General features: G+C 38.9%; 108 protein-coding genes (2 of these 108 cut by a window edge). 55 read left to right on the top strand and 53 right to left on the bottom strand.

The annotated features are described in order from the left end of the window. The 3 genes from BLP81_RS03710 to ald all read right to left on the bottom strand — a co-directional run. Window positions 1-1826: the 5' portion of a TonB-dependent receptor gene (locus BLP81_RS03710; RefSeq protein ID WP_093365855.1), read on the bottom strand. The gene continues 670 nt to the left of window position 1, outside the view; the window shows 1826 of its 2496 coding nt (coding positions 1-1826); it begins with the start codon at window positions 1824-1826; its stop codon lies beyond the left edge, outside the window. A 138-nt stretch (window positions 1827-1964) separates the two neighbouring features. Then, window positions 1965-2978, bottom strand: coding sequence for an endonuclease/exonuclease/phosphatase family protein (locus tag BLP81_RS03705; RefSeq protein WP_093365851.1), 1014 nt, complete (start codon window positions 2976-2978; stop codon window positions 1965-1967). Window positions 2979-3104: 126 nt separating this feature from the next. Continuing rightward, entirely contained in the window at window positions 3105-4190 is a 1086-nt protein-coding gene (gene ald / locus BLP81_RS03700; RefSeq protein WP_093365848.1) for an alanine dehydrogenase, read from the bottom strand. Between the two features lie 503 nt (window positions 4191-4693). Between ald and BLP81_RS03695 the strand changes: the two genes are divergently transcribed. Further along, window positions 4694-5113: an ABA4-like family protein gene (locus tag BLP81_RS03695; protein WP_093365845.1), complete on the top strand. Its 420-nt coding sequence runs from the start codon at window positions 4694-4696 to the stop codon at window positions 5111-5113. 407 nt (window positions 5114-5520) lie between these two features. Here the strand turns inward: BLP81_RS03695 and katG are convergent, their stop codons facing one another. Further along, entirely contained in the window at window positions 5521-7842 is a 2322-nt protein-coding gene (katG, locus tag BLP81_RS03690; RefSeq protein WP_093365841.1) for a catalase/peroxidase HPI, read from the bottom strand. A 459-nt stretch (window positions 7843-8301) separates the two neighbouring features. Between katG and BLP81_RS13605 the strand changes: the two genes are divergently transcribed. Continuing rightward, window positions 8302-8508, top strand: a complete 207-nt coding sequence (locus BLP81_RS13605; protein ID WP_176752675.1) for a hypothetical protein — start codon at window positions 8302-8304, stop codon at window positions 8506-8508. Between the two features lie 721 nt (window positions 8509-9229). Here BLP81_RS13605 and BLP81_RS03685 read toward each other — a convergent pair. Further along, window positions 9230-11320 (bottom strand): M28 family peptidase, encoded by a 2091-nt coding sequence (locus tag BLP81_RS03685; RefSeq protein ID WP_093365838.1) that lies wholly within the window; start codon window positions 11318-11320, stop codon window positions 9230-9232. Between the two features lie 187 nt (window positions 11321-11507). On the opposite strand from BLP81_RS03685, the gene BLP81_RS13600 reads away from it, so the two are divergent. Next, window positions 11508-11714 (top strand): hypothetical protein, encoded by a 207-nt coding sequence (locus tag BLP81_RS13600; protein WP_176752679.1) that lies wholly within the window; start codon window positions 11508-11510, stop codon window positions 11712-11714. Between the two features lie 151 nt (window positions 11715-11865). Here BLP81_RS13600 and BLP81_RS03675 read toward each other — a convergent pair whose 3' ends face one another. Continuing rightward, window positions 11866-12486, bottom strand: coding sequence for a class I SAM-dependent methyltransferase (locus BLP81_RS03675; protein ID WP_093365834.1), 621 nt, complete (start codon window positions 12484-12486; stop codon window positions 11866-11868). A 345-nt stretch (window positions 12487-12831) separates the two neighbouring features. Between BLP81_RS03675 and BLP81_RS13595 the strand changes: the two genes are divergently transcribed. From BLP81_RS13595 to BLP81_RS03660, 4 genes are all read left to right on the top strand, one after another. Continuing rightward, window positions 12832-12978: a hypothetical protein gene (locus BLP81_RS13595; RefSeq protein WP_176752678.1), complete on the top strand. Its 147-nt coding sequence runs from the start codon at window positions 12832-12834 to the stop codon at window positions 12976-12978. 1097 nt (window positions 12979-14075) lie between these two features. After that, window positions 14076-14390: a phospholipase D-like domain-containing protein gene (locus BLP81_RS03670; protein WP_093365831.1), complete on the top strand. Its 315-nt coding sequence runs from the start codon at window positions 14076-14078 to the stop codon at window positions 14388-14390. Between the two features lie 10 nt (window positions 14391-14400). Continuing rightward, window positions 14401-15363, top strand: a complete 963-nt coding sequence (locus tag BLP81_RS03665) for an HNH endonuclease (protein WP_093365828.1) — start codon at window positions 14401-14403, stop codon at window positions 15361-15363. A gap of 12 nt (window positions 15364-15375) precedes the next feature. After that, entirely contained in the window at window positions 15376-17868 is a 2493-nt protein-coding gene (locus BLP81_RS03660; RefSeq protein WP_218118869.1) for a hypothetical protein, read from the top strand. A 46-nt stretch (window positions 17869-17914) separates the two neighbouring features. Here the strand turns inward: BLP81_RS03660 and BLP81_RS03655 are convergent, their stop codons facing one another. From BLP81_RS03655 to BLP81_RS03615, 9 genes are all read right to left on the bottom strand, one after another. After that, the gene (locus BLP81_RS03655; protein WP_093365825.1) at window positions 17915-19141 is read right to left on the bottom strand and encodes a DGQHR domain-containing protein; all 1227 of its coding nucleotides are present in this window, start codon (window positions 19139-19141) and stop codon (window positions 17915-17917) included. A gap of 1 nt (window position 19142) precedes the next feature. Next, window positions 19143-19670, bottom strand: coding sequence for a hypothetical protein (locus BLP81_RS03650; RefSeq protein ID WP_143002805.1), 528 nt, complete (start codon window positions 19668-19670; stop codon window positions 19143-19145). Between the two features lie 3 nt (window positions 19671-19673). Then, a complete protein-coding gene (locus BLP81_RS03645; RefSeq protein ID WP_093365818.1) occupies window positions 19674-20813 on the bottom strand; it encodes a phosphoadenosine phosphosulfate reductase family protein in 1140 nt (379 codons plus the stop codon). After that, window positions 20806-24009 (bottom strand): hypothetical protein, encoded by a 3204-nt coding sequence (locus BLP81_RS03640; protein ID WP_143002804.1) that lies wholly within the window; start codon window positions 24007-24009, stop codon window positions 20806-20808. The genes BLP81_RS03645 and BLP81_RS03640 overlap by 8 nt, the downstream gene beginning before the upstream one ends. After that, complete coding sequence (locus BLP81_RS03635) at window positions 23972-24805, bottom strand: DUF4007 family protein (protein WP_093365812.1); 834 nt, start codon at window positions 24803-24805, stop codon at window positions 23972-23974. The genes BLP81_RS03640 and BLP81_RS03635 overlap by 38 nt, the downstream gene beginning before the upstream one ends. 190 nt (window positions 24806-24995) lie before the next feature. Continuing rightward, window positions 24996-25844 carry a DUF6671 family protein gene (locus tag BLP81_RS03630; protein WP_093365809.1) on the bottom strand — a complete coding sequence of 283 codons (849 nt, stop codon included), beginning with the start codon at window positions 25842-25844 and terminating at the stop codon, window positions 24996-24998. Between the two features lie 9 nt (window positions 25845-25853). Then, on the bottom strand, window positions 25854-26813 hold the full coding sequence (locus tag BLP81_RS03625) for an L-threonylcarbamoyladenylate synthase (protein ID WP_093365806.1): 960 nt from the start codon (window positions 26811-26813) through the stop codon (window positions 25854-25856). Window positions 26814-26818: 5 nt separating this feature from the next. Beyond that, complete coding sequence (locus tag BLP81_RS03620; protein ID WP_093365803.1) at window positions 26819-28171, bottom strand: dihydroorotase; 1353 nt, start codon at window positions 28169-28171, stop codon at window positions 26819-26821. A gap of 916 nt (window positions 28172-29087) precedes the next feature. Further along, complete coding sequence (locus BLP81_RS03615) at window positions 29088-30620, bottom strand: alpha/beta hydrolase-fold protein (protein ID WP_093365801.1); 1533 nt, start codon at window positions 30618-30620, stop codon at window positions 29088-29090. A 316-nt stretch (window positions 30621-30936) separates the two neighbouring features. Between BLP81_RS03615 and BLP81_RS13590 the strand changes: the two genes are divergently transcribed. From BLP81_RS13590 to BLP81_RS03590, 6 genes are all read left to right on the top strand, one after another. Further along, entirely contained in the window at window positions 30937-31131 is a 195-nt protein-coding gene (locus tag BLP81_RS13590) for a hypothetical protein (RefSeq protein ID WP_176752674.1), read from the top strand. A 268-nt stretch (window positions 31132-31399) separates the two neighbouring features. Beyond that, window positions 31400-32920 carry a M20/M25/M40 family metallo-hydrolase gene (locus tag BLP81_RS03610; RefSeq protein WP_093365799.1) on the top strand — a complete coding sequence of 507 codons (1521 nt, stop codon included), beginning with the start codon at window positions 31400-31402 and terminating at the stop codon, window positions 32918-32920. A 446-nt stretch (window positions 32921-33366) separates the two neighbouring features. Beyond that, window positions 33367-34281 carry a DMT family transporter gene (locus BLP81_RS03605; RefSeq protein WP_093365797.1) on the top strand — a complete coding sequence of 305 codons (915 nt, stop codon included), beginning with the start codon at window positions 33367-33369 and terminating at the stop codon, window positions 34279-34281. A gap of 303 nt (window positions 34282-34584) precedes the next feature. Further along, window positions 34585-35268 carry a peroxiredoxin-like family protein gene (locus tag BLP81_RS03600; protein WP_093365794.1) on the top strand — a complete coding sequence of 228 codons (684 nt, stop codon included), beginning with the start codon at window positions 34585-34587 and terminating at the stop codon, window positions 35266-35268. A gap of 209 nt (window positions 35269-35477) precedes the next feature. After that, window positions 35478-35867 (top strand): hypothetical protein, encoded by a 390-nt coding sequence (locus BLP81_RS03595; RefSeq protein ID WP_093365792.1) that lies wholly within the window; start codon window positions 35478-35480, stop codon window positions 35865-35867. Continuing rightward, window positions 35864-36064 carry a helix-turn-helix transcriptional regulator gene (locus tag BLP81_RS03590; protein ID WP_093365789.1) on the top strand — a complete coding sequence of 67 codons (201 nt, stop codon included), beginning with the start codon at window positions 35864-35866 and terminating at the stop codon, window positions 36062-36064. The genes BLP81_RS03595 and BLP81_RS03590 overlap by 4 nt, the downstream gene beginning before the upstream one ends. Window positions 36065-36507: 443 nt before the next feature. Here the strand turns inward: BLP81_RS03590 and BLP81_RS03585 are convergent, their stop codons facing one another. From BLP81_RS03585 to BLP81_RS03565, 5 genes are all read right to left on the bottom strand, one after another. Further along, window positions 36508-37527, bottom strand: coding sequence for a TQO small subunit DoxD (locus BLP81_RS03585; RefSeq protein ID WP_093365785.1), 1020 nt, complete (start codon window positions 37525-37527; stop codon window positions 36508-36510). 10 nt (window positions 37528-37537) lie between these two features. Continuing rightward, the gene (locus BLP81_RS03580) at window positions 37538-37960 is read right to left on the bottom strand and encodes a DsrE family protein (protein ID WP_093365783.1); all 423 of its coding nucleotides are present in this window, start codon (window positions 37958-37960) and stop codon (window positions 37538-37540) included. Next, window positions 37957-38364: a DoxX family protein gene (locus tag BLP81_RS03575; protein WP_176752677.1), complete on the bottom strand. Its 408-nt coding sequence runs from the start codon at window positions 38362-38364 to the stop codon at window positions 37957-37959. The genes BLP81_RS03580 and BLP81_RS03575 overlap by 4 nt, the downstream gene beginning before the upstream one ends. A 183-nt stretch (window positions 38365-38547) precedes the next feature. Further along, window positions 38548-38916, bottom strand: coding sequence for a hypothetical protein (locus tag BLP81_RS03570; RefSeq protein ID WP_093365780.1), 369 nt, complete (start codon window positions 38914-38916; stop codon window positions 38548-38550). A 232-nt stretch (window positions 38917-39148) separates the two neighbouring features. Next, complete coding sequence (locus BLP81_RS03565; protein WP_093365779.1) at window positions 39149-40018, bottom strand: PPK2 family polyphosphate kinase; 870 nt, start codon at window positions 40016-40018, stop codon at window positions 39149-39151. A 241-nt stretch (window positions 40019-40259) separates the two neighbouring features. On the opposite strand from BLP81_RS03565, the gene BLP81_RS03560 reads away from it, so the two are divergent. Beyond that, window positions 40260-41738 carry a carboxypeptidase-like regulatory domain-containing protein gene (locus BLP81_RS03560; protein WP_093365777.1) on the top strand — a complete coding sequence of 493 codons (1479 nt, stop codon included), beginning with the start codon at window positions 40260-40262 and terminating at the stop codon, window positions 41736-41738. A 204-nt stretch (window positions 41739-41942) separates the two neighbouring features. On the opposite strand, the gene BLP81_RS03555 is transcribed toward BLP81_RS03560, so the two are convergent. Beyond that, window positions 41943-43022: a CNNM domain-containing protein gene (locus BLP81_RS03555; protein ID WP_093365775.1), complete on the bottom strand. Its 1080-nt coding sequence runs from the start codon at window positions 43020-43022 to the stop codon at window positions 41943-41945. Window positions 43023-43261: 239 nt separating this feature from the next. Here BLP81_RS03555 and BLP81_RS03550 point away from each other — a divergent pair, with 239 nt between their 5' ends. The 9 genes from BLP81_RS03550 (at window position 43262) to BLP81_RS03510 (ending at window position 49763) form a co-directional block, all read left to right on the top strand. Beyond that, the gene (locus BLP81_RS03550; protein ID WP_093365773.1) at window positions 43262-43720 is read left to right on the top strand and encodes a nuclear transport factor 2 family protein; all 459 of its coding nucleotides are present in this window, start codon (window positions 43262-43264) and stop codon (window positions 43718-43720) included. A 182-nt stretch (window positions 43721-43902) separates the two neighbouring features. Continuing rightward, window positions 43903-44379: a hypothetical protein gene (locus tag BLP81_RS03545; protein WP_093365771.1), complete on the top strand. Its 477-nt coding sequence runs from the start codon at window positions 43903-43905 to the stop codon at window positions 44377-44379. A gap of 392 nt (window positions 44380-44771) precedes the next feature. Continuing rightward, window positions 44772-45080 carry a hypothetical protein gene (locus BLP81_RS03540; RefSeq protein WP_093365769.1) on the top strand — a complete coding sequence of 103 codons (309 nt, stop codon included), beginning with the start codon at window positions 44772-44774 and terminating at the stop codon, window positions 45078-45080. A 75-nt stretch (window positions 45081-45155) separates the two neighbouring features. Further along, window positions 45156-45767: a porin family protein gene (locus BLP81_RS03535; protein ID WP_093365767.1), complete on the top strand. Its 612-nt coding sequence runs from the start codon at window positions 45156-45158 to the stop codon at window positions 45765-45767. 215 nt (window positions 45768-45982) lie between these two features. Then, window positions 45983-46477 (top strand): hypothetical protein, encoded by a 495-nt coding sequence (locus tag BLP81_RS03530; RefSeq protein ID WP_093365765.1) that lies wholly within the window; start codon window positions 45983-45985, stop codon window positions 46475-46477. Window positions 46478-46667: 190 nt separating this feature from the next. Continuing rightward, window positions 46668-47702: a sensor histidine kinase gene (locus tag BLP81_RS03525; protein ID WP_093365763.1), complete on the top strand. Its 1035-nt coding sequence runs from the start codon at window positions 46668-46670 to the stop codon at window positions 47700-47702. Continuing rightward, window positions 47699-48448, top strand: coding sequence for a LytR/AlgR family response regulator transcription factor (locus tag BLP81_RS03520; protein WP_093365761.1), 750 nt, complete (start codon window positions 47699-47701; stop codon window positions 48446-48448). Before BLP81_RS03525 ends, BLP81_RS03520 begins: the two co-directional genes overlap by 4 nt. A 42-nt stretch (window positions 48449-48490) precedes the next feature. Next, on the top strand, window positions 48491-48997 hold the full coding sequence (locus BLP81_RS03515) for an NADPH-dependent FMN reductase (RefSeq protein ID WP_093365758.1): 507 nt from the start codon (window positions 48491-48493) through the stop codon (window positions 48995-48997). Between the two features lie 58 nt (window positions 48998-49055). Continuing rightward, window positions 49056-49763 (top strand): DUF2490 domain-containing protein, encoded by a 708-nt coding sequence (locus BLP81_RS03510; RefSeq protein ID WP_093365755.1) that lies wholly within the window; start codon window positions 49056-49058, stop codon window positions 49761-49763. Window positions 49764-49850: 87 nt separating this feature from the next. Here the strand turns inward: BLP81_RS03510 and typA are convergent, their stop codons facing one another. Together typA and BLP81_RS03500 are read right to left on the bottom strand one after the other, a co-directional pair. Next, window positions 49851-51647, bottom strand: coding sequence for a translational GTPase TypA (typA, locus tag BLP81_RS03505; RefSeq protein WP_093365752.1), 1797 nt, complete (start codon window positions 51645-51647; stop codon window positions 49851-49853). A gap of 125 nt (window positions 51648-51772) precedes the next feature. Next, entirely contained in the window at window positions 51773-53179 is a 1407-nt protein-coding gene (locus tag BLP81_RS03500) for a hypothetical protein (protein WP_093365749.1), read from the bottom strand. A gap of 133 nt (window positions 53180-53312) precedes the next feature. Here BLP81_RS03500 and BLP81_RS03495 point away from each other — a divergent pair, with 133 nt between their 5' ends. Then, complete coding sequence (locus BLP81_RS03495) at window positions 53313-54944, top strand: ABC-F family ATP-binding cassette domain-containing protein (RefSeq protein ID WP_093365746.1); 1632 nt, start codon at window positions 53313-53315, stop codon at window positions 54942-54944. Window positions 54945-55022: 78 nt separating this feature from the next. Here BLP81_RS03495 and mltG read toward each other — a convergent pair whose 3' ends face one another. From mltG to dapF, 3 genes are read right to left on the bottom strand one after another with little or no spacing between them, the layout of a single operon-like run. Further along, window positions 55023-56066 (bottom strand): endolytic transglycosylase MltG, encoded by a 1044-nt coding sequence (mltG, locus tag BLP81_RS03490; RefSeq protein WP_093365743.1) that lies wholly within the window; start codon window positions 56064-56066, stop codon window positions 55023-55025. Next, window positions 56056-56583 (bottom strand): GNAT family N-acetyltransferase, encoded by a 528-nt coding sequence (locus tag BLP81_RS03485; RefSeq protein WP_093365740.1) that lies wholly within the window; start codon window positions 56581-56583, stop codon window positions 56056-56058. Before BLP81_RS03485 ends, mltG begins: the two co-directional genes overlap by 11 nt. Then, on the bottom strand, window positions 56576-57361 hold the full coding sequence (dapF, locus tag BLP81_RS03480; RefSeq protein ID WP_093365737.1) for a diaminopimelate epimerase: 786 nt from the start codon (window positions 57359-57361) through the stop codon (window positions 56576-56578). The genes BLP81_RS03485 and dapF overlap by 8 nt, the downstream gene beginning before the upstream one ends. A 124-nt stretch (window positions 57362-57485) precedes the next feature. Between dapF and BLP81_RS03475 the strand changes: the two genes are divergently transcribed. The 4 genes from BLP81_RS03475 to obgE all read left to right on the top strand — a co-directional run bounded on the left by BLP81_RS03475 (window position 57486) and on the right by obgE (window position 61171). Then, window positions 57486-58895, top strand: a complete 1410-nt coding sequence (locus tag BLP81_RS03475; protein ID WP_093365735.1) for a trypsin-like peptidase domain-containing protein — start codon at window positions 57486-57488, stop codon at window positions 58893-58895. Between the two features lie 130 nt (window positions 58896-59025). Next, window positions 59026-59565: a hypoxanthine phosphoribosyltransferase gene (hpt, locus tag BLP81_RS03470; RefSeq protein WP_093365733.1), complete on the top strand. Its 540-nt coding sequence runs from the start codon at window positions 59026-59028 to the stop codon at window positions 59563-59565. Next, window positions 59558-60130, top strand: coding sequence for an adenylate kinase (locus BLP81_RS03465; protein ID WP_093365730.1), 573 nt, complete (start codon window positions 59558-59560; stop codon window positions 60128-60130). The genes hpt and BLP81_RS03465 overlap by 8 nt, the downstream gene beginning before the upstream one ends. 24 nt (window positions 60131-60154) lie before the next feature. Next, window positions 60155-61171, top strand: coding sequence for a GTPase ObgE (gene obgE / locus BLP81_RS03460; protein WP_093365727.1), 1017 nt, complete (start codon window positions 60155-60157; stop codon window positions 61169-61171). Here the strand turns inward: obgE and BLP81_RS03455 are convergent. Continuing rightward, entirely contained in the window at window positions 61168-62316 is a 1149-nt protein-coding gene (locus tag BLP81_RS03455) for a sensor histidine kinase (protein WP_093365725.1), read from the bottom strand. The two genes, obgE and BLP81_RS03455, sit on opposite strands and share 4 nt — an antisense overlap. Before the next feature lie 117 nt (window positions 62317-62433). Here BLP81_RS03455 and BLP81_RS03450 point away from each other — a divergent pair, with 117 nt between their 5' ends. The 3 genes from BLP81_RS03450 to BLP81_RS03440 are packed head-to-tail and all read left to right on the top strand — an operon-like array spanning window position 62434 to window position 64645. Continuing rightward, entirely contained in the window at window positions 62434-63597 is a 1164-nt protein-coding gene (locus tag BLP81_RS03450) for a 5-(carboxyamino)imidazole ribonucleotide synthase (protein ID WP_093365723.1), read from the top strand. Window positions 63598-63601: 4 nt separating this feature from the next. Continuing rightward, window positions 63602-64081: a 5-(carboxyamino)imidazole ribonucleotide mutase gene (purE, locus tag BLP81_RS03445; protein WP_093365722.1), complete on the top strand. Its 480-nt coding sequence runs from the start codon at window positions 63602-63604 to the stop codon at window positions 64079-64081. A 54-nt stretch (window positions 64082-64135) separates the two neighbouring features. Then, window positions 64136-64645: a DUF4136 domain-containing protein gene (locus BLP81_RS03440; RefSeq protein WP_093365720.1), complete on the top strand. Its 510-nt coding sequence runs from the start codon at window positions 64136-64138 to the stop codon at window positions 64643-64645. A 32-nt stretch (window positions 64646-64677) separates the two neighbouring features. On the opposite strand, the gene BLP81_RS03435 is transcribed toward BLP81_RS03440, so the two are convergent. The 8 genes from BLP81_RS03435 to pyrR are packed head-to-tail and all read right to left on the bottom strand — an operon-like array spanning window position 64678 to window position 71570. Then, window positions 64678-65577, bottom strand: coding sequence for a Ppx/GppA phosphatase family protein (locus BLP81_RS03435; RefSeq protein WP_093365718.1), 900 nt, complete (start codon window positions 65575-65577; stop codon window positions 64678-64680). Window positions 65578-65583: 6 nt separating this feature from the next. Further along, window positions 65584-67653, bottom strand: coding sequence for a polyphosphate kinase 1 (gene ppk1 / locus BLP81_RS03430; RefSeq protein ID WP_093365716.1), 2070 nt, complete (start codon window positions 67651-67653; stop codon window positions 65584-65586). Then, window positions 67653-68138 (bottom strand): SixA phosphatase family protein, encoded by a 486-nt coding sequence (locus BLP81_RS03425; protein WP_093365714.1) that lies wholly within the window; start codon window positions 68136-68138, stop codon window positions 67653-67655. The genes ppk1 and BLP81_RS03425 overlap by 1 nt, the downstream gene beginning before the upstream one ends. A 1-nt stretch (window position 68139) precedes the next feature. Beyond that, window positions 68140-68790 carry a pyridoxamine 5'-phosphate oxidase gene (pdxH, locus tag BLP81_RS03420; protein WP_093365712.1) on the bottom strand — a complete coding sequence of 217 codons (651 nt, stop codon included), beginning with the start codon at window positions 68788-68790 and terminating at the stop codon, window positions 68140-68142. Window positions 68791-68847: 57 nt separating this feature from the next. Next, window positions 68848-69756, bottom strand: a complete 909-nt coding sequence (locus BLP81_RS03415) for a ribonuclease Z (RefSeq protein ID WP_093366151.1) — start codon at window positions 69754-69756, stop codon at window positions 68848-68850. A gap of 4 nt (window positions 69757-69760) precedes the next feature. Further along, window positions 69761-70093 carry a ribonuclease Z gene (locus tag BLP81_RS03410; protein WP_093365710.1) on the bottom strand — a complete coding sequence of 111 codons (333 nt, stop codon included), beginning with the start codon at window positions 70091-70093 and terminating at the stop codon, window positions 69761-69763. Beyond that, a complete protein-coding gene (locus tag BLP81_RS03405) occupies window positions 70083-71021 on the bottom strand; it encodes an aspartate carbamoyltransferase catalytic subunit (RefSeq protein ID WP_093365708.1) in 939 nt (312 codons plus the stop codon). Before BLP81_RS03405 ends, BLP81_RS03410 begins: the two co-directional genes overlap by 11 nt. A 9-nt stretch (window positions 71022-71030) precedes the next feature. Then, window positions 71031-71570, bottom strand: a complete 540-nt coding sequence (pyrR, locus tag BLP81_RS03400) for a bifunctional pyr operon transcriptional regulator/uracil phosphoribosyltransferase PyrR (protein ID WP_093365706.1) — start codon at window positions 71568-71570, stop codon at window positions 71031-71033. 139 nt (window positions 71571-71709) lie between these two features. On the opposite strand from pyrR, the gene BLP81_RS03395 reads away from it, so the two are divergent. After that, window positions 71710-72939 carry an Nramp family divalent metal transporter gene (locus tag BLP81_RS03395; protein ID WP_093365703.1) on the top strand — a complete coding sequence of 410 codons (1230 nt, stop codon included), beginning with the start codon at window positions 71710-71712 and terminating at the stop codon, window positions 72937-72939. Window positions 72940-73073: 134 nt separating this feature from the next. On the opposite strand, the gene dnaK is transcribed toward BLP81_RS03395, so the two are convergent. Beyond that, a complete protein-coding gene (dnaK, locus tag BLP81_RS03390) occupies window positions 73074-74981 on the bottom strand; it encodes a molecular chaperone DnaK (protein ID WP_093366150.1) in 1908 nt (635 codons plus the stop codon). A gap of 187 nt (window positions 74982-75168) precedes the next feature. On the opposite strand from dnaK, the gene BLP81_RS03385 reads away from it, so the two are divergent. After that, on the top strand, window positions 75169-76608 hold the full coding sequence (locus BLP81_RS03385) for an L-serine ammonia-lyase (protein ID WP_093365698.1): 1440 nt from the start codon (window positions 75169-75171) through the stop codon (window positions 76606-76608). 54 nt (window positions 76609-76662) lie between these two features. On the opposite strand, the gene BLP81_RS03380 is transcribed toward BLP81_RS03385, so the two are convergent. From BLP81_RS03380 to BLP81_RS03365, 4 genes are all read right to left on the bottom strand, one after another. After that, window positions 76663-77595: a peptidylprolyl isomerase gene (locus tag BLP81_RS03380; RefSeq protein WP_093365695.1), complete on the bottom strand. Its 933-nt coding sequence runs from the start codon at window positions 77593-77595 to the stop codon at window positions 76663-76665. Window positions 77596-77681: 86 nt separating this feature from the next. Beyond that, complete coding sequence (locus tag BLP81_RS03375) at window positions 77682-78224, bottom strand: Smr/MutS family protein (protein ID WP_093365692.1); 543 nt, start codon at window positions 78222-78224, stop codon at window positions 77682-77684. After that, window positions 78214-78423 (bottom strand): hypothetical protein, encoded by a 210-nt coding sequence (locus BLP81_RS03370; protein WP_093365689.1) that lies wholly within the window; start codon window positions 78421-78423, stop codon window positions 78214-78216. The genes BLP81_RS03375 and BLP81_RS03370 overlap by 11 nt, the downstream gene beginning before the upstream one ends. Window positions 78424-78454: 31 nt before the next feature. After that, window positions 78455-79972 (bottom strand): GH3 auxin-responsive promoter family protein, encoded by a 1518-nt coding sequence (locus BLP81_RS03365; protein WP_093365685.1) that lies wholly within the window; start codon window positions 79970-79972, stop codon window positions 78455-78457. A gap of 70 nt (window positions 79973-80042) precedes the next feature. On the opposite strand from BLP81_RS03365, the gene BLP81_RS03360 reads away from it, so the two are divergent. Beyond that, window positions 80043-80840: a DUF2797 domain-containing protein gene (locus tag BLP81_RS03360; protein WP_093365682.1), complete on the top strand. Its 798-nt coding sequence runs from the start codon at window positions 80043-80045 to the stop codon at window positions 80838-80840. 55 nt (window positions 80841-80895) lie between these two features. On the opposite strand, the gene rpsU is transcribed toward BLP81_RS03360, so the two are convergent. After that, complete coding sequence (gene rpsU / locus BLP81_RS03355) at window positions 80896-81090, bottom strand: 30S ribosomal protein S21 (RefSeq protein ID WP_093365678.1); 195 nt, start codon at window positions 81088-81090, stop codon at window positions 80896-80898. Window positions 81091-81319: 229 nt separating this feature from the next. On the opposite strand from rpsU, the gene BLP81_RS03350 reads away from it, so the two are divergent. Then, window positions 81320-82420, top strand: a complete 1101-nt coding sequence (locus BLP81_RS03350; RefSeq protein WP_093366148.1) for an acyloxyacyl hydrolase — start codon at window positions 81320-81322, stop codon at window positions 82418-82420. A gap of 27 nt (window positions 82421-82447) precedes the next feature. Here the strand turns inward: BLP81_RS03350 and BLP81_RS03345 are convergent, their stop codons facing one another. Beyond that, on the bottom strand, window positions 82448-83185 hold the full coding sequence (locus BLP81_RS03345) for a biotin--[acetyl-CoA-carboxylase] ligase (RefSeq protein ID WP_093365675.1): 738 nt from the start codon (window positions 83183-83185) through the stop codon (window positions 82448-82450). Window positions 83186-83274: 89 nt separating this feature from the next. Here BLP81_RS03345 and rsfS point away from each other — a divergent pair, with 89 nt between their 5' ends. The 6 genes from rsfS (at window position 83275) to BLP81_RS03315 (ending at window position 88212) form a co-directional block, all read left to right on the top strand. Further along, the gene (rsfS, locus tag BLP81_RS03340) at window positions 83275-83646 is read left to right on the top strand and encodes a ribosome silencing factor (RefSeq protein ID WP_093365671.1); all 372 of its coding nucleotides are present in this window, start codon (window positions 83275-83277) and stop codon (window positions 83644-83646) included. 17 nt (window positions 83647-83663) lie between these two features. Then, window positions 83664-85733: an ATP-dependent zinc metalloprotease FtsH gene (gene ftsH, locus BLP81_RS03335; RefSeq protein ID WP_093365668.1), complete on the top strand. Its 2070-nt coding sequence runs from the start codon at window positions 83664-83666 to the stop codon at window positions 85731-85733. An 89-nt stretch (window positions 85734-85822) separates the two neighbouring features. Beyond that, on the top strand, window positions 85823-86452 hold the full coding sequence (locus BLP81_RS03330; protein ID WP_245686403.1) for an LUD domain-containing protein: 630 nt from the start codon (window positions 85823-85825) through the stop codon (window positions 86450-86452). Between the two features lie 3 nt (window positions 86453-86455). After that, window positions 86456-87256, top strand: a complete 801-nt coding sequence (locus BLP81_RS03325) for a phosphatidate cytidylyltransferase (RefSeq protein ID WP_093365664.1) — start codon at window positions 86456-86458, stop codon at window positions 87254-87256. Next, the gene (locus BLP81_RS03320) at window positions 87246-87905 is read left to right on the top strand and encodes a phosphatidylserine decarboxylase family protein (RefSeq protein WP_093365661.1); all 660 of its coding nucleotides are present in this window, start codon (window positions 87246-87248) and stop codon (window positions 87903-87905) included. Before BLP81_RS03325 ends, BLP81_RS03320 begins: the two co-directional genes overlap by 11 nt. Before the next feature lies 1 nt (window position 87906). Further along, window positions 87907-88212: an acyl-CoA-binding protein gene (locus BLP81_RS03315; RefSeq protein ID WP_093365659.1), complete on the top strand. Its 306-nt coding sequence runs from the start codon at window positions 87907-87909 to the stop codon at window positions 88210-88212. A 57-nt stretch (window positions 88213-88269) separates the two neighbouring features. On the opposite strand, the gene BLP81_RS03310 is transcribed toward BLP81_RS03315, so the two are convergent. Both BLP81_RS03310 and BLP81_RS03305 read right to left on the bottom strand, forming a co-directional pair. Beyond that, entirely contained in the window at window positions 88270-90897 is a 2628-nt protein-coding gene (locus tag BLP81_RS03310; RefSeq protein ID WP_093365656.1) for a valine--tRNA ligase, read from the bottom strand. A gap of 296 nt (window positions 90898-91193) precedes the next feature. Then, complete coding sequence (locus tag BLP81_RS03305; protein WP_245686402.1) at window positions 91194-92531, bottom strand: pepsin/retropepsin-like aspartic protease family protein; 1338 nt, start codon at window positions 92529-92531, stop codon at window positions 91194-91196. 140 nt (window positions 92532-92671) lie between these two features. Here BLP81_RS03305 and BLP81_RS03300 point away from each other — a divergent pair, with 140 nt between their 5' ends. The 6 genes from BLP81_RS03300 to BLP81_RS03275 all read left to right on the top strand — a co-directional run bounded on the left by BLP81_RS03300 (window position 92672) and on the right by BLP81_RS03275 (window position 97239). Next, on the top strand, window positions 92672-93865 hold the full coding sequence (locus BLP81_RS03300; protein WP_093365652.1) for a pyridoxal phosphate-dependent aminotransferase: 1194 nt from the start codon (window positions 92672-92674) through the stop codon (window positions 93863-93865). Beyond that, window positions 93866-94879: a UDP-N-acetylmuramate dehydrogenase gene (gene murB, locus BLP81_RS03295; RefSeq protein ID WP_093365650.1), complete on the top strand. Its 1014-nt coding sequence runs from the start codon at window positions 93866-93868 to the stop codon at window positions 94877-94879. A gap of 85 nt (window positions 94880-94964) precedes the next feature. Then, window positions 94965-95171: a membrane or secreted protein gene (locus tag BLP81_RS03290; RefSeq protein WP_093365649.1), complete on the top strand. Its 207-nt coding sequence runs from the start codon at window positions 94965-94967 to the stop codon at window positions 95169-95171. Between the two features lie 18 nt (window positions 95172-95189). Next, window positions 95190-96290 (top strand): glycosyltransferase, encoded by a 1101-nt coding sequence (locus BLP81_RS03285; RefSeq protein ID WP_093365647.1) that lies wholly within the window; start codon window positions 95190-95192, stop codon window positions 96288-96290. Then, window positions 96281-96835: an RNA polymerase sigma factor gene (locus BLP81_RS03280; RefSeq protein ID WP_093365646.1), complete on the top strand. Its 555-nt coding sequence runs from the start codon at window positions 96281-96283 to the stop codon at window positions 96833-96835. The genes BLP81_RS03285 and BLP81_RS03280 overlap by 10 nt, the downstream gene beginning before the upstream one ends. A 2-nt stretch (window positions 96836-96837) precedes the next feature. Next, window positions 96838-97239 carry a DUF4174 domain-containing protein gene (locus tag BLP81_RS03275; RefSeq protein WP_093365644.1) on the top strand — a complete coding sequence of 134 codons (402 nt, stop codon included), beginning with the start codon at window positions 96838-96840 and terminating at the stop codon, window positions 97237-97239. Here the strand turns inward: BLP81_RS03275 and BLP81_RS03270 are convergent. Then, entirely contained in the window at window positions 97236-98186 is a 951-nt protein-coding gene (locus BLP81_RS03270; protein ID WP_093365642.1) for a phosphoribosylaminoimidazolesuccinocarboxamide synthase, read from the bottom strand. The genes BLP81_RS03275 and BLP81_RS03270 overlap by 4 nt on opposite strands. Before the next feature lie 3 nt (window positions 98187-98189). Further along, window positions 98190-99143: a PhoH family protein gene (locus BLP81_RS03265; RefSeq protein WP_093365640.1), complete on the bottom strand. Its 954-nt coding sequence runs from the start codon at window positions 99141-99143 to the stop codon at window positions 98190-98192. 95 nt (window positions 99144-99238) lie between these two features. On the opposite strand from BLP81_RS03265, the gene BLP81_RS03260 reads away from it, so the two are divergent. From BLP81_RS03260 to gldG, 4 genes are read left to right on the top strand one after another with little or no spacing between them, the layout of a single operon-like run. Continuing rightward, window positions 99239-100069 carry an SAM hydrolase/SAM-dependent halogenase family protein gene (locus BLP81_RS03260; protein ID WP_093365638.1) on the top strand — a complete coding sequence of 277 codons (831 nt, stop codon included), beginning with the start codon at window positions 99239-99241 and terminating at the stop codon, window positions 100067-100069. A 1-nt stretch (window position 100070) separates the two neighbouring features. Next, entirely contained in the window at window positions 100071-100367 is a 297-nt protein-coding gene (locus BLP81_RS03255) for a putative quinol monooxygenase (RefSeq protein ID WP_093365636.1), read from the top strand. 1 nt (window position 100368) lies between these two features. Next, window positions 100369-101100, top strand: a complete 732-nt coding sequence (gene gldF / locus BLP81_RS03250; RefSeq protein ID WP_093365634.1) for a gliding motility-associated ABC transporter permease subunit GldF — start codon at window positions 100369-100371, stop codon at window positions 101098-101100. After that, complete coding sequence (gldG, locus tag BLP81_RS03245; RefSeq protein ID WP_093365632.1) at window positions 101097-102758, top strand: gliding motility-associated ABC transporter substrate-binding protein GldG; 1662 nt, start codon at window positions 101097-101099, stop codon at window positions 102756-102758. Before gldF ends, gldG begins: the two co-directional genes overlap by 4 nt. Here gldG and BLP81_RS03240 read toward each other — a convergent pair. Further along, a complete protein-coding gene (locus BLP81_RS03240; protein WP_218118868.1) occupies window positions 102748-102999 on the bottom strand; it encodes a DUF5652 family protein in 252 nt (83 codons plus the stop codon). The genes gldG and BLP81_RS03240 overlap by 11 nt on opposite strands. A gap of 86 nt (window positions 103000-103085) precedes the next feature. Here BLP81_RS03240 and folP point away from each other — a divergent pair, with 86 nt between their 5' ends. Then, window positions 103086-103913 carry a dihydropteroate synthase gene (folP, locus tag BLP81_RS03235; RefSeq protein WP_093365630.1) on the top strand — a complete coding sequence of 276 codons (828 nt, stop codon included), beginning with the start codon at window positions 103086-103088 and terminating at the stop codon, window positions 103911-103913. A gap of 3 nt (window positions 103914-103916) precedes the next feature. Beyond that, window positions 103917-104696 (top strand): diadenylate cyclase CdaA, encoded by a 780-nt coding sequence (cdaA, locus tag BLP81_RS03230; protein ID WP_093365628.1) that lies wholly within the window; start codon window positions 103917-103919, stop codon window positions 104694-104696. Here the strand turns inward: cdaA and BLP81_RS03225 are convergent. Together BLP81_RS03225 and truA are read right to left on the bottom strand one after the other, a co-directional pair. Further along, a complete protein-coding gene (locus tag BLP81_RS03225) occupies window positions 104693-106459 on the bottom strand; it encodes an ABC transporter ATP-binding protein (RefSeq protein WP_093366144.1) in 1767 nt (588 codons plus the stop codon). The genes cdaA and BLP81_RS03225 overlap by 4 nt on opposite strands. Continuing rightward, a complete protein-coding gene (gene truA / locus BLP81_RS03220; protein WP_093365626.1) occupies window positions 106449-107213 on the bottom strand; it encodes a tRNA pseudouridine(38-40) synthase TruA in 765 nt (254 codons plus the stop codon). The genes BLP81_RS03225 and truA overlap by 11 nt, the downstream gene beginning before the upstream one ends. A gap of 83 nt (window positions 107214-107296) precedes the next feature. Here truA and BLP81_RS03215 point away from each other — a divergent pair, with 83 nt between their 5' ends. After that, window positions 107297-107803: a metallophosphoesterase family protein gene (locus BLP81_RS03215; RefSeq protein WP_093365624.1), complete on the top strand. Its 507-nt coding sequence runs from the start codon at window positions 107297-107299 to the stop codon at window positions 107801-107803. A 667-nt stretch (window positions 107804-108470) separates the two neighbouring features. On the opposite strand, the gene BLP81_RS03210 is transcribed toward BLP81_RS03215, so the two are convergent. Beyond that, on the bottom strand, window positions 108471-108881 hold the full coding sequence (locus BLP81_RS03210; RefSeq protein ID WP_093365622.1) for a DUF4293 domain-containing protein: 411 nt from the start codon (window positions 108879-108881) through the stop codon (window positions 108471-108473). A 170-nt stretch (window positions 108882-109051) separates the two neighbouring features. On the opposite strand from BLP81_RS03210, the gene rho reads away from it, so the two are divergent. After that, window positions 109052-110878, top strand: coding sequence for a transcription termination factor Rho (gene rho / locus BLP81_RS03205; protein WP_093365620.1), 1827 nt, complete (start codon window positions 109052-109054; stop codon window positions 110876-110878). Between the two features lie 389 nt (window positions 110879-111267). Here the strand turns inward: rho and BLP81_RS03200 are convergent, their stop codons facing one another. The 3 genes from BLP81_RS03200 to priA form a co-directional block, all read right to left on the bottom strand. Next, window positions 111268-112794: a SulP family inorganic anion transporter gene (locus tag BLP81_RS03200; protein WP_093365618.1), complete on the bottom strand. Its 1527-nt coding sequence runs from the start codon at window positions 112792-112794 to the stop codon at window positions 111268-111270. 198 nt (window positions 112795-112992) lie between these two features. Continuing rightward, window positions 112993-113946, bottom strand: a complete 954-nt coding sequence (locus BLP81_RS03195) for a hydrogen peroxide-inducible genes activator (protein WP_093365616.1) — start codon at window positions 113944-113946, stop codon at window positions 112993-112995. A gap of 84 nt (window positions 113947-114030) precedes the next feature. Next, window positions 114031-115343, bottom strand: the 3' portion of a protein-coding gene (gene priA / locus BLP81_RS03190) for a replication restart helicase PriA (protein ID WP_093365614.1). The gene runs 1150 nt beyond the window's last position; 1313 of the gene's 2463 nt are visible here — the last part of the coding sequence; its start codon lies beyond the right edge, outside the window; its stop codon occupies window positions 114031-114033.

Below are 115343 nucleotides of genomic sequence, written 5' to 3'. Positions count from 1 at the left end.
GATGCAGTTACATTGATGACATTGGGTCTTCGCCCTCTGGCGATATTTCCAAAGACGGAAATTTCGTCGTTGAAATCATAATCCAAAGCAAAACGCCCTACAGCAGAGGTGAAATTTTCACTAGCGCTTCGTCTCCCATTCGTTGGTGCAAAAAGGTTATTGGGGAATGAGCCTAAAAAATTACCAAGTAAGCCAGGTTGATCCGCATTTTCAACCTCTAGCCCTGCGTTGATGTTTTCCCAGGTGGCTCTTAAACCAAGAGTTGCGGTCAATTTAGTGGTGATATCGTAAGATCCATCAACAAATATATCTCCGGAATAGTTTTTACCAAAGTTTGTTGACCTCTCCTTATTAAATTCTAAAAGAGGGGCTCCCGCTAATGGTCCAAAAGCAGGGTTGTTGGGAATAGTTGGTAAAAACTGAGGAACACCATTCACCACTAAGTTTTCAATATTCAGTAATAAAAGCGCATAACTCTGCTCATTGGTTTCAAAAGGAATCGACTGCGAACCATCTTCCGCAAAGAAATTAACTCCGAAGAAACCTCTGAACTTGTCTTGAGTATCGAAATTAAACCTCAACTCCTGACTGAATTGCTTCCCTTCAGATTGCTCTCTGAAAAATAACACGGGAGCAGCTGTACCATCTGCATCAAAAGCCTCATCCGAATCAAATTGACGATAAGCCGTAATCGATGTAAGATCCCAGTTTTCATTAAAATCATGTTTCAGAATTCCAGTGATTCCCCACACCTCTCTGTCCAGTCCCAAGGCTTCACCCCGTTCGAGGTCTGCGAATGTATTTGGGTTTGTAGTCCCTCCGCGTGGAGCAAAAGTTCCACTTTTAAAGGAAGTTCCCGGTGGAGTATCGCTTTGCCATTTAGCAATGACATCTAATGTTGTACGTTCTCCCATGAGGTATTTTAAAGAAGTTCTAAAGGCCAGGGTTTCTTTTCCATTGAGGTTTCCACCAGATAGATTGTCTATAAAGCCATCCCGTGCATTATATATTCCTGCAAATCTCACAAAGAGTTTATCTTCAATAACTGGTGTATTGACATGGCCAGTGATAATACGCTGATTATAATTTCCATAGGCCGCTTTAAAAAAGCCTGATTTTTCATTTCTGGCTTTATTCTGAATCAGATGTATGGCACCAATTTGAGCGCCACGACCAAACAGAGTACCCTGAGGTCCTTTTAAAACTTCAACACGTTCCATATCGTAAAGTTCAACCACAGAGCCTCTGGATTTACTAATAGAAACACCATCCTGAAAGACAGAAACTCGTGGCTCTACTCGCGAATCTCCACTATCTGATGTAATTCCACGAATCACAATACCAGGGTTGTTTACGCTCTGTATTTGAATCTGAAGTCCGGGTACAAATTCTGAGAGCGCATCGTATTCAAAGGTATTGGTGCTCTCTAAAAATTTACCACCATAAGATGTTATTGCTATAGGTACCTCCTTGTTCATTTGCTCCCGCTTCTGAGCGGAAACCATAATGCCATCCAGCATATAATTAGCTTCATTAAGCGTGACATCCAGCTGCATATCTCCAGAAACTTCGATAAGCTTTTCAATAGTTTCAAAACCCAAATACGTCACCTTCAAAGTGTAGCTGCCTTCTGGAATAGTATTGAGTTGATATTCACCCTTAGAATTGGTCACCGTCCCTTTATTGAGTTCAGGAATCATAACATTTGCACCGGAAATCAAATTTCTTCCAGCATCTCTTACTTCTCCTGAAATAGAATACGATTGTGAAAAACTAGTTAAGCTAACTAAACCTAGCAGCACTGTTAAAAAATAAATCTTTCTCATTGTTGTTTTTTTTCCAAAAGTAACCGCAGAAAACCGAGGTAACTTTAAGAGAAAAGCATCAAAACATTAACAGAATGAAGAAAAGGGTTAAAGAGGTGTTAAGCAACTTACATAAAGACTTGTTTAATTGACACGCCATTAACGTAGAGATAAATTCCCATTAACACCTTTCAACTGAAATCGCATCATCACTGGCAAATGATCTGAAAGTAAGTTGGTGTTCGAAATGGTTTTTGCGTCAATCATTTCAATAAAATCTGAGGAATAAAAGATGTAGTCAATTTTCACTTTGGGGGTTTCGGCGCTAAACGTATAATTATCATCTCCAAAATCTGTCACCTGACTTGTTGAGATGGCATGTCCAAAATTGGGTTGTTTATAAAATTTCTGCATCAGTGAAGCTTCCATAGGCAGTAAAGATTCATTAAAATCACCAAGCAATATGGCTGGTCCTTTAGCAACAAGGGCTTTAAATGTATCGAAAACATGCTCTAAATGAATAGCTCTGGTTTTTTCACTAAACGCTTCAAGATGAATGTTCATAATAGTTAAGTCTGTGCCATCAATCGAAATTTTTGATGTCTGAATCAGTCTGTCCAGATAAAAGTCATTGTAATAAAAAGGCCGATCCACAGGTTTCTCTAAAATCTCAACAGTATTGGATAGTATAGGATATCGACTTACCAGAGCCTGACCAGATTGGATTTTTCCGAACTGAAGATGGACTGGCCAGTAAGGAAAGGGAACATAGTTTTTATCCCAGTTTATGGCTTTAGCAGCAAAATTGTAGTTCCCTTTTTTCTGAATTAATTCAAGTTGATTTACTTCAAAACTTCTGGAACTTCCAAAATCAATTTCCTGCAAGGCCAGAATCTCTATTGAATTTTCATCTAAAAGCTGGAGTAATCTATTGGCATTAGCATCGAAGAGCGCTTTTGTTCTTTCCACAGCTTTGTTGTTGGTCATGCCGGATAAATAACCAATATTGAACGTAATGATGGATAAGGTGTCCTTTTCTAAAGCTTCTGAAGTTGAATTGTTATAAATCGCGTATCTATCTGTGTCTGTATTAAATTCACCAGAAGAAGCCCAGATATAAAATCCAAGAAAAGCAATAACGATCAGAACGAGGCTTACAACTATTTTTTTCATGACAGAAATTTTTGTTTAAAGCACTCAAATTTGGATGTATCTCAGGTTAAATCTATATCATGAAATAATTATCTTAATCAGATATGAGATGTCAGAATTGAGATATTAGAATTGGACGTGTTCACTTTACACCAGGTCGGCTTTTAAAATCTCCTTACACATGATTTTGCCTTCCTCCAAGCTCAATCCCTTAGCCAAGGCTGGATTGGAGGCACAGGCTTCTTTCCATCCCTTATTTGCGATTTCCATAATATACGGGAAGGTCACGTTGGTCAGGGCTAAAGTGGAGGTGTAAGGCACTGCTCCGGGCATGTTGGTGACGCAGTAATGCACCACATCGTCTACGATATAGGTTGGGTTTTCGTGAGTGGTTGGTCGGGTGGTTTCAAAACATCCGCCCTGGTCAACAGCCACATCGACCATCACCGTGCCAGGCTGCATGTCCTTCAGCATGTCTTTGGTGATCAGTTTAGGCGCTTTGGCACCGGCTATCAGCACGGCCCCAATAATCAAGTCGGCGGTCTTGATGTGTTTCCTGATGTTGTATTCATTCGAAAAGGCGGTGACCACATGACTGGGCATGATATCGTTGACATACCTAAGTCTTTTCATGCTGATATCGAAAATAATGACGTGGGCACCGAGACCTGCAGCCATCTTGGCCGCCTGTATCCCCACCACGCCTGCGCCCAGCACCAGCACCTTTCCCGGGGTCACCCCGGGAACACCCCCTAAAAGGATGCCTTTGCCACGGATGGGCTTTTCGAGGTATTTGGCGCCCTGCTGAGTGGCCATACGACCGGCAACTTCAGACATGGGAGTGAGTAAAGGTAAACTTCCGTCTTCGTCCTGTACCGTTTCGTAGGCGATACAGATGGCTTTGGAGTCTATCATAGCCTGAGTGAGTGTCTGACTGGACGCAAAATGAAAATAAGTAAAAATGATCTGACCTTTTTTAACCAGGCTGTATTCCTTTTCGATAGGCTCTTTAACTTTGACAATCATTTCAGCCTTCTCATAAACCGACTCCAGGTCAGGTAAAATGTCCGCCCCGGCTTCCCTGTAATCCTGATCCGTAAAACCGCTGGCCAGGCCGGCCTGGGTCTGAACGTAAATCTGATGCCTGCTTTTGGAAAGTTCAAATGCACCTGCGGGGGTGATGGACACCCGACTTTCATTGTTTTTGATTTCAATTGGTACGCCTATTTTCATAATACTATGTTTTTATTTACTTACCCCCTATTTATGTATAGGTAAATATATAATTAATGTGTTTATAAATAGAAAACCCCCTTATTTTTAATTCGATTTGAATTATTATATTAAAATTTGAATGGATTAGGAAACAGGAAACACCACAGGTGAGTAGTGAGTAGTGAGTAGAAATAATTATTTTTTGAATATAGAATCTGGAAAAAGAGAAAAGAGCAAAGAGAAAAGACAAACGATGAACCAATTTCGATGCAGGAGACAGGACAATTAAGTAAAGAGTAACAAGTAACAAGTAACAAGTAACTATTAAGGAATAAAGAACCAGGAACCACGATACACGACGGGCAAGGAACTAACCACGAGAAACTAATAACTAAACACGAACCAGTTCACCAACTCACCAGTTCACCATATCACCAACTCAAAAACTCACCAACTCATCACCTCACCTCTCTCCTGAATTTTCAAAAAAACAGTACATTTAGGTTTTAAAATCTATACCTATGACTGCTTCTGATGTTTTTCAAATCGTCAATACCATCGTCTTACCCGCCTGGCTGATCCTTATCTTCTTTCCTTCCAAATCCTGGCGGAATCCTGTGATTTACGGCTTTTCCATGGCCATGTCTGTCGTTTACCTCGTCTATGTCATCACAGGTTTGGGTAATTTTGATATGGAGTCGTTCAGCAAGCTGGAAGGCATCAAAGCCATGTTCACCTCCGATGCGGCGGTGCTGACCGGCTGGGTGCACTATCTGGTGTTTGACCTCCTCATCGGTAACTGGATTCTGAATCAGTCGCGAAAACACGACATTAATCATTTCCTTATCATTCCTTGTTTACTACTCTGCTTTATGTTTGGTCCGGTCGGCTTTCTGCTGTACTCAATTATTAAGCTGGTGAAAACTAAAAAGTTGAATTAGGTTGTAGGATTGGAGATTGGGGATTTTTGATTGCTGATTTTTGATTTAAAACGAAGACCAAAACGATGACAAAAACTGTCGGGACGTATCGAAGCCACTTCTCGATAAGGTCATTTCGATACATCCGCCTGAGGCGGACACTCAATGACCAATTAGAACTTAGTAGCTGAGCCTGCCTGCCAAGGCATTCAGGTAGGTGATTCGACGAAAGGAGAATCGTATCGAAGCCAAGTACTGTTTCGTGTCTCTTGGTTCTTCTGTTCACTGTTTGCCCTTGATTTTTGATTGCTGATTTTAGATTAAAGACGAAGGATTAGACTAAGACAAGAACCAGGACGAACATTTAAGAAATAAAAAAGCCCTGCAACTGCAGAGCTTTTCCTGAATAAAAATTAAAAAACAATCCACTACATTCTCACATCAAAACGGTCGAGTTCCATGACTTTGGACCAGGCCTCGACAAAGTCGTTGACGAATTTTTCTTTTGAATCTGCCGTTGCATAGACTTCCGCTATGGCTCTTAACTCTGAGTTGGAACCGAATATTAAATCGGCGCGGGTAGCCGTCCATTTGACCTCATTGCTTGCTCGGTCTTTTCCAATAAATACACGTCTGAACTCATCTTTGGCTTCCCACTTGTTGTTGATATCCAGTAAGTTTACAAAGTAGTCGTTGGTTAGTTCCCCTGCTCTTTCGGTAAAAATACCGTGTTCCGTATTGTCATAATTAGCGCCTAAAGCTCGCATTCCTCCCACCAAAACGGTCATTTCAGGAGCGGTAAGCGTCAGTAACTGTGCTTTATCTACCAGCAGTTCTTCCGTGGTCAGCGTGTAACGCTTGCCCTGGTAGTTGGTAAATCCGTCTGCCATAGGCTTGAGCAATTCCATGGATTCCACATCGGTTTGTTCCTGTAAAGCATCGGTTCTTCCCGGGGTGAAGGGAACTGCTACGGTATATCCAGCTTTCTCAGCGGCAACTTCAATTGCGGCATTACCTCCAAGCACAATCAGGTCGGCAATAGATACTTTTTTGCTGGAATGCTTCTCATTGAATTCCTTCTGAATAGCCTCGTATTTAGCCAAGACTTTATCCAATTGCTTGGGATTATTGGCTTCCCAGTTGCGCATAGGCTCCAATCGGATTCTGGCCCCATTGGCTCCTCCTCTGCGGTCTGAATCTCTGTAGGTAGAGGCTGAATTCCAGGCGGTAATCACCAGTTCTGAAGTGGTTAAGCCTGAGTTTAAAATATCTGACTTTAACGCATCGATATCCGCTGCCGTAATCTGGTCGTAATCCGCTTCCGGAATCGGATCCTGCCAGATGTAATCTTTGGTAGGTGCTTCTGGACCTATGTAAGTGGATTTAGGCCCCATATCTCTGTGGGTGAGTTTAAACCAGGCATCGGCGAAGGCCTTGTTGAATTCTTCCGGGTTTTCATAAAAGAATTTAGAAATCTTTAAAAATCCAGGATCCTTAATCATAGTCAGATCGGTCGTAAACATGGTTGGCTTATGAAACTTGCCTTCGATATGCGCATCGGGATAGTTAGCTTCCGCCTCATTAGCGATCCACTGGTATCCTCCTGCCGGGCTTTTCGTCAGTTCCCATTCGTTTTCAAACAGCGACTTGAAATAACCCTGACTCCATTCTGCCGGAGTTTTGGTCCAGATCACTTCCAGTCCGGAGGTGATGGTATGTTCTGCCTTACCAGACTCGTATGAACTCATCCAGCCTAATCCCTGATTTTCAATGGCTGCTGCCTCAGGTTCGGGTCCCACATGCGAGGCCGAGGCCGCACCGTGTGACTTGCCAATGGTATGCCCTCCGGCAATCAATGCTACCGTCTCCTTGTCGTTCATTCCCATACGACCGAAGGTTTCACGAATACCGGCTGCTGCCAGAGCCGGATCCGGTTTTCCGTCAGGTCCTTCCGGATTCACGTAAATCAGTCCCATTTGTACGGCTGCCAGGGGACGCTCCAGGTTACCTTCCTCGTCGTAGCGTTTGTCGTTGGCCAGCATTTCATCTTCCGGTCCCCAGTACACAGTGCTGGCAGGCTCCCAGGTATCTTCACGACCCCCACTAAATCCGGTAATCTCCAGTCCCATATCTTCATAAGCAACCGTTCCCGCCAAAATCATCAGGTCTGCCCAGGATAAACTCCTGCCGTACTTCTGCTTGACCGGCCAAAGTAATCGTCGCGCTTTATCCAGATTCGCGTTATCCGGCCAGGAGTTGATGGGCGCAAACCTCTGTTGACCATCCCGTGAACCTCCGCGGCCATCTGCAGTCCGGTAGGTTCCGGCACTGTGCCAGGACATCCGAATAAAAAACGGCCCGTAATGCCCGTAATCGGCTGGCCACCAGTCCTGAGACGTGGTCATCACTTCAACTAAATCGGCTTTAAGCTGCTCGTAATCCAAAGCAGCAAAAGCTTCACGGTAGTCGAAGTCTTCGTCCATCGGATTGGACTTCGCCGTATGCTGTCTTAAAACGCTCAGGTCTAAACTATTGGGCCACCAGTCTTTTCCACCGGTTCTTTTGGTCGGTGCAGATTCGGTTTCCACCTCGACTGTTTTGGCCTTCATCTTGGCGTGAGGATTTTCACCGTCTTTCACCTTGATGCGGATTCCTGTAACAGGACAGGTCTTGTACTCAGCTTCAGCGCTCTGTTGTGCAAACACAGCAACTGTAAACAAACTGAATGTAGCGATTATAAAATTTTTCATAGGTCTAATTTATTTAATTTGAACCACAAATTTAGCTGCGAAATCTATTCCTCAAACGTTTGAAAATTATAGTTTTTGATAAGAGCATAAGGCTTTCTGATAGTTAGCGTTTATGGTATTGAAATTAGCTATGTATCAACAGAATAACCTGGGTGGGATTGGAGATTGGGGATTGGGGATTGGGGATTTTTGATTTCTGATTGCTGATTAAAAACTAAGACTTTGACGAAGACGATAACGATAGGAGAATTGTATCGAAGCCACGTCTCGATAAGGTCATTTCGATACATCCCGACGAAAACTGTCGGTACACCCGCCTGCCAAAGGCATTCGGGCAGGCTCAATAACCAACTTATACTTGGTTGCCGTTCATGCTTCACTCTTCAGCCTTGACAAAGACTAATGATGAAATAAAGAATAATAATTTCAAATCAGAATCTTAAAAAGGGCCTACTTTTTATGGATGTAAGAAAACAAGAAAGTGGTGAAGCTAGGATGAGGAGCAAAGCACTAGTGAAACGGTTTGCTTTGCGAGGGGGAGCCACTTTTGTAGTTTTCAAAGACATAAAAATAAGCCTAGCGTTTTTTGATTCTTTTTTGGGCGATGCAAAAAAGAATGAAAGCTTTAGTTTTACCGAGATTTTGTTTAATTGGATTCTAGAATAATCGTGTTTCGTGACTCCTGGTTCTTCTGCTCACCCTTTATTTTTGACAAAGGCTGGTGTCTAAGCCTTTCACTTCGAGTGATTTACTTGCTTTCCAAAAGCAAATAAATCGTATCGAGAAGTGTTTTAGTCTAAAAGCATTGGGTCACTAGAAAATACCTCAGGCAAGGTCGAGTTCTCGATACAATCCCGAGAAAAGTGTCGGGACACCTGCCTGCCTCAGGCGGGCACGCAGGCAAGATCGAACTGACAAAAACTGACATCTCAACACTACTCCACAGAGGTCATTTCGATACACCCGCCTGCGGGCGGACACTCAATGACCAATTAGAACTTGGTAGCTGAGCCTGCCTGCCAAGGCATTCAGGTAGGTGATTCGACGACAGGAGAATCGTATCGAAGCCACTGTTCGCAAATCACGAGACACGACAGGAGTAGTGATTAGTGAGTAGTGAGTAAAAATATAGAGAAGAACAGGGAGCATAGAACAAAGAGACACGACAAACGAGGAACGAATCACAAGACACTGGCACGAAAAACGAATAACGAACCAGGAAGTGTGATTTACTAGCAACAAACAACCATTGAACGAGCCAAAAGCTTAAGGCCAAAGGCAAAAGCATACATCATTCTTATGGCCTGATTAAATTAAATCCGTTGACCAGTTGATCACCTGACCATACCACCACATCTCCAAATTACTATTTCACCACTGCACCGTTTTAAAGTTCCACCAGGATATCCACCAGCTTCTGATCCAAATCTCTAATGGCCTGGGCATAAATGTCATCCCATTGGGAAAGCCTGTCCTTGTTCTGCATTTCGATCTGGTACTGTATACCCGGCAGAATCCAGGAAGCGTAGCCGCTAAAGGGATCTGAAGAGGCATACAGGGATTTATACCAGTCGCCGTAAGGCATGCCTTCGGGATATAAAAAGCTTTTTTCCAAAGCCAGCAGCTTCGCATTCAGTGCTTTCGCTTCCTCTTTGCTGATCGACTGACTTTCAAGCTGTTCCGCAACGGCTTTCGCCACCAGGTTAGCAGAAGCTTCCAGGCTGGCTATCGCTGCTGTGGAAGCCTTAAACCCGGCAAAATCAGGATAAAACTCCTTCACCTGTACTTCGGCATGAGTGAAGTGGGCATCCAAATCTGTCGCATACTTCACCACATCGTAAGGCAGTAAAGCCGCGTTGGCCAGACGCAGACTGAGGGTTCCCATGACCGCTTCCACGGTAGGTCCCATCTGGAACTCGGGATCGACGAAGTTTTCGTAAAAAAAGAAATCGTCGTAGTTGGTATGGTAAAGGGTCGGACCGCTGGCACCCCCACTGAGGGAGGGCACCCCGGCATGCATGTAGAACGCGATGTGATCTGAGCCGCCACCCAGGTTACCTATGCCTGGGGTCTCCTTGTCTTTGGACCAGTGTTCGTAAACCGTTTCGTCGGTATACGGATAATCGACATTTTTGGTCGCCTGAGCAAGGACGGTTTTAAGGCTTGGCGAGGCCGCTGCTCCGAAATTCTTACCCGACACTGCGCCGTCGAGGTTGATATAGGCCACGGCTTTGGCTTTGAGCTCGTCCTTAAACTGCTCCACCCACTCGCTGGACCCAATCACACCATGCTCTTCGGCATCCCAATGCGCAATGAGGATGGAACGCTTCGGACGCTTACCGTTTTTGGCCATCTCGCCCAAGGTTTCGGAAAGACTCAGCAGCATGGCGGTGCCCGAATTGGGATCGGTGGCGCCAAAGGCCCAGGCATCGTAATGGCATCCCAGGATAATCCACTCGTCGGGATGGGTTTTGCCTTTCAGTGTACCCACCACATTGTAAACCTCGGTAAACTCTTTGGGCTGCTCCACTTTCAGCCTGACTTTCAAATCGGGTCCGCCCTGAAGTCTGTAGGTGTACGGCAAACCGCCCTGCCAGTTTTTAGGCACGGCATCGCCCTGCATATGCTTAAAGATATTATCGGCCGCCCCGTAGGAAATGGGCGTGACGGGAATCGTATGCAATCCAGCGTCTGTCGGGTCGAGTCGCTCGGGGGAGTCTTTATGATCCAGTGGCAAAGCCGGTTCGTAAGGTGTTAGGGGATCGCCGGTCCAGTCGGCAGTGAGCAATGACCCGCGTTGAATACCGGTTTCGTTGTAATACACCCCTTCCGGGAACACCAGGCCGCGGGTAAATCCTGAATCTTTAGGATCGGTATAAATAATAAGTCCGGCAGCGCCGTGAGCTTCGGCAAATTTGGCTTTATAGCCCCGGAAGTTCCCCCCGTAACGGGCGATGACGATTTTATCCTTCACCGATACCCCGAGTTCTTCCAGCTGTTCAAAATCGGCCTTGGTGCCGTAATTGGCATACACCACCTCCGCCGTCACGTCGCCGCTTCCGGAGTAGGCATTCCAGCCTTTAAGCAGTTCGGGGTGACTGGAATAGGGATCTTCGGTCAGTGGCTTTTCCTGCTGTTCCAAAATCACCGCCTCTGGCGTAATGACTTCTACCAGAGACTCGCCGGGCCCCGTGCTCATATAGACGTCGTAAGGGTAGGTTTCCACCTGCAGCCCGGCCTGACGCATGCTTTCCACGATGTAGTCTTTCACCTTCTCGTTGGCTGGCGTTCCGGCGATATGCGGGTTTTTGGTCAGGGTTTTGAGATGGGATTTGAAGCGGGTGTTGTCTATGCTTTCCCGAAACTGAGCTTCGAGTTGAAGTTGTGTTTTGGCGCCTTCCGGGCTATAACCGGTAAGGTCCTGGGCCTGTAAGCTCAGACTGAGGATTAAACAGAAACTGAAAAGAAGTCCTTTCATGGTGTGGAGCGTTTAGATTTTGGTGCTGAATTTACGGAAAAAAATTAAGTGGCAGGAAGTAGTAAGTTGGTAGTGAGTAGTTTTGATTGCTGATTTTTGGTTTATGAAAACAGAGAAAAGAACATAGAGCAAGGAAGTAAGTTCGAGGATTGGAGATTATGGATTGTAGATTGAGGATTGGGGATTTTTGATTGCTGATTTTTGGTTTAGGAACGAAGACCTGGACGAAGACGAAGACCAAGACGAAGATGAAGACGAAGATGAAGACAAAGACCATGACGAAGACTTAGACGATGACTTTGACGAAGAACAAGACGTTAAGGATAGGAGAATTGTATCCAAGTTACGTCCTGTTTCCTGGCTCCTGGCTCTTCTGCTCACTCTTCACCCTTGACTTTTGACAAAGACTGGTGGCTGAGTGATTCGACGATAGGAGAATTGTATCGAAGCCACTTCTCGATAAGGTCATTTCGATACGTCCCGACGAAAACTGTCGGTACACCTGCCTTCCAATTTAACGCAGGCAAGCTCGAACTGACAAGGGTCTACTTCTTCTTAAAACTACAAAACACAAAATTCTGCACTGCCCCTGAGGGCGTGGTGTGATCGACAGTTATGCAGTTGATGTTTTTAAAATAGGTATCAAATGTATTCGTCAGGGAAGCTTTTGAATACTGCTGAATCTCTATCCCACTGCATTTGGTGGGACCCTGCTTAGAAAACGTACCCATGAGTAGCAGGCCGTTAGGTGCAATCCCTTTTTGAGCAATATTGATATAGGTGGATATTTCCTCTTTCTGCGTCAAAAAATGAAAGGCGGCCCGGTCATGCCAAACGTCATAGCGACGTGTGGGCGCGAAGGTCGTCACATCCGACACTATCCAGTGGACCTGTTCAGCCTGTTTCCCCAGGCGTTCTTTGGCTCGAGCAATGGCTTCTGCCGAGATATCCAGCACCGTGATATCCTCGTAACCGCGCTCCAGCAGGTGATCTACCAAAAAACTATCGCCACCCCCGATATCGATGATTTTGGCCGTTTTGGGTATCTCGAATTCTTCAAAGAAACTCAATGAAGTTTCGGGCGTGGGCTGAAACCAACTGACGTCCTCAAGGGCTTTGGTTTGATATATCTTGTCCCAGTGGGACCTGCGGTTAAAATCTGTCATACTGATCCAGGTTTATACTATCGACTAACAAATTTACCCCTTTTTAAATGATTTAGTAGAAAGTGGTGAGTAGGGATTGGAGGTTTTTGATTGCTGATTGTTGATTGCTGATTTTTGATTTAAGATTTAAAACTAAGACTTAGACGATAACCAAAGGAGAATTTCGTCGCATTGAGTAAAATCGAAATGTATCCAAGCCACTTCTCGATAAGGTCATTTCGATACATCCCGACGAAAACTGTCGGGACACCTGCCTGCCAAAAGCATTCAGGCAGGTGATTTTTCAATAGAAAAATAGCGCTGCATTGAGCGGAGTCGAAATGTATCGAAGCCAAGTCGTGGTTCGTGCCTCATGTTTCGTGGTTCGTGGCTGCTGCTTCTTCTACTCACCCTTCACCCTTGATTTTTGACAAAGGCTGGTGGCTGAGCCTGCCTGCCAAAAGCATTCAGGCAGGTGATTCGACGATAGGAGAATTGCGTCGCATTGAGTAAAATCGAAATGTATCCAAGCCACTTCTCGATAAGGTCATTTCGATACATCCCGACGAAAACTGTCGGGACACCTGCCTTCCAAGTTAACGCAGGCAGGCGGAGTCGAGAACCAATTACATCTCGACAGAGGTCATTTCGATACATTCTGTCTATCGACAGAACACTCAATGACCAAGTAAACATCTGGTGGCTGAGCCTGCCTGCCAAGGCACGCAGGCAGGTGATTCGACGGTAGGAGAATTGCGTCGCATTGAGTAAAATCGAAATGTATCGAAGCCACCGACAATGTCATTTCGATACATCCGCCTGAAGCGGACACTCAATGACCAATTAGAACTTGGTGGCTGAGCCTGCCTGCCAAAAGCATTCAGGCAGGTGATTTTTCAATAGAAAAATAGCGCTGCATTGAGCGGAGTCGAAATGTATCGAAGCCACGTCCTGTTTCGTGACTCCTGGCTCTTCTGCCCTCCCCTCACCCTTCACCGTTTCCCCTTACTCAAAAAGAAACCGCTGAAAGCTCTCCCATTCTGAAAAAATGAGAAAGGCAAAAAGAAAGACCAGAATGTAAACAACAAACTGCCAGATTCTTAATTTCTTCTTCTTTTGCATCCTGTGTTGGTTTTGGTGGTTTAAATCTTTAGTTATACTGAACAGCTCTTAAGCCCTGCTCAAAGCCAGGTACCGGAACAGCCGGGGGATCTGACCTCAACGCGGTTCAGAAGTCAAGGCCCTGGATAAACCTAAAGCCACACCCCCAGAGTCCTGCTGTATCCTAAATATACAAAGAAATGTTTTAAGCTTCATTCCGGGTGACCAACTCCTCCATCTTCAGTTTTCCGGCTTCTGAAAAGTCGGCCCTGAGCCGTGATCCTAAACCCAGGTTAATCTTGAGAAATCCGACTTACTACATAGGCCTAGTCAAGGGCGTGTAAGAGGGATTCGGTTTTTTCGATATCCATAAGCGCTGGTGTTAGATTGAATTTAAAGTTAAAACTTTTTGAGGTATGAAACACTGCTGAATTTTAAAAGTAAAAATGTTTTGTCTAGTAGTGTTAAATGTTTAGATTTAAACCTGAAAACCAATCCATCCTAACTGAATGAATTATCGTGATATTAATTTTCCCGATTCTTTTGAATTTCGCTCTGATTCAAATCACATACCATTAGAATTTTACAATGAAGCTTTCCCAATATCTAAAAAGGTAGATCTATTCTTAGGTTATTTTAATTCTGGTGCTTTTCGAGTTTTGTCTGAAAGTTTTGCTGAATTTATATACAATGGTGGTAGTATGCGAATGATTACTAATCATTGTTATACAAAACTAGACTACGATAATCTAATTGCTGAGCCTGAATTAGATGATTATGGCGATATTGTAGAGCCAGTTTCATGTTTAGGTTTAAAACCTTAAAACCAAACTTTTGAAAGAAAATAAAGATTCTTTAAATTTCTACATCAAAAAATTCACATCACTAAGAAGGGATAATAAAAACGGTGGCGCACCACACAAACCGATTTTATTACTTAGTGTTATTGAAGCTTATGAAGATGAAATATTTTACACGAATGAGGTTTATATAGTACCTGAATTAGTTGCAAAATTTAAACACATTTGGTCACAAATTGTAGAAACCAATCATCATTCAATTTTTGCTTTACCTTTTTATCATATGAAAAGTGAAGGGTTTTGGAAACTTATACCAAATTATGGTTTTGAAAAATTAGTAGCTTCCAAAGCAAGTCTAAAAAGTAGTTTTTATACTTTGAAAACAGCTATATATTGTGCAGAAATTGATAAAGAATTATTCGAACTCTTAAAAGATGATAAAAACAGAAACCTTTTAAAAATAAGTCTTTTAGAAAGATATTTTCCAATAACTAAATCTTTATATAAGAAAGAAACACAAGATGATAATTCTTTCTTGTTTGAAAATGAAAAGCAATATTTCAAAAACTTGAAGCATTTAAAAGAGACTTTAAATGAAAATAGTTTTCAAGAAGATATTTTTGTAAGAAGTGGAATTTTTAAACGTGAAATTCCTAAACTTTATGATTATACATGTTCGATTAGCGAAATGAAAGTAGATGCAACTATAAATGCTAGTCTAGTAGATGCTTGTCATATTCTTCCTTTTTCATTAAGTAATGATGATACAGTAGGAAATGGAATAACATTATGCCCTAACTTACATCGAGCTTTTGATCGTGGACTTATTTTTATAGATGAAAATTATAAAGTAGAAGTTAATAAGAATTTTATTGAGAATAGCGATTCTTCATATTCGATTAAACAATTTAAAAACAAGCAAATAAAACTACCAAATAACCCAAGCTATTATCCTAAAATTGAAAATCTAGTGAAACATAAAGCTAAATTTTCTTAAAACAATTTATCCATGAATAACGACCTATTTTCAGAAACTGATTTAACTAATGAAGAATTATTTAAACAAATTTTCAATGCTCGTGACGAGGAAGAATTAATAAGTGTTATTAATAAATATGAAGATGTTTTTGAGGATGGAAATTGGAAACCACTAGGTGATAATGATAGTAATTATGGTATCGTTAAGAACCAACAATCGAATCCAATCGCCGCATTAATAGAAAAAGTTACAAACTCGATTGATGCCCTTTTAACAAAGAAATGTTATGAAGCAGGTGTTGATCCTAAATCAAAAGATGCTCCTCAATCTATGAATGAGGCTATTTACAAATTTTATCCAAATACAAATTGGGATTTACAAGAGTTCAGAAGAAAACAAGCAGAAGAAATACAAATCATTGCTGATGGTAAAGGACCAAAAAGCAAAAAAACACCCTACGATACTTCTGTGATTGTTTATGATGATGGCGAAGGGCAACATCCCCACGATTTTGAAAGAACATTTCTCTCTCTAGTAAGAGGTAACAAAAACGATGTGCAATTTGTCCAAGGTAAATACAATATGGGTGGAAGTGGATCGATTGTATTTTGTGGTAAGCGAAGATATCAACTTATTGCTTCAAGAAAATATGATAAAAAAGGCGACTTTGGTTTTACTTTAATCAGAGAGCATCCGAAACGGAAAACAGATAAATCTAAAGAAACATGGTTTGAATATTTACTGATTGATGGTAAAATACCATCTTTTAAAATTGATAAACTTAAACTTGGATTGGAAAATAGAAAATTTGAATCAGGTTCAATTATAAAAATGTATTCCTATCAATTTCCAAAAGGCTATTCTGGATTTGCTCAAGACCTAAACCAAAGCATAAATGAATATTTATTTAATCCCGCTTTACCATTACTAACAAAAGACACCGAAAAACGCTATCCAAATAATAACGTTTTGGTGAATGACTTATTTGGACTGAAAAGGAGGCTGAGCAAAGAAGAAAACGATTATTTAGCTGAAAGCTTTTCTGAAGTTCATACCGACTCCAGAATTGGACCGATGAAAGTGTCTTGTTATGTTTTTAAAACAAAAGTTAGAGACAATGATCTTAAAAAAACAAAAGAAAACATACAAAAGCGTTACTTCAAGAATAACATGAGTGTATTGTTTTCGCTGAATGGTCAAGTTCATGGTCATTATACATCTGAATTTATTACGCGCTCTCTAAAAATGAATATGCTTAAAAGCCATTTGTTGATACATGTGGATTGTACGGAGATGAATTACGATTTTAGAAAAGAGCTTTTTATGGCTTCAAGAGATCGATTAAAAGATGGAGAAGAAACACAATACCTAAGAAACTACCTTTCCAAGCATTTAAGTAAAAAAGGGGGAAGACTAGATGAAATTCAAAAATTCAGAAAACAAGCAGTGAATATCGATTCGTCTTCTAATACAGAAGATATTCTTAAAGATTTTACTAAAAACATGCCTTTGGATTCTGACCTGATGAAGCTTTTAGGTAAGACTTTCAAGTTGGACCAAACCAAGAACAAAAAAGACAACACCAATAAACCTAAAAAGGACAAAAAAGAACAAAAGGAAACTCCATTTAATCCACAACGTTTCCCTAGCCTATTTCAAATTAACGGAAAAGGAAATAATGAAGTCACTAAAATACCGCAGGGTGGTGAAAAAACCATTCGGTTTCAAACTGATGTTGAAGATGATTATTTTGACAGAACCGAAGATCCTGGAGATCTTAAAATAAGTGTACTTGGAGTAAACTCTAACGAAACCGAAGGTGGAACCAAACAAGGTGAACCAAAAACACCTACCGACCTTTTTAACATCGTAAAGTCTAGCCCAAGTAAAGGAACTATTCGACTGACTTTAAATCCAAAAGATGAACTTAAAGTAGGTGATTCTGTGCAAATAAAAGCTGAACTGAGCGCACCTGATGGAGATTTAGCTGAAATTTTTATGGTGAAAATTGCAGATAAGGAAAAGCCAAAAGATAAAGCGCCAAAAGATGATACCCCAGACGAAAACTTAGGCTTACCTCAACTTATATTCATTTATGAAACTGTTGAGGAAGGAAGTGAAAGCCAAGTAAGTTGGGAAGCAGTTGAAGAAGCTACAAATGAAAGTGTAGATTATAAAACCGTGATGATTCCAGACGTTGAAGGTGACGCTTTAAAACGTATTTTTATCAACATGGATAGTACGGTTTTGAAAAACTTCAAGTCCAACATTAAAAACCTAAATCAAGAACAAATTGATTTGGCGAATAAGAAATATTATACATCGGTTTACTTCCATTCATTATTCCTATACACCATCACTAAAAACAGGGGTTACCAAATTAGGCAAAAAGACAAAGAAACGGACAAAGAAGAAGACATTGACTTAGGCACTTACTTAAAAGATCTATTTGATAACTACTATTCCATATTCATACTTAATTTTGGCGGAATGGAAGAAATGATGCATGGAATTGGGGATTAGAAAAAAAAATGTGTTTTTATCAGCTTTATTAAAGCTATATATTTTTCTAGACTGGTGATATGTTGTGAGTATATATGTCATTATTTAGTTCGTAAATCCTACTCATTTCTGAATGTATATAAGATTCATCGTCAAATTTACCAAGAAGATAAAGAATCAAATTTTTCTTTAACCTATTTTCACCTGTTACCATTTTTTCATTCCAGAATAAATATTTCCAAATTGAATTAGATAAATTAAAATCAATTTTCGATAACCGTTCTTTGAATAGTTCTATTTCATCGTCTCCAAATTTTGTGAAAGCAAAAGCTAAAAGTTTTTGTCCTACAGGTCTCAACAACAGACTACCCCCTGACTCATGATTACGATAAATAGGTTTGCTATTTATAGTAACATTAGCCTCCTTATTAAGATACTGGTTAATTTCAGGAAAGGTATCAAAAACCGAATCCCAAAAGGCAGTTGCTTCTTCGTAGTGGGATTCTAATTGGTCATCACTTGGACGAACCGTGTAGTATGCTGGTCTTTTATTAAAGAGTATTTTGTTTATTGATGAAATTGTTACAAGTGTTGTTAAAGAATAATTATCAGAGTTTGGCATAGACCCACTTTTAGTTGTAGAAAGAGCTGACCCTTTTGATAGTATTTCGTGATCAGAAACTAACTTTCTAGCAACTATAGCAGCACAGTCGTCTTCGTCTAAAATAATTAGTTCTGCACCTTTTGGCTTCTCTGCGTATTTATTTAATACTGTAAATAATCTTCTAGTTTTGTCAAGCCTCTCGTGATTGTGAATGACAAAAACAACAGGAACCTCTAATTCTCCTAATTCTGGATAGTCTTTAAGAGTTTTTCTCAAACCCATTAATCTATGCTGTCCATCTAAAGCAAAAATTTGTTCATTTCCAGTTAATGTCAGGACACCAAATTTTCCGTTTAAAAAAGCTAAAGACTTTTCATCAATTATATCATCGTCGATCTTAAAAGATTGATTTAAATCTATTTCTGTCCATTTCGGTTCACCTTTATGTATTGCAACAACTATGCTTCCTAGAAAACGTTCGTCATTTGAAGAAATATATTCAGAAATTGCTTTAATTCGCTTAAGATTTATTTCACGTTGAAGAATTTCATTGATATTTTCAGAGAATAACTCTGCTGATTCAGAAACAGTTATTATCCGTTTATCATCGACGATGTCTTCTACCTTCATTACTGTAGAATAAAAATCCCAATATCCTAAATTACCGTGTGTGCATGCAAGGTGTATCATATTAGTAAAATTGTCTTGTTAATCTAGCATCTCCATCTAACCTTTCATTGAGTGGTGGTACAATATTATTAAAAATATTCTGTTCAATCTCAGTGATTTCTTCATCACTCCTTTCTGTAAGATTAAAATAATAAACATATGTATGATCAGGCCATAAATTAGTAAGTCTCATAATATTTCGTGCCACCTTTTTATTTCCAATTGCTACAACGTATTTGTAAAAACGCTTGAAAAAATTAAAGTTTGAATTACCCTTTTTAACTCTGCCAACATAAAGCATTTGCTTAGTTGTTACATCATCATGCAACTGATGATTTGTCTCTAAAAAAAACATGTAAATACCACAACCACCTTTTATATCTGGTGGCATATTTTCTCTAATTTGAGAGTTAAACTTAATTTTAATTGGTTCTCCCAAATTATGATTATTAATTAAACTCCACCAGTTCGGATTATGATAAACAGCCATTCTGTGTGGTGGTCCGAATGGGTATGCATGTAAAATTTCTTCACTAGTTAAGTAAGGCATAATTTACAAAAAACAAGTATTACAACCATCACGTTCAGTGCCTTCTAAAATATCTAGCAAATATGGTGATGATTTGGTTTTAGTTTTATTTGTACGATTAATATGTCCAAGTTTTATTTGTTTTATGCGCTCAGGTTGTATCAACTCTTTTAAGGTCTCGTTTGGTATCCAAGTGAATAAATCATCTTCACTTTCGTAAGCCATGGCTTTTTTAAACAAATCGGGGTGTTGTTCATACAACCAAACCCATTCAATTTTTTGTTGGAAAAAACAAAAATAGCAACCGGAACGGCTTCTAGCATATTCGCCTTTCTGCCCATCTACTTCAAATTCAACTTTTTCATAATATTCAGGAACACCAACACCAGATTCACGTAAAATTCTAAAAATATCATCTCTTACTAAGACATCTTCATTTTCTAATAAAACGTAATCAATTTCTTTAGCCAAAGGATACTTAGTGGTCTTTAAAAAATCAAAAACTCCGCGATTAAATCGGGCAATTCCCAAATCCAAAGATGAGTTTGCTTTTCGTTTTAATATCTTTTCTGCTTCATTTTTATGGTTTTTGTCAAAACTGATAGGCTCGTTAAAAATATCTACCAATTTATCTAAATCATTTCCTGAATAATAGGATTGGAAGTAATCTATAACCATTTCAAAATTTTCTGGTTGAAAAACTTTAGTCATAACATCACTACTCCAAATATTTTTTCTAAATGGAAAGATAGATTGGATATTTGCTTCTTTAGAAATATAACCTTCACGTTCTTCATCGCCACGAATGCCAACATAAGAAACAGCATCATCACCGTTTACAAAATTCTCAAAAGGTTTTAGTTTCATCAAGGCTGTACACCAACGCGCTTGTGGAGATGGCAAATAACCCCGAAAAGATTTATAGTAAAAGTCAAATGGATTATCACCTGTACTATCAATATCAGGATTTTCAAGTTTCTTTATGCTCTTCCCTAAATAAGATTCCAGATTGTTGATCAATTGGTAGGTTTCATCAAGCTCCTTTCCTGTATCACAGAAATAGTATTCAAAATCAAATTGTGGGTATTTATCGTTTAGATAAATTGCTAAAGCCGCACTATCTTTACCGCCCGAAATCCCTAACAAGTGTCTTGTTTTAGCCATTTTTTAATTCTTTTTCTAAGATGGATAGCAAGATAGGTAATTTAATTTTTTTGTGTTTATTCAAACTAGATAAAATCTCTACAGCTGCTTCTTCTATCTCTTTCTCTTGATTTTTATTAATTCTAATGGTTTGTTCTTTTCCACCATCTTCCAAACTTGTGATTTGTAATTTAGCCACACGTTCATCTGCCTTTGGTTTTAACTTATGTAAATCGACTAAATTATCCAATTCATTTACTATACTAAGAAACCTCTCTTTTAAAAGCAGTTCATCTTTATCATCAATTTTATCAAGACCTTTGTTAATTAAGGCTTGACTTAATGACATTAGATAGCTATTTCTGTCGTTTAATGCTGAGTTAATTCGCATTAAAAATACTTTGTGCCGAGTTAATGCTTGGTGTTCTTTAACGGCACTAAAACGGTCTTTAAGTTTCTTCTGATAGTTTCCAAAACTAAGTCTCTCACCAATAACTTCATCGCATATAAAAAGCTCAAAACGATCTAGTAAATCATCAAATGAAGTTTTAATTTCTTGGATTCTATTTTGAAAATCAATGATATAATTTTCAAAAAGCTCATCGCTTTTAGTTAACTCTTGTAGCGAATAGCCTAAAGCACTAGGAAATTCTTCAAAAAAAGTTTGCTCAGGATCTCTTGCTTTGCTTATTGCATCTCTGAGTTGAATAGCTTCCTTTGAAATTGTCTTAGTTTTCTTATTGTATTCAGGTAAATCCCTGTAAAAAATCAATAAAGGTCGGATGCTTTCAATAAATGAATCTGTGCTAAATTCATCTGTATTTTCTTGCTGTAAAAAATCTCTATATTTATTAAAAAGGCTTAACCTTAAATCATTTAACTCGAAGCTTTTTAAGGAATATTCTTTAAGATTTCGAGTCAGTTGATATAGAACGACCTCATCTATAACCGGTACAAAACCATTATCGTTATAAAGTGCAAAATCTCCACGTTTGATAAAAAGAAAAATAGGAATCCAAAAATCGATTACTCCCTTTTTAAGTTTGATAGGAGCTTTACTTAATACATCTTCAAAATCTGTTAGTTTCTTTTTAGAAGTTTTAGCATCGTCTAAAAATTCTTCACTTATTTTCCACAAAGGCATGATATCGTCCTGTGTAGGTTTTTGAAAAGCATATTTACCATTTATTTCTTGATGAATTCCACTACGTTTTAATAACGAGTAATATACCGTCTTCTCAGCTGGCCATTTATCTTTAGGAAAACCTAAATCTTCTTTATCTTCAAATTGGGTTATGGCATTCCATAAGTTTTTTCTAGCAGAAGAAATAGAACCCGATGTTTTATGTCTATTGAACAATTCGTTTTGTAAAACAGGAGTTTGTGTGTAAGTTGCTTCAGCAATTTTTGATAAAATTTTATTGAATTCTTTCTTATTCTGAATATTCAGGGGTTCGCCATTTGCAAACCAATTTACTCTATCAGTATAAAGGCTATTAATAACATAATGGTTTAAGAGATTCTCATTGCTTTTTACGATTGACTGTAATTCTCGTATTGCAACTCTATCATTCTCATCACGCATTTCTTTTAAAACTTCATTGGTTTTTTCAATTTCCAAAAGTGTTTCTTTAATGCCCGTTGTATTTTTAAAATAACCGTAAAGTGTAGGGTTTTGACTAGAATACTCTAGAACTTTCTCTTGGTTAAAATTATCAACATTGAAAACCAGATTAATAAAACCATCTATTTGACCTTCTGCTTTTTCATTTATTGGTTCCTCAGTTAGCTTAAACTCAAAAAGTCTTGGCGTACCAAACTTGTAAGAAACAGACTTTGCCAACAGAACAGGGAAATTAAAATAGCTATTTAGTTTTCCAACTAAATTTAAACCTATCACTTTATTTTCTGCTTTAGAAATTGCAGATTCAATATCTAAATCAGTGCCTTCAAAAAGTTTATATGAATTATCAAATTTACTAAAGCGTATTACTTTATGCTTTTCAAGCAATTCTAAATTAGCAAGAATATGATCCTTTTTGAGTTTACTATCGAAGTATTCTTTTAAAAAATCACTGTTTAAAATAGCTGCTTTGCTGCAAAAGACATTAAGCAGACCAATTGTTTTAATTAGCTTTTCACTAATTAATCTTTGATGAGACTCAAAATTTTCAACGCGTTCTAAAGATGATTTTATACTACTCCAATTTGAAAAATCTGGATTTGATTTGCTGTTTATGTAGTTATAAAAATCTTGTAATAAATAATCATAAACATCAGATATTCTAAACGATTTGTTTTCTTGCTTGAAATTTTCAAAAGAAGAAGAATTCAAAAAAGTAAATAATGAACGTTCATTTTGTCCATAAGTCTGCAAGGCTTTTGCAACAACAAGACCACTAATCGCATTTAAAGGAAAAAGCTTGGGTTCAATATTATGGAAGTTTTCGATACGAGTATTAAATATTTGATACTTCTCTACTAATTTCCAAGTTAAATCATGTTTTAATTCCCCTCTATAATTAATATAATTTGAAGCTAAATGAACCAAGTGTTCTACAGGTTCATTAAAAGTTAAGTCTATGAATCTACCTTTTACTTTTCTCCATTCCTGAATTTGCTCATTTTTAAGATTATGTGCGTAAGATTCTAAACTTTGGTGAATAGAAGTAATTAGAATAATATTTCTGTCTGCTTTGTTGACGAACTCTGCAAGTTTTTGAATAAAATAGATTTCTTTTTCTTGAGATTCATTTGCAGCATATTCTAAGAATTTTCCAAATTCATCAACAAGTATAAATAGATGTCCATTTTTTTCGGTTATGTTTTCATAACGTTGGAAAATTTTATCAAACAACTTCTGATTTCCATCATGATCATTTTCAATATCAAATTCTTCATTTAAAGCTTGATTAAATGACTTATAATCACCAATAATTTTTACAAATTCAGAATTGTAATTATTTTGAGATTGAAAGTGATTTAATTTATTGGTAAGTGTTTGTTCAAAAGCTAACAGAAAAGAAGATTTTCCAGTTCCAAATGAGCCGATCAAATTGAATGAGTGGTAACCTTTGTTTATATTAGAAAAGATGTTTTCAAAAGTTTCTTCAGCATTTGGGGTAACTATATAATTTAAACTTCCCTGTTCGTCTCTGATTATATTAGTAGAAATTGATTTATGCATTGTAGAAGTTTTTAATGATGTCCATGGCATTAACATCAGATTTAAATTGAAGTTCTTTTACTCCTGCCTCACTGTTGTAAGTTACGCCTTTAAATTTTTCACTTATCTCAATTAACTTAGTTTCAAGTATATCTTTATCTAGGCAGAAAATTTTACCAACCCCATTTTGATTGTTGTACAAGCTATTGAAGCTAATCGATTTACCGTAGTCTTCATTACTCAAGATACAATACAATATAATTTCATCTGGTATTTCTTCTTGGGAAGGGTTTTCAATTCGATATAACTGCTCGCCACTATGAGTTTTCCCTATTTCCCTCACAAGATTCAATTCAGTCAATAAACCACTGTAACCATCATTTAGATCTTTATGATTTTCTAGATACATTCTTAGAAAAACGGAAAAATCTTTTTCAAGTGTTTTTTTATTTTGCTTTGGATCTAGACTTCGAGTATAATCAACAAAGTTCTTTCTGGTAAATTCAGGTCTTTGCATTCTCAATTCACCAAATAAAATTCTGTAGATAGTTGAATGATTTAATTCATTCAACTTATAATGCAACAGCCATAAAGTTGCCTCGTTTTCTAGATATGGATCAAAACCTTCATCATCAAAAATATGTCTATAAAAACCGTTTACTTTATAAGCATCATCAATTACTCCAAAAGACTTTAACCAAAACCTAATTGAGTTAACCATATTACGACCAACTCCCAAGTCAACTCCAGAATCATCTTTAAACTTTTGTTCATTTGAAACGTAATCGTAACCTTTTTTTAGCCAAAATAATCGGCAATGGAAAGTATCGTGACCTGAAAAATTCATAATATTAAAATTAAAATAGCAAATTAAACATTAAAAGCATTATTGATAAGTTTAATCCAAGTTATTCTTTTTGTTAAAGGCAATTTTAGCTTTAATAAGAATTCAAATATCTTTCAAAATAATTAAAACGAAAACCCAGTCCCCTGCCCACACCAAGGTTATTTTTATTAAAGCTTCATCTCGTTAATTTCTAGGGATTGCAATAATCGCAGTACATCGGGTCTTCGAAGGTTTTCCCGTGGTGATACCTAACTTCCTTGGTATACTCGCAGTCCTGGCACACATAGACATGACTAAGGGTGGATTTGGTGGGGGAGCCGCAGAGTTTACAGGCTAAACCGGGTTTCACGGTGGTGATGCCAAAGCCAGGCGTTTCACAGCCGGGGCAGCAGGACTTTATCTTGTCTGCCAGTTTCCGGGCTGCAGTCTGTATGACCTGCATCCGGGTGGGGTTGTACATCGCCCGCATATCGGTTTCGGCGTAGACAGTATCGGTGGTTTTAAGTAGTGTATAAAAGGCTTCCTCCAGCCGAGCGGTGTCGGTTATACCTTTAACCAGCTGAGCGGTATCGGTTTTGGACGCGCGCAGAATCACCGCATGCGAGGGAAACTTGACACGCTCACAAAAATCGTTGAGTTCCTGCTGGCTGCGGACCTCCTGTCCGTTGAAGTTGGTATCCATACTCAGCTCCCGGGCGATAATCTCCAGCTTGTTTTTTTGATCTATAAACATCAGGAACTCATCATCGGCATTCACGAAAAACAGCGAGGGATGCGGTCCAAACGAGCCTTCACTGGCCACGCCCAGGTCGCAGTTGCTCTGCGCCATGGCCATCAGGCATTTTTGCCTGGCGTTGGCCACCGGGTCCAGCTCACGCTCCACTTCCCCGGTAAAGGTACCCAGGCTGTCGGTGTCGAAGTCCTCATTAACGATGCACTCCACCCCCAAAGCGGCTTCCAGAATGGGCGCTATGACTTTTTCCTTGCCATGCTTGGTGGCGATGAGCAGTTTTCTGTCTTGAAATACGGCCTTCGGCATACTAGAAGATTATGAAGAGGTGGCGCGTTCCAGCCTGTCGTTGATGGATTTCCCCAGCCCCTCCTCCGGGAACCTCTGGGCGACGATAATATCCAGACCCAGACTGTCCAGCTTGTGCAGTGCGCTGTATAAGTTAGAAGCCGCTTCTTTGAGGTCTCCGGCCGGCGATAACACCTGCACCCGCTCCCCTGCCAGGCTTTTTATTTTCTCAGAGAAACTTATAACGCCTATCCTGGCATAGTCGGTATTTTGTAGAAAACTGTCGATATCCTCTACCAGGAGGGTCTTGGTTTGCGGGGCGTAATGCTTGGCCAGCATACCCGGCGCCTCGGGGGCATGTTCCTTTTTGTTCCGGATGCTGAGCGGGCCCACCACCTCCTCGATCTCCTCCACCGCGATGGAACCGAGTCGGTAGAGCACGGGCTCCCCGTCTTCAAAACCGATAATGGTGGATTCAATGCCCGCCTGACACTCACCCCCTTCCAGCACCAGCTTGAGGCGGTCCTTAAAATAGGCTTCCACATGCGAGGAAGACGTTGGGCTAATCCGGTTAAAGGGATTGGCACTGGGGGCCGCCAGCGGAAAATCCAGCTGCCGCAGCAGCTCCAGGGTTACGGGATGCCTCGGGATTCTCACTGCCACACTGTTCTTGCCTCCCGTGATCAGATCGGGAACAGTTGGTTTTTTCTTGAGAATCAGGGTCAGCGGACCCGGCCAGAAGGCGTCGGCCAGCAGTCGGGCTTTTTCGGGAAATTCACTCACCAGCGCCCCCAGCTGATCGACGGCATGCACATGAACGATTAAGGGATTGAATAAGGGCCTTTGCTTGACGTCAAAAATCTTTCGGATGGCTTTTTCACTGTAAATATTTCCTGCCAGTCCGTAGACGGTCTCTGTAGGAATAGCCACTACCTCCTCCTGGTTTAAGAGGCTAATGGCTTTTTGTATGTCATTGGAGATAATGCTCATAGAAGTTACTTCGATTTAGACCCGAAGGCGATGGGCAGCCCGTAGGCCTGTTCGTGAAAGGTCCCCGAGTCGTAGATAAGATTCCCATTGACAAAGGTATGGGTCACCTGGGTCTGAAAGGGGGTACCTTCCAGCGGCGACCAACCGCATTTGTAAAGAATATTGTCTTTGGCTACCGTCCAGGGGCTGTCCAGATCGACCAGGACCAGGTCGGCATAATAGCCCTCGCGGATATAGCCGCGGTGGGTCATGTCGTAGAGAATCGCCGGATTATGGCACATCTTCTCCACGAGTTTCTCCAGGGAAATGAGACCCTGTTTATAAAACTCCAGCATGCAGTTCAGCGAGTGCTGTACCATGGGGGCTCCCGACATGGATTTGAAATAGGTCTGCTCCTTTTCCTCGAGCGTATGCGGGGCGTGGTCGGTGGTGATCAGGTCAATTTTATCCTCAAGCAAGCTTTTTAAAAGGCCTTTTCGGTCTGCTTCGGTCTTGATGGCAGGGTTCCATTTGATGCGCATGCCCAGGCGCTCATAATCCCGGTCCGAAAACCACAGGTGATGCACCGAGACTTCGGTGGTGATATTCTTTTCCTGTAGCGGAATATCGTTCCGAAAGAGGTGGGTCTCCGCTTCGGTCGTCAGGTGGAGAATATGCAGCCTGGCCTTATGCTTTTCAGCGATGGCAATGGCGCGTTCGGTAGCTTCGTAACAGCCGCGTTCACTTCGGATGAGCGGATGAAACTTAGCCGGGAGGTCCTCGCCGTATTTTTCTCTAAAGGCCTCTTCGTTGGCCTCCACGATTTCTTCTTTTTCGGAGTGTATGGCGATGATGGACTTGCAGTTGGCAAACAGCTTTTCCATTTTTTCAGGGCTGTCGGCCAGCAGATTTCCTTTTTTGGTAAAGTACAGGCCATCGTCCGACACGCCGATCAGCTGACTGGTATCCATCGCAAGGACCTCATCGATATTATCGCCGTTTACCCCCAGGAAAAAGGAGTAGTTGGCCAGGGACTTCCCGGCCGCAAGGTCAAACTTTTCCTGCAGGCGTTCCAGGCTTAGGGTATTGGGGACGGTGTTGGGCATGTCTATAAAGGAGGTGACTCCGCCGGCCACCGCCGCTTTGCTTTCGGTGTATAAATCGGCTTTATGCGTCAGTCCCGGATCTCTGAAATGCACCTGCGCGTCGATAATTCCCGGCAGTAAGACCTTGCCCGTGGCATCAATGACCCGGTCTGCCGCCTCACTCTCTAAAGTTCCGATCTTCTGAATGCGTCCGTTTGAAATCCGCACATCGCCAACGACAGAGCGTCCTTCGTTGATGATGCTAGCGTTTTTAATTAAAATATCCTGATTCATGTGTTTAAAGCTTGAATGGGTGTGAATTTAAGCAGCGGCCCCCGGCTCCGCTAAGAGAGGATAAAAATATGCTTTTTATCTAAAAGCCTAAAATTTCCACCGCCTTCATTTGGGTGCGGGAGTGGGGATTGGAGATTGCAGATTGGAGATTTTTGATTGGGGATTGTGGATTGGAGATTTTTGAGAAAAAACCTAGACCAAGACGAAGACTTAGACGATAATAAAAACTATTGGACTCTGAACGTGCTGGTGGCTGAGGGTCCGCCTGTGGCGGAAAAACGCAGGTAGGCCTAGCTGCAACAAGAAAGTGGACTTATTTAAGCCGCTTTATTAACTTAAACATAGACCCTGAAATATCCCGACGCTTCGGGACAGGGTGACAAATAATGTTTCGTCGGGATGTCTCGAAGCCAAGTCCTGGTTCTTGTTTCCTGATTCGTCATTAGTTACTAGTTTGTCGTTTCTCTATGCTCCTTGTTCTTTTCTCTATTTTTACTATCAACTCACTACTCGCCTGTCGTGGTTCGTGGTTCCTGACTCTTATTTCTTCTGTTCACTCTTCACTATCCACCCTTGACTTTAGACAAAAGCCGGTGATAAAATTAAAGAGAATATATAATTTCAAATTAGAATTTCAATAATGGCCTATTTTTTATGGAATGATTAAAACAAGAAAGTGGTGAAGCTAGGATGAGGAGCAAAGCACTAGTGAAACGGTTTGCTTTGCGTGGAGGAGCCGCTTTTGTAGTTTTAAAAGACATAAAAATAAGCCTAGACTTTTTTGATTCTTTTTTGGTCAATGCAAAAAAGAATGAGAACTTCAATTTAAACGAGTACATTCTATTTAAAGCTCAATAATCTAGAAATATTCAAATGTAGTATCCAACGCTCTGGTTGGAATGTATCGTAGCCACCATCATTTCTCTGTTTCCACCGCCTCCAGTGCAAGCAGTCTTTTTTGAATTTGTTCCAAAACCTTTCGATGCGAGTACTCCGTACAGTGGCCTTTCATGGGAGAAAAGACAATTTCGGCGTTGGATTCAGGAGCTGCCGTTTCACTTAAATAGGCCTCAAACAAACGCATCGCGTTATTGAGGTAGAAATTATCCATATCACCCATCCAGATGTAAATCTTATCCTGAATTTTCGGACCCAGACTCGGCCAGTTAGCCCGGGTGTATTTCAGTAAGTCGTAATTCTCCCAATGGGCCGCAACAGTAGAATCTATAACTCCGGTCTCATGGTCAAAAAGCGGTTGTGGCAAGCCATCTTCGTCTTTGGGGCTATAGAGCGCATTCCATCCGCCCCACTGGCCGCCGGAAGTCGTATAGGTATTGGAATAGCCCTGGACATTTTCATCGGTGATTTCCTGTTGGATTGAAAACCTGGGATTTCCATAGACATCTCTCATGCTTGGAATCAGGTAATCTGCAGCGTTGTAGAAGGCATTGTCATCCTGATAAATATTCACCAGCTGCATATGCCGGAAACTTACAGGATCCGGACTGTAAGACCAGCAGCCATTAAACTGTTCCGGGTAAAACAATTGCAGAGCCAGGGAAACCCATCCGCCTGTGGAACAACCATCTAAAAACCGGGTTTTAGCCGTGCCTGATATTCGGAATTCCTTTTCAACGCGAGGAATCAATTCGGAGATCAAAGCTTCTCCATAAGGACCGCTGTTTTCAGAATCCAGCTGATAGGGATCGCCAAAAGGCCCCTCGCCATCTAAAAATACCGTAATGATTTGTGGAGCTTCAGGACCTGTCCACCAGTCCATAAATTCAGAATCCTCTGCTAAAGCATTAACGCGGGTGTAGCGCGATCCGTAGCCTCCAATATTGTAACGCACAGGAAATTTTTGATCGGGATTCCCGGTATATCCCGAAGGTAACAATACAGAGGCTTTTAAAGAAACAGATTTATCCCACCACTTGGAAAGCACTTCACTTTCGAAGGTGAAAAACTTCACTAAATCATGACTGACGAGGCTGCGTTCAGGGATGATTTCAGATAAGGCAATATCCACGTTTTGGTTGTCTTGCAACTGAATAAATACAGGTTTACTGTACAAATTATGTGGCGTATTGCTTCGCGATTCGTCATTTTGCTTCCAAAGCACCTGAACGAAATAGTCCCCTTCAGGTACAGAATTAAAATCCCAGTCTGCTGTGGTGATCAGCTCATCGTTTCCCTCTAAGTTAAGCACCTGACTGCTGTCCCATCCTTGAATGTTTTTAGCAAAACTCTGTCCCCCACCAAAAACCGAAGAAAATCTGGGTGCAGGCTCTTCAGCTTCAGAAACGTAGATAAACAAGCGACCCTCAGGCTGGAAAACGGCTTTCACTTCTTCGGAAACCGATATCGCAAAGCTCATTTCGGAGGTTTGCTGTTGCGCAGAAACTACAGCTCCTAAAAGGAGTAGAAAACAAAGGACCAGGGTTTTCATAAAATTGATTTTGAATCAGATAAAAATAGGTATAAAAGTTTTAATGGCATTCCTCTTTTTTTACCTTAAGTCCTGTTTTCTGGCTCCTGTTTCTTGTTCCCTGATTCGTTTTTAGTTGCTAATTTGTCGTTTCTCTATGTTCCCTGTTCTTTTCTCTATTTTTACTCACTACTCGCCTGTCGTGTTTCGTGTTTCCTGTTTCCTGACACCCTGCTTCTTCTGCTCGCCGTTCACTGTCGACCCTTGACAAAGACTGGCGATGAACTAAAAAGAATATATAATTTGAAGTTAGAATTTCAATGATGGCCTACTTTTTATGGATGTAATAAAACAAGAAAGTGGTGAAGCTAGGATGAGGAGCAAAGCACTAGTGAAACGGTTTGCTTTGCGTGGAGGAGCCGCTTTTGTAGTTTTAAAAGACATAAAAATAAGCCTAGCGTTTTTTGGTTCTTTTTTGGGCGATGCAAAAAAGAATGAAAACTTTAATTTTATCGAGATTTTGTATAATTGAGTTCTAGAATAGTCGTGGTTCCTGTCTCTTGATTCTTCTATTCAACCTTCAACCTTCACCCTTGACTTTTGACAAAGGCTGGTAGCTGAGCCTGCCTGCCTTCCAAGAGAAACGCAGGTAGGCAGGCAGGTGTTAACCTTAAGCATTCCCCTCACCCTACAAAAAAGCCTTTGTCTAAGCCGGAGTCCTCGCCAATAACTGATGTATTTAAAACAAAGCCATTTTCTAATTGAAGAAAACGTGTATCTTTATTTGAAAATCAGCCTCCATGAAATCCATTACACTTACCTTAGGTTTACTGATCTGTTGTACAGGTTTTTCCCAGACTCCGGATCAGGACCGACTTGAAAAACTGGCCGATCAGGCTTTACAGAACAAGATAGAATTGCTGAAAGACTGGCTCAGCATACCAAACAACGGCCTTGTTGAACAGCAGGTGCAGGCCAATCTGAATTATGCACAGACTGCGTTTGAAACTCGCGGATTTAAGACCCGGGTTCTGGAAACAGAAGCGACACCTTTGCTTCTTGCCGAACGTTTCACCCAAAACGATTTGCCGACCCTCCTCCTCTACGCCCATGCCGATGGTCAGCCGGTGGAGCCTGAGCGCTGGAATCAGCCCAATCCCTATGAGCCGGTTCTCAAACAACAAACCGCTCTTGGCGAATGGGAAATCCTTCCCTGGTCGGCTTTACAAAACTCTATAAATCCAGACTGGCGAATCTACGGCCGGTCTACCTCCGATGATAAAGGGCCCATTGCCATGCTGTGGTCAGCCATAGATCTTATGGACCAGGCGGATATCACTCCGAAAGTCAATCTTAAAGTCATCATCGATTTTGAAGAAGAACTCGGCTCACCCAACTTACCTGCAGCGGTTAAGGTGCATAAAGAGAAATTGGCTGCAGATATGCTGGTCATCCTGGATGGCCCGCAGCATTCTACCAATCGGCCGACCTTATCCTTTGGAGCCCGGGGTATTCAAACGCTCACGCTAACCACTTATGGCCCTAAAGGCTCTCAGCATAGCGGTCATTACGGCAACTACATTACCAACCCGGCTCGCCAGTTATCTCAGCTTTTAGCTAGTTTTTACACCGAAGACGGACGCGTAGCCATTCCGGGCTATTACGAGGGTGTGGCGATTTCAGCAGCCGAAATGGCCGCTCTCAAAAACGTGCCGGACAATGAAGTGCAGCTCAAAAAGGATCTTGGCTACATCACCCGCGATAGCGTGGCAGGTTTCCTACAGGCTTCCATTCAGTATCCATCGCTTAACATTAGAGGCCTAAAATCGGGCTGGGTGGGTGACGAAGCCCGCACTATTGTACCCGATAAGGCTGTTGCGGAACTGGACATCAGACTGGTGAAATCTTCTCAGCCTGCAAAACTTATAGAACGCATTCAATCTCATATCGAACAGCAGGGCTATACGGTGTTAAGCAGTCCACCCAACGATGAGCAAAGACTCAGTATGGATAAAATCGTACAGATGAACCATGAATTCAATTACGATGCTTTCAAAACCGATATCGATTCCCCCGTTGGGGAATGGCTCACCTCTGCCTTGGAGCGTGCCTTCAATACTTCCCCGGTCATTATCCCGACATCCGGGGGTTCTATTCCTATTTCACCATTTGTAAGTACGCTGAATGTCCCTGCAGTTACCGTTCCGGTGGTCAATAATGACAATAATCAGCATAGCCCAAATGAAAACATACGAATTGGGCATTACCGGGATGGAATTATAAGCATCATGGCTATTCTTACTCAGGAATACAAACCTTAAAAAGTCCTGTTGAGCTTGGAAACTTTGTCGTCGCGAAGTAAAGAATCAGGGAACCGGATGTAAGTCAAAACACCTTCAACAGCTTCTTCCCAAGCCTGTACTGAGCCAAGTCGAAGTAAGGGAAGACTGGAGATAGGAGTGGTGAGTGGGTAGTGGTGAGTGAGTAGGGATTGGAGATTGGGGGTTTTTGATTGCTGATTGCTGATTTTTGATAAAGACTTAGACGAAGACGATGACGATAACAGTCGGGGTAACTGCCTGCCGAAGAATGCAGGCAAGTGTAAGACGTATCGAAACCAAGTCCTGTTTCGTGACTCCTGATTCTTCTGTTCACTCTTCACCGTTCACCCTTGACTTTGACAAAGGCTGATGAATGTAAATCTGGAGTGCAATCCGGACTGGTACACAGATTCTTTTTAACTTGCAACCTATTGTATCATAGTCTGATGACTAAAAAAACTCTTTTACTGGTACTGGGATTTGTGCTCTTTTGGAATTCCGGGTTCGTAGGGGCTGAGTATGGCCTGCGCTATGCTGACCCATTTACCCAGCTGTTCTGGCGTTATCTGGGCTTAACACTGCTTCTGGGTCTGTTTTTGAGTTTTAGAGGACGTTTGAAATGGATAGGATGGAAACAGGCCAAACCCAGCTTTCTGGTCGGGATTTTGGCTCATGGCGTCTGGCTGTCCTGTGCACTGCTTGCCATCGCAAAGGCTGTGCCTGCAGGAATCGTGGCCCTCATCATTGCCTTGCAGCCCCTGGCCACGGGTGCTTTATCGGGCTGGGTGACGGGAGAACATACCTCCACCCGGCAGTGGCTGGGTCTGGGTATTGGTTTTTTGGGTGTCGTTTTAAGTGTCGCGTATAGAATCGACATGGAAAACTCCTCTGCGTTTTGGGCCTATTTCCTTCCGTTTGGCGCTGTCATTGCCATGACCATAGCCAGTTTATACCGGCGCCACAGGGAACTGAACAGCAGCATAACTAAATTACCTATGGCCTTATCCCTCTTTTACCAATGCCTGGGGACCACAGGCGTTTTACTCCTTCCGGCAGTGGTGGTCGAAAATTTAGAAACCCGGTGGACTCCTGAGTTTATACTCACCCTCACCTGGCTTATCGCAGGAGTCTCCCTCCTGGCCTACCTGCTCATGTGGAAGCTCATTGAGCGGATGAGTGCCACAAAAGTAGCGAGTTTGTTTTATCTCGGTCCGCCGGTCACCATGCTCATGGCCTGGCTTATGTTTGGGGATGCGATCTTAGTCTGGGACCTGTTAGGCCTCGCCGTCATCCTTATTGGCCTGCTCATCACCCAGGTCAACTTCAGGAAACGACTTGATCAACTCAAACAATACATCTGATTTTTTTCTTCTGAACGGGCCTGCGTGATGCTGTCAGGCAGGTTTAATACAGGAGTTGAATTAAAATCTCTAAGGCCCTTAGCTTCATCCTGTTGACGGCTTAAAAGGACGTCCTGACTTTGCGACCTCACTAAAAGTCTGTGCCTTTTAAAAGCTTTGCGACTGCTTTCTGCGCGTAGAACTCATCAGAATCCATTTTGATTGAGGCAGGCCTGTCCCTTTTCTCGTTTAACAAAAAAGTCCTGTTGAATTTAGTACTTTGCATGGCCTAAACCTTTGAGCTTATCTAATAAACCTCAACTCATGAAAACACCTTTATTTTTTCTGTCTCTTCTGCTGTGCCTGAGTGCCTGTAAACAAAACAGCGTTCAGGATTCATCTGAGGAAGTAAAAACAAATCCTTTAGTAACACAACCCCGGTCTCTTAAGCAATTTGGCATAAGCGATACGAATCAGCCTAAAGGTCTGGAAACAGGGGATAAAGCCCCAGAGCTCCAAATGACCACCTCTGCGGGAGAGCAGGTGAGCCTGGCTTCGCTATATAAAGACCAGCCTTTGGTCATTATTTTTTACAGAGGCTACTGGTGTCCGTCCTGTAATCGCTATTTATCTGAATTTTCGGAACGGAGCGATGAGCTTAAAGCAACAGGAGCCAGTCTTCTGGCCGTAACACCGGAAACTTATGAAAACATAGAAACCACAAAAAAGGAAACGGGTTTGAATGTTACGGTGGTGTCCGATACGGACGGGTCTGTTATGCAGGCTTTTGATGTGCTTTTTAAAGTCACTGAGGAATATCAGGACATGATCAAAACAAATCTAAAAGCCTCAATAAGCGAAACGAATACAAGCCAAAAGGCCATTCTACCCGTACCGGCTACCTATATCCTCAATACCCAGGGTGAAATCGTGTATAAACACTTCAATCCGGATTATAATCAGCGAGCCTCTGTAGATGATATTTTGAAAAATTTGCCTAAAAAATGAAAATTTGTAGTCGTTAATCTTTGGAAATTACCCGATTTATCTCTTAAATCGGTCCTGTATCAAGTACCCCATCGGATGAAAATGTAGTAAAACCAGTCATTTTGGTTTTAATTTAAAAATTAATGTAAAATAAACTTTACATTTCAAATTATTGATATATTTTTGTAAAGTCTTATTTACATAATGTATAATCTTAATGACTTTTTAAAATGGAAAATCGCAGGAAAAAAATTTTAAACTTAGCGGGATGGACCTGGTCCTGGGTAGCTACGCTTGCCCTGGCCACCTTTGGACCCAAGTACATTTGGGATGATCACCGGTTGCTTACTATCCTCTTTGTAGGCTTAAACCTCGTCAACGGCATTGCCATGATTATTGCCAATCGGGATTTGTTCAACAGCATGGACGAATTGCAGCGCAAGATTCAGCTCGAGGCGCTCGGCATCACTCTGGGACTGAGTGTCATTGTGGGAATTACCTACTCTGCCCTGGATACAACCAACCTTATTCCTATGGATGCAGAAATAGGCTTTCTGGTAGGATTTATTGGGGTTACCTACTTTGTTACTTTATTGATCAACAGAAACAGATATGCATGAAAAACACACTCAAGGTTTTACGTGCACAAAATGACCTTACCCAGGAACAGCTGGCCAAAGCCGTAGAAGTCTCCCGGCAAACCATCAATGCCATAGAAAAGGAAAAGTTTGACCCGAGTTTGATATTGGCCATAAAACTTGCCCGTTTTTTTAAAATGGATATTGAGGAGATTTTTATTTACGAAGCCTCGTCTTAGAAAGCTAAGCAGGTCTAAACATCTTCAACAAGCTTCTTCCCTGGCCTGTCAAACGGAGAAATACCGTTTTTTCCTGTAGCGTGGAGACTGGTAGAGGGTAGTAGTGAGTGGGGATTTTTGAATGCTGATTTCCGGTTGCTGATTTCCGGTTGCTGTTTTTTGGTTTATGAAAATAGAGAAAAGAACATAGAGCAAGGAAGTAAGTTGGAGGCTTGGAGGTTATGGATTGAGGATGTTTGATTTTTGATAAAAAACGTAGACGAAGACTTAAACTAAGACGAAGACGATCATAAAACTATCAGACTCTGAAAGTGCTGGGTGGCTGAGTCAGGCCGAAGCCACAAACACCGTCATTTCTATACATACGCAAACACCTCAAACCCAAAAAGTCCCAATACCGGATCAGCTCGGCATTGAGACTTTTTTTTTACAGGGTCAAAGCTTTATAGTTTACTTACCTCCTGTTCCCAGGAAGCCCCGCTTATGTCTGTGATCCTCAGGGTGTAATTTCCTGTGGGTAAGTCCCGCAATACTGGATCGCTTAAGGACAGCCTGGCTTTGGCTCCCAGCGGCACCACCAAACTATGGGCGCCGGGTTTGACTTTGGCCACATAATAATTGGAGATCCAGTCGTCTCCCATTGTAGCTAAATCCGTTTGAGTATAGCTTAAAACGCTTTGCTGTTGCGCATCGAATACTTCTATGCCGATGATCCAGGCCCCGTAAACGTCTACGCCTTCAGTCCTAAAGACATCAAAACTTATGGCTTCGTGGCTCATCATCGTCTCCGTAATTTCAAGTTTTGGCTTCACCGATTTGTTGTGTAAAGTTCCCCATAAACCGCCGTGAAACACCTGATTCGTCATCAGCGTCATCCCAAGGATCAAAAGCGATCCTAGCAACACTACTTTTGGGAAAACACGCTCTCGAATAGGCAGAACACCGGAACCTAACCAGGCAAAGCCCTTTGTCTTGGTCAGACTGAAGTTGTTTTTCATCAGATAGTTGTCCAGGGAATATTTACCACTCCCCGTTAAGAACAAAACAAAGCCGGTAGCAATTCCAAGCACCCCGATTTGCCATTCATCCAGGCAGGTTGTACCGATCCAGCCTGAGCCCAGCAGGATGCCCATCGCCAGACCAAATACACCTATACTCATCAGGCGTGTAAAGAGTCCAAACATAATAAACAGGCCTACAATACCCTCTATTACAGTGAAGATGACCATATTGATCCACAGCACATCCGGATGTTCTACCAGGTACTGAATGATAGGTTTGATACCCAAAGCATTGGGCAGAAAATGATTGAATTTTTCACCGATGTAGCCCGCCTGTTCCGGATCGAGTTTATCGGCTAAAATCGTTCGTCGCCAAAGGGCCGAGAAATAAGTCCATCCGACCACAAGCCGAAGCGCAAGCGTTAATAAGCCTGCGTCATTTTTGATATGTATAGCTTTCATGTGCTTCAGATTAAATGCTTAGGGATATAAATCCTTTTTTCTTGAGTTGAAATCCGTATAAAATGCCATTGCCCACAATTTCCAGTGTGTCGGGTAGCTGATCTGGGCTTATACTGAATTTACTGAGCGATAATCCACAGGCTACAACCCTGACGTGTTGCTTCTCAGCCTGATTTAAAAGCGCCTTGAAATCAGCGTTATCGGGCATATCACTCACGGTTTTTCCACAAAAAACAACATGGAATTTGCCGTAGTTTTCACCGTCCTCTTCAACGAGTGAAGCAGCGGTCATCAGTATCGGTTTAAGTTGTTTTATGTTTTTGGACACAACCACATAATTATGTTGATCTGAGTTATGATCCTGGGCTTTCATCTCATTTGTTCCTAGCACAAGAAGGAGTAAAACTGTTAGGTGTATTATTGAATATTTCATCGGTTTTGAGTTAAATTTGAATTTATACTGAAGAATAAGAGTCCGCCGAGCAGGCCTATATTTTTGAAAAGCGGTCCTATGCTTTCCACCTGACCTACCTGAACGGTGAGAGTAATGGGAATTAAGACAGCGATGAGAATAAGTGCTGCAATTCTGGTTTTGAAGCCTATTAGCAAAGCAGTGCCGGCAATAAGCATGAGGACTCCAGATAAAATTACCGCAATTTTGGGTGTTCCCAAAAGCTCTCCCAAGAAGCCCATCTGGGCATTCTGCATTCTATTGATTGTTTTTCGGGTATTGATAAAGTGACTGATGCTGGCTACTATAAATATGAAGCTAAGCATCACCCGGAGTAAGACAACAGAAATGTAGCTTACCTCCTGAGTACTAAGTTTAGAGTTCATTGAAAATGATTTGTATTTGTTTTAAAATAGACAATGTTATTTTAGCAAATAGTAACTCAATACACACAAAGCTCATTCAGGATTTTGTTAGAGATGCTCGAGACTGAAAGAAAATGACTTTCTATAGCAGACTATCAAAAATTGTCATGTGATGAGTTAACTATTTTTCCTGATCATCAAAAACTACAGGTAAATTTTGAAGTTGTTGAAAAGAATATACAATGGCACTGAAGAGACCAAATTAGGTCTTATATATCCGTTTTGAATAGAGGCTTGAGGGAAAGTAGCATCAAAATCAGGGCTGAAATTGAGGCTTGCAGCACCAGTAAATTGATTTATATCCAACTTATTAATGGCAGTTTTGGCTTGAGCGATGTTCTGGGTCTGGCAACTGAGCTGTGGAGCAAACGACTGACTTTTACTGGACACCTGGGTCTGTTCGACACCAAGTTCTGCCTGAATGAAGTTTCTGAAATTACATGGTGAAAATAATAGCAGCAGGCCTAAGCCTAATACAGAAAAAATCGATACTATGTCTTTGAAATCTTTCACGGTGTAAATCTAAGTATTTTGAGCACCCCCCAATGACATTAGCTATTAAAATTGAATTAACTAGTTCTTAAAAAGACCTTAGCAAAAGTAAACCTGAACCCTTAGGATCATTTCGATACCTCCCGATCAAAACTGCTGGCACACCTCTCTTTGCTAGCGAGGCAGGCGGGTAATTTTTCGTTAGAAAAAAAGCGATGCATTGAGCGGAGTCGAAATGTATCAAAGCCACTGGCTAAGAATCCTTCAGCTGCTGCTTATAAGTCGAAATCTGATCCTGAAGCTCATCGGGCAGACTTGGATTTTGAATATCGGTATACTTCTCCATGCGTTCCCGTATGGTTTTAGCCACCAGTAATCGGCCGTGAGGCTTCGAATCTGCAGGAATAACATACCAGGGAGCATGTGGCTTTGACGTGGCAGAAATAGCTTCTTCATAATACTGTGTGTACTCATCCCAAAGTTCACGGTCTTTAAGATCTTCCGGTGAAAATTTCCAGTTTTTACTGGGTTTGTTCAGCCGCCTCAGGAGCCTGCTTTTTTGTTCGTCTTTGGAAATATGCAGGAAAAACTTGAATATGATGCAGCCATTCTGGTGAATGGTCTTTTCGAAATTGTTGATTTGCTCCAGTCTGTTGTTCCAAAAAGCGGGGGTCATGTCTTCTAAACTGTTGATATGCGGAATCTTTTCATTCAAAACGATTTCGGGCTTGACTCTCGAAATCAGGACATTTTCATAATGCGAGCGATTAAACACCCCGTATTTGCCACGAGCTGGCAAGGCCTTATAATGTCTCCAGAGAAAATCATGATTGATCTCCTGCTCTGAGGGCTTCTTAAAACTGTAGGAAATGACCCCTCTCACGTTGAAGTCTTTGAAGACTTCGCGTATCAGGCTGTCTTTACCCGAGGTGTCCATTCCCTGTATGCAAATGAGCACTGAATATTTTCCATGGGCATAGAGTGTGTTTTGCATCTCCCCGAGTTTCTTTCTTTCCTTCTTGAGTTTCTTTTTTAAGGGCTTTTTGCTGGAATTGTGACTGAGTTCAGTGGGGAAATCACTTAATTTTACTGGGCCTTCTAATTGTAGATTTGGTAATTCCATAATACTGATTTAAGAGACAAAAGTTCGGTTTTTATTAAAAACAACTAGCAAAATAAGGAAATTCACTAAAAAAACTGCTAAAATACATGTTTTTTAGAAGGCTGTTTTTAATAGGTCTTTACTGAAAAATAAAATCAGAAAATGCTAAAAAAACTCAGGATTCCTGACTCTTTTAATTTTGAAAGAGAAAATTTTCCTGTAACAAAGACTCATTGCCAGCGTCTTACTCAAAACCAAACTCATGAAATCTAGCCTTACTCTTGCTCTTTTTATGTTTATATCTGGCGTTTCACTCTCTGCTCAAAGCCTTCGGGGTCGTGTGGTTGAAGCCGGTAAACAGCAGGGTATTCCCTTTGTTACGGTGCAGCTTGGAGATAATTACGGGGTGATTTCCAATGCTGAAGGCTATTTTATACTTCAGCATAAAACAACAGATACTGACTCTCCTCTCATTTTCTCATCCATGGGCTTTGAGACGCTTGAAATTCCTGTAAAGGATTTTACAGACAACCAGGTGATAAGTTTGAAGCCTGCAACCTATGAACTGGACGAAGTCTTATTATTTGACAAACAGTTATCGGCTGAAGAAATCCTTGAAAAGTTTAAAGCCAATGCTAAAGAAAACCACCAGCTCAGCAATGCCAGAGTCCAGGTGTTTTTAAGATCTGATAACGATTATAAAGCTGAAAGGTTTGGGATCGATGTGAAAAAAGCCTCCTTCCTGAGTAAATCAGAACGCAGAGAAATGAATGAGAACATGAAGAATCTGGGGAAAAAGATCACTCAAACCGCATCTACATCTTATAAAGAACGCTTGACTGATATTTATGCTTTTGAAGATACCTTAATCAATCATCACCAGAAAGCGCTCAATTTAATCAATAGAAAAACGACGTTTAACACAGAAGATATTCAGGAACAGGTCTTTTTTGAACTTTTAAGAAGCCTGGAATCTCCTAATTCCTTTAAAGTCAAATCAGGAATTATTCCACTGGACAGGGATTTATCGCTTAATGATCTGCTTGAAGACATGGAAGAAGATCAACTGAAACTGCCAGATACACTTCGTCATAAAAACGCATGGCGTAGCGAATCTTATAAGAAGCATGCTACGCAATTTAACAGTGATTTTTTCACCTCTCCAAAATACTATACTTACGAATTGGTAGGCGTGACCAAAGTGTATGGAGAACCATGTTATCACATCAAATTTTCACCAGATCGCAGAAAAGGAAAATACACGGGAGATTTGTACATCCATACACAGGATTTTGGGATGGTGAGTTATAGGTATGATCTGGAAGAAGGAAGAAAAGCCATGAGTGTGAATTTGAAATTTGTTCTGGGGATAAAAGCAAACACCTTTGCAGACAGCGGGTTTTTAATTTTTTCTAAAAACAGCGACAACATTTACTATCCAAAATACATCAAACAAACGGACGGGGATTATGCTTATATCAACCGCAGTCTTTCTTTTAAAGAAAACAACCCCAACCGAAGCGAGCGTAAAAAAATGACCTTGGAGTTTGAAATGGAGTTCAATTTAATTGAAACTATAGAATATGTAGGCGTTGAATACCAAAGCATCGCTCCGGAACTTAAAAGTACACTGAGTTTTGAGGACTATGTCCTTATAGATGAAGTAGAAGAATACGATGCCGGGTACTGGAAAGACTATAACATCATAGAAGCTACAGAAGCGATAAAGATGTATAAATAAGCCTTGGTTTTTAAGCCCTTAGCCTGTTGTTAGCATTTAGAACCAAAAGGTTTAAAACTCTTTTGAATGCCTCATATTCTTAATTATACCATGCTCAGCTAAAATCTCATGGAAATAAATATTTCCGAAAAAAATAAAACCAACTCACTACTTTAAAGTATAACTCCCTCTCTATAAAATTCGCCCCCGCCTGAGTTTTATCTTTTACGTCTTTTTGTTTTTTAATTTTTTATCAACACTATTTAGAAAGCTGTTTTTCTTTTCTAGTTTTTTCCTCCACAATTCCTTGGCATACTTTTGCATATCCGTAACGGTGTCCTTCTCATCTACTATTTCAAGCCCCAGGATAGTTTCTATAATATCCTCCATGGTTACAATGCCGTCCATTCCACCATACTCATCTATAATAATGGCAATATGTTCCCGGTTTTCCAGAAGTTTTTCCCACAGCGTAAAAAGCGGCATGGTACCAGAAACAGCACTGATTTCGCGTTTCAGGTCCTTAAGCTGATGATGGTATTCTCCTTCAGCCAGCTTTTCAAGTAACTCCTGGCGGAATACGCAACCTGTAATATTATCTTCACTAACGGAGTAAATAGGTAGTCTGGAAAATTTAGTGTATTTCTGATTTTTCAAGAACTCCTTTAAGGTCGTGTCTTCATCTTCTGAAATGACAACTACTCTGGGCGTCATAATTTCTTTGACCATTATATTTTTGAGTCTCAATATATTCTGGATTATTTTGTTTTCCTTTTCAGTAAACAATCCCTCTTTATTACCAATACTGGCCAGAGCAGCAATCTCCTCTCTGCTGGTAGATTTTTCATCTTTATTGCTCGATAACATATTGGTAATCACGGAGGACATCATAACTAAGGGATAAGTCAAGAAAATCATGACTCGAAGGATGTGATAGGACACCTTACTTAATCTTTTCCAGTATCTGGCACCCAGGGTCTTGGGAATGATTTCAGTCAATACCAAAATCAAAAGCGTCAGGATAGCTGAAACTACCCCAAAATAGGCATCCCCAAATACCTTTACAGCCTGAGCCCCTACCCCGGCAGCACCTATGGTGTGGGCGACGGTATTTAGCGAAAGAATGGCCGATAAAGGCTTATCGATTTCTTCTTTGTACTTCATAAAAGATTTGGCCCATACCTGTCCGTTTTCTTTTTTGACAATGAGGAAGGAGCGATTGGTCGATAACAGAACGGACTCCATGATGGAACATAAAAAAGAGACAAACAGCGCTAAAAACAGGTAAGCAAATAGTAAAAACATTCTTTTTTTATCAAAAATAAGACTTGAAAAGGGTTTTATTGCCAATGTTTTGTTATCCGAAGCCTTGAAACTTTACATCCGGTATAATTCTTCTGTTTTATCACGACAATAAAGCAGGTCTTTGGCTTACTGTTTAAAAATAAATCAACTTTCCTGGTGAAATTTAAAAATGCCGTGATAAATCACGAGTCAGGGCCTGGAAGAAAAGCTTTATCTTTAAATTTATAAAATAAAAATCTATGAAACCCTATATCGCCTTACTGAGCCTGATCGTCAGTTTTCAATGTTTTGCTCAGGCTCCGGAAAAAGATAAACCCGAAAAATTAGCTGACCACACTAAAAAACTCAATTTTGACCAAAATCCACGAGCAGTAGTTCAGGCCCAGCTAGAAGCCTATAATTCCAAAGATCTAGAAGCCTTTTTAAATGTCTTCGCGGAAGATGCAGAAGCTTATAATTATGGAGAAGCGGAAGCCTTTATCACCGGGAAACCCGAATTCAGAAGGATTTACGGGAATCTGTTTGACGCTTCTCCAGCGCTTTACAGTGAAGTGATTTCAAGACAAGTTATTGGTAACACCGTCATCGATTATGAATACATAACCGGACGGCAGGGAAACGCTCAACCGCTTTTGCTTGTCGCCATGTATGTTGTAGAAGATGGCAAAATTGTGAGATGTGAGTTTATGAGGGAATAACACAAATTGCGGAATACTTGGTAAAAATGACATTTTAGACTACCTATAAAGAATAGTTTAAACTTATAATTTAAGTCACCCAAGCGCAACTTGTGTTATTCGAAACATTGTGGTGCATTGGAAAAAAAATAAAATTCGGATATAAATAATAGTTCTTGTATTGACAAAAATATTATTAGAAAATGATTGGAAAAATACTAAATACTCAAAACATAAATTATTCTTCAAATCTAAATGGAGATAATTTAAAGCAAAAAATTCAAGACATTTTTGAGAAGAACCACTTAAGTTTTGTCGGTAAATTTACAAGTCAGAGTAGATTTTCAGCTGCTGACAAATGGACCTATATAAAGTGGTACGTACCAAATTTTAAGAGAAAAACGGCTTATTTAAACGGAGAAATAATAAAAACGGGAAAAGGAACTTTGATAAAGTTAAACCTTAAACCAAATCCGGTTGTATCCATTTTTCCTGCCCTTACTATATTGATTGGATTAATTTTAATAATAGTAGCAGAAGTAAATAAGGATAACGCCACAACCTTGAATTTTGGATTAATTTTAATTGCAGTTGGAATTTCATTTTATCTGTTTGGAATGTTTTTGAGAAATAGACTATTAAATAATTTTAAGAAAAATCTGGATTTACAAAAGGTCTGAATCGAAGATGGAAGATAAAAGAGCGTGGAGTAAAAACGCAGCACAACAATGAATGAATTTGATTTCGTCAGGCTGAGTAGACCCCCGACGAAAACTTTAGGCCACCTGACGGAAAGCATAAAAGATCGTCATATTCCATGCTGTTACATTCTAACGGTTAAATATAGGTCGATTTATCAAATTATATTGCCCACAAAATAACTCAAGATTATCGATATGAGACGCTTACACCCTAAGGCAGGGAAAAGGTGAAAATATGACCTCCTATTAGAGCAGAATTGCATTGTGTTTAATTTAAGAAAGGTTGACTTTTCATCACAAATTACAATTAAATCCTCTTTTAATACATACTATAGTACATAACTTTGGCGTTAATATAGAAAATCGGGATTATGAGCAAGACATTGGGTTTGATAGAAGACGTAGCTAATTTTACAAGCGCTGGTACATCTCAAATAACTGTGAATACTTCCAAGGGACTAGAGCAAGTAGAAATAGAGAATATAGCTCAACTGGATTCTGATTATAAAGATTCTGATCTCGGTCGTCTTTATGCAGAATTTCCAGATAATTTTATTAAGATTCAAAAAATAAGATTTCGCGATCAACTCTTCTTTAATTGTTATTTCAACTCCGATGCTAATCTCAGCATTTTGAAGTTCGATGACGAAGGTGCTCTTTTAGATGAAAATCGTCCCTAGTTTCCCTCATAATTTACCCCTGAAGCCCCTGACTTCAATTCCATTTTATTTTAAATCATACAAAACATTTTCAACATGAAACATACGATGAAAACACTTACCTGCGTTCTTATTTTAGGCCTGATGGCTTTTACCACCCAAGCTCAGGAAAATGCTTTTGGGGTAAGGGGCGGACTGAATTTATCTAACTTTTTCACTGAAAACGTGAATGATAAAAATTTACGAAGCGGACTGCATTTCGGAGTCTATTCGAGAAGTCCGCTCATAGACAATTTGCTTTATTTACAAGCTGGTCTCGGATATTCCGGAAAAGGGGCAGAAATTGAAGGTAGCAGCGGTCAGGCTGAGCTCGGCCTTGGTTATTTGGAATTACCTTTTCTGGCTTCTGTTGGAATTGCAGATTTCCTGTTTATAGAAGGTGGAGCTTATGCTTCTTACCTTTTAAGTGCAAATGTTTCTGGTGAAACAGCTGGTGGCTCATCTTTTTCTGATGACATCAGTACGGATAATTTTAAAGACTTTGATTATGGACTCGCTGTAGGAGCAAATACCCATCTGGCCCCACTGGTAGTAGGTGTAAGATATTACTACGGCTTACAAAACATAATCGCCAATGATTTTGCAAATTTTGCAGGAATTGAAGCAAGAAACTCAACCTTTCAGGTTTATGTTGCTTTTGAGTTTTAATTAGAAGAATAAAATAATTATAAGTTGAGCGCATCTTTTAGGTGCGCTTTTTTTATGCTAAACATTGCCTTTTCAGTAATTTAAAGTTTAGAATTATCAAACTGAGCAATAGATGCAAAGCAGGAGATAAAGATTGGCTTAACATTGGCTTAACACTTGTATGATTGTCGACTTGTATGCTTAGATTTACTTACATATAATATAAATATTGATTTATGAAAAAGTTACTTATTGCAGCATGTTTTATCGTTGCCTTTGGTTTTCAATCTCAGGCGCAATCTATTTCTGAACATGCTATTGGATTAAGATTTGGTGGAAATAACGGGTATGGAGCAGAAATTTCTTACCAAAATGCACTGGGAGATAACAACCGCCTTGAACTTGATTTGGGATGGAGAAATAATGATAATTTCGATGCTTTTAAACTGACAGGTTTATACCACTGGGTTTGGAATATAGAAGGAGGATTCAACTGGTTTGCAGGCTTTGGTGCTGGTCTTGGTAGTGTAAGCTACGATAACGGTTATCGGGATGGTGGTTTTGATGATGACAGTGAAGTTTTTGTCTTCGGTGCTGGTAATATTGGTATTGAATATAACTTTGATATTCCTTTGCTTATCGCTTTAGACTTTAGACCAGAAATCGGTTCTGGAGATTATAACAACGATCTGGATTTTGACATTGCTTTAGCGCTGCGTTACCAGTTCTAAGTCTGTAAAGCACTATAACTATCACAAAGCAAAACTTTGTGCAAAGCCTCGAATTCATTTCGAGGCTTTTTTTATGGGAACATTTGAAATTTAAGCTTTATATTCAGTTCATCTTTCAAATTGGTCGATTCATCGAAAACATGATTTTAAAAATGACATTTCAAGTTACTTTTGAATCAAAATAAAAATCATGAAAACAATACAACTTCAACAATTCTATAAATTAGCAGGTATATCTTTAGCAATAGCTGTACTGATAAACTTCATTAATTTTTTGTCTGCAAATTCTATAGATTATTTAATAGATTATAAAAGATTTATCACAAATTTTTCCTCTGCCCTCTTTATAGGAGGATTGAATATGATTTTCTTCACACTTATTCAGAAAAAATATTCCTGGCGTAAAGCTCCATTTATATTGATTCTTCTTGGCATCCCAGGTTCTATGATTTTATCTGTTCTTGGATTTTTTATGGCCAGACTCATCCAAGGTGTTTTACTTTTTGGAATCACTTTTCAAAACTTCATAGCTAATGAAAGCCTATTCAACTATATTTTTGTAGCAATAATTTCGCTTATTGTTAGCCTGGCTTTTCATACCTACTACTTTTACAAATTTGGAGTTGAGTCCGAACTGAAAGTTCAGAAAGAAATTATTGAACATACCAAAGCCAAGCATAAAGCGCTTCAGGATCAGCTCGATCCGCACTTTTTGTTCAACAGCCTGAGTGTCTTAGCCTCCTTAATTGAAGAAGACCCTAAACGGGCTACTGAATTTACCACAAGCCTGTCTAAAGTGTATCGCTACGTGTTGGACCAGCGACAGGAAGATCTGGTAAGTATTTCTTCTGAACTGGATTTTGCCAGAGTCTATTTGAATCTGCTCTCTACCCGGTTTGAAGACAGTTTGGAATACAGCATTGAAGTCCCAGACGAATCTTATGATACAGTTCCGCTTTCTCTTCAGCTTTTAATTGAAAATGCCGTAAAACACAACAAAGTGACAGAAAAGTCTCCATTAATCATCCAGATTTATCAAACTAAAGAACATTTCGTTATTCAAAACAATGCGAACCCAAAGGCTAATGACTCCAAAAGAAACGGAATAGGTTTGATGAACATCAGGAAGCGATTTGAAAGGTATACTGAAAGTCCAATCGAAATTGAAAAAGATTCTGATACCTTTAGAGTAAAATTACCTCTCATTCAAACTCAAAACTTATGAGCAAGATAGTTATCGTAGAAGATGAAAAACCGGCAGCAAGAAGACTTGAGAGAATACTCACTGCACTTGATTATATTGTTTTCAAAAAATTACATTCGGTAGAAGAGGCGATAGAATGGTTTCAGAAAGAACCTAAAGTTGACTTGATTTTTCTAGATATTCAATTGAGTGATGGCTTGTCTTTTGAAATTTTTGAACAGGTCCATATCGAATCCGATTTAATTTTCACGACGGCTTACGATGAATATGCCCTGAAAGCCTTTAAACTCAATAGCATTGACTACCTCCTCAAACCAATTGATAAGGAGGAACTCAAATCAGCTCTTAAGAAGTTTGAAAAGAGAAAATCCTCAGAATCCATCGACGCCAAATTGCTGAAAAGTCTTTTGCTGAAGTCCCAAAACGATGCTGAATATAAGACTCGTTTTTCTGTGAAAGTGGGCGAAAAGCTTAAAACCTATTCCGCCGATGAGATTGCCTGTTTTGAAAGTTCAGATAAGGCGACTTCCCTGGTGACTTATGAAGGAAAGCATTACGTCATCGATGAATCCCTCAACCAGCTTGAGCCTAAATTGTCCCCCAAAGATTTTTTCAGAATAAATCGAAGCCATATCATTCATTATTTGGCAATTCAGGATATGCTGAGCTATTCCACCAGTAGAATCAAAATCAATTTGAAAGCTCTTGACCAGCCTGTTATTGTAAGTCGGGAACGGGTGAAAGACTTTAAAATCTGGATAGGTTAATGTTCTCCATGCTTTTGAAATTGCTTATATTCAACATAAAAAATGAAGATTTTATGTATTTCCGGTTCCGCTTCCAGAGACAGCAGTAATGTCAAATTCCTTAAGGCTATCGCTGAACACCTTTCCGATAAACATACGGCTGAAGTCTACGAAGGGCTTTATCGTTTTCCCTTATTTACGACGGAACGGCTTAATGCCGGAATGCCTGAAATCATAAATCTACTGCGCGATCGTATCACACAGGCGGATCTGGTGCTCATCTCCACTCCGGAGTACAATCACAACATCCCGGCAGTCCTTAAAAACATGCTGGAATGGATAACCGATTCCGGAGAACTCTTTGGAAAAAGGGTTTTGCCCATCACCTTTACCCCCAAAGCACCGCGAGGTGAACACGCCTTAATATCCCTGCAAATGAGCCTTAAGGCTCAACAGGCCTCCATCATTTCTGAAGCCAATTTTTATAAAACAGATGTGGAGTTTGTCGATGACCTCATCGTTTTACCGGAAGATATTAAATTGATGTTTGATGGTCTTTTAGAAATATAAAAGCCTTTATTTTTCTAGATTTACAGATCATTTTTATTCCAAATCAAAACTCATAATAATGAAATATTTATTTCTAAGCCTTGGGCTTTTATTATCGTTTACTGCCTTATCTCAAGTTGAAGAATCCAAACTTGGAAGTTGGTATATGTACTTTTATAATGTCAATTTTGAAGAATCCAATTTTGGTGTCCAGGGTGATTTTCAATACAGAAACTGGAATAGCATTGGAGATTTGGAACAGCTCTTATTAAGGTCTGGAGTTACTTATAGGACTGATGATTCTTCTGTATTATTTACACTTGGCTATGCCAATATTACTACTGGAAGTCCTGGGAGAAGTTCATCGACAATCAATGAAAATAGGATTTATCAAGAAGCTCTTTTCGGCCAAAAGATTTTACAGAGAGTTCATTTGACTCATAGGTTTAGATACGAACAACGCTGGATAGAAAATCAGGATTTTAGAACACGCTTAAGGTATAACCTATTTATCAATGTAGGATTAAATTCAAAAGAGCTTGTGCCTAAAACCTTTTACACCGCTTTTTACAACGAATTATTCATCAATGGAGAACGAAACAATGGTATAAGTGAAGTTGAACTTTTTGATAGGAATCGAACTTACTTTGGGCTGGGCTACATCATAAGTAACAGCGCTAAAGTTCAATTCGGATGGATGAGACAAGAAACGGAAACCTTTTCCAAAAATCAATTACAGTTTAGTTTTCATCATAACTTAAATCTTAAAAATTCTGATCAAAATTAAAGATTAGAAATCGCATAATACAAATAAAAAAAAGAAAGCCTGTTCAAAAATTTGAACAGGCTTTTCAACTTTATATAAAACGATCTGCTAGATGATTTTGAAACGTTTACGATCGGTTTCGGTCAAATAGATTTTACGTATTCTTAAAAAATGTGGGGTTACTTCCACGTATTCATCTTTCTGGATGTATTCCAAAGCTTCTTCCAGGGAGAATTTCTTCGCCGGAACAATTTTAGCTTTATCATCTGCACCGGAAGATCTCACGTTAGATAGTTTTTTAGTTTTTGTGATATTCACAGTCATATCATCAGACCTTGAGTTTTCACCAATGACCTGACCCTCGTAAATCTCTTCGCCCGGGTCTACAAAAAACTTACCTCTGTCCTGAAGTTTATCGATAGAATAAGGAATGGCTTTTCCTTTTTCCATGGATACTAAAGATCCATTCTGACGCTGTGGAATATCCCCTTTAAGCGGTTGAAATTCTTTAAAGCGGTGAGCCATAATCGCTTCACCGGCTGTAGCGGTCATCAACTGGTTTCTTAAACCAATGATTCCACGAGAAGGTATTAAAAACTGAATAGTCATCCGGTCTCCTTTTCCTTCCATGCTCAGCATTTCACCTTTGCGCAAAGTCACCATCTCAACAGATTTCCCTGAAATATTCTCAGGTAAATCGATAGTCAGTTCTTCAATAGGCTCACACTTCACGCCGTCAATTTCTTTGATGATAACCTGTGGCTGACCAATTTGAAGTTCGTAACCTTCTCTACGCATGGTTTCAATCAAAACCGATAAGTGCATAACGCCTCGTCCGAAAACGTTGAATTTATCTGCAGAATCAGTTTCTTCTACCCTTAGAGCTAAGTTCTTTTCCAGTTCTTTAGTCAAACGATCCTTGATGTGTCTGGAAGTCACGAATTTTCCATCTTTTCCGAAGAAAGGAGAATCATTGATCGTGAACAGCATACTCATCGTTGGTTCGTCGATCGCAATAGATTTCAAACCTTCAGGATTTTCGATATCGGCAACCGTATCACCAATCTCAAAACCTTCAAGGCCAACAATGGCACAAATGTCACCAGCCTGAATTTCCTCCACTCTGCGTCTTCCAACACCCTCAAAGGTGTGAAGCTCTTTGATACGAGTTTTAGTAATACTACCGTCACGTTTCACCAATGAAACCGGCATATTTTCTTTTAAAGTTCCCCTGTGCAAACGACCTATAGCGATTCTGCCCGTATAAGAAGAGAAGTCTAAAGACGTAATCAGCATTTGCGTATTTCCTTCTTTTACTTCAGGAGACTCTATATGTTCTATAACCATATCGAGCAAAGGCTCGATATTATCTGTTTTTTCATCTGGACTCTCACTCATCCAGTTGTTCAATGCCGAACCATATACCGCTGGAAAATCCAGTTGCCATTCTTCAGCACCAAGCTCATACATCAAGTCAAATACTTTCTCATGAACCTCATCTGGAGTACAGTTTGGCTTATCGACTTTATTGATGACCACACAAGGCTTAAGCCCCAGGTCCAGAGCTTTTTGAAGCACAAAACGCGTTTGTGGCATAGGTCCTTCAAAGGCATCTACTAAAAGTAAAACACCATCGGCCATGTTAAGCACTCGCTCTACTTCCCCGCCAAAATCGGCGTGACCAGGAGTGTCTATAATATTGATTTTTGTGTCTTTGTAAACTACAGAAACGTTTTTGGAGACAATCGTTATCCCTCTCTCCCGCTCGAGATCGTTATTATCTAGTATAAGATCTCCTGTGGATTCGTTGTCACGAAACAATTTACAGTAATGCATAATTTTGTCCACCAAAGTTGTCTTGCCGTGGTCAACGTGAGCGATAATCGCAATGTTCTTGATATTCATAAAAAGGCGTAATTTTAAGTGTGCAAAGGTAGGCTTATTTTATGTATTAAAAACCGCTTTGGCAAAATGATAGTGGAATGACTTATAAATGGAATAAAAATCTAATAATCAACGATTTAATCCGGTTATCGATTTAACACTTCAAGGATATGACTTTCAAGCTTTGGATCAAATAAACTCAAGGAATTATTAGTCAGGCTATAATTTTCATCTAAAACGTAAACCCGATTGAGATAATTTTTAAAGAATCCATAGGTATTGGGAGGCACATCAGAAACGACCTGAAATTCAGTTTGTGAAGGGTGATTAAATCGCTTGAGCGCATTTCTCCATAAATTGAGATTCTGGAAATCTAAGTTGATACTTATAAAATCGAGTTCAGGGTATTTTTCGCGAAGTTCTTTAATCTTTTTGAGATTGTTTTTTTTACTTTCAAAAGTCAGGGCTGACCAGGTGTACATCACAATCGGCTTAGCTTTTGAAATTTGATAAAGCTGAACAGTATCCATGGCCGGGGTCCTCAGACTCAAATCTTTTAAGTTTTTTCCAACCAGATATTTACTTTGAATAGTCGTCAATTGATGTAGTTCTTCTTTATCCAGGGCAGAAAGATCAAATTTGTCAATCAGGGCCAAGGTTTCTTTCAATTGCTCTTCAGTTTTAGAAAAAACAATCTCCCTTCTGATGAAGCGGTTAAAGAAATTGGATTTCAAATATTCATTGTCAAATAAATCATGAACAAGATTCAGTCGGCGTTTCAAATTTTGATGATCGTTCAAATCGAAGCAATCTCTATTTTCAGTTTCGCAAATTTCGATAGACTTATTTCTTAAGTAATTATCTAAGAACCGCATATAACTGAAATTTGATACCAAATCGGGATGATTAAAATTTACCGCTTCTCTGTAATCAAAATAATAGTCTGGGAACTCGTCAAACTTACTCGGAATATATTTTTTCATCAAAAACGCATAACGCTCTCTCATGTCATAATGCTCATATTCAATCGTGCTTTCCGCTATGTTTTCAAAGTAGGCTGTGAATTCTGATTCTGCCTTTAAGCTTTTAAAATTTTTAAGGCGAAGACTCATGATAGAGTCCGTTTTTTCAATAAAACGCTGTGGGGAAATTTTGTAATATGACAGGATCAGTTCGTTGTCATGTTCGTTCAAAAGAAACATATTGATCAGAAAGTTATTCTCTGCTGAAGAACTCCCGCCAAAACTTAAGGATTCATCGAATTCCAGAGTATTGACTCTCAAAACTGCACTGTCTCCTGGTTTTAAATAAATATTTTGACTCTCCGGATAATGTTTAAAGGTATAAATCGACTCTTCCTCCTGCGCAAACTCGTAACCAAAATTATTATTTGAATCTAAAGGAATGGTGTCAATAACCTCATCATTATGCTCTAAAGTGACATAGCTAGAATTGGGATTGACAACTCGGCCACCAATAAAAGTTAGATCGTTTTCCTGTTCTGAAGAACAACTGAAACAAACCATTAGAAAACCAGCAAAAAGATACTTCATATAATCCATTAACATTACAAAACTAGTTTTACATAAACTGTAAACATGTTAAGCCACCGTTAAAAAAAGCAGGCCAATAATTCTTTAGGCATTATAATAAAATGAGTACTTTTGCAAAAAATTCAGCTTTATTATGCTTTCAGTTTCAAATCTTTCTGTTCAATTTGGTAAGCGCATCCTTTTTGACGAAGTCAATACCAGTTTCACTTCTGGCAATTGTTATGGTATTATTGGTGCTAACGGCGCTGGTAAGTCTACGTTCTTAAATATTATTTCAGGAAAAATGGATCCTACTTCCGGGCATGTTCACCTGGAACCGGGCAAACGTATGTCTGTACTGGAACAGGATCACTCTATGTATGATGATTTTAATGTCCTGGAAACAGTGATGATGGGTAATGAGCCTCTTTTTAAAATTAAAAAAGAGATGGATGATATCTATGCCAAGGAGGACTTCAATGATGCAGACGGCGAACGCGTGGGAGTATTACAAGTTGAATTTGAAGAAATGGACGGATGGAATGCAGAAAGCAATGCTGCGGCCTTACTTTCCAACCTGGGTATAGGTTCCGACCTTCATTACACCCTGGTCAAAGACCTCGATGGCCAACAACGGGTAAGAGTACTTTTGGCCAAAGCGATTTTTGGAAATCCCGATGTGCTGATCATGGATGAGCCTACCAACGATTTGGATTACGAAACCATAACCTGGTTAGAAAACTTTTTAGCCAATTTTGACAATACAGTCATCGTGGTTTCTCACGACCGTCACTTTTTAGATGCGGTATGTACGCATATTTCTGATATTGATTTCGGGAAAATAACTCATTATAGCGGTAATTATACCTTTTGGTATGAATCTTCCCAATTAGCAGCCAAACAAAGAGCCCAGCAAAATAAAAAAGCTGAGGAAAAGAAAAAAGAGCTTCAACAGTTTATAGAACGCTTCAGCGCCAATGTTGCCAAATCCAAACAGGCGACCTCCAGAAAGAAAATGCTGGATAAATTGGATTTTCAAAACATAAAACCCTCCAACAGAAGGTATCCCGCTATTATTTTCGAAAAAGAAAGGGAAGCTGGAGATCAAATCTTACATGCTGAAAACTTATCGGCTAGTATTGATGGCGAGAAGATATTCACCAAGGTTCATGTCAACCTCAACAAAGGAGACAAAGTAGTGATTTACTCAAAAGACTCTAGAGCGACTACTGCATTTTACGAAATCATCAATGGTAAAACCGAACCTGACACGGGTTCTTACAAATGGGGGGTGACTACCAATCAATCTTATCTGCCAAACGACAACAGCGAATATTTTGAAAGTAAACTCTCACTGGTGGACTGGTTGAGACAGTGGGCCAAAACCGAAGAAGAAAGAGAAGAAGTCCACATCCGGGGATTTTTAGGAAAAATGCTTTTCAGTGGAGATGAAGCTCTAAAAACCTGCGATGTCCTGTCTGGTGGTGAAAAAGTAAGGTGCATGGTAAGTCGAATGATGATGACCAGAGCGAATGTCTTAATCTTAGATGAACCTACCAATCACTTGGATCTGGAAACCATTACGGCCTTCAATAATTCACTGAACAATTTCAAAGGAAATATTTTACTGACCACTCACGATCATCAATTTGCACAGACTGTTGGTAATAGAGTGATAGAACTTACGCCAAACGGCATCATCGATAAATTCTCCACCTTCGATGAGTATATGTCTGATCCTAAGATCAAAGAACAGCGTGAAAAAATGTATGCTGTGGGGGTTTAAATCCCGAGCATCGCATAAATCAAAAGCCCTTAGGATAAATTCCTAAGGGCTTTTTGCTGATGTAAAAACTCAATGTTTTTATCTATATATTTCTTGTTTGTTAACCCACTTTTGATACAGCCTCGCATTGCGATTGTGCTGAGCCAAGGTTTTTGCAAATTGATGATAACCGGGATTTTCAGGATTGGCAGCAAAATAAAGATAGTCGTGAGACTCGGCGTTGAGCACTGCATCTATGGAAGAAATATCCGGCATGGCAATAAGTCCGGGAGGCACGCCGGTATACTTATAAGTGTTATAAGGTGAATCCATTTCCAGATCTTTATAAAGCACCCGTTTGATGGGGGTTTCGAAATCCTGATTTTCATATTGAAGGGCAAAAATCACTGTTGGATCTGCCTGGAGTTTCATTCCTCTTCGCAATCTGTTTAAGTAAACCCCGGCAACCCTCGGACGTTCTTCCACCTGAGCCGTTTCCTTTTGAACGATGGCCGCCAGAGACATAACTTCCTGAGGAGACAAATCGATATCTTCAGCCTTTTTAAGTCTTTGGGCATTCCAGAATTCATCATAATAATTCACCATTCTATCACGAAACTCTTCACCTGAAGTGTTCCAGTAGAATTCATAAGTATTGGGAATGTAATACTTCAAACTTTCCAATGCACTAATCTCAAGAGAATCCAGGAAGGTTTTTGAAGTCAATGCTAACAAGACCTCCAGACTATCGGCTTCTATTTGCTCAGCGACTCTCCCGGCCAAATTTTCCAGTCGGTGCTGATTGTTGAAACTCACTTGAACTGGAACATTTCTAGACCTGAGTGTGTTTATGATTTCATTGTTGTTCATTCCTTTTTTCAAAAGAAAATGCCCGGCTTTCACATTGCCGGCGTATCCTTTTTTCTTGGCGACTGTGATAAAGTTATCGGTGTCTTTCAATAAAGGATTCAGTTGGTTTACAACCTCTTGTATAGAATTATCCGAAGATATATAAACCGACTGTGTATCGGTTTCGAATGCGGTATTAGGCGAAAAAATTATAGTATAGATATAAATACTTATTCCACCAAGCACAACAAGCCCCACAATAGAAGCTGCTATCAGTATTTTTTTAATGTACATGTTTTATTTTTTGTAAAAAATATTCACCCTGGAAATGACCGGAAATGTATCTCCAGTCTTTTTTTAAACCAATCATTTCAAAGCCAAAACTTTTAAATAACTTAAGGCTTCGCGTATTTTCTTCAATAATTGTTGCATACAACTGATGCAGGTCCAGGACATCAAACGCATAATCGAGCATGAGTTCCAAAGCTTCCGTCCCGTAGCCTTTAGATTGATAATCTTCCAAAATAAGTATCCCCAAACCCGCTCTTTTATGCTTAGGGTCGAAATCATAAAGGTCAATAAAACCAATGGGTTGTTTATTATGCAAACCCACCACTAGCCGCATTTGTTTGGCTTCGTAAATATCTCTGTGAGAGTGGTCCAGGTATTCTTTTAAAACAGATCTGGAGAAAGGCTGCAAAGTATCACTGAGATACCATAGATGCTCATCATTTTCAACCAACTCCAGAAAATCTAGATCTTCCGGAGTTAAAGCCCTTAATAAGATGTGTTTGCTCTTTAATTTAATCATAATAATCTCCTTCAAAAACCAGCCTGGCCGGACCTTTTAGCCAGATATTACTAACAGCGTTGGGACCTTCAATTTCGAAATCTACTTCCAGAACACCGCCTTTGGTCTGTACTTTCACAGGAAGTTGATCGATTTTATTGGACATTTTGGCAGTGATAGCAGCAGCTGTAACTCCTGTTCCACACGAAAAGGTCTCGTCTTCTACTCCTCGCTCATAAGTTCTAACGTGCAGAACATCATCTATAACTTGTATAAAATTGACATTAGTTCCTTTAATAGTCTTGTAATTTGGCAAATTCCTAATGCGTCTTCCCTGCGTAAATACATCGAAATCGTATACGTCATCGACAAAAGCTACATGATGCGGCGAACCCGTGTCCAGGAAAGAAGCCTCTCTGCTCAAGTTAACCATTGGAACATCTACCATTTTCAAATTGACCGAATCCCCTTTTACAATTGCTGAATGTAATCCATCTACAGCTTCAAAAGTAGTCTCAGAATCGATGAGTCCCAATTTTTTTGCAAAAGCGACTATACACCTGCCTCCATTTCCACACATCGTACTTTCATTGCCATCAGCATTGAAGTAAAGCATTTTGAAATCGCATAAATCCATGGAGGAATCCTCCAATAGAATTAACCCGTCTGCACCAACACCAAAACGCCTGTCGCAAACCTCTTTTATAATTTTGGTATCGTTTTTGAATCTAGACTTTCTGTTATCTATTAAAACAAAATCGTTTCCTGTGCCTTGGTATTTATAGAAATGTAAATCCATCACTTGGGTTTAGAACTTGCAAATATAGACAAATATAAAAGGAAGTTCAGGGGTTAAAAATCGGTTAAATTCAGTTTTGAATAGAAAACATGAAAGTAACTTTAATTTAAAATCATATCATCAAATGAAGAAAAGTGTTCAATTAGTATCCATTGCATTGTTCGCAAGCGTTTTAAGTATCGGAGGCTACAAGTTTTTCCTTGAAGAGCCTGAACCGATAACGCAGCAAGACTATGAAATTCCATGGCAAAAGGAAAATAATGCGGCCTCTACACACCTGGCTTCTTACGTCGGAGAAAATTCAGAATTGAATTTTACTGAAGCCGCCAAGAAAACAGTTAACGCAGTGGTCCACGTCAAGAACATCACTACAACGCGACAAGCGCGAAGCGCCTTTGAATATTATTACGGAAGCGGAGATGTTCGAAAAGCCATAAGAGGTGCTGGCTCAGGCGTTATCTTAAGTCCAGATGGCTTAATTGTAACCAATAATCATGTGATCAAAGGAGCTTCTGAAGTACAGGTCACCTTGAATAATAACGAGACCTATATTGCAGAAGTTTTGGGAACGGCAGCAGATAGCGACATAGCTTTACTCAAAATTGATGCAACGGACTTAGACTATCTGCCTTTCGGAGATTCTAACGCTGTTGAAATTGGTGAGTGGGTTCTGGCAGTAGGAAATCCATTTAACCTCACCTCTACTGTAACAGCAGGAATTATAAGTGCAACAGCAAGAGATCTGGGAAGATCTGATAATCAATTTCAATCGTTCTTACAAACCGATGCGGCTGTAAACCCGGGTAATAGTGGCGGCGCCCTGGTGAATACACGTGGCGAACTGATAGGAATCAATACCGCTATCACCTCTCAAACCGGTTCCTTTATTGGGTATTCATTTGCCATCCCAAGTAATAATGCCAAAAAAATCGTTGAAGATTTACTTGAATTTGGAAACGTAAGAAAAGCCATTTTAGGAGTAACCGGCAGCGACCTGAACAGCATAATTGCCAAAGAACTGGATGTAGAAAGTTCACAGGGATTCTATATAAGTAGTGTTGAGCCTGGAAGCGGAGCTTCTGAAGCCGGACTGCAAAAAGGTGATATCATCAAATATATAGATGATATCAAAATAAGAAAATTTGCGGATATGACCGGCTATCTGAGTTCCAAAAATCCAGGAGAAACCGTTAGTATCACTTACTTAAGAGATAATGATGAGCGACAGACCGATGTCATTCTCGATATTTTTAAAGTCTATCAAATCAAAGATATCGGTATAGAAGTCACTGAACTTTCTGAAGCTGAACTGGAAAAATATGGTTCCGCCTCTGGAGTCATAATCAATAAAATGTTACCCAATAGCTTTACCAAAACGGATATCAGTGGTTTGGTTATTACAAAAATAAACGAAAAAGAAGTAAATTCCATAGAAGACGTCAAGTCTATCATCAACAATAAAAATCCGGATGAGCCTATGTTAATTACCTTTTTAAGTCCCGGTGGACAAGAAAAAACCTATGTGTTCAGATAAAGTCTGAAACGTATATTAAAGTCACTGACTCCCTTTTTCAAAACTGAAATGGGGAGTTTTTTATTTAGGTTTACGGACTCCACTTAATAGGTTTTGAATTCCTATATTTGCAGTTCATAAAATTTATGACATGGTGAAGCTTCACGATTTGGAATTTGAGCCCTATCTTGATCAAAATACATTACAACAATCAGTCAAAGAACTCGCAGAACGCATCAGTGCAGACTACACTGCTAAAACCCCGGTTTTTCTCGGAATTCTTAATGGTGCTTTTATGTTTTTATCCGATTTAATGAAGTACTATGAAGGTGACTGCGAGATAAGCTTTACGAAACTGGCTTCCTATGAAGGCATCTCTTCTTCCGGAGAAGTTTCAACTCTACTGGGAGCCGGAAATTTGAGAGGCAGGGATGTGATTGTAGTGGAAGACATTGTAGATACGGGAAATACGCTGGAACATATTGTTGACGTTCTAAAAAATGAAGGTGTGGCTTCCTACAGGATTGCAAGTCTGTTTTTAAAACCCGAAGCTTACAAAAAAACATTTCCAGTGGATTATGTAGGTATAGAAATACCCAATAAGTTCATTGTAGGTTACGGTTTAGATTACAACGGCTTAGGAAGAAATATACCAGAAATATATCAACTAAAATCAAATTCAAATGATTAACATCGTGCTATTTGGCCCTCCTGGAGCTGGAAAGGGAACTCAGGCAGAAAATCTGAAAGAAAAATACGATCTCAAGCATATCTCTACAGGAGATATGTTCAGACACCACATCCAAAACCAGACGGAACTGGGCAAACTAGCCAAATCCTATATGGATAAAGGAGAGCTGGTTCCCGATGAAGTCACCATCAAAATGCTGAAGGCCAAAGTAGAAGAACATCTCGACAGCAAGGGTTTCATTTTCGACGGGTTTCCAAGAACCAAAGCCCAGGCAGAGTCTTTAAGTGAATTGATGCAGTCTAAAGGTTCGCAAATCGATGCCATGATCGCTTTGGAAGTGCCGGATGAAGTCTTGGTAGAACGCCTTTTAGAACGCGGTAAGACTTCGGGGAGAAAAGACGATTCCAACGAAGAGGTCATTCGAAACAGAATAAAAGTATATTATGAGGAAACTGAAGTCCTCAAAGAATTTTACAAAAAAGAAGACAAATACTACGGTGTAAACGGAGTAGGCTCCATTTCGGAAATTACAGACCGCATCAGTAAAGTGATTGATTCTTTATAAAAACAGAGCGTTTAGCTTAAGACTATGACAGAAGGAAATTTTGTAGATTACATAAAACTCCATTTAAAATCTGGAAACGGAGGTAAAGGCTCCGCACACCTGAGAAGGGAAAAATACATTCCCAAAGGCGGACCTGATGGCGGTGATGGTGGTCGTGGCGGTCATGTTATTTTTAAAGCCAATAAAGACCTCTGGACTCTATTCCACTTAAAGTTCAAAAGACACATAAAAGCCACACATGGCGAACACGGCAGCAAGCAAACCAGTACTGGCGCAGATGGTGAAGATCAATATATCGAAGTTCCATTAGGAACGGTGATCAGGGATACTGAAACCAATGAAGTCATTAAAGAAATGACGGAGCACGAAGAAGAATACATTGCGGTAGAAGGCGGCATGGGTGGGAAAGGAAATGCACATTTCAAAAGCTCGACTAACCAAACGCCACGTTTTGCTCAACCAGGAATTCCCGGGGAGGAGAAAGACCTCACCTTAGAATTAAAACTTCTGGCCGATGTAGGTCTGGTTGGTTTCCCCAATGCTGGCAAATCCACTTTACTATCGGTGGTCACCGCAGCTAAACCTAAAATTGCTAACTACGAATTCACAACCTTAAAACCCAATCTTGGGATTGTGGAGTATAGAAATTACAAAACTTTTGTAATGGCTGATATTCCTGGGATTATCGAAGGCGCTGCGGAAGGAAAAGGACTGGGATATAGGTTTTTGAGACATATTGAAAGAAATTCTACTCTGTTATTTCTTATTCCTGCCGATGCTTCAAGCGTAAAAGAACAGTATGAAATCCTTTTGGACGAATTGCGACGCTATAATCCTGAACTCCTGGATAAATCCAGAGTCATTGCTATTTCTAAAGCAGATTTACTCGATGAAGAACTCAAGACTGAATTGGCTCAAGAAATAAAAGACGCCTTTGGACATATTCCCCATGTGTTTATCTCTTCGATAGCGCAACAGGGCTTGATGGAACTGAAAGATTTGCTCTGGAAAACCCTGAATGAAGACAAAGCTGCTGACTAAGTTTTAGGCAGTTTGATTTCAAAAATAGTTCCTGCTTCTGAAGAACTGGAGAGGACACGTATCTTTCCGGAATGATAGTCTTCTATGATACGTTTGGACAGTGAAAGCCCAAGCCCCCAGCCTCGTTCTTTTGTCGAATAACCAGGCTGGAAAATGGCTTTAAACTTTGAACTGGGTATACCCCTTCCCGTATCACAGACGTGAATTTTATAAAAGTTTTTGTCTTCAAAGAGAGAAATTTTTACACTACCGCGACCTTTCATGGCATCAATGGCATTTTTAGTCAGGTTTTCTATGGTCCAGCTTAGTAGGACAGGATTCACTTTGCAATAAAACTCCTCAGATGGCAAGTCAATCGAAAACTGAATCAATTTAGAACTTCTATCGCTTAAATAATTATATGAATTCTCGACTGCAGCATTGAGACTGGACACTTCCAGGGTGAATTTTGAGCCTACTTTAGAAAAGCGTTCCGTGATCGTTCTAAGTCTGTCAATATCTTTTTCAATTTCCAGAATGTAATCCGGGTTGACATTTTCTGATCTCAGAATCTCCATCCAGCCTACCAGTGATGACAGCGGGGTCCCTATTTGATGTGCGGTCTCTTTGGCCATCCCTGCCCATAGCTTGTTCTTTTCACTGTTTTTGGCAGTGACATAATACAGATAAACAAGACTGATCAACAAGAAAATGATAAGCAATAAGATAAAAGGATAGTATTTTATTTTAGTCAGAATAGAAGAGTCTCCATAATACAAATACTGCTGACCAGAATTCCCCAAATCGATGACAATAGGTTGATTTTGACCTTTTATAGATTCAAAGAAATGTCGCAACCGTAAAGAATCAGTTGCAATTTGGTCTGAAATATTATTGATTTCCTGAAACCCGTCAGATTCGTTCACAATAAACATGGGAATATCGTTTATGGTATTTAAAATCTCCAATTCCAGGCTAAGGTCCTGTTCATCTCCTGCTCTATTGACTGAAGCCTGAGCCGAAGACCATATTCTCATCTTTTCTCGTTCTTCTTCTTTTACACCTTCGTAAAACACCGATATATTCCAAACCACCACGGCAATAACCAGAATAGAAGTAAAGAGAATAAAAAGCCTGACTTTTACGGTATTTTCGAAAAATTTCATAAAATGGACATTTACACAATATTACTGAAAACGAAATTGCTTTACTACTAACTTTTCAAAATCGAAATTATTTTAGAAAATCACGAGAACAGCCTGTAAATCTATTATTTTTGTAGCATGACACATTATTTTTCTTCAGATTTTAAACTCGGAATTTTAGGCGGAGGGCAATTGGGTAAAATGCTGCTTTATGACACCCGCAAATTTGACATTCAAACCTACGTGATGGATGCCAACCCGGAAGCCCCTTCCAGACTGGCTTGCAATCATTTTGAAACGGGAAGCCTTATGGATTATGATAAGGTTATGGCTTTTGGGAAGAAGGTCGACCTGCTCACTTTTGAAATTGAATCCGTCAATGTAAAAGCTTTAGAGGATTTAGAAGCTTTAGGCAAAAACGTATATCCGTCAGCGGCTACCTTACAAAAAATTCAGAATAAAGCGGTTCAGAAAAGATTTTACAAATCCAATCAGATTCCAACAGCTGACTTTGAGGTGTTTTCGAACTTAAAAAATCTTAAAACCGCCGTATCAGAAGGAAAAATAAGCTTCCCCTTTGTTTGGAAAAGCAGCACGGGGGGGTATGATGGTAAAGGGGTGAGCCTTATTAAATCTGAAAGAGACCTAAGTCAGCTCCCCGATGCAGAATGCATTGCTGAAGAGCTTGTCGATTTTAAAACCGAAATTGCAGTTATTGTAGCCCGGAGTGTTTCTGGAGAAATCAAGACCTACCCTGTGGTAGAAATGGAATTTCATCCTGAAGCCAATCAGGTCGAATATGTCTTATGTCCGGCAAGAATAGAAAACAGTCTGGCAGAGAAAGCCAGAGCACTGGCTCATTTAGTCTCGAGTAAATTTGAGCACGTTGGTCTTTTGGCCGTTGAAATGTTTGTGACCCCATCTGATGAAGTTCTGGTCAATGAAGTTGCACCAAGACCGCATAATAGCGGCCACTTCAGTATTGAAGGGAGTTTTACCAATCAGTTTGAGCAGCATTTGAGAGCGATTTTAGATTTACCTCTTGGCAGCACCGAAAGCAAAACCAATTCTGTGATGGTCAATTTGGTTGGTGATGAAAATCACACGGGAGATGTCGTCTATAAAGGCATCGAAAATATAATGGCTATGCCGGGTGTAACTCCGCACATTTATGGAAAACGCGAAACAAGACCCTTTAGAAAAATGGGACACGTCAATATAATTCATTCAGATTTGAGTGAAGCTCGAACGATGGCCGAAACGGTAAAATCGAAAATTAAAGTCATTTCAAAAACATCCTAAGCTTATGAATAAAGTTGCAATCATCATGGGAAGCAAAAGCGATCTTCCAGTCATGCAAGAGGCCATCGATATTTTAAAAGAATTCAATATCGAAACAGAGGTTGATATTGTTTCTGCTCACCGAACTCCAGAATATATGATGGATTTTGGAAAACAGGCACATAAAAGAGGAATAGACGTGATTATTGCTGGGGCCGGAGGTGCAGCACACCTTCCCGGAATGGTGGCCTCCCTTACTCCCCTCCCTGTCATTGGTGTCCCTGTAAAATCCAGCAATTCGATTGACGGATGGGATTCTATTCTCTCCATTTTACAAATGCCAAGTGGCGTTCCTGTAGCTACGGTTGCCCTTAATGGAGCAAAAAACGCAGGTATTCTTGCAGCACAAATCTTAGGGGTGAAAGATCAAAATCTGCAAAAGCAACTTCTGGTATATATGGAACAACTTAAAGAAAAGGTTCAAAAAATGAGACAAGATTTATAATGTTTAGTAAAAAAGGATTTGGTATTAAAATCTAATTCCTAATTTTAAATAAAAATGAAAGTCAGTTTTAGCGTATTTCTAATTTCTATTATTCTCTTTTCCTGTAGTTCTCCCAAAGTATTTACCGATTATGCCTCTGATGTGGAATTTGATGAATACAAAAGTTTTGCCTTCTATGCTGTAAACAACTCGGGCTTGGCTAAATTAGATGAGGATCGTGTTTTCTTAGCAATAGAAGACACCTTAATTGCCAAAGGTTTTGAAAAAAAATTAATTCCAGATTTTAAAATCAATTTTTACGCCGAAGTCTTTAATCGTGTTTCCAATAGCAATTTTGGAATTGGGGTTGGCGGTAGTGCTGGAGGTGTAAATGGAGTAATTTCACCTCAGCCGGAACGCAGTATAGCCTTGACGATAGAATTTGCTGATGGTCTTACCAACAATCTTTTTTGGCAAGGCGTTGTAGAAGCAAATTTTGATGAAAACCTACAGGGAAAAGAACGCAGAGAGTTTTTCAGAATGCTAGTTGGCAAAGTTTTGGAGAAATACCCTCCAGAGAAATAATCCTGAATTCTATCCCGCTATCAATCGTTTTCTCAATCCCCGACTTTTGAATTTTGATATAGTGACTTAATAATCCCGTCTACGAGACCTATTTTGGGAACATGCACAGATCTTGACCTGCTCCAGTTCATAGCTGATAAATAAATTTTTGTCGCCGGTATTATTACATCGGCTCTGTCTTCATTAAGACTGAGTTCCGAAATTCGCTCTTCATAAGTAAGAGAATTCAATAATTGATAATATGAACTCAAGTAGAAAAACGACAAAGGCTTTCCTGTTTTTTTATTACTAGACTTAAAAATATTGTTGATGTTACCGCCCGAGCCTACCATTTCAATCCTTGAAAAGGCCTTGGTTACAGATTTAACCCAGTGTTCAGCCTCTGTCCAAACATCTTCTGAAATGGTGTTATTCAAAATCCTGACGGTGCCCAGCTTAAAAGATTTTGAATCAATCGTCTTTCCATTAGAAAATAATGTAAACTCTGTACTTCCCCCGCCAACATCTACATACAGATAAGTCTTATTGTTATCTACCAGGCTATGCAAATCTGTAGCGGCAATTATGGCCGCTTCATCGGTTCCATCTATGATATCGATATCAATATTACAATCCGTAGCTATTTTCTCGGCAACCGCCTGTCCATTTCGAGCATCTCTCATTGCTGAAGTCGCGCAAGCCCTGTAGGCTTCAATTTTATGGGATTTCATAAGTAAACTGAAGGCTTTCATGGTATCTACCATACGCTCGGTACTTTCATCGGAGATGTAAGATTGTGTAAACACGTCCTGACCCAGTCTGATAGGTACTCTTACCAGGGAGGTTTTCTTAAAGTTCACGGGTTTATTATCGGGCTCTGTTATCGTAGAAATAAGAAGACGAACAGCATTGGAACCAATATCTATGGCAGCAAATTTTTTGATGGAAAGCATAAGAGATTATTTATTTACTGATTTCTTGAGTTTTTCCTGATAATAGGTATAGGTCTCGAACTGACTTCTGAAATCCGGGCCGAGCTTTTCTCTGTAAGCATTGTCTTTTTTTGAAGAGAAATCTCTGGCTTTACTATTATCCTTCCAGCAGATATCAAAGGTTTCTATCAATTCTTTCTTGATGTCTTCGTCATAGATAGGGCAGGTGACTTCCACCCGATGATCTATATTTCTTGTCATCCAATCGGCAGAAGATATAAAAACTCTAGGGTGTTCATCATTTTGAAAAATGTAAAGCCTTGGGTGTTCCAGGAATTTATCTACAATACTAATGGCCTCTATGTTTTCGCTCATTCCCTTTACCTGAGGTATCAGGCAGTTTATACCTCTAATGATCAGTTTGATTTTCACACCGACCTGACTCGCTTCATAAAGCTTATCAATCAAACCATAATCCGACAAACTATTCATTTTGATGGAGATTCCGGATTTCTTACCTGCTTCATGATTTTCAATTTCCTGATCGATCAGATCTGAAAATTTTGAACGTGAGTAATGCGGCGAAACAATAAGGTGCTTGTATCTTTTAATCTTATAGTTCACTTCAAAGAAGTCGAAAACTTTATCGATATCTTTCAGAATGCCTTGATGTGCTGTAAACAGGGTGTAATCTGTATAAATCTTAGCCGTATTTTCATTGAAATTTCCGGTGCTGATAAACCCGTAATATTTGATTTTGTTATTTTCCAAACGCTCGATGATACAGGTTTTGCAATGCACTTTCAGGCCTGTCACCCCAAAAATAAGCTTGACGCCTTCGCGCTCCATTTTTTCAGCATACTTGATGTTATTGGCTTCATCAAAACGGGCCTGAAGCTCGATAGAAACCGTGACCCGCTTACCGTTTTTAGCAGCATTGATAAGTGAACTGGCTATATGCGAAACTGCAGCTAACCTGTAAATGGTTATTTTGATGGATTTGACTTTAGGGTCTAAAGCTGCTTCTCTCAAAAATTTGACCGTGTAAGAAAAGGTTTGGTAAGGCACATGCTGAAGAAAATCCTTTTTAGCTATTTTTTCCAGGAGACTGCCCTGTATTTCAAGTCCTGGTATGGGCAAAGGTTCAATTTTATCGTACACCAGATGCTTAGCGCCGAGGTCGGGAAAATTCATATAGTCCCGACGGTTATGGTACTTACCACCGGGAATTAAACTGTCTGTCGTATCGATTCCCATCTTTTTCAGTAGAAAATCAAGCGTGTCCTGTTCAATTTCCTTATCGTAGACAAAACGAACGGGATCTCCTTCAATTCTATCCTTCACGCTATCCATCAGTTTTTCGATATAACTTTTGCTCAGGTCTCCTTCCAGATCAAGCTGAGCATCTCTGGTGATTTTGACCATGTGAGCCGATATACTATCATAATCGAAAATGTTGAAAATAACATTGAGATTATAGCGAATCAGATCATCCAGCAAGATGATATACTTTTTCCCGTTTGTAGAAGGAATCTCTACAAATCGCTCTACACTTGAAGGAATCTCTATCAAAATATACTGATTTTGCAGCCGGTCTCTTTCCAGCTGAACCATCTTCACGGCCAGATAAGCCTTGGAGTCTTTCAGGTTTGGAACCTTATCGATCTCGTTCAACATAATGGTGACCAGAGCCGGACTCACCTTTTGAAGAAAAAATTCCTTTAGGAATTTAGCTTGCTCTGAAGTCACTTGATTTTCATCAATGACATAAATATCATGTTCTTTAAGCTGGTCCTGAATCGAAGCGAGAATCTCCAGACTTTCCGCTTGTTTCTTAATCACAATTTGGGTGATCTCCTTGAGCAGTCTGCTGGCATTAAATCCGCCAAGCACCTTTTTCCCGGCTTTCCCTGCAAGATCTATTCGTTTTACAGTGGCATAACGCACTTTAAAAAATTCGTCTAAGTTATTGGAAAAGATTCCTAAAAACCTCAGCCTTTCGATTAAGGGAACACTAGAATCTGCAGCTTCCTGCAAAACCCGCTGATTGAATTTCAACCAACTCAATTCTCTGTTATCATATTTATTATTGCGCATTAGCGTAGATGTTTCGGGGCTAAGTATAATCGAGTATCTCCGGTCTGAATCTGACTCCAGGATTCACTTTGGAAAACGATGCTAACTAAACCAGTGGTTGGTAAATTGTCTAGCCTTAAACTGCCGAGTCTGTTCACCAATTCTGTATAAGCAGGGTTATGACCAAATAGCATAAGACTGTCAAAATTATTCTCTGTGTTTTTAATGAACTCAAGTACTACTTCTGCATCAAAGGTGTACAATTCAGGGCTTATATGAAAATATTGGTCTTCAATATTGAGTTTGGTTTTAAACAGTTCTGCTGTAGTTCTGGCCCGTTTTGCAGGACTTGAAAAGATTTCAAGGTGAAAATCCAAATGGGCTTTAAACGCTGTAATAACATGTTCTGCGTCCTTATAAGCTCTCTTTTTCAAAGGTCTGTCTTTATCTCCCACGGGGAAATCCCAGGATGACTTACCATGTCTTACAAAAATTAATCGCTTCATACTAAGGTGCTAAACGTTCAATTTTCCAATCGTAACCTGAATCTGATTTTGTATACAAAAACCTGTCATGAAGTCGGTTGGGTCGGCCCTGCCAAAATTCTATAGATTCTGGTCTGACCAAAAATCCTCCCCAGTTTTCCGGCCGGGGAACCTCCTTGTCGGCATACTTCTTTTCTAAAGCTTCCAACTCGTCTTCCAGAACCTGACGGTTTTTAATGACACTGCTTTGATTGGAAACCAGGGCGCCAAGCTGACTTCCCTTGGGTCTCGATGCGAAATAACTATCTGATCTATTTTCCGGAACTTTTTCTGCCATCCCTTTTATAATAACTTGTCTTTCGGTGTTTGGCCAAAAAAAGGACAAACACGTCTGGGGATTGTTCTGCAAAGCCTGTCCTTTTTCACTTTCGTAATTCGTGTAAAACACAAACCCGTGTTCATCATAGGACTTCAGGAGAACAATTCTGCTTTTAGGAAAGCCGTCATCTCCAAGTGTTGAAATTGTCATGGCATTGGCCTCATCTATACCTCCAAATCGTTCAACATCATAAAACCAGGTTCTGAACTGCTGAATCGGATTTTCATCTAAATTTTCACGAATCAGGCTGGCTTTTTCGTAGGATTTTCTGTAATCGTGTAATTTGTTTTCCATGTTAGCAAATTAGAAAATTATAGTTTCAGTAGCAATGCAATTCAGAAAATATTGAGACTATTCGAACCTGAAAATTTTACCGGTTTCTGCATTTTCAGCATTATCAAAAACAACCTGTGCTTCTTTTTCAAATAAAGATAAATCTTTATACCGCGAAGAGAAATGGCCTAAGATCAATTTTTGAACTCCCGCCTTTTGAGCGATGATTCCTGCTTGCTTAGCCGTGGAATGTTTGGTTTTTTCACACAGATGTTCTTGCTCTTCAAGAAATGTCGACTCGTGATAAAGCAAAGTCGTACCTGTGATCTGGGGAACAATATCGGGTTTAAAAACCGTATCGCTACAAAACGCATAACTTGGAGCAGGCTTGGGATCCTCTGTTAAATCCTGATTTTTAATAAATAAACCATCCCGTGTTTCAACATCCTTACCTTTTACTATGCTTTTATAATAGGCTTTATCTATATCCAAATTTTGGACTTTGTCAATAAGCAGCTTCCTGTCTCCGGGTTTTGCTTTAAATAAAAATCCATTGGTATAGATGCGATGTGATAAGGGTATCGTATGAACGGTCAACTTGTCAGTGTCTAAAATAAGTTCTGGCTTCTTAGAGTCCAACTGATGGAAAATAAGGGTATAGGAGGTATAGGCATGGCTCACTCTCAGTTGAAGCTTTATGATTTCCTCAAGCCCCTGTGGAGCGTAAATGTGTAATTCTGCTGTTCTGCTGAGCAAACTAAATGTAGACAACAAGCCAATAAGCCCAAAATAATGATCGCCATGTAAATGTGATATAAAAATATGTCGTATTCGAGAAAACTTGATCTTGTGTCTTCTTAAACGAACCTGAGTACCCTCACCGCAGTCAATAAGCATCAGCTCACCATTCATATCCAAAACCTGGGAGGTGGGATGGGCATTTGCTCTTGGTGTTGCTGAGTGACAACCTAAAATGGTAAGTTGCATCATATCAAAACCCCAAATCTCTTTCTATTTCTTCTAAGCCGATCAAATCTTCTGCCTCCTGCAAGGTAGGGACCACATGAATTTCTCCCGGTACTGCATCGATGTTGATCGTATCATTCACAATCACCAATGACTTTTTACCTTTTCTGTGAATTATTGAAAGTTTCAGAAATTTCAAAAGCTCATCTAAAGTAAGTTGGCCATATTTCTGAATATCAATGACGAGGTTTTTATCTTTAAACTTATCATGAATTCGAGTAAGAAAATCGGCAAAATCTTCTACATCATCTCGCTCATCTCTTAAAATAATATAATTGTCTTTCTCTTCAGTTTTCATAATTTTTGATTTTTGAAGCAAGCAGATACACGACGGCCATACGAATGGCAACGCCATTTTCTACTTGATTTAAAATAATGGAATGCTCAGAATCTGCCACATCACTAGTAATCTCTACACCTCGGTTAATGGGGCCTGGATGCATGATGGTTATGGGCTTTGTTAAGGTTTCAAGCAATGCTTTATTAATACCATATTGCTGAACGTACTCTCTTGTACTGGGAAAATAAGAATGTTCCATGCGTTCATGCTGAACTCGCAACATATTTGCAATATCACACCACTGTAAAGCCTTGACGAGATTGTGTTCTACTTTTACGCCTAGGCTTTCGATATGCTTTGGAATGAGCGAAGTGGGTCCACAAACTTTCACCTCTGCCCCTAATTTTTTTAAGGTAAAAATATTACTTAAGGCTACTCTGGAGTGCATAATATCCCCCACAATAACTATTTTTTTGCCCGCTACATCGCCGTATTTTTCTCGAATCGAAAAGGCATCCAGCAAGGCTTGTGTGGGATGCTCATGCGCTCCGTCACCAGCGTTGATGATACTGGCTTTCACATGTTTTGAAAGAAAAACTCCAGCCCCTGGATTGGGATGACGCATCACTACGATATCCACTTTCATTGCCAGTATATTATTGACTGTGTCTACAAGTGTTTCTCCTTTGGTAACTGAAGAAGAAGAAGCTGAAAAGTTGATCACATCTGCACTCAGTCTTTTTTCAGCGAGTTCGAAAGATAATCTGGTTCTTGTACTGTTCTCAAAAAAAAGATTGGCGATGGTAATATCTCTTAAGCTAGGAACTTTTTTTATGGGTCTGTTGATGACTTCTTTAAACTGGTCTGCAGTTTCAAAAATAAGATGAAGATCCTCTGTAGTAAGGTATTTGATTCCCAATAAATTTGAAACACTAAGTTCTTTCATGATTTGTGATTAGTTTTTCAAGACATATATAGCGTCTTCTCCATCGTTCTCTTTCCAACAGACTTTTACATGTTCATTATTTATAGCATCCACTTTTCTGCCGTTATAATCGGGTTGAATAGGTAAGTGTCGGCTAAAGCGTCTATCGATTAATGTCAGCAATTCAATTTTGGAGGGCCTTCCGAAAGACTGTAAAGCCGTTAAAGCCGAACGTATACTTCTCCCTGTGAACAACACATCATCAATCAAAACCACATGCTTGTTTTCGATGATAAAATCAATGTCAGTCTCATTGGCTTTTAAAACCTTGTCTCCACGTCTGAAATCATCCCGATAGAATGTAATATCCAGCTTCCCGTAAGCTAGCGCAGTTAAACCGTAATCCATTTTTAAAATCTCGAAAAGCCTATTCGCCAAAAAACTTCCTCTTGGCTGAATGCCAATAAGTACAGAATTTTCAAAATTTCTATGATTTTCAACAAGTTGACAAGCTAAGCGCTGAAGAATGATATTGATTTCCTTCGCATTAAGAAGCAATTTTTGACTCATCGTTGAAGTTAGTTTGGTTTACAAAAGTAATTAAAATTAGCTGCAATGTTAAAGAGTAGTTTCACTTTATGATTTTAGGATTGAAAATTAAACATATTCAAAAAATAGTAATACAATTGTTAATTAAAAAACATAGAATTTGAAAGGTGTATTAAAACACATTGGCCCGGGGTTTTTGTTAGCTGGTGCTGCAATAGGGGTGTCACATTTGGTTCAAGCCACCCGGGCAGGAGCCGATTATGGTGTAGTTTTGATCTTTGCTATTATAATTGCCTGCCTTACCAAATATCCTTTTATGGAATTTGGATCAAGGTATGCAGCAACCACCGGTAAAAATTTAATAGAGGGATACAAAATACTCGGCCGGTGGTATGTCAATGTTTTTGCCTTGATAACCGTCTCTACAATGTTTATCATTCAGGCTGCGGTGACTATTGTTTCTGCGGGTTTAGCCGAATATTTATTTGGATTTGGCTGGTCAAATTTTACGTGGAGTCTTATTCTGTTGCTCTTATGTATTCTTATCCTACTCATCGGTAAGTACAAAAAACTGGATGTATTGATGAAAATCGTGGTCAGTTTTTTAACCATTTCCACCCTGTTTTCAGTGATTATCGCTGCTTTTCAGGTCGACTTTTCGACTATCAGCTTTAATAAAACATCGAATTTATGGACGCTTAGTGGAATGGGCTTCGTTATAGCTTTAATGGGCTGGATGCCTATTCCTATTGATGCATCTGTATGGCATTCCATCTGGATTCAGGAAAAATCTAAACAAACTCAGCAGCAGCCCAGCATAAAAGAAGCTGGTTTCGATTTCAACTTAGGCTATTTGTCAGCTGCTTTGCTGGGTATTTTATTCTTCCTGATGGGCCTTTTTCTCATGAATAACAGCGACATCAGTTTTGCTTCCAGCAGTGTTGCATTTTCTGGACAATTGATCGAAATGTATGCGCAGACTTTAGGCGAATGGAGCAGGGTTTTAATTGCGTTTATCGCTTTCGTGACTATGTTCAGCACCACTTTAACGGTAACCGATGCATTTCCCAGAGTGATGTCCAAGTTGACACAAAAAGATAATCAAAGCCTAAAGGAAACCAATGCCTACCGTATTTTTATCATTGGGATTCCCATGATAGCCCTTATGATTCTTTATGCTTTAAAAAGCACCTTTACCGTTTTAGTTGATTTTGCGTCAGGATTATCATTTTTGGCTTCTCCCGTTTTGGCCTGGTTCAATTTGAAATTGATGACCCATAAAAAAAATCCGATCAGAATGAGTTCAGGTTATTTGCTGTTTTCCAAAATCTGCCTGTTTCTTTTAATTTGCTTTGGATTACTGTATATCGTTTATGAATTCACCTTATAACCTAGGCTTAAATCCCAGGCTAACCTGTGAATAAAAAAAGCCTGCGATTAAAATCGCAGGCTTTTGAAAAAATTAGAATCTAATTATTTACTTGACTTCTTCGAAGTTTATACTTCGAGTTCGCTCAGTACAGGCTATTTGACTTCTTCGAAGTCTACGTCTTCAACATCGCTGTCGCCGTTTCCTTTGGAATCGTCAGCATCAGGTCCTGGCTGCTCACCACCACCTTGCTGAGATTCAGCTTGTGCCTTGTACATTTCTTCAGAAACAGTTTTCCAGGCTTCATTCAATTTCTCCAAAGCTGGAGTAACTTTCTCAAGCTCTTTAGTTTCGTAAGCTGCTTTCAATTCTTCTAAAGCATCTTCGATAGGCTTCTTCTTGTCATCAGAAATTTTGTCACCAAATTCTTTCATTTGACTTTCAGTTTGGAAAATCATTGCATCAGCTTCATTTAGCTTGTCTACTTTTTCCTTAGCCTTTTTATCAGCCTCAGCATTGGCTTCAGCTTCCTGCTTCATTTTCTTGATTTCCTCTTCAGTCAATCCGGAAGAAGCTTCAATTCTAATGTCCTGAGATTTTCCAGTTGCTTTATCGGTAGCACTTACTTTGATAATACCATTGGCATCAATATCAAAAGTAACTTCGATTTGAGGAACTCCTCGTTTTGCTGGTGGAATACCATCTAAGTGGAATCTACCAATCGTTTTGTTATCCGTTGCCATTGGTCGTTCACCTTGTAACACGTGAATCTCTACACTTGGCTGATTGTCCTGTGCTGTTGAGAATACCTGAGACTTTTTAGATGGAATAGTGGTATTGGCTTCTATAAGCTTGGTCATTACACCACCCATAGTTTCGATACCAAGAGATAGCGGTGTTACATCGAGTAACAATACATCTTTCACATCTCCAGTTAATACACCACCTTGAATTCCTGCACCGATAGCAACAACTTCATCCGGATTTACACCTTTACTAGGTTTCTTTCCGAAGAAATCTTCCACCGCTTTTTGTACTGCTGGAATACGTGTTGAACCACCTACTAGGATAACTTCATCGATATCACTGGTTTTTAATCCTGCAGCTTTTAAGGCTTTTTCACATGGTGTGATTGTTCTTTTGACCAGGTCTGAAATTAATTGTTCAAATTTTGATCTTGATAAAGTTCTTACCAGGTGTTTAGGACCACTTTGTGTCGCAGTGACATATGGCAGGTTAATTTCAGTTGAATTGGAAGATGATAATTCAATTTTTGCTTTTTCGGCTGCTTCTTTTAATCTCTGAAGTGCCATGGCATCTTTTCTAAGATCGATATCTTCATCTTTGATAAATTCTTCGGCTAACCAATCGATGACCACTTCATCAACATCGTCACCACCCAGGTGAGTGTCACCATCAGTAGCTAATACTTCAAATACGCCGTCTCCTAATTCCAAGATAGAAACATCATGCGTTCCACCACCAAAGTCAAATACAGCAATTTTCTGGTCTGTATCTTTTTTGTCCAGACCGTAAGCTAAAGCAGCAGCTGTAGGTTCATTGATAATTCTGCTCACTTTTAAACCTGCGATTTCTCCAGCTTCCTTAGTGGCTTGTCTTTGAGAATCATTGAAATATGCCGGAACTGTAATCACAGCTTCAGTCACTTCCTGACCTAAATAGTCTTCTGCGGTTTTCTTCATTTTCTGAAGAATCATGGCAGAAAGTTCTTGAGGTGTATACATTCTACCGTCGATATCGACACGAGCGGTATCATTTTCACCTTTTACCACTTTATAAGGGACTCTTTCTACTTCTTTTTTGGATTCAGAAAACTTATTTCCCATGAATCTTTTAATAGAAGAAATCGTTTTTTCTGGATTGGTAACGGCCTGACGTTTTGCAGGGTCACCTACTTTAATTTCACCACCTTCTACAAAAGCTATAACAGATGGTGTAGTTCTTTTTCCTTCAGCATTAGGAATAACCGTTGGCTCATTTCCCTCCATAACGGAGACACAAGAGTTGGTCGTTCCTAAATCTATACCTATAATCTTACCCATAATTGTTTTTTTTATTCTTAATAATTGATTTCGATTCATAAAAGTCAATCTTTATGCCATCACAACTAATATGACAGAGTGTCACCCTGAATGTATTTCATACAAAACGCATCATTTTAAAAGATTATGAATTTAATCTCGAAAAAAACTTGAATATTTGTAAATTCATAAACAAAGCTTAAAACGAATGAAGAAAATTGAATGCATTAGTGTTTTCGATATGATGAAAATCGGTATTGGACCCTCAAGTTCTCATACACTTGGTCCATGGCGTGCGTCTCAACGTTGGATTGAAGAACTGAAGGAAGATGAGCTTTTGGATAAAATCAAAACCATTGAAATACACCTCTACGGTTCATTGTCTTTGACTGGTAAAGGGCATGCGACCGACATTGCGGCTATTTTAGGTCTATGTGGTCATGATCCTGTGACCATGGATATCACACATATAGATGTAGAAATCGACCGGGTCAAGAATGAAGGTCGGTTAAATTTAGATAATTCCCGTTTTATCGATTTTGATTTTAAAGATGATATCATTTTCAAGAAAGATTTTAAAGAATTTCATCCCAACGGCATCACTTATATTGGAACTCTAGAAAACGGAAAATCTGTAGAATCTACATTTTACTCCATAGGTGGTGGTTTTGTGGTAAAAGAAGATCGGGAAAATGCCAAACAAAAACAAGAAGAATTAAAAGGCTTCCCCTTTCAAATCAATTCTGCTGTGGAATTGATTGAGCATTGTAAAAAAGAGCAAAAAATCATTTCTGAAATTGTTTTAGAAAATGAAAAGTCTCTTAGAAGTGAGGAGGAAATCCATTCTGGCTTAGAGAAAATTTGGAATGTGATGCTGGAATCTATGTATATAGGTTGCCATACTGAAGGTACTCTACCTGGTGGACTGAATGTGAACAGAAGAGCAGCCAAAATGAATAAAAATCTTCTTGAGCATAAATTTGAAACTTACGATACACCACAGCAATGGCTGGAAACCATAAGAACCAAAGAAGTAAAATTTAGGCAGATTTTGCAATGGGTAAGTTGTTTTGCCATCTCTGTAAATGAAGTCAACGCATCACTTGGCCGGGTCGTCACCGCTCCAACCAATGGGAGCTCCGGAACTTTACCGGCGGTGATGATGTATTATATGGTCATCGAAAATCATAACGCCACTTTTGAGCATTTAAAGCAGTTTATGCTCGTCGCTGGTGAAATCGGAAGCTTATTCAAAAAAGGAGCAACAATTTCGGCCGCCATGGGAGGTTGCCAGGCAGAAATCGGTGTTTCCTCGGCTATGGCCGCAGGCGCCCTTACCGAAGTTATGGGCGGCACACCTGAGCAGGTGCTGATGGCCAGTGAAATCGCTATGGAACATCACCTGGGAATGACCTGCGATCCCATAGCAGGACTGGTTCAGATCCCCTGTATAGAACGCAATGCGATGGGAGCCATCAAAGCCATAAACGCCGCTGAAATCGCTATGGAATCAGATGCCTCCAAAGCCAAAGTTCCTCTGGACAAAGTCATCGCTACCATGTGGGACACCGCTCAGGACATGACTTCAAAATATAAGGAAACCTCTGAAGGCGGGCTCGCCATCAAAGTGAATATGAGTGACTGCTAAACAAAACCCCCTTAATTTTAGATAAATTAAGGGGGTTTTTATTTATTTAAGGCTTTACTTAATATCAACCAATTCCAGGTCGAAAACCAAAATTGAGTTGGCTGGAATCACGCCTCCCACTTCTCTGTCGCCGTAAGCCAGATGCGGAGGAATCACGAATTGAGCTTTAGTGCCCTTATTCAATAGCAGAAGTCCTTCGTCCCAGCCTTCAATGACGTGTCCTGCTCCTACAGGAAATTCAATAGGCTGTTTCCTTTTGTAAGACGAATCGAACACGGTTCCATCGACTAAACTTCCTTTATAATGAACGCTTACATTTTGGCCTTTTTCAGGTTTTGGACCGGAACCTTCATTGATAATCTGGTAACGCAAACCGCTTTCGGTTTCTTTATAACCCTTTGATATTTCATCAAGTTTTTTAGAGGCTTCAGCTTTTAGCTCAGCTTCTCTTTCAGCTTTTGACGACTTGAACTTTTCAAAACGCTCTACAGCATCAAAAGCTTCAGCTTCTTCACCAACGCGTTCTATTTCTAATGAATTCAATTTGTCGTTCACTTCAATACTATCGACTACGTCCTGACCTTCCACAACATATCCAAAAACACTGTGTTTTCCATCAAGCCAGGGTGTTGGTTCGTGAGTGATGAAAAACTGGCTCCCGTTGGTCCCTGGGCCTGCATTGGCCATAGACAAAACTCCAGGCCGGTTATGCTTTAAGTCAGGATGAATTTCATCATCAAACTGATAACCAGGTCCTCCAGTTCCATTGCCTTTGGGATCTCCGCCCTGAATCATAAAATTCTCGATAACCCTGTGAAATTTTGTGCCATCGTAATAAGGAGTACCTAAGTCTTTGGCCGAGTTCTCAATTTTACCTTCAGCTAATCCGATAAAATTCCCAACTGTTCCCGGGGTTTTATCATAAGTCAGTTGAACTGTAATTTTGCCTTTTTCCGTATTGAAATGCGCGTATATTCCGTTTTCCATAAGTTATATTTTTTTTGCAAATTTAAGATTAAATCTATTTTAGAAGGCTTCAAATTCAGTTTAAAATCTGAAGCGTCTTTTGTTGATTAATCGTAGATATAAATTTCTGTAGCTCCCAGACCATATTTTTGATAGTCGGCATCGTAAAATTCAATCTGATCATAGCGCCTGAAAAGCGTGTGTAATTCTGCTTTTAAAACCCCGTCCCCTACACCATGAATGAAGACGATGCGTTTGATTCGTCTTTCGATGGCAAATTCGATTTTCTTCCGGCTGTGTTCCAGCTGTATATTGAGCATTTCAAAATTGGAAAGCTGTGCGGTTTTGTCCACAATATTATGAATATGAAGATCCACTTCCATCGCAGGCTGCTGGCGTTTAGGTTTTTGTGAAGGTCTTTTTCGTTTAGGGTTTAAATCTGACTTTAGCTTTTGAAGTAAACTGTCATCGCTAAGATCAATTTCCAGTTTCCCTTCTGTTTTTACTAGAAAAGAAAATGGGACTTTCATTTCGAAACCATCAGAAGTTTCAAAGGTCACCTCATCCCCTTCCACTTTTGTCACCACTCCAGCCACATCATCATCCAAAAGTTCTACTTTATCGCCAACGCGAAAGGTTTTACTGCTCATCTTCAGGGGTATCTTGGTCGTCTTTGGGATTATCTTTTGCCCATTGCTTTGTAGAATTATATAATCCTATCATGAGTAAAAGTAAACCGCCAACCTTTAAGTAAACATTTTCATTTTCACCGGTGAGGTCATAGATAATAAGTAAACTTCCTATGACTATAAATACAGTATATAAAGCTTGCTTCTTGGTATCGATCATTGCCTAAAATTTTTAAAAAACAAAGATAGGCTCAAATTCTATTAAGAGCCAGTAATTCTTCCAGGTGTTCGCGACTATTGGATAGTCGCGGTATCTTATGCTGCCCCCCCAATTTGTTGTGCCGCTTTAGCCATTGCTGAAAAAGCTTTGGCTTGGCTTGATGAATTTTCAGCAAATCTAAGGTCATATTATTATAACGCTTGGCTTCGTAGTCACTATTGATCTCCTGAAGATTTTTATCCAGGTGAATCCGGAAGTCATCCAGGCTTTCTGGTGGTGTTTTAAATTCTAAAATCCATTCATGTGCCCCTTTTTTATTACCGCTCATAAAAACAGGAGCGGCAGTGTATTCCATAACTTCACAATTGAGTTCGGAAGCTGTTTTATTGATGGCAGCTTCAGCATTTTCAATAATGAGTTCTTCTCCAAAAGCATTGATGTGATGTTTTGTCCTTCCAGTTACCCGTATTCTATGGGGACTTAAAGAGGTAAATCTAATCGTATCTCCAATCTTATAACGCCATAAACCGGAATTGGTTGTAATCACGATAGCGTAATTCTTACCAATTTCGACTTCGCTTAAATTAATGACCTTTTCATGAGGTGTCCCGTAAGTGGACATCGGAATAAATTCGAAGAAAATGCCGTAATCGAGCATCAGGAGTAAATCTTTGGAATCGTTGCTATCCTGAGCAGCAAAAAAACCTTCGGAAGCATTATAAATTTCGTAATACTTCATGTTTTTATTAGAAATGAGCTGCTCATATTGATTTTTGTAGGGCTCAAAACTTACTCCTCCGTGAAAATAAACTTCTAAATCCGGCCAGACTTCATCTATCGCAGTTTTACCTGTAGTTTCAAGAACATCATTGAGCAACACAAGCATCCAGGAAGGGACTCCTGCCAAACTTGTTACGCGTTCTTTTATGGTTTCATCAACAATAGCTTGCATCTTGGTTTCCCAGTCGCTCATCAGAGAAACCGAATTCCCTGGTGTACTGCTATAAGTAGCCCAAAATGGCATATTGTAAATAAGTAAAGCGGATAGATCTCCATAAGAAGTTCCTTTATCCTGATAAATCTCTTTACTTCCACCAAGTCTTAAGCTTTTTCCCGTAAATAATTTGGAGTCTGGATTATTATTGAGGTAAATACAAAGCAAATCCTTGCTGGCGGCGTAATGACAATCTTCTAATGATTCTTGGCTTACAGGGATAAATTTACTTTTTGCACCTGTGGTACCACTGGATTTTGCAAACATGGTGATAGGGGTTGGCCATATAATGTTAGCTTCACCTTGTCTACACCGTTCAAAAGTAGCTTCTAGATCTTCATAAGTTTGCACGGGAAGTCTTTCCCTAAAGGTATCGTAATTTTTTATCTCATGGAAGCCATAGGTTTTTCCAATTTCCGTATTTTGGGCTTTGAAAATTAGATCCAATAACAATTCATTTTGAACCTCATTGGGATGCTTTTTAAACAGTTCCATATGGTGAATACGCTTCTTTAAAATCCAAGAAGCAATTGAATTTACAATTGGTATCGGCATAGACAGGCAAAATTTAATACTAAATTCTTCTTTTGAAAGTTCAGAAAGAATTCACCAAACTTAATAAAAAATGCAATATAGAGGAGTCTTAAAAAAAATGAAAACGGAGAATAATGAAGAAGTTGATTATTTTTTGGAATTCAATGATGACGTGGTCCACCTTAATCAACTTTTAGATAGAGAAATAGCGATCTATTTTGTAGAATATCAGTGTCTGAATTGCGGAAAAAATAAAAAAATATTTAGACAGGGCTTTTGTTATGACTGTTTTCAGGAAATACCCAATGCCGGTGACTGGATCATGCATCCAGAGTTGAGCAAAGCACACCTGGATGAGGAAGATCGGGATTTGGCTTACGAAATAAAGGTTCAATTACAACCTCATATCGTTTATCTGGCCAATTCCAGCAATGTAAAAGTGGGGGTCACACGCAAAAGTCAGATTCCAACCCGCTGGATTGACCAGGGGGCACACGAGGCCATTGCCATTTTAGAAACCCCTAATCGCTATCTGGCAGGAATTACAGAAGTCGCCTTAAAAAAACATGTAGCCGATAAAACCAATTGGCGCAGTATGCTCAAAAATGAAATTGAAGACAAGAATTTGGTAGATGAGAGAGAAAAGCTCAAGGAATTTATCCCGGATGAAGCAAAGGCGTATTATCTGGCCTCCAGTGAAGAATTCAATATTAATTTTCCAGTGATCGAGTATCCAACTAAATTAAAAAGCCTTAATCTGGAAAAGAATAATCATTTCAAAGGGAGATTAAAAGGTATAAAAGGACAATACCTGGTTTTTGAGAACGGCGTGGTGTTCAACGTGAGGAACAGCGAAGGTTACGTCGTGGACTTCGAGGTGTTAACTTAAACAAAAATACCCTGTGATATGAATATCACAGGGTTTGTATAAAAATAAAAAACTACTACATATTATCCTTCTCTCTCAAAGACTGGATATACTGAGCTTTCTTTAAACTTTGTCTTTTTTCAACAGATTTTTTCGTGAATTGTTTTTTATCACGAAGTGTTTGAAGAACTTTAGTATCTCTAAACTTACGTTTTAGACGCTTTAGAGCTCTTTCAATTTTTTCACCATCTTTTACTTTAACTACTAACATATAATGATTAATTATTTACAGTTGACTTAAAATTTTCGAATTGCAAATATAGATAATTCAATTATAAATAATTCATCTCCTCTGCTTTTTTCTGATATTTATTTCAGAATATTTATAATATACAAATTTCCATGATATTTTACAATAAATTGTAAACCTAAATACAATAAAATCAGCTCATTATAAAATATTTGGATTTACATTTATGTTCAGATTTTTTAAGAATGTTATGAACAAGTTATTCATTATAGCCTTATTATCATTTATAAACTTCAAGCCTCTGCTATATTCACAAAATCAGGATAGGGGTATCGACAGAAGACCAACACTAGTCGGGATGAGTTTTGACTACGGCTATATACTCAAGCATTCCGAAAATCTTAGAGAATTGGATGATGCGTATCCCTTGGGATTAGGCTTAGAGTGGAGCAAAATACTTCTGACAAAAAATGCCTGGGAATTTTGCAATTGCCTCCCAAGACTTGGGCTTAGCCTCGCCTACTGGAACTGGGACAATCCCGACATTCTCGGAGACGGCATTTTGGCTATGGGTTTTGTAGAGCCCTATTTCAGAACTCATAAGAGAACAAATCTATTTTTCAGCGCAGGTTTAGGGGGTATTTATCTTAGCAAAGCCTATGATGCTGAACAGAATCCTCAAAACTTGTCTTACAGCACAGACCTGAGTTTTGCTCTCATGCTTGGAGCTGGTATCAATTATCGCTTGACAAATGTATGGAATATTGGACTTCAGGCTAAATACAATCATACGTCCAACGGAGGTATAAGAGCTCCAAACAAGGGAATCAATTTTCCTTCTATTAGTTTCAGAATTAATAAAAGCCTGGAGCCTATTGTTTTTCCTGATTTTCAGAAAATTGAAAACAGAAAGCCGCCAGATAAACTTTCAAGAATTTCAGTCACTCATTTTTCAGGCTGGAGTAACGCAAGTGTAGGTGACCGAGATAAGTTTTATGTCCTCGGACTTTCTGGACAATACAGTCAATGGATAGGTAGAAGAAGCGCTGTTTCTGTTGGAAGTGAATTGATTTTAGATTATTCCAGAAGAGAACAAATCAGTTTGGATCATCAAGAGGATGATTTTGTTCAGGCTGCCGCCCTGATAGGTCATGAATTTTGGCTTGGAAAAGTAAGCTTCAGTCAACAAATCGGCATTTACTACTACAATGATTACAGAATCAATGACGACATCTACCAGCGCTACGGGCTAACCTATAATTTTTCAAAACACATCCTTGCAGGCTTCAGTTTGAAAGCTCACCGGCATGTAGCTGATTTTTTTGACTTAAGAATTGGTTATGTCTTTTAAGCAAAATGCAGACGAGGACCTTATAAGTCATTCAGAAAATTTAATCTGAATTTCCTTGATGTCGAAAGCTTCCAGCCTGTCCTCTTCAAATTCAACACTAAGCCTTCCATAACTATCCACCCCTCTGATGAGTCCTTGAGCTAGACTTCCATCAGGAAATTGAAGCATAGTCACTTTGTTATATTTATAAAGGGCGGCATAATATTCTGAAATAACTTGTCTATAACTCGATTCATTGAATAAAGCAGGGAGTTTTTCAAATTCAACTAAAATATCGTCCAATAAGGCTTCAAGGTTAAAACTATTACCGCTTAAAATTCGCATTGAAGAGGCTTTTGGCAAGTTCGAAAACGAAGTCTGATTAACATTTAGCCCAATTCCTACAATGCTAGCCCCTTCACGACCTTGAGTGAAGATGTTCTCTATGAGAATTCCTCCTATTTTATATTGACGTGACAGGATGTCGTTTGGCCATTTGATGGCAAGTTTTGGCATGTCATACACGGTCAGGACTTTTTTGACTGCCAGAGCCACCAATGCACTCAATTTGAAAGTTTCTTTGTGAATAGATTTTAAGCCGGGTAAATAGACGCTAAAGGTCAGGTTTTTACCAGCCTCACTCTCCCAGGCTGTTCCGCGCTGGCCCCTACCTGCAACTTGATGATGTGCAACCACGCAATACATTTGTTTTTCAGAATGGGTTTTCACAAAGGCTTTAAGGAAACTATTGGTAGAACTTATGGCATCAACTTTGACTACTTTCATAAAGATGTTGGATATCGAATAATCTTTTGTTAACTGACGCAAAAAAAGGTATTAAAAACCTATTTTTGCGTTAAAATTTAAATTTTTAGATGAGTACAAAGAAAGAGCAAATTGACCAATTGATCACCTATATAATTCAAGGAATAGAAGACGTTAAGGGTAATCAGATTGAAATTATAGATTTAAGAGACATTGAAAACACCGTATGCGATTACTTTATCGTGTGTTCGGGTAATTCCAATACTCAGGTAGATGCCATCGAAAGTTCCGTAAGAAAAGTTGTAAGTAAAGCACTGCAAGACAAGCCCTGGCATGTAGAAGGCTTAGAAAATTCCCAATGGGTACTTATGGACTACGTAGATGTAGTCGTCCATATTTTCCAAAAACAAGTTCGAGAATACTACGATATCGAGAGTTTGTGGGGAGATGCAAAAATAACATCTATCGAGTCTAATTACTAAAATAAGAGAAAGAGAGAATGGCGAATAAAGCAACACAGAAAAAAAATGCAAATAAGGATCCAAAAAAACCAAAGTTTAATTCGTATTGGATTTATATAGGTATCATCCTCATATTCTTTGGAGTTCAATTTTTTGGAGGAAGTGGTTTTAGTGAACCCAAACAAACGAGTATAGCGCAATTTGAGCAGTTCTTAAGAAGTGGTGATGTTGAAAAAATAAATATCATTAAAAACTCTAGAGTCGCTGAAGTTTATTTAACCGCTGAAGCTGAAAAAGAACCACAGCATAAAGGGACAAATGAAGATCAGGTATTTGCTTCTTCTGGCGGTCCGGATTACACATTCGAATTTGGTGATTTACAAAACTTCGAGAACAAAATTGAAAAAATAAAAGAAGAACAGAATTTAGACACCAGTATTTATTACGATACAAGGTCTAATTATTTTAGTGAAATATTAATCGGTCTTCTTCCTATTATACTGATTGTTGGTATTTGGATATTTATCATGAGACGTATGAGCAAAGGCGGCGGCGGTGGCCCTGGTGGTCAAATTTTCAACATAGGAAAATCCAAAGCCAAATTGTTTGATGAAAAGAAAGATATCAAAACTTCATTTAAAGATGTAGCTGGTTTAGAAGGCGCTAAAGATGAGGTACAAGAAATCGTTGATTTTCTTAAACACCCGGATAAATACACTAATCTTGGTGGTAAAATACCTAAAGGCGCTCTTTTAGTAGGCCCTCCTGGTACAGGTAAAACCTTACTGGCAAAAGCTGTTGCGGGTGAAGCAGGTGTCCCCTTTTTCTCTTTATCTGGTTCCGATTTCGTTGAAATGTTTGTTGGAGTTGGTGCTTCAAGAGTAAGAGATTTATTCAAGCAAGCTAAAGATAAATCACCATCGATTATTTTTATAGATGAGATTGATGCTATAGGAAGATCCCGGGGAAAAGGCAATATGTCCGGATCAAATGACGAGCGCGAGAACACATTAAATCAGCTCTTAACGGAAATGGATGGGTTTGGGACCAACACCAATGTGATTGTAATCGCAGCGACCAACCGTGCCGATGTTTTGGATAAAGCTCTGATGAGAGCTGGTCGATTTGACCGACAAATTTACGTTGACCTACCAGATGTAAGGGAGCGTGAAGAAATTTTTGAGGTCCATTTAAAACCTCTCAAAAAGGTTGCTGACGAACTGGAAACAGAATTCTTGGCCAAACAAACTCCCGGATTTTCTGGAGCGGATATTGCAAACCTTTGTAATGAAGCGGCATTAATTGCTGCAAGAAATAACAGCAAAGCTGTAGGCAAACAAGATTTCCTTGATGCTGTTGACAGAATTGTTGGTGGTTTGGAAAAGAAAAACAAAATCATGACCGTGGAGGAGAAAAAAACCATAGCCTTTCATGAAGCTGGTCATGCTACAGTAAGCTGGATGCTGGAATATGCTGCTCCGCTTGTAAAGGTAACCATAGTCCCCCGCGGACAATCTCTTGGAGCGGCCTGGTACTTACCTGAAGAAAGACAGATTGTAAGATCAGAGCAAATTCTTGATGAAATGTGTGCAACCATGGGTGGTCGTGCAGCAGAAAAAGTGATTTTCAACAAAATTTCTACAGGAGCTTTAAGTGATTTAGAAAAGGTAACTAAGCAGGCTAAGGCCATGGTTACTATTTATGGCCTCAATGATAAAATAGGAAATTTGACCTATTACGATTCTTCGGGACAATCTGATTATAACTTCACAAAACCCTATAGTGATAAGACGTCGGAATTGATAGATGAAGAAATTTCAAAACTCATTGAAGAGCAATATATAAGAGCAATCGCTATTCTTGAGAAACACAAGGATCAATTGACAGAATTAGCTGAATTACTTTTAGAAAAGGAAGTCATTTTTAAAGATAACTTAATTGAAATTTTCGGGGAGCGTCCTTTCAAAAAACCTGAAATGATCAATACCTATAAAAAGAAAGTTGAAGATCAGAATGAAAAGGCCTCTTCCCCTGAAGAGTCTAATGAAGAGTCTAATGAAGAGGAGAAAGACTCAAAAAAAGACGATAAAATAAAAAGTGATTCTTAACGTATTAATCGACTATTAATAAAAATTAAAAAACCTGATTTTGATTTAATCATATTCAGGTTTTTCTTTATATTTAAATATATGTATATTTGGATAAAATTTATGCAATTTTTATGAACTTCTTAAAACGCATTTTAGGTATTGATACCGAAGAAGAAGTCACTGACGAGAACGGTAACGAGATAGGTAAATTCATGCCTAGACCTGAAATCCCTATCGATGAGGAGTTTATGCTAAATTTCAAAAAAAATGGCGGTAAGTTTTTATACTGTGAAAACGAAAACGAATTAAGGCTGAATTTTTCCGAAATATTAAAAGAAAACGAATGGGATGAATGCGAGGTATATTGCAGCAAACCAGACATCTATTCTAAATTTGATCATACAAAACTTACCTTTAATAAGAATTTAGAAGCTTGTTTCTTTCTTTCAGATTGTGAGTTTTTAATTTCTAATACGGGCGCTATATTAGTAAGTTCAAGTCAGATGGGAGATAAAAAACTATCAGACTTACCTCCAAATTTCATAATTATTGCTAAAACTAGCCAACTCATAAAAACCATCGGTGAAGGTCTTCAACAAATCAACAAACGACAGGACAGAAACCTTCCTACAAACATCACAACTATCAAAACCTTTGATGAAAAAAAAGATTCTGATTTTATGAGCTATGGAAGTATTCCAAAAAATTTATATTTGCTCCTTCTAGAAGATTTATAGCAAATGTCCGAAATTCTTAAAAGGAGTATTACTGGTGCTTTATATATTATTATCATAGTTTCTACTGCTTTTTTGAGTCACTATCTCCTGCTTCTTTTTTTTACCATAGTCGGTTTTATTTGTTTAAAAGAGTTTCAAACGCTACTTCGTTTTAGAAATATAATTTCTTACGTATCCTTAGTGGTATTGCTTTATTATTTTAATTTCACAGAAGTCTATCTTCCACTTCTCATCACTTATATGGCAATGACTTTGGTGGTTAAGCTGTTTTTATTGAAAGATTTGTATACCTTAAATGATATTCCCATTTTCGATGGCAGAAAGCATTTGCTTACCCTTTTTTATATTGTTCCTTCTATCATCTTCTTAACCATGATTCCTGTTTATAAGGAAAACTACGAATACGTCCTTGTTGGAACTTTTGTCCTCATATGGACAAATGACTCCTTTGCTTACCTGGTAGGAAAGAATTTTGGAAAGAATAAGCTGTTCGAAAGGATTTCTCCCAAAAAAACAATTGAGGGATTTTTTGGAGGAGCTATAGCTTCAGTCATCGTGAGTTACCTTATTTTTATTTATATCGATTTATTATCATGGTGGGCCTGGGTGATGCTTGCAATTATCGTCAGCATATTTGGCACCCTTGGAGACTTAGTTCAGTCCAAATTCAAAAGAAAAGCAGATGTGAAAGACAGTGGTAAAATCATGCCTGGACACGGCGGGATCTTCGACAGAATGGATAGTATGCTTTTTTCCAGTACATTTGTTTTTATATTTATTTTACTCTTAGATTATGTTTCATAAAGAAGGCTATAAAATTCTAGTATGGAGTTTAATTGGTTTAATTACCATCAATCTCCTGGCAAATTCATTTCTTGGCAAAGAAAATCAACTGATCATCACGATCATTTTTATTATCAGCTTTGTCATATTCATTCTTATAGCCCAGTTTTTCAGAAACCCTAAAGTCCGGGTTAATAAAAATGAAAATCAGATTCTGTCTCCTGTAGACGGTAAAGTCGTTGCCATAGAAAAGGTCAATGAACTTGAATATTTCAAAGGAGAACGACTGCAGGTATCCATTTTCATGTCACCGATTAATGTACATGTCACGCGTTATCCTATTGGAGGGAAAATTTTATACAGCAAATATCATCCGGGTAAATTTCTGGTGGCCTGGCATCCAAAATCCAGCGAAGAAAACGAAAGAACGACTGTGGTAATAGAGACAAAAAATTTTGGAAATATTCTGTACAGACAAATAGCAGGTGCAGTTGCAAAGCGAATTGTAAATTATGCTAAGAAAGGCGAAATGGCCATTCAGGGCCAAGATTCAGGATTCATCAAATTTGGTTCTCGTGTAGATCTATTTCTACCGGTGAATAGCGAGATATCTGTTAGCATAAATGATAAAGTAAAAGGAGGAAAGTCTATTATCTCTAAAAAAGCTTAGAATGGATTTGGAAAGGTATTCTGAAGAAGACTTAGACCGTTTATTCGAACTTGCCTATATCAAGGTAAGTGAGACCGAACAGAAATTTCCTCAGGATGTTCTTCTTTATTTTTATGCTTACTACAAACAGGCTAAGAATGAATCTGACCTTAAAGTCACCCAAAACCCCATCAACGGGGAACAACTGGTAGATGCTTTCAAAGCAAATGCCATATTTCAGGTAAAAAGATTTACTAAAAGAGAGTCTAAAATAAGATACATACAACTGGCTCGTCTTCATTTAGAAGATGAATTCCCGCTAGAATAAAAAAGACCAGTCGATTAAACTGGTCTTTTTTTTTAGGATTTTAATAAGATTTCAGTTTTAAAGACTACTCAAACTTTTGGTAATCGTTTCAATTTGAGCTAAAGCATCTTCCTTCTTTTGTTTCTCAATATTAACGACCTGTTCTGGCGCATTACTTACAAATCGTTCATTGGAAAGTTTTTTCTCAACAGATTTCAAAAAACCCTCATAATATTTCAGTTCCTCTTTCAGCTTTTCTTTTTCAGCTTCAACATCAATAGCACCTTCCACAGGTATAAAATATTCATTGGACTTTACCCTAAATGTTAGACTGCCGTCCACGGGCGAATCTGTATAGGTCAGATTCTGAATATTTCCCATTTTAAGAATAACATCATCTAAGGCTGTTGTAACGGATTCATTATTAAGGACAACCAGATCGATTTGGTTTTTAAAAGCTATGTTTTTCTCCTTTCTTATGCTTCTTATTCCTGAAATAACTTCAGAAGCAAAGTCAAATTCAGAAATAAGATGAGCATCGTATGGTTTTTGTACTGGCCAGGTAGAAACAGTTAAGGCTTCGGTTGGCTTTCGTTCAGCGATTTGATGCCATAGCTCTTCGGTGACAAACGGCATGAAAGGATGTAGAATTTTTAAATTATCTTCAAAAAATCCAATTGCCGAGTCGAGAGTTGATTTATCTATAGGCTGTTGATATGCAGGTTTTATAATTTCTAAAAACCAGGAACAAAAATCGTCCCAAACCAACTTATAACTGGCCATTAAGGCATCAGACATTCTATACTTACTGTAATGGTCTTCCAGTTCCCTGAGCTTATCCTGAAAAACTGAGTCGTACCATTCTATAGCCTTTTTAGAAGATTCTGGCTGCTCAATATCAGCATCTATCTCCCAGGACCTAATCAGTTTGAAGGCATTCCATATCTTATTACTAAATCCTTTCCCCTGTTGACAAAGGGATTCATCAAACAGCAAATCGTTGCCTGCTGCATTACTGAGAAGCAGTCCAACTCTAACACCATCTGCACTGTAATTTTCTATTAGCTCCAGGGCATCTGGTGAATTCCCTAAAGATTTAGACATTTTTTGCCTTTTCTTGTCTCTCACTAAACCTGTGAGATACACGTTTTCAAAAGGCTTTTGGTTGGTGTATTCATAACCTGCCATGATCATACGTGCTACCCAGAAGAATAAAATATCTGGTCCGGTCACTAAATCATTGGTAGGATAGTAATATTGAAATTCTTTATTTTCCGGGTTTCTGATGCCATCAAAAACACTCATTGGCCAGAGCCAGGAGGAAAACCAGGTATCCAAAACGTCTTCGTCCTGTCTAAGGTCCTGTAAGCTCAAGTCTTTTCCAGATTTTTCTTTTGCCATCACCAAAGCTTCTTCATTGGTTTTGGCAACCACATAATCGTTTTCTCCATCGCCATAGAAGAAAGCGGGTATCTGATGTCCCCACCATAACTGGCGAGATATATTCCAATCCCGAATATTTTCCATCCAATGTTTGTACGTATTTTCAAACTTCTTGGGATGCAATTGTATCTCATTGCTCTTCAGAACAGCATCTATGGCAGGCTGAGCAAGGTCTTTCATCTTCAAAAACCACTGGTCGGAGAGCCTGGGCTCGATGATAGCTTTGGTTCGTTCTGAAGTTCCCACTTTATTGGTATACTCTTCAACCTTCACTATAAACCCCTCTTGTTCTAGATCTTTAACAAAGTTTTTCCTGGCTTCAAAACGATCCTGGCCGTCATACTTCATTCCGAAGCTGTTTAAGGTCGCATCGGGATTAAAAATATCATAGACTTCAAGTTGATGTTTATCGCCCAGAATTTTATCGTTCTCATCATGAGCTGGTGTCACCTTCAGGCAACCTGTACCAAACTCCATATCCACGTATTCATCTTCAATAATTGGAATACTTCTCCCAACAAGCGGAACGATAGCTTTTTTCCCCTTAAGATGGCTAAAACGCTCATCGTTTGGATTAATACAGATGGCCGAGTCTCCAAATATGGTTTCTGGTCGTGTAGTAGCTATGGTTAATTTTTCATCTGAATTTTCTAAACTGTAGGAAATATAATAGAGCTTACCCTGTTTTTCCTTGTAAATGACTTCTTCATCAGACAAGGTCGTTTGAGCTTCAGGATCCCAGTTTACCATGCGGTAACCTCTGTAAATCAAACCCTTGTTGTGTAAATCTATAAACGATTGAATTACAGATTCATACATGTCATCATCCAGGGTAAATTTGGTTCTCTGCCAGTCACAGGATGCGCCAAGTTTCTTGAGTTGATTCAATATTCTGCCTCCATAATCATTGGTCCATTCCCAGGCGTGGCTTAAGAATTCTTCTCGAGATAAATCTGATTTTGAAATGCCCTTTTCCTTTAGCTTAGCGACAACCTTGGCTTCAGTAGCGATAGACGCATGGTCCGTCCCAGGTACCCAACAGGCGTTTTTCCCAAGCAATCTTGCTCGTCTTACAAGAACATCCTGAATAGTATTGTTGAGCATATGCCCCATATGTAATACCCCTGTAACATTTGGTGGAGGAATGACTATAGAATAAGCTTCCCTTTCATCTACTTCCGAATGAAAAAATTCGTGTTTTTCCCAGAAGGAATACCATTTTTGCTCAGATTCTTTTGAATTATATTCAAGTTTGCTTGACATGCTTAGAAATTATTTTGAATGGCGAAATTACTCATAAGTCTGTAAACTAAAAAAATTAAGATTTAGAATATGAAGAGAAATTAAGGTATAAAATTGTGGAGTACATTTACTTCATGTAAAACTTTTCGCTTTTTTTTGTGTATTATTTCTCTCCTGGTTTTTGGTCAAAATAAAAAAGGCCCGTACAAGAGCTATCTAAGACTTTGGACGCAAAGGACCTGTCCGGAAACCCTTAAGCGTCTTTACCTCAAGCAGAACAAAAAACACTTCCCTTAAAGGAAAAGTCATTGTTTGCCCTAATTATCGGAAAGTTTATTAAGCTGAGAGCTTAAAAAAAGTTCTCTCTTCAGAATATTATCACCTCTTTTAATCTGTATTTTTATGCGTTTACCTTCTTCGCTGCTCAATAAAGTATTGATGTCTTCCAGCGACATATTATTGACTGTTTTTCCGTTTAGTTTTAAAATTCTGTCGCCTATTTTGATATCAATACCTGCAGCTGGAGAGTTAGGTCGAATCTGAGAAACTTGAAGAATCTTAGAGATTTGAAGTCTTATTTCAAATTTATTTTCTGCATTTGAGGAGTTATAGTTTGTTTCGTCATCAACTCTCACCATAACGGGTATTCTTGTCTTGGTGATTTCATCACCCACGTACATCAAAATTAAGCCGCTGCGGTCATAATTGGTATTATCGTTAAAATTTCGATTTGATCTCAGATATAAATTTCGACTCTCATAATCAAAAAACCAGACAAATCTTCTTAAAATTTCAGAACCTATAATGCCATCTTTAAATCGATCTGCAGTAAACAATTGTGCAGAAATTGAATCTATGTAGGCAACTCTTGGCGCTGGCAACTTATAGTCACCAATTTTGGCAGATTTAAATTTGGTTCGCTTTCCCTCTATAGCAAGTTCCAATCCATAGCCCACAAAATCGGTAAAAGCCTTTTCGGGAACGGGTACATCTTTATCTTCGAACAGCCAGAAAGAATCACTGGACCCTGTATCTAAAAGGAACACCAGATCCTTTTCAGAGCCGTTTAAAAATTCAACAGCGGTTTTGATATGAGGTTTTTTACGGATAAGTCTGAAATTGATGTTATCAAATCTTCGCAGTTTTCTGTTAAACTTATGGCGTTGATATAGCCTGAGACTTTCATTATTATAATTCAGTCGAACAATAAAGCCTTTAAACAATTCATAGCCAATGATGCCCTGAACATTGACACCTAATTTACCAGCCAGATCAAAGCGAGGGTCGGTGATGTAATAAACTTCCTGATTTTTACCCGTAATGGGACCGAAATCGATAGTGTTATTTTGGGTTTTATAGCCTTTTACAGGCTCCGAACTCCCAAGACTTCGCATGGATATATATTCTGCATTTTCCAGAAGACTTGAATCTTTTGGCTGAGCAAAAACTTTGGTTTTATTGACTCCGGTATCGACTAAGAAATTGATGAATTCTCCATTTAACAAGGTTGAAAGAATAATCAGATTGTTAACAGAGTCGAATTTTAATGTAACAGCTCTTTTATCTTGATCATCAAATTCAAATTGACTTTGAGAATAGGCCAAATCGAAATTCCAAATTATTAGAATGAGATAAATAAATGTTTTGCTTCTCATCATATAAAATATAAAGATAAGTCTAAATCTTGCTTCAGAAGGAAAATTAGCAAGTCTTTAAAGCTTTTTTAAATGCTTTTGAACATTAGGAATCTTGCAGTTACTATTTAAAATCACCACATTTGTAAAAAAATAAAACTATGCCCAAACTATCCTTTAAAGGTCTCGAAATGCCTGAATCTCCAATTAGAAAATTGGCCCCGTTTGCAGATAAAGCTATAGAAGAAGGAAAAAAAATATATTTTTTAAATATCGGTCAACCTGACATTGCTACGCCCAAAGTAGCTCTGGATGCTGTTAAGAACAGTGATCTGGATATTTTGTCTTACAGTCCCTCTTCCGGGTTTGATTCTTACAAAACAAAACTTGCCAAATATTATGTAAAAAATGGAATTGAGGTCAAGGCTGAAGATCTTATAGTTACTACAGGCGGCTCTGAAGCACTTTTATTCACAATGGGCAGTATTACCGACCCTGGTGATGAAGTCATCATTCCTGAGCCTTTTTATGCTAACTATAACGGTTTTGCTGTAGCTTCAGGCGTCACAGTTAAACCTGTGGAATCTCATTTTGAGAATAATTTCGCCCTCCCTCCTATCAGTGAATTTGAAGCTCAAATCACAGACAGAACCAAGGCTATAATCATTTGTAATCCAGGTAACCCAACTGGGTATTTGTATACTCAAGATGAAATTCAAAAATTAGCAGACCTGGCCCTAAAACATGATATATTCATCGTAGCTGATGAAGTTTACAGGGAATTCGTGTATGATGGTGTAGAACACCACTCAATAATGAGCTTACCCGAGTTAAAAGATCATGCCATTATGGTAGATTCTGTCTCTAAACGCTACAGCATGTGCGGTGCTCGCATAGGCTGCATGGTCTCCAAAAACAAAGAATTGATGGCCACAGCACTCAAATTTGCTCAAGCCAGGTTAAGCCCCCCTACCTTTGCTCAAATTGCAAGTGAAGCTGCTCTAGATACCACCGATGATTATTTCCTGGAAGTGAATGAGGAATATAAAGAACGAAGAGATACACTTATCGAAGCTTTGGAGGCTATAGATGGGGTTGAAGTTGCAAAACCCAAGGGTGCATTTTATTGCGTTGTCCAGCTACCGGTGGAAGATACCGAGGATTTTGCAAAATGGCTGTTATCAGAATTTGATGTAAATGGTGAAACCGTCATGGTAGCTCCAGCGGCTGGTTTCTATTCGTCTCCAGGTATGGGTTTAAATCAAATACGAATTGCCTACGTTTTGGAAAAACAAAATTTAATGAAAGCAGTTTCTATTTTAAAAATGGGATTGCAAGCTTATAATAATAGATAAATGAAGCTTGAAAAAGATATTTCTTTAAAGCCCTACAATACCTTTGGAATAGATGTGAAAGCACATCAGTTCATCTCTGTCCAGAATGAAGAGGAGCTTTTAGAAATATTGAAACGCTTTTATACTTCAGAATTATTTGTTTTGGGAGGAGGCAGTAATATGCTTCTTACCCAAAACATTAAAAAAACAGTTCTTCACCTTGATCTCAAAGGCATTGAAGTGTTGGATGACCAACCTGAGCATGTTCTGATAAAAGCCTGTGCTGGTGAAAACTGGCATGATTTTGTCAATTTCTGTTTAGATCATAATTTTGGGGGGCTGGAAAATTTATCACTTATTCCCGGAAATGTTGGGACGTCACCAATTCAAAATATAGGCGCCTACGGGGTTGAACTCAAAGATGTCATGGTCTATTGTGAAACCATCAATAGACAAACCCTTTCAAAAGAAAAATTTTATACAGAAGATTGCCAATTCGGATATAGAGATTCAATCTTCAAATCTAAATTCAAGAACCAGTATATCATTACCAGTGTGGTTTTCAAATTGTCTAAGAATAATCATCAGCTGCATATAGATTATGGTTCTATCCAGGCCGAACTCAGTGCCAAAGGCATTACTTCACCTAGCATTCAGGAAGTATCTGATGCTGTGATTGCAATACGACAATCAAAGCTACCAAATCCGCAAGAAATTGGCAATAGTGGAAGCTTTTTTAAAAATCCCGTGGTTCCGAATTCAATTTTAAAACAAATTCAAATTGAGTTTCCCGAGGTTCCCAATTTTAAAATTGATGAAAATACAGTAAAAATACCGGCGGGCTGGCTTATTGAAAAAGCGGGCTTGAAAGGTTTCAGAAAAGGAGATGCGGGTGTTCATTCCAAACAAGCTTTAGTACTGGTGAATTATGGAACTGCAAGTGGAAAAGATATTGAAAAAGTAGCAAAACGTGTTCAAAAAGAAGTCAAAAATAAATTCGGTATTGCTCTGGAAACTGAAGTCAATGTGTTTTAAACCTATTTCTTCAAGTTAACGTTAAAAAAACAAGATAAAACCTCAATTTTGTTTGGATTAGTTCTACATGTATTAAATTTGCAGTATGAAATTATTACTTATAACTATCGTGCTTTTAGGTTTAGCTGTCGCTGGTATAGCTATAAAAATTTGGGGTAAAAAAGATGGGAAATTTGCTGGAACCTGTGCAAGTCAAAGCCCCTTTTTAAACAAAAGTGGTGAATCTTGCAGTTATTGTGGTAAAACCCCGGATGAACAGACTGACTGCAGCGGTGTGGATAAAACCAAATAACACTTAAAACTCAAATGGTTGAAAATCATTCTTCTCCTTTTTTTGATTTCAACTGTTTATATTCTGATTCAGCAATTTAAGATTGTCGGTCTATTTTCAAAACATACATCCCCACCCTCTCCGCATAAAAATACCAAGACCCCGGTTAGCATAGTTATCTGTGCCAAAAATGAAGCAGAAAACCTTTCAAAAAACCTTAAATTCGTTTTAAATCAAAAGTATTTTGAGTTTGAAGTGATCATCGTTGATGACTTTTCAACGGATTTAACTTCAGAAATCATCAAAAAATATCAGGAGAACTTCGCTAATCTCAAGCTGATTCGACCTTGGGAAAACACATCAAACTCTAAGCGAGATGCCCTAAAAACAGGCGTACTGGCTTCAAGTTTCGAAAGGATTTTATTAACAGATGCAGACTGCCGACCAGTTTCCGAAAACTGGATTTCAAGCATGTGTGCTCAGTTGTCACCATCAACATCCTGTGTGCTTGGTTACTCTCCGTATCTACAGCATTCTTCATTTTTAAATTTCATCATACAATTTGAAACTTTGCAAACAGCAGGTTTATATTTATCTCAGGCCATAGATAATAAGGCTTATATGGGTGTAGGCCGAAATGTGATGTATACTAAAAACCTTTTTTTAGACAGCGAAAATTTTGAAAATGAAAAACATCTAACTTCTGGAGACGATGATTTATTAATACAGCAGATTTCAGATAAATCTACGATAACAGTGAGCCTTAGTTCCGATAGTTTCGTGATAAGTCAGCCAAAAACTTCTTGGAGGTCCTGGTGGAAACAAAAGCTCAGACATTATTCAACAGCGCCTTATTACAAACCAACTAACCAGTTATTCCTGGGGCTTTATCATATTTCTCATGCTGTGTTTTGGTTAACTTGTGTGCTGTTACTTTTTACCCATTTCTCAAAAATTGCAGCAGTTATTTTAGTAATTTATGTCATCTGCAAAAGCCTGCTCATCGTAAATTATGGCAAGACTTTGAAGGTCTCAAAATCGGTTTTATTTATATGGCCTATCTTAGAAGCCTGTTTACTATGCTTGCAAATTGGCCTTGGTGTCAATAGCAGATTCAAAAAACAAAAATCGTGGCAGTGAAACCAAACATAGACGAACTCATTTTTAGGGCAAAACAGTCTGATCAAAAGGCTTTCAGGATTTTACTGAATTATTTTTGGGAGGATGTTTACAAGTTTCAATTAAAACGCACTAAGGATGCTTATGAGGCTGAAGAAGTTACTGTACAGACGTTTGCCAGAGCTTTCGATAGAATTGAAACTTACGAAGAGACTTTTAAATTTAAAACCTGGTTAATAACAATATCTAAAAATATTCATATCGACCTTACACGAAAACAAAAGCTGAAAACTTCAGAAATTGATTCGAAAGGAGTTTCTCAGATTGCAGATATTGAACCAACCGTCGAAGATAAAATCATTAATGAGCAAAATCTAAGCAACCTGTTAAGACAAATCAAGGAATTGCAACCCCATTACAGAGAAGTCATTGAATTGAGATTCTTCAAAGAAATGAGTTATAAAGAAATTGCTATTCGCACAGAACAACCCTTAACAAATGTAAAAGTCAGGCTGCTTAGAGCCAAAAAACTCCTTGCTGAAATTATCAATCAGAAGCAAAAATAATCATGAAAACACTTATATTAATATTTTTTATCAGTCTTATGAATATACCACAGGGATTTAACGACAGGCGCATTATTGTTATTAGCAGTTCAGAATTTACGGCAGAAGTAAAACAGCAAATCGATACTTTAAAGGAAGACACCGAAGAACTAGAAGAAAGAAAGCTAGCTATTTTTACACTAATAGACGGAGATGTAAAAGCAATTTTTAATTCAAGTGAAAAAAGCGAAGCCTTTATTGAAAAAAACAAGCCGGATTTTAAGGCTGCCTCTGCTCCTCAGCTGTATTTAATCGGTTTGGACAAAACCATAAAACAAACTTTTAGAATTCCGGTACAGCCTCAGCAAGTTTTTGAAATTGTAGATAGCATGCCGATGCGAAGAGCCGAAATGAAAAGAAATTAGGACTTCAAATAGTCTTCAATATTGCTCAAAATTCGGGTTTCCATGGAATTCACATCTGCCTTTTGAAAGCGTTTTCCGGTGATTTTCTCGTAAAGCTCGATATATCTTTCGCTTATGGAATTGACCACTTCTGGTGTAAGCTCAGGAATTTCCTGTCCTTCTTTTCCCTGGAAACCGTTTTCCATTAGCCATTCTCTGACAAATTCCTTGGACAATTGCTTTTGCTTTTCACCTTTAGCCTGTCGCTCCTCATAGCCTTCTTTATAGAAATAGCGTGAAGAATCCGGGGTATGAATTTCATCAATAACTACAATTTTACCCTCGGGAGTTTTACCAAATTCATATTTGGTGTCCACCAACAGCAAACCTCTTTTATCAGCGAGTTCCGTTCCTCTGTGAAATAATTTGAGCGCATAATCCTCTAAAACCTCGTAATCGGCCTGACTTACAATCCCCTGATCGAGAATTTCTTCTCTGGAAATATCTTGATCATGTTCGCCTTGCTCTGCTTTGGTTGTCGGGGTGATAATTGGGGCATCAAACTTAGCGTTCAGCTTTAAGCCTTCTTCAAATTCTACACCACAAAGTTCGCGTTTACCAGCAAAATATTCCCTGGCAGCATGACCAACCAAATAATTTCTAACTACCATTTCAACTTTGAAAGGCTGGCACTTCACCCCTGCACTTACATTAGGATCTGGAACTGCTTCCAGCCAGTTGGGAACAAGGTCCTGGGTTGCTTGAAGCATTTCGGAAGCAATTTCATTTAAAATCTGACCCTTATAAGGGATGCCTTGTGGCAGGACCACATCGAAAGCACTGAGTCGATCTGTCGCAACAATCACTATTTTATTTTGAGCCAATGTATAGACCTCTCTGACTTTCCCTTTATAAAAATCGATTTGATCGGGAAGTTGAAACTGAGTTGATAAAAGTGTAGCACTCATAGTTTAATCCTGATTTTCTATAGCTTTATAAGCTGAAATTACTTTTTTGACGAGTCGGTGGCGAATCACATCTTTATCATCCAGGTAAATCATGCCAATTCCTTTGATATCCTTCAACACCAGCAGCGCTTCTTTAAGGCCAGAAATGGCGCGTTTTGGCAAATCTACCTGACCCGGATCTCCTGTAATCATGAATTTGGCATTTTTACCCATCCTCGTGAGAAACATTTTCATCTGGGGATGAGTGGTGTTTTGGGCTTCATCCAGAATCACAAAGGCATTATCTAAGGTTCTTCCTCGCATAAAAGCCAGTGGAGCAATCTGAATAGTTCCTTTTTCGATATAGCTCTCCAATTTTTCTGGTGCGATCATATCTCTTAAAGCATCATAGAGCGGCTGCATGTAAGGATCCAGTTTTTCCCTGAGGTCACCAGGTAAAAATCCTAAATTTTCTCCAGCTTCTACAGCAGGACGGGTAAGAATGATTCTACGGACTTGTTTATTTTTCAGAGCCTGCACGGCTAAAGCCACTCCAGTATAGGTTTTTCCAGTACCAGCAGGACCAATAGCAAACACCATATCGTTGGTATTCATCTGTTCGACCAGTTTTCGCTGATTGGCTGTTTGAGCTTTGATGAGCCTGCCTCCTACACCATGCACTAAAACATCTCCTGAAGAAATGGGGGCATCATAATCTGCTTTGGACTGGCTGGTTAAAATTCTCTCTATCGCATTTTCATCTAAGGAGTTGAATTTAGTAAAATGATCTGTCAGCATCTGGAAACGCTGCTCAAATTCTTCAAGACGCTCTTCATCGCCAAAGACTTTTATCTTATTTCCTCTCGCTACAAGCTTAAGCTGGGGGTAGTATTTCTTAACAAGTTCAATATTTACATTGTTGTGTCCAAAAAATTCTCTTGGGTTGATTTCTGAGAGTTCTAAAATAAGTTCATTCAAAAGCGCCGATTTTTGGTTAAAAATAATAAATTCGCATAGCAAATTTACGTTTTTTTTTGACGAAATTTAGCTTCCAATTATTAACTATCTATTAAATGCCCATCATTACTCTTACTACAGATTTCGGACTCAAAGATCACTCTGTGGCGGCTGTTAAGGGCGCCTTGCTTTGTGAGCTAGAACAGGTCCACATCGAAGATATTTCTCACGAAATTTCACCCTTCAATTACACGGAAGCTGCTTATATCATCAAAAATGCTTATCATAATTTCCCTAAAAATTCGATTCATATCATAGGAGTGGATTCTGAATTGACTCCAGAAAATAAACATCTAGCTATTTTTCTCGATGGTCATTACTTTATTTGTGCCGACAATGGAATTCTTTCACTAATTTCTTCTGAAATAAAACCAGATAAAATTGTAGAAATCAACATTCACGATAATTTTGAAAGAAAGTCTAAAATTCTCGATGTGTTTATAAGTGTAGCCGCTCACATCTGCAGAGGGGGAGACCTGGACGTTATCGGCAGGACCATGACTCATATGAATGAGCTCACTCACGTCAAGCCCATTGTAAATCAACTAGAAGACCAGATTATTGGTCATATCATTTATATCGATAATTTTGGGAATGTGGTTTCCAATATCAGCAAAAGACTTTTTAAGTCTGTAGCCAAAGGGAGACAGGTGCTTATTTCTGCCAGGTCTACTCAATTTAAAAATGTGTATTCCAATTATTCTGAAGCGATTAACTTCAATGTGCCAAAGGAAAACAGAGAGATGGAAGGAAAAAAAATTGCTCTGTTCAATTCGTCGGATTTTCTGGAACTTGCCATTTATAAAAGTAATCCCTTAAGTGTTGGATGTGCTTCTAGTCTTTTCGGCTTAAAATATTTGGATACACTCACCGTTAAATTTTTATAGAATGCTTATAAGGATCGTAAAAATGAAATTTGAACCCGAAGCTGTAGAAGGCTTTCTGCATTTATTTCAAAAAAATAAAGAAAAAATTCGCCATTTTGAGGGCTGTCAACGCCTGGAGCTTTATCAAGATCAGAAGGACAGGTCCTTGTTTTTCACTTACAGTTACTGGCAATCCGAATCGCATTTGAACGCATATAGACACTCCGCTTTATTTGCTGAAGTCTGGAAGGCTACCAGAGCTGGCTTTTCTCAAAAAGCTGAAGCCTGGAGTTTGGATAAACGCATTGAATTAAAATAGTATGTTAGCGATATTCACTAAAGAATTCAATAGCTTTTTTTCAACTCCCGTTGGTTTTATTGTCGTAGGACTCTTTTTGATTTCTATAGGCAGCTTAATCTGGATTATTCCAGGCGAGTTCAATATTTTCAATTCAGGTTACGTCAATCTCATTCCTTTTTTTGAAGCCCTGCCCCGGGTGTTTGCCTTTTTGATTCCTGCGATCTGTATGCGAAGCTTTTCAGAAGAAAAGAAACAAGGTACCCTGGAACTTTTGCTAACCAAACCTTTGAGCCTTAATCAATTGATTTTGGGGAAATTTCTGGGCTGCCTGGCCTTGAGCCTGATTGCCGTCCTGCCCACCTTATTTTATTTAATAAGTTTAACTGAACTGGCTGCAGCAGGTGTTGCTGTGGACTACGGGGTGATCTTTAGTTCCTATCTGGGAGTCGTTTTATTCATATCCTGTTTTACTTCCATTGGAATTTTCGCCTCTTCTTTGAGTCCTAATCAGATTGTAGCTTTTATTTCAGGAACCGTCATCAGTCTGTTTTTATATTTTGGATTTAATGGCTTAAGTTCGATTTCTATTGGTGATTCTGAACTTTATACGTTGGATTATTTTGGATTGAGTTATCATTATAACAGTATCACCAGAGGTATTCTGGACAGTAGAAACCTGATTTATTTCTTGAGCATCACCGTTTTCTTTCTCGCACTTACCCGTATTCACCTAAAGTCTACTTCAGAATGAAAAAAATCTTCGGAATAGTCCTTATAATCCTGCTGGCTAATTTACTGGCTTCTGAATATTTCTTCCGTTTGGATTTTACCTCAGACGCAAGATATACCTTATCAGACTCAACTCTGGAATTGATAGATTCTATCGAAAATCCGATATTTATTCAGGTCTATCTCACGGGAGATTTGCCTTCAGAATTCAAAAGACTTCAAACAGAAACGCGCTATATGCTGGAAGAGCTTCAGGCTTATAATTCCAATATAAAATTTGAATTTGTAGATCCTTTAAAAGGTGATTTGGAAGCCCTGAAAGTAGCCAATCGTTTTTACGAACAAGGCATGCCACCAGAGTCGCTCAATATCCGGGAAAACGGAAAAATGACCGAGCGCCTCATATTTCCGTGGGCTGTAGCAAACTACAAAAACCAGCAGACTTCCATTCAGCTTATTCAAAAAACCCTTACGCAAAGCAACTCTGAATTAATTCAGAAATCCGTTGAAAATCTGGAATATGCCTTTGTAAGTTCTTTAATTAAGTTAACGCGGGAGCGGCATAAAAAAATCGCCATCATCAAGGGTCAGGGTGAATTGGAAGACAGGTACATTTCAGATTTTCTGAGTACGCTGAAGGCTTATTATTTGATAGCCCCTTTTACACTGGACTCGGTAAATACGGCTCCTGAACGGACATTGGAACTGCTCAAAACTTATGATCTCATCATCGATGCTAAGCCTTCTGAAGCTTTTAGCGAAGAGAAAGTCTATGCCCTCGATCAATATATCATGAGCGGTGGTAAAGCGCTATGGCTTACAGAACATGTGAATGTAGAAAAAGATCAATTATATAAAGCATCCAAGTCGACAATAGCTCTGCCAAAAGATTTGAATTTATACTCCTTATTTTTTAAATACGGCATAAGAATCAACCCTCAGCTGGTGAATGATCTCTACTCGGCTCCAATTGTTCTGGCTTCGGGAAGTGGTAATGCCACTCAACTGACGCGTTTCCCCTGGTTTTATGATCCACTTGGAAACCTAGGACAAAAACACCCTATCACGTCCAATCTGAATCCGGTTAAATTTGAATTTGCCAATCCCATCGACACCTTACCGTCCAGGCTAGAACAAACCATCCTGCTGAAGAGTTCTGAGCTTTCCAGAACAGTAGGTGTCCCTTCAGAAATAAATCTAAATGAAATCACTCAAGAACCGGATCCAAGACTTTACAAAACCGGTCAGTTTCCTTTAGCAGTCCTGGTAGAAGGAGAATTCACCTCTGCTTATAAGGCAAAGCTCAAACCTTTTCAAGTTTCAAATCCATTGGAAAAAAGTCCTGAAACTCAGCAAGTTTTTATTTCTGATGGCGATGTCATCAAAAATCAGGTTCAATCGGGAAAAGCCTTGGAATTAGGCTTTGATCGCTATACGGGATTGACCTACGGAAACAAAACTTTTTTACTGAATACAGTCAATTATCTTCTAGGCGATATAGATTTAGTGAACCTCAGAAATAAATCCATACGTCTGGATGAAATGGACTTAAAAACTTTAGAACAGAAAAAACTAACCTGGCAAATCTTCAATTTGGCAGTTCCAGTCTTGTCAATTTTGATTTTTGGAGTTATTTTTTATTACTGGAGGCGTCAAAAATACAAGCACATTAAGACCTAAACTTCTCTTTATTTCTGTTGACAATCAAATAAATGGCAGGCAGGATGCCTAAAGAGTTGATGAGTGCCAGGAAAATGAACCAGGCGACTTGCTTACGTCTGGCGGATTGCCATAAGGCAATGAGTTTCAAAACAACATCCACAACAAGAAGAAAAAGAAGAATACCGATCAGAATAGAGTAGTCCTCATAAAGCGATTGAAAATCGGGTTCAGTCAGGTCCATAATTTTATAATTTAGCATCCAATTTAGTTTAAAATCCAAAAAGAAAACTAAAAGGAGTTGAAAAAATGAGCTCACAAAGCTTTTAAAATTATAAATTTGCGTGTATGACCATCAATTGTAAAGGACATTTACTCGATTTATCAACACCTAAAATCATGGGTGTGCTCAATTTAACCCCAGATTCGTTTTATGACGGCGGTAAATTCAAAACCGACAAAGACGCGCTTGAACAGGTGGAGAGACATATTCGAGACGGCATGGACATTCTGGATATTGGTGCTTACAGTTCGAGACCTGGCGCAGAGGACATCGGTGTGGATGAAGAATTGCGCAGACAAAGGTCAGTTTTACAACAGGTGACCAAAGAATTTCCGGAGCTTATTATATCGGTAGACACCTTTAGAAGTCAAGTAGCCAAAGAAAGTATAGATCAAGGTGCGCATATCATCAACGATATCTCTGCAGGAAAACTAGATGACGACATGCTGGATTTAATTGCAAGTTATCAAGTACCTTACATCATGATGCACATGCAGGGAACTCCGCAGACAATGAAAGAGTTTACAGATTACGACAACTTGGTTCACGAGGTCATTTTATATTTTTCTGAAAGGATTTCAGCAGCAAGAAGCAAAGGCATTACGGACTTAATCATTGACCCGGGATTTGGTTTTGCTAAAAATATTTCTCAAAATTTTGAACTCTTAAATCATTTGAAAGCTTTGAAAAATCTTGATTTACCCGTACTGACAGGAGTTTCGCGTAAATCTATGATTTATAAAAGCTTGTCTATAGAGGCCAAAGATGCTTTGAATGGAACTACAGCACTTAATATGACAGCTTTGATGAACGGAAGTTCCATCCTGAGAGTACACGATGTTCTAGAAGCCAAACAATGCGTTATCTTGTACCAAAAATTGACAGAACACTAAAGCATGATAGGTTTAGATTTTTTAGAGTTTAGATTTTTAGATATCCTGGATGTCTTATTGGTTTCTGTACTTTTATATTATGTCTACAAACTTGTAAAAGGCTCTGCAGCCATCAATATTTTTATAGGCATCGTCATTATTTACCTGATCTGGAAGCTCACTGAGTTGCTTCAGATGGAGATGCTGAGTAGTGTCTTAGGTGAATTTATAGGTGTAGGCATGTTTGCGCTCATCGTTGTCTTTCAACAAGAAATCAGGAAATTTTTACTGATGATAGGCTCGACCAACTTTAGCAGTAAGAATAACTGGTTGCGGCTAAATTTTTCCAAAACAGAAAATCAGACCCTAAATTATGTTGATATTATAGTGGAAGCCTGCAGAAAGCTGGGAACAACCAAAACGGGTGCCTTAATAGTCATCAAAAGAAATACAAAGCTTGAGTTTATAAAAAATACAGGGGATGATATGGATATCAAGGTTAACAGACCCATCATCGAATCCATTTTTTATAAAAACAGCACGCTTCACGATGGCGCAATAGTAATTGAAGATGGAAGAATTACAGCTACCCGGGTCATATTGCCGGTGAGTAATGACAGAGATATACCTTTGAGATTTGGTCTAAGACATCGTGCCGCTGTAGGAATTAGTGAAAAAACGGATGCTGTAGCTTTGGTCGTCAGTGAAGAAACCGGACAGATCTCTTATCTGAAAAATGGAGAATTCAATATTTTTGATGATTTAGAAAAATTGACCGAACAGATTAAAGAAGACTTAAGCTAATTCACTTCTTCATGCTGAAACTGAGCTTCGTATAGATTTTTGTAATAACCACTTTCCTTTTTCAGCAACTCAGAATGTGTTCCTGTTTCTACGATTTTGCCCAGATCCATGACGATAATTTTATCTGCATTTTTGATGGTTGCCAGTCTATGCGCAATCACTATAGACGTTCTGCTTTTGGTCAATTTATCTGTCGCTTCCTGTATGAGCTGTTCGCTGTAGCTATCTACTGAAGAAGTAGCTTCATCCAAAACCAATACGCTAGGATTGGAAACATAAGCTCTCAAAAAGGCAATGAGTTGACGCTGACCAGAGGATAACATCACACCTCTTTCTTTTACGTTATAATGATAGCTGTTGGGTAAAGTAGTAATGAACTCATGAACCCCAATTTCTTTGGCCGCTGCAATCACCTGCTCTTCGGTAATCCTTTCTTTATTTAGTGTGATATTATTCAAAATACTATCTGCGAAGAGGAAGACATCCTGTAAAACTACCGCTATTTGGCTACGTAACGCGGTGATTTCATAATCATTAAGCTCTTCTCCATCTACCCTGATAGTTCCGCTATCGATTTCATAAAAACGGCTCAGCAGATTGATGACCGTACTTTTTCCTGCACCGGTAGCACCAACAATAGCAACGGTTTCTCCAGGCTGAACTTCAAAAGATATCCCTTTTAGAATTTCTTCATCGGGTATATAACTGAACCTTACTTCTTCAAAAACAATGTGTCCTTTTAGTTTCTTAGGAACAAGAGTCCCTGTATTTTCAATTTGAGAGTCGGTATCTAAAATTTTGAATACACGGTTGGCAGCTACCATCCCCATCTGCAGTGAATTGAATTTATCTGCTATTTGTCTTAAAGGACGGAAAAGCATCTGCGCCAATTCGATAAACATGACAATGATACCCAGGGATAATGTATCTGATTCTACAACACGCAAACCACCAAACCAGACGATTAATCCTATGGTAATCGATGTGGACATTTCTGCAATCGGAAAGAAAATGGCATTGTACCACACGGTTTTTATCCATCCTTTTCTATGCTTTCTATTGATGTCCTTAAAGCGTTCATATTCTTCCTCTTCCCGGTTGAATATTTGAACGATTTTCATCCCCGTGAGATGCTCCTGTACATAGGAATTGAGGTTGGAAACCTGCGTTCTCACCTCTTCAAAAGCGATTTTCATTTTCTTTTGAAACACACGGGTTGCATAAATGATAAAAGGTAAAACCGTTAAAACAAGCAAAGTCAGCTGCCAGCTTTGCCAAAACATAAACACGAGCACCACAAGCATTTTCAGCAAATCGCTGATAATCATAAACAGGCCCTGACTAAAGATACTGGCGATGGTTTCGATATCACTTACCGCACGCGTTACAAGTCTACCCACAGAAGAATTATCAAAGTATTGCTTTTTGAAATTCATCATGTGTTTGTAAAGTTTCACACGAATATCCCTAATCACTTCCTGGCCAAGCCAGTTGGCATAAAAAATAAAGCTGAATTGAAAAATGACTTCAAAAATGAGAACCACCAGCATTGAACTCACATAGAACACCAGGCTATCGGCATCGTTTTGAGTAATGCCTTTATCGATGGTCAATTTCAATAAATAAGGTCTAAGCACCCCTAGCCCAGACAAGGCAATGGCTGCAAAACCTACAAAATAAAACGTCTTTTTGTAAGGATTTGTATACTTTAAGAGTCTCTTAAAGAGTTTTGTATCGAAGGCGTTACCGCTATTATTTTCCATTTCTTTTATTAGCAAGTTCTTTTTCAGGATACTCTATTTTTTTCAAAACCAAAGCATGAGCAGGAACGGATTTACCTGCTCTGGACCTGTCTTGGGCAAGAATAATATCGTTAAAATCCTCTACTGAAATTTTATGTAATCCCACTTCAACTAAAGTTCCAACGATAGCTCTTACCATATTTCTCAAAAATCGATTGGCCGAAATTTCAAAAAGAAGATGATGTTCATGTTGATGCCAAATCGCTTTTTTTATTTCGCAGTCAAATGTATAAACATCGGTTTTAACTTTAGAAAAAGATTGGAAATTTTTATGATTAAATAAGAGATTAGAAGCTTTTTGCATAGGTTCTACATCCAATTCATTTTTCACAAAATAACTCCTGCCAATAGAAAAAGGATCCTTAAACTGAACTATAGAATATTCATAAGTTCTCGAAGTCGCATCAAAACGCGCATGAAAATCTTCTCCTACTCTTTTCAGATCATGGACAGCGATGTCTGGCGGCAATATGCTATTCAGTTTGAAAATGTATTTTTTGTAATCGGTGATCCGTTGTTGGCTGTCAAAATGAGCCACATAACCTGACGCATGAACCCCGGTATCTGTCCGGCCTGCTCCCACCACATCCACTGTTTCCTGCAAAGCCGTCTGTAAAGCGTGGTTTACCTGAGACTGAACGCTTACTTTATCCAGCTGTTTTTGCCAACCATGATAATGGGTTCCCAAATAGGAAAGTTGAAGGTAATATCTCACAGTTAGAAAAATTTTAAAAACACAAATATAAGGATAGAGAATAGATCAAAACCTAAAGCTTTATTTATCTTGCCTCAAAAAAGATGGCTAAAGCTATTTTGCTCTTAAGCGACACCCACGGCTATATAGATGACAGAATTTTGGACTGGGCCTCCAAAGCCGATGAGGTCTGGCATGCAGGTGATATTGGTGACCACAGCGTTTCAGATGCCCTAAAAGCAATAAAACCCCTGAGGGCTGTGTATGGTAATATTGACGGACACGAGTTGAGAAGTGAATTCCCCTTGAACCAGCGTTTTACTCTTGAAGGTGTTGAGGTCTGGATGACCCATATTGGCGGTTATCCCAACCGATACAGCAGAGAGGTTAAAGACGAAATCAAAGCCAATCCGCCAAAATTATTTATCAGCGGGCATTCTCATATACTGAAGGTCATGAATGACAAGCATTTGGGGCTGCTCCACATGAATCCGGGAGCTGTGGGTATTCATGGTTTTCATCTCAAAAGAACCATGCTGAAATTCGTTTTGGATACAGGCAAGATCAAAGAGTTGGAAGTGATTGACTTTGGGAAAAGAGGGAAAAGCTAAATCATAGCTAGCTTATGCTTTATAAAATTAATAGATCCTGTTCTATTTTGTGTTTTGGGTTACTATTATCTTTTCGGAAATATAAAAATATCGAATCTGTGGGCTATTATCTGTTTGCATGGATTGAATAAAAGAATCTGAAGATTTCAAATGTATATAGAAATTGTCAATGAATTTAATACGACCCCGATGGGGTCGAACAATCACGCCGTTTAATTTCTATAAAGATGTAATCCCTTCAGGATTGATAATTACATCCCAACAAACAGTCCATTTTCCTCGTTTGTATTGAACAAAAGAATCTGAAAAACTAAAATAGCTTGGAAGTAACTGCACCACTAAGGCAGGTTCCGAAAAATTAAAAAGCGAAAGTCTTTTTTCAATTATCAGCTTATCAAATTTTTCTCAGGGCCATGATTCTGTTTCGCATTAAATTTATTTATGTAAGGCTTCAGTTGAAGCCTAGTTTATAATAATTCGTACTTCTTAAAGCTATCTTCCATAAGAGCTCCCGGGTTTAAGTCAACGTGAAGGTTTTAAGCTTACTTTCTTAAAGATTGACTTCTAATGCAGGCATAATCAGCATAAAAAAAGGAAAACCCAAACGCAAAAAACCCCGAGTGGCTGCTCGGGGTTTTCATGCACTAACATTACTAAGATTTCAGGTTTATCGCAATCGATCCACAGATTTTACAAGATCTTCGTCCTTCTTGATAGCCTTGTTGGCCAGAGCAATAAAAACGATAGAAATTATTGGAAGAAGCATCCCAATACCCTTCTCTGAGATATCCATCTCTCCAGGTAAACTTAGCGTCCAATATGCAAAAACACCTACTAAAACAAAGTTTAATATGATATTAATTCGTCCTAAAACGAATTGACGTTTTCTTTTCTTAAATGAAAATAAAGTAATGATCGAAATCAAAACCGATACTAAAAACAAAGATATGGCTACTGGTTGAGATAGCGCATAGATTTCTACATTTTCTGAAGTAATCCATAAGGGCAAATAAAAACTAAGCACTCCGTTAAGCAAAATAGCTATAAGTAAATAAAAGCTTTGAATTCTTTGTATCATTTGTTAATTGTTGAACAGCAAAAATAAGAGAATATTTGAGAATTAATATTTATAAATAAAATAAAGTTGTATAATTGCAATGTCTTCGGACTTACGCTTTCCTAAGCGTTTACAAATCATCAATTTAAATTCGAATCTCCCTCGAAACCATTTAATTTCAAAAAATATCAATGTTAGAAATTATTGAACTAAAGTCTAGAAAACTTTCAGACTTACAAGAAATTGCAAAAGAATTAAAAGTTCCAAAATTTAGAAGTCTTAAAAAATTAGACCTCATCTACCAAATCTTGGACTATCAGGCTGCCAATCCTGAGAAGATGAAAGAAATTCTAAGCAAAGAAAACTCAGGACAAGCATCTTCGTCCAAAGAAAAGGCGCCAGATACTGATTCGTCTTCGAAAGAAAAACCTGCAGAATCCTCTTCAAAAGAAAAAACAGCTGAACCTTCAAAGGAAAAGCAGACAGATCAGGAAGCTTCAAAAAAACCCCGAAAAAGAGTTCAGAAAGGAGAGCCTAAAAAAGCCCCTAAAAATCCATTTGAGTCAAGCGATAAGTCTAAAGAAGATGCTAAATCAAAATCTGAGGATAAAAATCAAAATAAAGATAATTCTACTGCAAAATCTTCTTCTAAGCCTGCTCAGAATAAAAAACCTGCTCAGGAAAAGAAACCAGCGCAGCAAGCACAACAAAACAAAGAACCTAAAGAAAAAAAGGTGCCTCAACATAATCATCCCAGCAAGGATAATTCTCAAAAAAACACCTCTTCTCAGAAATCTCAAAATCCAAAGCATCAAAACCCTAAATCCAGGAATGATAATAAGTCTAACGATAAAAATGGAAATAGAGATAGCCGTAACAAATACAAAGATCCAGACTTCGAATTTGATTCTATCATAGAAAGTGAAGGCGTCTTAGATTTAATGCAGGATGGCTACGGATTTTTAAGATCGTCTGACTATAATTATTTATCCTCTCCAGATGATATTTATTTATCTCAGTCACAGATTCGTCTTTTTGGTTTAAAAACTGGTGATACAGTTCTTGGTGAAGTAAGACCCCCAAAAGAAGGAGAGAAATACTTTCCTCTGATCAAAATCAAAAAAATAAACGGATTAGATCCTAAGATTGTTAGAGATCGCGTTTCTTTTGAGCATTTAACGCCCCTTTTCCCGCAGGAAAAATTCAAGTTGGCCGAAAAACAGAGCACACTGTCTACACGAATCATCGATTTGTTTTCACCTATCGGGAAAGGACAAAGAGGTATGATTGTTTCTCAGCCAAAAACTGGGAAAACCATGTTGTTAAAAGATATTGCCAATGCAATAGCGGCTAATCACCCTGAGGTTTATCAAATTGTTTTATTGATTGATGAGCGTCCGGAAGAAGTTACAGACATGCAAAGGAATGTAAGAGGTGAAGTGGTTGCTTCTACATTCGACAAAGAAGCTCATGAACATGTGCGCGTTGCCAACCTAGTTATAGAGAAGGCCAAGCGTCTGGTAGAGTGCGGTCATGATGTTGTCATCTTATTAGACTCTATCACGCGTCTGGCTAGAGCTTACAACACAGTTCAGCCTTCCAGTGGTAAAGTATTAAGTGGTGGTGTAGATGCGAATGCTCTTCATAAACCAAAACGATTCTTTGGTGCTGCCCGTAATATCGAACACGGTGGCTCATTGTCTATAATAGCAACAGCATTGACAGATACCGGCTCTAAAATGGACGAAGTTATCTTTGAGGAATTTAAAGGAACGGGTAATATGGAGCTTCAACTGGATAGAAAAATTGCCAACAGAAGAATTTTCCCTGCTATCGATTTAACTTCATCCAGTACAAGACGAGACGATCTTTTACTCGGTGATGATCAAATTCAGAAGATGTGGATCATGAGAAAATACTTGGCAGATATGAATCCTATAGAAGCTATTGAATTTCTAAATCAAAGAATAAAAGACACTAAATCTAACGAAGAGTTTTTAATGTCCATGAATGGATAAGATTTTTTCTTCAACAAAAAAATCCCCATTAGAATTTTTCTAATGGGGATTTTTAATGTTTAAAACTCTGTAAATTCCCTTCTATTTAACTTAGTTTGAATTATGATATTTAAATATTCGGCTTAATCTTATTTTATTTAAAGCTCTCTGTTTCTGAATATATTCTTTATAGCCACAAAGCAGGAGCGTGACGCCTGTCTGCCGACAAAGGCAGGCCAGCGCTAGGTGGAAAGAGGTTAAAATCCAATCTTTCAGAATATGTTATTCAACAAGCTTCTAAAGGATATATTCACAATATAGCCTAAGAAGAAGCCAAAATTCGTAGTGATCAAGATTGAATAACCACAAATTTATTGAAAAATATTTTTAATTCGCAAGATTAGATAAATCTAACTTTCAACAACCTTAGGTTTTCTAGGTTCTCCAACAATATTGACATTAATCACTTTATCAGCTTTGATGAGTTTTTTATGGCTACTACTGGACAAATTTCTGATGTAGACCTTTTTGCCATACTTATGATAGCGTTCGGTCAGTTTGTTTAGAGCTTCTATTGCCGACATATCAGTAACTCGACTTTCAGTAAAATCTATCATGACTTCATCAGGATCATTTGCCACATCAAATTTTGAATCAAATACTTCAGTTGAACCAAAAAATAAAGGGCCAAAGATTTCATAGTGTTTGATACCTTTATCATCGACGTATTTTCTGGCTCTAATTCGTTTAGAATTTTCCCATGCAAATACTAAAGCAGAAATAATTACTCCAACTAAAACAGCAAGTGCCAAATTATGTAAAAACACAGTAACAAGTGCAACCAAAACCATGACTAAAATATCAGCTTTTGGAAATTTATTGAATGTTCTCAAACTTGCCCATTCAAAGGTTCCAACTGCAACCATAATCATAAGTCCTGTTAAAGCAGCCATCGGGAGAAGCTCTATTATACCTGAACCAAATAACACAAAGGCCAAAAGCGAAACAGCAGCCACAATACCAGATAATCTTGCTCTGGCTCCATTTGAAACGTTGATCAAACTCTGACCTAACATTGCACAACCACCCATTCCAGAAAAGAAACCAGAAAAGATATTTGCAGCACCTTGAGCAACAGCTTCTTTGTTACTTTTTCCACGTGTTTCTGTGATTTCATCCACGATATTTAAGGTCAATAAGCTTTCAATAAGACCAACACCAGCAACAATAGCTGCATAAGGTAAAATCAACATAAAAGTTTCCCAGGTGTAAGCAATATCAGGAATATTAAATGGTGGGAAACCTCCTTTTATAGAAGCTATATCTCCAACGGTTTTAGTGTCGATACCAAAACCTATAACCACACCAAACACCACAAGAATGGCGACTAAAGATGCAGGAATAACTTTGGTCAATTTGGGTAAACCCCAAATGATAAGCATGGTTAGAAGAACCAAACCTAAAATAATGTAAAGAGAATCTCCAGTTAACCAATTCCCATCACTGTCTTTAAACTGATTGAGTTGAGACATAAAAATAATAATGGCCAAACCATTCACAAATCCAAAAATTACGGGGTGTGGAACCAGTCGCATGAGTTTACCAAGTTTCAAAACACCAGCCAAAAACTGAATAATTCCAGCTAAAACAACGGTTGCAAAAACATACTCAGCTCCATGACTTACAGCTAATGCAATTATTACAACAGCTATAGCTCCTGTAGAACCAGAAATCATACCTGGGCGACCACCAAATATAGAGGTAACAAGTCCGACAACAAATGCAGCATATAATCCAGTGAGCGGAGATAAACCTGCGATAAGCGCAAAAGCCACAGCTTCAGGAATAAGGGCTAGTGCGACTGTGAGGCCAGACATGACCTCAATCTTGTAATCTACTTTCTGTCTAAAATCGAATAAATTAATTAACTTTTTCATTGGTTTGTTTAAAATTTAATAATCTCTGTTTTGAATTACAGTGAGAAAAGACGAATACTAAATCCTGCTATAAACTAACGGTAATCTTTGTTTGTAAAAGTTTGCAAATCTAGAGCTTAAAGTGAAATAAACAGAAGTTAAATAGATTTTTTTTTACAACCAAGCCAACTAGAGTTTAATCAATTGAATGTCAGTAAATTACACCTTTCTGTTTTGATTTAAAGGACTTATAATTTCTATATCCTGAAATTGAATAGCAGCTTTAACGATTGAGTTGATCGACTCTTGTAAAGCATTTATGATATGGGATTTCAACTCATTTTTATGATGAACCAAACTTATTTCTCTGGAGGGATATGGTTTTTTAAAGAATTTGACATTTTTAAGCATGCCTTCTTTTAAGTCTAGAGTATGTAAATAAGGCAATAAAGTCATTCCCAGACCTTCGTCAGATAGTTTAATTAAAGTTTCAAAACTCCCGCTTTCCAGATAGAAACGTCGTTGATCTGGTAAGTTTTGGACACTCTTGCACAGGTTAAGAATATTATCTTTAAAGCAATGACCATCTTCCAGAAGCAGAACTTCATCCACATCTAAATCTTCGGCTGTAATGTCTTTGGTGGTAAATAATCTGTGCTGTTCCGGGATATAAGCCATAAATGGCTCGTAATAAAGAGGTTTTTCCTTTATCTTTTCATTCCCAAGCGGGGTAGCTGCAATTCCTGCGTCTAAGTGTCCATCAATAAGTTTCTCTATAATAGCTTCTGTATGAAGTTCTTCGATCTTTAAATTGATTTTAGGATATTTATTGACAAAATTTCTTAAAAACATAGGGAGTAGAGTCGGCATAACTGTTGAAATTATACCCAGTTTAAACTCGCCACCCACGAAGCCTTTTTGCTGATCGACTATATCTTGAATCCTTACGCTTTCGTTGACAATATTTTTTGCCTGTTCAATGATTTTCTCACCTACTGGAGTTAATTTGATAGGTTTTTTGCTTCTATCAAAAATCTTTACGTTCAATTCTTCTTCAAGCTTTTGAACCTGCATGCTTAAAGTAGGCTGTGTGACAAAAACCTTTTCTGAGGCCTTGGTGAAATTCTTATACTCAGCTACAGCAAGCACATACGTAAGTTGCGTGATAGTCATTTTTCATAATTTGTCTCAAAAATACAAACTATTGGAGAAGCGCATAACTCTATAAGCTGTTATTATGATTAAATGAAGAGAATATTAATAAGGATCAACATTTGTTATCACTTTAATAGACCTGAATTGAGCTATAGATTTGAATTTATCTACACCTTTTTTCACATGCGATTTAGTTTTAGTTAGAGACTGCTCTTGTGGTATTTTGATCAGAATATTCTTATGATATTCATTTCTAATTCTTGATATTCCCGGAAATTCTGGTCCTAACACATTGGTTGTAAAAATTTGTCTGTAATACAGGGCAAGCCAGTCTGATGCTTCATTAAGTTTATTCAAGTCTCTGGATTTGAAGGTGATTTTAATCATTCTGAATAATGGCGGGTATTTGAAATGTCGTCTTTCATCCAGTTGCTCCTTAAACATTTCATTGTAACTGTTGGTAGTTACCTGCTGTAAAATTCTATGGTAAGGATTATAGGTTTGAATAAGAACCTGACCTTGTTCCGCTGTTCTCCCAGCTCTTCCTGCTACCTGGACCAACAATTGAAAACTTCTCTCATGAGCTCTAAAATCAGGAAAGTTCAATAAACTATCGGCATTCATCACCCCCACAAGTTTGACATGCCTGAAATCCAAACCTTTGGTCAGCATCTGAGTTCCTACCAGAATATCTATTTCTCGATTCTCAAAGGCTGAAATAATCTTTTCATAAGCAAACTTCCCGCGAGTCGTATCCAGATCCATGCGTTTGATGACTTTATCTTCAAATAAAGAGTTCAGTTCAGTCTCGATTTGTTCGGTACCAAAACCTTTGGTCGTCACATCGGCAGAACCACATGCCATACATTTGGTTTGCATGGCGATATGATATCCGCAGTAGTGACACCTCAGTGTATTATTGTGTTTGTGATAGGTAAGACTCACGTCACAATTGGGACATTGTGGGGCATGACCGCAAGTATTGCACTCCAAAATCGGTGAATATCCTCTTCGATTTTGAAAAAGAATAACCTGTTGCCCTTCTTTTAAAGTCGCTTCAATTGCCTTAATCAGGGTTTCAGAAAAATGTCCTGTCATTTTCTGTTTTCTCTGCTGATCTTTCAAATCCACCAATTCCACTTTCGGAGGAACGACATTGCCAAAGCGTCTGGAGAGCTGCGCAAAAGCATACTTATCCTGTTTTACATTATAGAAACTTTCAAGGCTAGGCGTTGCTGTTCCCAAAAGCGTTTTTGCCTGAAAAAAAGAAGCCAGGACGATGGCTGTATCTCTGGCATGATAGCGAGGAGCGGGATCAAATTGCTTGAAGCTGCTTTCATGAGACTCATCTATCACTAACAGTCCAAGATTTTGAAAGGGTAAAAAAATAGAAGATCTCGCGCCAATCACAATTT

Origin of the sequence: Psychroflexus sediminis, from assembly GCF_900099815.1 — a bacterium.
GTDB lineage: Bacteria > Bacteroidota > Bacteroidia > Flavobacteriales > Flavobacteriaceae > Psychroflexus > Psychroflexus sediminis.
Note: the sequence above shows the minus strand (reverse complement) of the source record. Positions and strands in the feature narration are given on the sequence as shown.

What these genes read in the sequence shown, in the direction of transcription:
- BLP81_RS03705 (WP_093365851.1), bottom strand. Translation starts at nt 2,978, where the DNA reads ATGAAAAAAATAGTTGTAAGCCTCGTTCTGATCGTTATTGCTTTTCTT.
- ald (WP_093365848.1), bottom strand. Translation starts at nt 4,190, where the DNA reads ATGAAAATAGGCGTACCAATTGAAATCAAAAACAATGAAAGTCGGGTG.
- BLP81_RS03695 (WP_093365845.1), top strand. Translation starts at nt 4,694, where the DNA reads ATGACTGCTTCTGATGTTTTTCAAATCGTCAATACCATCGTCTTACCC.
- katG (WP_093365841.1), bottom strand. Translation starts at nt 7,842, where the DNA reads ATGAAAAATTTTATAATCGCTACATTCAGTTTGTTTACAGTTGCTGTG.
- BLP81_RS13605 (WP_176752675.1), top strand. Translation starts at nt 8,302, where the DNA reads ATGGATGTAAGAAAACAAGAAAGTGGTGAAGCTAGGATGAGGAGCAAA.
- BLP81_RS03685 (WP_093365838.1), bottom strand. Translation starts at nt 11,320, where the DNA reads ATGAAAGGACTTCTTTTCAGTTTCTGTTTAATCCTCAGTCTGAGCTTA.
- BLP81_RS03675 (WP_093365834.1), bottom strand. Translation starts at nt 12,486, where the DNA reads ATGACAGATTTTAACCGCAGGTCCCACTGGGACAAGATATATCAAACC.
- BLP81_RS03670 (WP_093365831.1), top strand. Translation starts at nt 14,076, where the DNA reads ATGAATTATCGTGATATTAATTTTCCCGATTCTTTTGAATTTCGCTCT.
- BLP81_RS03660 (WP_218118869.1), top strand. Translation starts at nt 15,376, where the DNA reads ATGAATAACGACCTATTTTCAGAAACTGATTTAACTAATGAAGAATTA.
- BLP81_RS03655 (WP_093365825.1), bottom strand. Translation starts at nt 19,141, where the DNA reads ATGATACACCTTGCATGCACACACGGTAATTTAGGATATTGGGATTTT.
- BLP81_RS03650 (WP_143002805.1), bottom strand. Translation starts at nt 19,670, where the DNA reads ATGCCTTACTTAACTAGTGAAGAAATTTTACATGCATACCCATTCGGA.
- BLP81_RS03645 (WP_093365818.1), bottom strand. Translation starts at nt 20,813, where the DNA reads ATGGCTAAAACAAGACACTTGTTAGGGATTTCGGGCGGTAAAGATAGT.
- BLP81_RS03640 (WP_143002804.1), bottom strand. Translation starts at nt 24,009, where the DNA reads ATGCCATGGACATCATTAAAAACTTCTACAATGCATAAATCAATTTCT.
- BLP81_RS03635 (WP_093365812.1), bottom strand. Translation starts at nt 24,805, where the DNA reads ATGAATTTTTCAGGTCACGATACTTTCCATTGCCGATTATTTTGGCTA.
- BLP81_RS03630 (WP_093365809.1), bottom strand. Translation starts at nt 25,844, where the DNA reads ATGCCGAAGGCCGTATTTCAAGACAGAAAACTGCTCATCGCCACCAAG.
- BLP81_RS03625 (WP_093365806.1), bottom strand. Translation starts at nt 26,813, where the DNA reads ATGAGCATTATCTCCAATGACATACAAAAAGCCATTAGCCTCTTAAAC.
- BLP81_RS03620 (WP_093365803.1), bottom strand. Translation starts at nt 28,171, where the DNA reads ATGAATCAGGATATTTTAATTAAAAACGCTAGCATCATCAACGAAGGA.
- BLP81_RS03615 (WP_093365801.1), bottom strand. Translation starts at nt 30,620, where the DNA reads ATGAAAACCCTGGTCCTTTGTTTTCTACTCCTTTTAGGAGCTGTAGTT.
- BLP81_RS13590 (WP_176752674.1), top strand. Translation starts at nt 30,937, where the DNA reads ATGGATGTAATAAAACAAGAAAGTGGTGAAGCTAGGATGAGGAGCAAA.
- BLP81_RS03610 (WP_093365799.1), top strand. Translation starts at nt 31,400, where the DNA reads ATGAAATCCATTACACTTACCTTAGGTTTACTGATCTGTTGTACAGGT.
- BLP81_RS03605 (WP_093365797.1), top strand. Translation starts at nt 33,367, where the DNA reads ATGACTAAAAAAACTCTTTTACTGGTACTGGGATTTGTGCTCTTTTGG.
- BLP81_RS03600 (WP_093365794.1), top strand. Translation starts at nt 34,585, where the DNA reads ATGAAAACACCTTTATTTTTTCTGTCTCTTCTGCTGTGCCTGAGTGCC.
- BLP81_RS03595 (WP_093365792.1), top strand. Translation starts at nt 35,478, where the DNA reads ATGGAAAATCGCAGGAAAAAAATTTTAAACTTAGCGGGATGGACCTGG.
- BLP81_RS03590 (WP_093365789.1), top strand. Translation starts at nt 35,864, where the DNA reads ATGAAAAACACACTCAAGGTTTTACGTGCACAAAATGACCTTACCCAG.
- BLP81_RS03585 (WP_093365785.1), bottom strand. Translation starts at nt 37,527, where the DNA reads ATGAAAGCTATACATATCAAAAATGACGCAGGCTTATTAACGCTTGCG.
- BLP81_RS03580 (WP_093365783.1), bottom strand. Translation starts at nt 37,960, where the DNA reads ATGAAATATTCAATAATACACCTAACAGTTTTACTCCTTCTTGTGCTA.
- BLP81_RS03575 (WP_176752677.1), bottom strand. Translation starts at nt 38,364, where the DNA reads ATGAACTCTAAACTTAGTACTCAGGAGGTAAGCTACATTTCTGTTGTC.
- BLP81_RS03565 (WP_093365779.1), bottom strand. Translation starts at nt 40,018, where the DNA reads ATGGAATTACCAAATCTACAATTAGAAGGCCCAGTAAAATTAAGTGAT.
- BLP81_RS03560 (WP_093365777.1), top strand. Translation starts at nt 40,260, where the DNA reads ATGAAATCTAGCCTTACTCTTGCTCTTTTTATGTTTATATCTGGCGTT.
- BLP81_RS03555 (WP_093365775.1), bottom strand. Translation starts at nt 43,022, where the DNA reads ATGTTTTTACTATTTGCTTACCTGTTTTTAGCGCTGTTTGTCTCTTTT.
- BLP81_RS03550 (WP_093365773.1), top strand. Translation starts at nt 43,262, where the DNA reads ATGAAACCCTATATCGCCTTACTGAGCCTGATCGTCAGTTTTCAATGT.
- BLP81_RS03545 (WP_093365771.1), top strand. Translation starts at nt 43,903, where the DNA reads ATGATTGGAAAAATACTAAATACTCAAAACATAAATTATTCTTCAAAT.
- BLP81_RS03540 (WP_093365769.1), top strand. Translation starts at nt 44,772, where the DNA reads ATGAGCAAGACATTGGGTTTGATAGAAGACGTAGCTAATTTTACAAGC.
- BLP81_RS03535 (WP_093365767.1), top strand. Translation starts at nt 45,156, where the DNA reads ATGAAACATACGATGAAAACACTTACCTGCGTTCTTATTTTAGGCCTG.
- BLP81_RS03530 (WP_093365765.1), top strand. Translation starts at nt 45,983, where the DNA reads ATGAAAAAGTTACTTATTGCAGCATGTTTTATCGTTGCCTTTGGTTTT.
- BLP81_RS03525 (WP_093365763.1), top strand. Translation starts at nt 46,668, where the DNA reads ATGAAAACAATACAACTTCAACAATTCTATAAATTAGCAGGTATATCT.
- BLP81_RS03520 (WP_093365761.1), top strand. Translation starts at nt 47,699, where the DNA reads ATGAGCAAGATAGTTATCGTAGAAGATGAAAAACCGGCAGCAAGAAGA.
- BLP81_RS03515 (WP_093365758.1), top strand. Translation starts at nt 48,491, where the DNA reads ATGAAGATTTTATGTATTTCCGGTTCCGCTTCCAGAGACAGCAGTAAT.
- BLP81_RS03510 (WP_093365755.1), top strand. Translation starts at nt 49,056, where the DNA reads ATGAAATATTTATTTCTAAGCCTTGGGCTTTTATTATCGTTTACTGCC.
- typA (WP_093365752.1), bottom strand. Translation starts at nt 51,647, where the DNA reads ATGAATATCAAGAACATTGCGATTATCGCTCACGTTGACCACGGCAAG.
- BLP81_RS03500 (WP_093365749.1), bottom strand. Translation starts at nt 53,179, where the DNA reads ATGAAGTATCTTTTTGCTGGTTTTCTAATGGTTTGTTTCAGTTGTTCT.
- BLP81_RS03495 (WP_093365746.1), top strand. Translation starts at nt 53,313, where the DNA reads ATGCTTTCAGTTTCAAATCTTTCTGTTCAATTTGGTAAGCGCATCCTT.
- mltG (WP_093365743.1), bottom strand. Translation starts at nt 56,066, where the DNA reads ATGTACATTAAAAAAATACTGATAGCAGCTTCTATTGTGGGGCTTGTT.
- BLP81_RS03485 (WP_093365740.1), bottom strand. Translation starts at nt 56,583, where the DNA reads ATGATTAAATTAAAGAGCAAACACATCTTATTAAGGGCTTTAACTCCG.
- dapF (WP_093365737.1), bottom strand. Translation starts at nt 57,361, where the DNA reads ATGGATTTACATTTCTATAAATACCAAGGCACAGGAAACGATTTTGTT.
- BLP81_RS03475 (WP_093365735.1), top strand. Translation starts at nt 57,486, where the DNA reads ATGAAGAAAAGTGTTCAATTAGTATCCATTGCATTGTTCGCAAGCGTT.
- hpt (WP_093365733.1), top strand. Translation starts at nt 59,026, where the DNA reads ATGGTGAAGCTTCACGATTTGGAATTTGAGCCCTATCTTGATCAAAAT.
- BLP81_RS03465 (WP_093365730.1), top strand. Translation starts at nt 59,558, where the DNA reads ATGATTAACATCGTGCTATTTGGCCCTCCTGGAGCTGGAAAGGGAACT.
- obgE (WP_093365727.1), top strand. Translation starts at nt 60,155, where the DNA reads ATGACAGAAGGAAATTTTGTAGATTACATAAAACTCCATTTAAAATCT.
- BLP81_RS03455 (WP_093365725.1), bottom strand. Translation starts at nt 62,316, where the DNA reads ATGAAATTTTTCGAAAATACCGTAAAAGTCAGGCTTTTTATTCTCTTT.
- BLP81_RS03450 (WP_093365723.1), top strand. Translation starts at nt 62,434, where the DNA reads ATGACACATTATTTTTCTTCAGATTTTAAACTCGGAATTTTAGGCGGA.
- purE (WP_093365722.1), top strand. Translation starts at nt 63,602, where the DNA reads ATGAATAAAGTTGCAATCATCATGGGAAGCAAAAGCGATCTTCCAGTC.
- BLP81_RS03440 (WP_093365720.1), top strand. Translation starts at nt 64,136, where the DNA reads ATGAAAGTCAGTTTTAGCGTATTTCTAATTTCTATTATTCTCTTTTCC.
- BLP81_RS03435 (WP_093365718.1), bottom strand. Translation starts at nt 65,577, where the DNA reads ATGCTTTCCATCAAAAAATTTGCTGCCATAGATATTGGTTCCAATGCT.
- ppk1 (WP_093365716.1), bottom strand. Translation starts at nt 67,653, where the DNA reads ATGCGCAATAATAAATATGATAACAGAGAATTGAGTTGGTTGAAATTC.
- BLP81_RS03425 (WP_093365714.1), bottom strand. Translation starts at nt 68,138, where the DNA reads ATGAAGCGATTAATTTTTGTAAGACATGGTAAGTCATCCTGGGATTTC.
- pdxH (WP_093365712.1), bottom strand. Translation starts at nt 68,790, where the DNA reads ATGGAAAACAAATTACACGATTACAGAAAATCCTACGAAAAAGCCAGC.
- BLP81_RS03415 (WP_093366151.1), bottom strand. Translation starts at nt 69,756, where the DNA reads ATGCAACTTACCATTTTAGGTTGTCACTCAGCAACACCAAGAGCAAAT.
- BLP81_RS03410 (WP_093365710.1), bottom strand. Translation starts at nt 70,093, where the DNA reads ATGAAAACTGAAGAGAAAGACAATTATATTATTTTAAGAGATGAGCGA.
- BLP81_RS03405 (WP_093365708.1), bottom strand. Translation starts at nt 71,021, where the DNA reads ATGAAAGAACTTAGTGTTTCAAATTTATTGGGAATCAAATACCTTACT.
- pyrR (WP_093365706.1), bottom strand. Translation starts at nt 71,570, where the DNA reads ATGAGTCAAAAATTGCTTCTTAATGCGAAGGAAATCAATATCATTCTT.
- dnaK (WP_093366150.1), bottom strand. Translation starts at nt 74,981, where the DNA reads ATGGGTAAGATTATAGGTATAGATTTAGGAACGACCAACTCTTGTGTC.
- BLP81_RS03385 (WP_093365698.1), top strand. Translation starts at nt 75,169, where the DNA reads ATGAAGAAAATTGAATGCATTAGTGTTTTCGATATGATGAAAATCGGT.
- BLP81_RS03380 (WP_093365695.1), bottom strand. Translation starts at nt 77,595, where the DNA reads ATGGAAAACGGAATATACGCGCATTTCAATACGGAAAAAGGCAAAATT.
- BLP81_RS03375 (WP_093365692.1), bottom strand. Translation starts at nt 78,224, where the DNA reads ATGAGCAGTAAAACCTTTCGCGTTGGCGATAAAGTAGAACTTTTGGAT.
- BLP81_RS03370 (WP_093365689.1), bottom strand. Translation starts at nt 78,423, where the DNA reads ATGATCGATACCAAGAAGCAAGCTTTATATACTGTATTTATAGTCATA.
- BLP81_RS03365 (WP_093365685.1), bottom strand. Translation starts at nt 79,972, where the DNA reads ATGCCGATACCAATTGTAAATTCAATTGCTTCTTGGATTTTAAAGAAG.
- BLP81_RS03360 (WP_093365682.1), top strand. Translation starts at nt 80,043, where the DNA reads ATGCAATATAGAGGAGTCTTAAAAAAAATGAAAACGGAGAATAATGAA.
- rpsU (WP_093365678.1), bottom strand. Translation starts at nt 81,090, where the DNA reads ATGTTAGTAGTTAAAGTAAAAGATGGTGAAAAAATTGAAAGAGCTCTA.
- BLP81_RS03350 (WP_093366148.1), top strand. Translation starts at nt 81,320, where the DNA reads ATGAACAAGTTATTCATTATAGCCTTATTATCATTTATAAACTTCAAG.
- BLP81_RS03345 (WP_093365675.1), bottom strand. Translation starts at nt 83,185, where the DNA reads ATGAAAGTAGTCAAAGTTGATGCCATAAGTTCTACCAATAGTTTCCTT.
- rsfS (WP_093365671.1), top strand. Translation starts at nt 83,275, where the DNA reads ATGAGTACAAAGAAAGAGCAAATTGACCAATTGATCACCTATATAATT.
- ftsH (WP_093365668.1), top strand. Translation starts at nt 83,664, where the DNA reads ATGGCGAATAAAGCAACACAGAAAAAAAATGCAAATAAGGATCCAAAA.
- BLP81_RS03325 (WP_093365664.1), top strand. Translation starts at nt 86,456, where the DNA reads ATGTCCGAAATTCTTAAAAGGAGTATTACTGGTGCTTTATATATTATT.
- BLP81_RS03320 (WP_093365661.1), top strand. Translation starts at nt 87,246, where the DNA reads ATGTTTCATAAAGAAGGCTATAAAATTCTAGTATGGAGTTTAATTGGT.
- BLP81_RS03315 (WP_093365659.1), top strand. Translation starts at nt 87,907, where the DNA reads ATGGATTTGGAAAGGTATTCTGAAGAAGACTTAGACCGTTTATTCGAA.
- BLP81_RS03310 (WP_093365656.1), bottom strand. Translation starts at nt 90,897, where the DNA reads ATGTCAAGCAAACTTGAATATAATTCAAAAGAATCTGAGCAAAAATGG.
- BLP81_RS03305 (WP_245686402.1), bottom strand. Translation starts at nt 92,531, where the DNA reads ATGAGAAGCAAAACATTTATTTATCTCATTCTAATAATTTGGAATTTC.
- BLP81_RS03300 (WP_093365652.1), top strand. Translation starts at nt 92,672, where the DNA reads ATGCCCAAACTATCCTTTAAAGGTCTCGAAATGCCTGAATCTCCAATT.
- murB (WP_093365650.1), top strand. Translation starts at nt 93,866, where the DNA reads ATGAAGCTTGAAAAAGATATTTCTTTAAAGCCCTACAATACCTTTGGA.
- BLP81_RS03290 (WP_093365649.1), top strand. Translation starts at nt 94,965, where the DNA reads ATGAAATTATTACTTATAACTATCGTGCTTTTAGGTTTAGCTGTCGCT.
- BLP81_RS03275 (WP_093365644.1), top strand. Translation starts at nt 96,838, where the DNA reads ATGAAAACACTTATATTAATATTTTTTATCAGTCTTATGAATATACCA.
- BLP81_RS03270 (WP_093365642.1), bottom strand. Translation starts at nt 98,186, where the DNA reads ATGAGTGCTACACTTTTATCAACTCAGTTTCAACTTCCCGATCAAATC.
- BLP81_RS03260 (WP_093365638.1), top strand. Translation starts at nt 99,239, where the DNA reads ATGCCCATCATTACTCTTACTACAGATTTCGGACTCAAAGATCACTCT.
- BLP81_RS03255 (WP_093365636.1), top strand. Translation starts at nt 100,071, where the DNA reads ATGCTTATAAGGATCGTAAAAATGAAATTTGAACCCGAAGCTGTAGAA.
- gldF (WP_093365634.1), top strand. Translation starts at nt 100,369, where the DNA reads ATGTTAGCGATATTCACTAAAGAATTCAATAGCTTTTTTTCAACTCCC.
- gldG (WP_093365632.1), top strand. Translation starts at nt 101,097, where the DNA reads ATGAAAAAAATCTTCGGAATAGTCCTTATAATCCTGCTGGCTAATTTA.
- BLP81_RS03240 (WP_218118868.1), bottom strand. Translation starts at nt 102,999, where the DNA reads ATGCTAAATTATAAAATTATGGACCTGACTGAACCCGATTTTCAATCG.
- folP (WP_093365630.1), top strand. Translation starts at nt 103,086, where the DNA reads ATGACCATCAATTGTAAAGGACATTTACTCGATTTATCAACACCTAAA.
- cdaA (WP_093365628.1), top strand. Translation starts at nt 103,917, where the DNA reads ATGATAGGTTTAGATTTTTTAGAGTTTAGATTTTTAGATATCCTGGAT.
- BLP81_RS03225 (WP_093366144.1), bottom strand. Translation starts at nt 106,459, where the DNA reads ATGGAAAATAATAGCGGTAACGCCTTCGATACAAAACTCTTTAAGAGA.
- BLP81_RS03215 (WP_093365624.1), top strand. Translation starts at nt 107,297, where the DNA reads ATGGCTAAAGCTATTTTGCTCTTAAGCGACACCCACGGCTATATAGAT.
- BLP81_RS03210 (WP_093365622.1), bottom strand. Translation starts at nt 108,881, where the DNA reads ATGATACAAAGAATTCAAAGCTTTTATTTACTTATAGCTATTTTGCTT.
- rho (WP_093365620.1), top strand. Translation starts at nt 109,052, where the DNA reads ATGTTAGAAATTATTGAACTAAAGTCTAGAAAACTTTCAGACTTACAA.
- BLP81_RS03200 (WP_093365618.1), bottom strand. Translation starts at nt 112,794, where the DNA reads ATGAAAAAGTTAATTAATTTATTCGATTTTAGACAGAAAGTAGATTAC.
- BLP81_RS03195 (WP_093365616.1), bottom strand. Translation starts at nt 113,946, where the DNA reads ATGACTATCACGCAACTTACGTATGTGCTTGCTGTAGCTGAGTATAAG.